The organism is Marinobacter sp. B-21 (genome assembly GCF_056857895.1).
Window position 1 is genome coordinate 57672 of record NZ_JBSXNZ010000081.1, and the last position, 115343, is coordinate 173014.

At 59.0% G+C, this 115343-nt stretch carries 100 protein-coding genes, 1 tRNA gene and 2 pseudogenes (2 of these 103 cut by a window edge); 43 read left to right on the forward strand and 60 right to left on the reverse strand.

The features are described from left to right. The 13 genes from AC13C0_RS13665 to AC13C0_RS13725 all read right to left on the reverse strand — a co-directional run. Positions 1-189: the start of a TRAP transporter permease gene (locus AC13C0_RS13665; RefSeq protein ID WP_482954559.1), read on the reverse strand. The gene continues 2418 nt to the left of window position 1, outside the view; 189 of the gene's 2607 nt are visible here — the first part of the coding sequence; the start codon lies at positions 187-189; its stop codon lies beyond the left edge, outside the window. A gap of 76 nt (positions 190-265) precedes the next feature. Continuing rightward, positions 266-1249, reverse strand: coding sequence for a TAXI family TRAP transporter solute-binding subunit (locus tag AC13C0_RS13670; protein WP_117620002.1), 984 nt, complete (start codon positions 1247-1249; stop codon positions 266-268). Between the two features lie 187 nt (positions 1250-1436). Then, positions 1437-3821, reverse strand: coding sequence for an efflux RND transporter permease subunit (locus AC13C0_RS13675; protein ID WP_482954560.1), 2385 nt, complete (start codon positions 3819-3821; stop codon positions 1437-1439). Positions 3822-3867: 46 nt separating this feature from the next. Then, on the reverse strand, positions 3868-5016 hold the full coding sequence (locus AC13C0_RS13680; RefSeq protein ID WP_341581556.1) for a WD40/YVTN/BNR-like repeat-containing protein: 1149 nt from the start codon (positions 5014-5016) through the stop codon (positions 3868-3870). A 146-nt stretch (positions 5017-5162) separates the two neighbouring features. Then, complete coding sequence (locus tag AC13C0_RS13685; protein ID WP_482954561.1) at positions 5163-6551, reverse strand: DUF1329 domain-containing protein; 1389 nt, start codon at positions 6549-6551, stop codon at positions 5163-5165. A 182-nt stretch (positions 6552-6733) separates the two neighbouring features. After that, on the reverse strand, positions 6734-9376 hold the full coding sequence (pepN, locus tag AC13C0_RS13690; RefSeq protein WP_482954562.1) for an aminopeptidase N: 2643 nt from the start codon (positions 9374-9376) through the stop codon (positions 6734-6736). Between the two features lie 83 nt (positions 9377-9459). Continuing rightward, on the reverse strand, positions 9460-10299 hold the full coding sequence (locus AC13C0_RS13695) for a DUF2797 domain-containing protein (RefSeq protein WP_482954563.1): 840 nt from the start codon (positions 10297-10299) through the stop codon (positions 9460-9462). Beyond that, on the reverse strand, positions 10296-10586 hold the full coding sequence (locus AC13C0_RS13700) for a YeaC family protein (RefSeq protein WP_117619996.1): 291 nt from the start codon (positions 10584-10586) through the stop codon (positions 10296-10298). The genes AC13C0_RS13695 and AC13C0_RS13700 overlap by 4 nt, the downstream gene beginning before the upstream one ends. A 166-nt stretch (positions 10587-10752) precedes the next feature. Further along, the gene (locus AC13C0_RS13705) at positions 10753-11616 is read right to left on the reverse strand and encodes a rhomboid family intramembrane serine protease (protein ID WP_482954564.1); all 864 of its coding nucleotides are present in this window, start codon (positions 11614-11616) and stop codon (positions 10753-10755) included. A 46-nt stretch (positions 11617-11662) separates the two neighbouring features. Continuing rightward, positions 11663-12676, reverse strand: coding sequence for a metallophosphoesterase (locus tag AC13C0_RS13710; protein WP_482954565.1), 1014 nt, complete (start codon positions 12674-12676; stop codon positions 11663-11665). A 2-nt stretch (positions 12677-12678) separates the two neighbouring features. Next, positions 12679-13563 (reverse strand): NAD(+) kinase, encoded by an 885-nt coding sequence (locus tag AC13C0_RS13715; RefSeq protein ID WP_117619993.1) that lies wholly within the window; start codon positions 13561-13563, stop codon positions 12679-12681. A gap of 113 nt (positions 13564-13676) precedes the next feature. Next, positions 13677-14924, reverse strand: coding sequence for a GumC domain-containing protein (locus tag AC13C0_RS13720; protein WP_341581552.1), 1248 nt, complete (start codon positions 14922-14924; stop codon positions 13677-13679). A 108-nt stretch (positions 14925-15032) separates the two neighbouring features. Continuing rightward, positions 15033-17102: an oxidoreductase gene (locus AC13C0_RS13725; protein ID WP_482954566.1), complete on the reverse strand. Its 2070-nt coding sequence runs from the start codon at positions 17100-17102 to the stop codon at positions 15033-15035. Between the two features lie 144 nt (positions 17103-17246). On the opposite strand from AC13C0_RS13725, the gene AC13C0_RS13730 reads away from it, so the two are divergent. After that, complete coding sequence (locus tag AC13C0_RS13730; protein ID WP_482954567.1) at positions 17247-18305, forward strand: AraC family transcriptional regulator; 1059 nt, start codon at positions 17247-17249, stop codon at positions 18303-18305. 226 nt (positions 18306-18531) lie between these two features. On the opposite strand, the gene AC13C0_RS13735 is transcribed toward AC13C0_RS13730, so the two are convergent. Then, positions 18532-18608, reverse strand: a tRNA-Asp gene (locus tag AC13C0_RS13735). Positions 18609-18746: 138 nt separating this feature from the next. After that, positions 18747-19778, reverse strand: coding sequence for an AraC family transcriptional regulator (locus AC13C0_RS13740; RefSeq protein WP_482954568.1), 1032 nt, complete (start codon positions 19776-19778; stop codon positions 18747-18749). A gap of 274 nt (positions 19779-20052) precedes the next feature. On the opposite strand from AC13C0_RS13740, the gene AC13C0_RS13745 reads away from it, so the two are divergent. Next, a complete protein-coding gene (locus tag AC13C0_RS13745) occupies positions 20053-20928 on the forward strand; it encodes a MaoC/PaaZ C-terminal domain-containing protein (protein ID WP_341581549.1) in 876 nt (291 codons plus the stop codon). Between the two features lie 16 nt (positions 20929-20944). On the opposite strand, the gene AC13C0_RS13750 is transcribed toward AC13C0_RS13745, so the two are convergent. The 3 genes from AC13C0_RS13750 to AC13C0_RS13760 are packed head-to-tail and all read right to left on the reverse strand — an operon-like array spanning position 20945 to position 25648. Then, the gene (locus AC13C0_RS13750; RefSeq protein WP_482954569.1) at positions 20945-22528 is read right to left on the reverse strand and encodes an ATP-binding response regulator; all 1584 of its coding nucleotides are present in this window, start codon (positions 22526-22528) and stop codon (positions 20945-20947) included. A 45-nt stretch (positions 22529-22573) separates the two neighbouring features. Next, a complete protein-coding gene (fixJ, locus tag AC13C0_RS13755) occupies positions 22574-23200 on the reverse strand; it encodes a response regulator FixJ (RefSeq protein ID WP_008170525.1) in 627 nt (208 codons plus the stop codon). Positions 23201-23239: 39 nt separating this feature from the next. Further along, the gene (locus AC13C0_RS13760) at positions 23240-25648 is read right to left on the reverse strand and encodes a Lon protease family protein (protein WP_482954570.1); all 2409 of its coding nucleotides are present in this window, start codon (positions 25646-25648) and stop codon (positions 23240-23242) included. A 217-nt stretch (positions 25649-25865) separates the two neighbouring features. On the opposite strand from AC13C0_RS13760, the gene AC13C0_RS13765 reads away from it, so the two are divergent. Then, positions 25866-26243 carry a PilZ domain-containing protein gene (locus AC13C0_RS13765; RefSeq protein WP_482954571.1) on the forward strand — a complete coding sequence of 126 codons (378 nt, stop codon included), beginning with the start codon at positions 25866-25868 and terminating at the stop codon, positions 26241-26243. A 15-nt stretch (positions 26244-26258) separates the two neighbouring features. Here the strand turns inward: AC13C0_RS13765 and AC13C0_RS13770 are convergent, their stop codons facing one another. The 3 genes from AC13C0_RS13770 to AC13C0_RS13780 all read right to left on the reverse strand — a co-directional run bounded on the left by AC13C0_RS13770 (position 26259) and on the right by AC13C0_RS13780 (position 28459). Further along, complete coding sequence (locus AC13C0_RS13770; protein ID WP_482954572.1) at positions 26259-26729, reverse strand: flavodoxin family protein; 471 nt, start codon at positions 26727-26729, stop codon at positions 26259-26261. 17 nt (positions 26730-26746) lie between these two features. Next, the gene (gene recA, locus AC13C0_RS13775) at positions 26747-27793 is read right to left on the reverse strand and encodes a recombinase RecA (protein ID WP_117620475.1); all 1047 of its coding nucleotides are present in this window, start codon (positions 27791-27793) and stop codon (positions 26747-26749) included. 165 nt (positions 27794-27958) lie between these two features. Then, positions 27959-28459: a nicotinamide-nucleotide amidohydrolase family protein gene (locus AC13C0_RS13780; RefSeq protein WP_482954573.1), complete on the reverse strand. Its 501-nt coding sequence runs from the start codon at positions 28457-28459 to the stop codon at positions 27959-27961. An 82-nt stretch (positions 28460-28541) separates the two neighbouring features. Here AC13C0_RS13780 and mutS point away from each other — a divergent pair, with 82 nt between their 5' ends. Both mutS and fdxA read left to right on the forward strand, forming a co-directional pair. Then, the gene (gene mutS, locus AC13C0_RS13785) at positions 28542-31172 is read left to right on the forward strand and encodes a DNA mismatch repair protein MutS (RefSeq protein WP_482954574.1); all 2631 of its coding nucleotides are present in this window, start codon (positions 28542-28544) and stop codon (positions 31170-31172) included. A gap of 152 nt (positions 31173-31324) precedes the next feature. Continuing rightward, a complete protein-coding gene (gene fdxA, locus AC13C0_RS13790; protein WP_117620474.1) occupies positions 31325-31648 on the forward strand; it encodes a ferredoxin FdxA in 324 nt (107 codons plus the stop codon). Between the two features lie 80 nt (positions 31649-31728). Here fdxA and AC13C0_RS13795 read toward each other — a convergent pair whose 3' ends face one another. From AC13C0_RS13795 to AC13C0_RS13820, 6 genes are all read right to left on the reverse strand, one after another. After that, positions 31729-32367, reverse strand: a complete 639-nt coding sequence (locus tag AC13C0_RS13795; protein WP_117619980.1) for a LysE family translocator — start codon at positions 32365-32367, stop codon at positions 31729-31731. A 33-nt stretch (positions 32368-32400) separates the two neighbouring features. Continuing rightward, positions 32401-33435, reverse strand: a complete 1035-nt coding sequence (locus AC13C0_RS13800) for a hypothetical protein (RefSeq protein WP_482954575.1) — start codon at positions 33433-33435, stop codon at positions 32401-32403. A 140-nt stretch (positions 33436-33575) separates the two neighbouring features. Beyond that, the gene (locus AC13C0_RS13805) at positions 33576-34526 is read right to left on the reverse strand and encodes a DegV family protein (RefSeq protein WP_117619978.1); all 951 of its coding nucleotides are present in this window, start codon (positions 34524-34526) and stop codon (positions 33576-33578) included. A 110-nt stretch (positions 34527-34636) separates the two neighbouring features. Beyond that, the gene (locus tag AC13C0_RS13810; RefSeq protein WP_117619977.1) at positions 34637-35470 is read right to left on the reverse strand and encodes a metal-dependent hydrolase; all 834 of its coding nucleotides are present in this window, start codon (positions 35468-35470) and stop codon (positions 34637-34639) included. 242 nt (positions 35471-35712) lie between these two features. Then, on the reverse strand, positions 35713-37089 hold the full coding sequence (locus AC13C0_RS13815; RefSeq protein WP_117619976.1) for a solute carrier family 23 protein: 1377 nt from the start codon (positions 37087-37089) through the stop codon (positions 35713-35715). A 95-nt stretch (positions 37090-37184) separates the two neighbouring features. Further along, entirely contained in the window at positions 37185-38813 is a 1629-nt protein-coding gene (locus AC13C0_RS13820; protein ID WP_117619975.1) for an acyl-CoA synthetase, read from the reverse strand. A gap of 152 nt (positions 38814-38965) precedes the next feature. Here AC13C0_RS13820 and AC13C0_RS13825 point away from each other — a divergent pair, with 152 nt between their 5' ends. Continuing rightward, on the forward strand, positions 38966-40468 hold the full coding sequence (locus AC13C0_RS13825) for a sensor histidine kinase (protein ID WP_117619974.1): 1503 nt from the start codon (positions 38966-38968) through the stop codon (positions 40466-40468). Continuing rightward, positions 40461-41117: a response regulator transcription factor gene (locus AC13C0_RS13830; protein WP_482954576.1), complete on the forward strand. Its 657-nt coding sequence runs from the start codon at positions 40461-40463 to the stop codon at positions 41115-41117. Before AC13C0_RS13825 ends, AC13C0_RS13830 begins: the two co-directional genes overlap by 8 nt. Before the next feature lie 6 nt (positions 41118-41123). Here the strand turns inward: AC13C0_RS13830 and AC13C0_RS13835 are convergent, their stop codons facing one another. Then, the gene (locus AC13C0_RS13835) at positions 41124-42539 is read right to left on the reverse strand and encodes an aminotransferase-like domain-containing protein (protein WP_482954577.1); all 1416 of its coding nucleotides are present in this window, start codon (positions 42537-42539) and stop codon (positions 41124-41126) included. 243 nt (positions 42540-42782) lie between these two features. Here AC13C0_RS13835 and AC13C0_RS13840 point away from each other — a divergent pair, with 243 nt between their 5' ends. Both AC13C0_RS13840 and AC13C0_RS13845 read left to right on the forward strand, forming a co-directional pair. Further along, complete coding sequence (locus AC13C0_RS13840) at positions 42783-43589, forward strand: PhzF family phenazine biosynthesis protein (RefSeq protein WP_117619971.1); 807 nt, start codon at positions 42783-42785, stop codon at positions 43587-43589. Between the two features lie 42 nt (positions 43590-43631). Continuing rightward, a complete protein-coding gene (locus AC13C0_RS13845) occupies positions 43632-44825 on the forward strand; it encodes a BaiN/RdsA family NAD(P)/FAD-dependent oxidoreductase (protein WP_482954578.1) in 1194 nt (397 codons plus the stop codon). Between the two features lie 60 nt (positions 44826-44885). On the opposite strand, the gene AC13C0_RS13850 is transcribed toward AC13C0_RS13845, so the two are convergent. Then, a complete protein-coding gene (locus AC13C0_RS13850; RefSeq protein ID WP_482954579.1) occupies positions 44886-46457 on the reverse strand; it encodes a methyl-accepting chemotaxis protein in 1572 nt (523 codons plus the stop codon). A gap of 269 nt (positions 46458-46726) precedes the next feature. Here AC13C0_RS13850 and AC13C0_RS13855 point away from each other — a divergent pair, with 269 nt between their 5' ends. Next, entirely contained in the window at positions 46727-47134 is a 408-nt protein-coding gene (locus AC13C0_RS13855) for a GFA family protein (RefSeq protein ID WP_117619967.1), read from the forward strand. On the opposite strand, the gene AC13C0_RS13860 is transcribed toward AC13C0_RS13855, so the two are convergent. From AC13C0_RS13860 to AC13C0_RS13885, 6 genes are all read right to left on the reverse strand, one after another. After that, positions 47125-47880, reverse strand: a complete 756-nt coding sequence (locus AC13C0_RS13860; protein ID WP_117619966.1) for a maleate cis-trans isomerase family protein — start codon at positions 47878-47880, stop codon at positions 47125-47127. The genes AC13C0_RS13855 and AC13C0_RS13860 overlap by 10 nt on opposite strands. Positions 47881-47905: 25 nt before the next feature. Then, positions 47906-49435 carry a malonate--CoA ligase gene (locus AC13C0_RS13865; protein ID WP_117619965.1) on the reverse strand — a complete coding sequence of 510 codons (1530 nt, stop codon included), beginning with the start codon at positions 49433-49435 and terminating at the stop codon, positions 47906-47908. Continuing rightward, the gene (locus AC13C0_RS13870) at positions 49432-50793 is read right to left on the reverse strand and encodes a malonyl-CoA decarboxylase (protein WP_482954580.1); all 1362 of its coding nucleotides are present in this window, start codon (positions 50791-50793) and stop codon (positions 49432-49434) included. The genes AC13C0_RS13865 and AC13C0_RS13870 overlap by 4 nt, the downstream gene beginning before the upstream one ends. A 21-nt stretch (positions 50794-50814) precedes the next feature. Further along, positions 50815-52152, reverse strand: coding sequence for a TRAP transporter large permease (locus AC13C0_RS13875; protein ID WP_117619963.1), 1338 nt, complete (start codon positions 52150-52152; stop codon positions 50815-50817). A 2-nt stretch (positions 52153-52154) separates the two neighbouring features. Then, entirely contained in the window at positions 52155-52676 is a 522-nt protein-coding gene (locus tag AC13C0_RS13880) for a TRAP transporter small permease subunit (protein ID WP_162893777.1), read from the reverse strand. 86 nt (positions 52677-52762) lie between these two features. Then, entirely contained in the window at positions 52763-53761 is a 999-nt protein-coding gene (locus AC13C0_RS13885; RefSeq protein ID WP_227539356.1) for a TRAP transporter substrate-binding protein, read from the reverse strand. A gap of 140 nt (positions 53762-53901) precedes the next feature. Here AC13C0_RS13885 and AC13C0_RS13890 point away from each other — a divergent pair, with 140 nt between their 5' ends. After that, positions 53902-54576 carry a GntR family transcriptional regulator gene (locus tag AC13C0_RS13890; protein WP_117619962.1) on the forward strand — a complete coding sequence of 225 codons (675 nt, stop codon included), beginning with the start codon at positions 53902-53904 and terminating at the stop codon, positions 54574-54576. Between the two features lie 19 nt (positions 54577-54595). On the opposite strand, the gene AC13C0_RS13895 is transcribed toward AC13C0_RS13890, so the two are convergent. Next, on the reverse strand, positions 54596-55447 hold the full coding sequence (locus tag AC13C0_RS13895) for a universal stress protein (RefSeq protein WP_227539570.1): 852 nt from the start codon (positions 55445-55447) through the stop codon (positions 54596-54598). A gap of 76 nt (positions 55448-55523) precedes the next feature. Further along, positions 55524-57011, reverse strand: coding sequence for a SulP family inorganic anion transporter (locus tag AC13C0_RS13900; RefSeq protein ID WP_482954581.1), 1488 nt, complete (start codon positions 57009-57011; stop codon positions 55524-55526). Positions 57012-57176: 165 nt separating this feature from the next. On the opposite strand from AC13C0_RS13900, the gene AC13C0_RS13905 reads away from it, so the two are divergent. Continuing rightward, positions 57177-58457, forward strand: a complete 1281-nt coding sequence (locus tag AC13C0_RS13905) for an MgtC/SapB family protein (protein WP_341581531.1) — start codon at positions 57177-57179, stop codon at positions 58455-58457. Positions 58458-58461: 4 nt separating this feature from the next. Here the strand turns inward: AC13C0_RS13905 and alkB are convergent, their stop codons facing one another. Next, positions 58462-59112, reverse strand: a complete 651-nt coding sequence (gene alkB / locus AC13C0_RS13910) for a DNA oxidative demethylase AlkB (RefSeq protein ID WP_482954582.1) — start codon at positions 59110-59112, stop codon at positions 58462-58464. Between the two features lie 234 nt (positions 59113-59346). Between alkB and djlA the strand changes: the two genes are divergently transcribed. Then, a complete protein-coding gene (djlA, locus tag AC13C0_RS13915; protein WP_117619957.1) occupies positions 59347-60126 on the forward strand; it encodes a co-chaperone DjlA in 780 nt (259 codons plus the stop codon). Between the two features lie 27 nt (positions 60127-60153). Here the strand turns inward: djlA and AC13C0_RS13920 are convergent, their stop codons facing one another. Continuing rightward, positions 60154-60762, reverse strand: a complete 609-nt coding sequence (locus tag AC13C0_RS13920; protein WP_117619956.1) for a methyltransferase family protein — start codon at positions 60760-60762, stop codon at positions 60154-60156. An 80-nt stretch (positions 60763-60842) separates the two neighbouring features. On the opposite strand from AC13C0_RS13920, the pseudogene AC13C0_RS13925 reads away from it, so the two are divergent. Together AC13C0_RS13925 and AC13C0_RS13930 are read left to right on the forward strand one after the other, a co-directional pair. After that, positions 60843-61874, forward strand: a pseudogene (locus AC13C0_RS13925) (amidase family protein); the annotation flags it as partial. Between the two features lie 20 nt (positions 61875-61894). Then, a complete protein-coding gene (locus AC13C0_RS13930) occupies positions 61895-62437 on the forward strand; it encodes an EAL domain-containing protein (RefSeq protein WP_482954583.1) in 543 nt (180 codons plus the stop codon). Here the strand turns inward: AC13C0_RS13930 and AC13C0_RS13935 are convergent. Together AC13C0_RS13935 and AC13C0_RS13940 are read right to left on the reverse strand one after the other, a co-directional pair. After that, on the reverse strand, positions 62412-65507 hold the full coding sequence (locus tag AC13C0_RS13935) for an efflux RND transporter permease subunit (RefSeq protein WP_341581528.1): 3096 nt from the start codon (positions 65505-65507) through the stop codon (positions 62412-62414). The genes AC13C0_RS13930 and AC13C0_RS13935 overlap by 26 nt on opposite strands. A 5-nt stretch (positions 65508-65512) precedes the next feature. Beyond that, positions 65513-66595 carry an efflux RND transporter periplasmic adaptor subunit gene (locus tag AC13C0_RS13940; protein WP_162893776.1) on the reverse strand — a complete coding sequence of 361 codons (1083 nt, stop codon included), beginning with the start codon at positions 66593-66595 and terminating at the stop codon, positions 65513-65515. A 335-nt stretch (positions 66596-66930) separates the two neighbouring features. Between AC13C0_RS13940 and ilvG the strand changes: the two genes are divergently transcribed. Both ilvG and AC13C0_RS13950 read left to right on the forward strand, forming a co-directional pair. Further along, positions 66931-68631 (forward strand): acetolactate synthase 2 catalytic subunit, encoded by a 1701-nt coding sequence (gene ilvG, locus AC13C0_RS13945; RefSeq protein ID WP_117619952.1) that lies wholly within the window; start codon positions 66931-66933, stop codon positions 68629-68631. Beyond that, a complete protein-coding gene (locus AC13C0_RS13950) occupies positions 68628-68906 on the forward strand; it encodes an ACT domain-containing protein (protein WP_482954584.1) in 279 nt (92 codons plus the stop codon). The genes ilvG and AC13C0_RS13950 overlap by 4 nt, the downstream gene beginning before the upstream one ends. Before the next feature lie 352 nt (positions 68907-69258). Here AC13C0_RS13950 and cynS read toward each other — a convergent pair whose 3' ends face one another. From cynS to AC13C0_RS13970, 4 genes are read right to left on the reverse strand one after another with little or no spacing between them, the layout of a single operon-like run. Next, positions 69259-69702: a cyanase gene (gene cynS, locus AC13C0_RS13955; RefSeq protein ID WP_482954585.1), complete on the reverse strand. Its 444-nt coding sequence runs from the start codon at positions 69700-69702 to the stop codon at positions 69259-69261. Positions 69703-69730: 28 nt separating this feature from the next. Then, positions 69731-70639, reverse strand: a complete 909-nt coding sequence (locus tag AC13C0_RS13960; protein WP_482954586.1) for an ABC transporter ATP-binding protein — start codon at positions 70637-70639, stop codon at positions 69731-69733. Between the two features lie 56 nt (positions 70640-70695). Next, positions 70696-71523: a nitrate ABC transporter permease gene (ntrB, locus tag AC13C0_RS13965; protein ID WP_117619948.1), complete on the reverse strand. Its 828-nt coding sequence runs from the start codon at positions 71521-71523 to the stop codon at positions 70696-70698. Between the two features lie 2 nt (positions 71524-71525). Continuing rightward, a complete protein-coding gene (locus tag AC13C0_RS13970; RefSeq protein WP_482954587.1) occupies positions 71526-72950 on the reverse strand; it encodes an ABC transporter substrate-binding protein in 1425 nt (474 codons plus the stop codon). A gap of 302 nt (positions 72951-73252) precedes the next feature. On the opposite strand from AC13C0_RS13970, the gene AC13C0_RS13975 reads away from it, so the two are divergent. Further along, positions 73253-75169 (forward strand): sigma-54 interaction domain-containing protein, encoded by a 1917-nt coding sequence (locus AC13C0_RS13975; protein WP_482954588.1) that lies wholly within the window; start codon positions 73253-73255, stop codon positions 75167-75169. A 53-nt stretch (positions 75170-75222) separates the two neighbouring features. On the opposite strand, the gene AC13C0_RS13980 is transcribed toward AC13C0_RS13975, so the two are convergent. The 3 genes from AC13C0_RS13980 to AC13C0_RS13990 all read right to left on the reverse strand — a co-directional run bounded on the left by AC13C0_RS13980 (position 75223) and on the right by AC13C0_RS13990 (position 78529). Further along, positions 75223-76404, reverse strand: a complete 1182-nt coding sequence (locus AC13C0_RS13980) for a thiolase family protein (protein WP_482954589.1) — start codon at positions 76402-76404, stop codon at positions 75223-75225. A gap of 186 nt (positions 76405-76590) precedes the next feature. Continuing rightward, positions 76591-77742: an acyl-CoA dehydrogenase family protein gene (locus tag AC13C0_RS13985; protein ID WP_482954590.1), complete on the reverse strand. Its 1152-nt coding sequence runs from the start codon at positions 77740-77742 to the stop codon at positions 76591-76593. A gap of 25 nt (positions 77743-77767) precedes the next feature. After that, on the reverse strand, positions 77768-78529 hold the full coding sequence (locus AC13C0_RS13990; RefSeq protein WP_117619943.1) for an SDR family NAD(P)-dependent oxidoreductase: 762 nt from the start codon (positions 78527-78529) through the stop codon (positions 77768-77770). 105 nt (positions 78530-78634) lie between these two features. Between AC13C0_RS13990 and AC13C0_RS13995 the strand changes: the two genes are divergently transcribed. The 13 genes from AC13C0_RS13995 (at position 78635) to AC13C0_RS14055 (ending at position 90108) form a co-directional block, all read left to right on the forward strand. Then, on the forward strand, positions 78635-79072 hold the full coding sequence (locus AC13C0_RS13995; RefSeq protein WP_482954591.1) for a MerR family transcriptional regulator: 438 nt from the start codon (positions 78635-78637) through the stop codon (positions 79070-79072). Positions 79073-79103: 31 nt separating this feature from the next. Then, positions 79104-80270, forward strand: coding sequence for an isovaleryl-CoA dehydrogenase (locus AC13C0_RS14000; protein WP_482954592.1), 1167 nt, complete (start codon positions 79104-79106; stop codon positions 80268-80270). Positions 80271-80478: 208 nt separating this feature from the next. After that, a complete protein-coding gene (locus AC13C0_RS14005; RefSeq protein ID WP_482954593.1) occupies positions 80479-82086 on the forward strand; it encodes a carboxyl transferase domain-containing protein in 1608 nt (535 codons plus the stop codon). A gap of 14 nt (positions 82087-82100) precedes the next feature. Further along, complete coding sequence (locus AC13C0_RS14010; protein WP_482954594.1) at positions 82101-82907, forward strand: enoyl-CoA hydratase-related protein; 807 nt, start codon at positions 82101-82103, stop codon at positions 82905-82907. Then, positions 82907-84916 carry an acetyl/propionyl/methylcrotonyl-CoA carboxylase subunit alpha gene (locus AC13C0_RS14015; RefSeq protein ID WP_482954595.1) on the forward strand — a complete coding sequence of 670 codons (2010 nt, stop codon included), beginning with the start codon at positions 82907-82909 and terminating at the stop codon, positions 84914-84916. The genes AC13C0_RS14010 and AC13C0_RS14015 overlap by 1 nt, the downstream gene beginning before the upstream one ends. Then, positions 84916-85824, forward strand: a complete 909-nt coding sequence (locus AC13C0_RS14020) for a hydroxymethylglutaryl-CoA lyase (RefSeq protein WP_474546248.1) — start codon at positions 84916-84918, stop codon at positions 85822-85824. Before AC13C0_RS14015 ends, AC13C0_RS14020 begins: the two co-directional genes overlap by 1 nt. A 147-nt stretch (positions 85825-85971) precedes the next feature. After that, positions 85972-86547 (forward strand): peroxidase-related enzyme, encoded by a 576-nt coding sequence (locus AC13C0_RS14025; protein WP_474546247.1) that lies wholly within the window; start codon positions 85972-85974, stop codon positions 86545-86547. 52 nt (positions 86548-86599) lie between these two features. Continuing rightward, the gene (locus AC13C0_RS14030; RefSeq protein WP_482954596.1) at positions 86600-88288 is read left to right on the forward strand and encodes an AMP-binding protein; all 1689 of its coding nucleotides are present in this window, start codon (positions 86600-86602) and stop codon (positions 88286-88288) included. A 135-nt stretch (positions 88289-88423) separates the two neighbouring features. Next, positions 88424-88606, forward strand: coding sequence for a GNAT family N-acetyltransferase (locus AC13C0_RS14035; protein WP_482954597.1), 183 nt, complete (start codon positions 88424-88426; stop codon positions 88604-88606). Between the two features lie 52 nt (positions 88607-88658). Next, positions 88659-88976 (forward strand): antibiotic biosynthesis monooxygenase family protein, encoded by a 318-nt coding sequence (locus AC13C0_RS14040; protein WP_482954598.1) that lies wholly within the window; start codon positions 88659-88661, stop codon positions 88974-88976. Positions 88977-89055: 79 nt separating this feature from the next. Continuing rightward, on the forward strand, positions 89056-89346 hold the full coding sequence (locus AC13C0_RS14045; RefSeq protein ID WP_482954599.1) for a nucleotidyltransferase family protein: 291 nt from the start codon (positions 89056-89058) through the stop codon (positions 89344-89346). After that, positions 89339-89605, forward strand: a complete 267-nt coding sequence (locus tag AC13C0_RS14050) for a HepT-like ribonuclease domain-containing protein (RefSeq protein ID WP_482954600.1) — start codon at positions 89339-89341, stop codon at positions 89603-89605. The genes AC13C0_RS14045 and AC13C0_RS14050 overlap by 8 nt, the downstream gene beginning before the upstream one ends. Before the next feature lie 347 nt (positions 89606-89952). Continuing rightward, a complete protein-coding gene (locus AC13C0_RS14055) occupies positions 89953-90108 on the forward strand; it encodes a hypothetical protein (protein ID WP_482954601.1) in 156 nt (51 codons plus the stop codon). Positions 90109-90114: 6 nt separating this feature from the next. Here the strand turns inward: AC13C0_RS14055 and AC13C0_RS14060 are convergent, their stop codons facing one another. Then, the gene (locus tag AC13C0_RS14060) at positions 90115-90426 is read right to left on the reverse strand and encodes a helix-turn-helix domain-containing protein (RefSeq protein ID WP_482954602.1); all 312 of its coding nucleotides are present in this window, start codon (positions 90424-90426) and stop codon (positions 90115-90117) included. Continuing rightward, positions 90389-90805 carry an AraC family transcriptional regulator gene (locus AC13C0_RS14065; RefSeq protein ID WP_482954603.1) on the reverse strand — a complete coding sequence of 139 codons (417 nt, stop codon included), beginning with the start codon at positions 90803-90805 and terminating at the stop codon, positions 90389-90391. The genes AC13C0_RS14060 and AC13C0_RS14065 overlap by 38 nt, the downstream gene beginning before the upstream one ends. Positions 90806-90823: 18 nt before the next feature. Between AC13C0_RS14065 and AC13C0_RS14070 the strand changes: the two genes are divergently transcribed. Both AC13C0_RS14070 and AC13C0_RS14075 read left to right on the forward strand, forming a co-directional pair. Beyond that, on the forward strand, positions 90824-91162 hold the full coding sequence (locus tag AC13C0_RS14070; protein WP_482954604.1) for an aldo/keto reductase: 339 nt from the start codon (positions 90824-90826) through the stop codon (positions 91160-91162). 394 nt (positions 91163-91556) lie between these two features. Beyond that, positions 91557-93542: a hypothetical protein gene (locus tag AC13C0_RS14075; RefSeq protein WP_482954605.1), complete on the forward strand. Its 1986-nt coding sequence runs from the start codon at positions 91557-91559 to the stop codon at positions 93540-93542. A 90-nt stretch (positions 93543-93632) separates the two neighbouring features. Here AC13C0_RS14075 and AC13C0_RS14080 read toward each other — a convergent pair whose 3' ends face one another. Further along, a complete protein-coding gene (locus AC13C0_RS14080; protein WP_482954606.1) occupies positions 93633-94883 on the reverse strand; it encodes a type II restriction endonuclease in 1251 nt (416 codons plus the stop codon). 89 nt (positions 94884-94972) lie between these two features. Then, positions 94973-95212: a type II toxin-antitoxin system RelE/ParE family toxin gene (locus tag AC13C0_RS14085; RefSeq protein ID WP_482954607.1), complete on the reverse strand. Its 240-nt coding sequence runs from the start codon at positions 95210-95212 to the stop codon at positions 94973-94975. A 47-nt stretch (positions 95213-95259) separates the two neighbouring features. On the opposite strand from AC13C0_RS14085, the pseudogene AC13C0_RS14090 reads away from it, so the two are divergent. Continuing rightward, positions 95260-95466 (forward strand): annotated as a pseudogene (locus tag AC13C0_RS14090) (hypothetical protein); the annotation flags it as partial. Here the strand turns inward: AC13C0_RS14090 and AC13C0_RS14095 are convergent. From AC13C0_RS14095 to AC13C0_RS14110, 4 genes are all read right to left on the reverse strand, one after another. Beyond that, positions 95425-96450 (reverse strand): dihydroorotate dehydrogenase-like protein, encoded by a 1026-nt coding sequence (locus AC13C0_RS14095; RefSeq protein ID WP_482954608.1) that lies wholly within the window; start codon positions 96448-96450, stop codon positions 95425-95427. The pseudogene AC13C0_RS14090 and the gene AC13C0_RS14095 sit on opposite strands and share 42 nt — an antisense overlap. Beyond that, a complete protein-coding gene (nifJ, locus tag AC13C0_RS14100; protein WP_341581515.1) occupies positions 96441-100046 on the reverse strand; it encodes a pyruvate:ferredoxin (flavodoxin) oxidoreductase in 3606 nt (1201 codons plus the stop codon). Before nifJ ends, AC13C0_RS14095 begins: the two co-directional genes overlap by 10 nt. Before the next feature lie 17 nt (positions 100047-100063). Continuing rightward, complete coding sequence (locus AC13C0_RS14105) at positions 100064-101731, reverse strand: NAD(P)-binding protein (protein WP_482954609.1); 1668 nt, start codon at positions 101729-101731, stop codon at positions 100064-100066. Positions 101732-101994: 263 nt separating this feature from the next. Continuing rightward, positions 101995-103266, reverse strand: coding sequence for an MFS transporter (locus AC13C0_RS14110; RefSeq protein ID WP_482954610.1), 1272 nt, complete (start codon positions 103264-103266; stop codon positions 101995-101997). Positions 103267-103534: 268 nt separating this feature from the next. On the opposite strand from AC13C0_RS14110, the gene AC13C0_RS14115 reads away from it, so the two are divergent. Genes AC13C0_RS14115 through AC13C0_RS14125 form a run of 3 tightly spaced genes read left to right on the forward strand, consistent with a single transcriptional unit; the run spans position 103535 to position 105597 of the window. Then, entirely contained in the window at positions 103535-104152 is a 618-nt protein-coding gene (locus tag AC13C0_RS14115; protein WP_376788058.1) for a LemA family protein, read from the forward strand. Then, complete coding sequence (locus AC13C0_RS14120; protein WP_482954611.1) at positions 104152-104919, forward strand: TPM domain-containing protein; 768 nt, start codon at positions 104152-104154, stop codon at positions 104917-104919. The genes AC13C0_RS14115 and AC13C0_RS14120 overlap by 1 nt, the downstream gene beginning before the upstream one ends. A gap of 60 nt (positions 104920-104979) precedes the next feature. After that, positions 104980-105597, forward strand: a complete 618-nt coding sequence (locus AC13C0_RS14125; protein ID WP_341581511.1) for a TPM domain-containing protein — start codon at positions 104980-104982, stop codon at positions 105595-105597. Positions 105598-105659: 62 nt separating this feature from the next. On the opposite strand, the gene AC13C0_RS14130 is transcribed toward AC13C0_RS14125, so the two are convergent. Both AC13C0_RS14130 and AC13C0_RS14135 read right to left on the reverse strand, forming a co-directional pair. Further along, positions 105660-107318 (reverse strand): acetolactate synthase large subunit, encoded by a 1659-nt coding sequence (locus AC13C0_RS14130; protein WP_341581510.1) that lies wholly within the window; start codon positions 107316-107318, stop codon positions 105660-105662. A gap of 73 nt (positions 107319-107391) precedes the next feature. After that, the gene (locus tag AC13C0_RS14135; protein ID WP_482954612.1) at positions 107392-109014 is read right to left on the reverse strand and encodes an FAD-dependent oxidoreductase; all 1623 of its coding nucleotides are present in this window, start codon (positions 109012-109014) and stop codon (positions 107392-107394) included. A gap of 90 nt (positions 109015-109104) precedes the next feature. Here AC13C0_RS14135 and AC13C0_RS14140 point away from each other — a divergent pair, with 90 nt between their 5' ends. After that, positions 109105-110112 (forward strand): AraC family transcriptional regulator, encoded by a 1008-nt coding sequence (locus tag AC13C0_RS14140; protein WP_341581508.1) that lies wholly within the window; start codon positions 109105-109107, stop codon positions 110110-110112. A gap of 62 nt (positions 110113-110174) precedes the next feature. Here the strand turns inward: AC13C0_RS14140 and AC13C0_RS14145 are convergent, their stop codons facing one another. Continuing rightward, entirely contained in the window at positions 110175-110651 is a 477-nt protein-coding gene (locus AC13C0_RS14145) for an SDR family NAD(P)-dependent oxidoreductase (RefSeq protein WP_117619920.1), read from the reverse strand. A gap of 165 nt (positions 110652-110816) precedes the next feature. Between AC13C0_RS14145 and AC13C0_RS14150 the strand changes: the two genes are divergently transcribed. From AC13C0_RS14150 to AC13C0_RS14165, 4 genes are all read left to right on the forward strand, one after another. Continuing rightward, a complete protein-coding gene (locus AC13C0_RS14150; RefSeq protein ID WP_482954613.1) occupies positions 110817-111311 on the forward strand; it encodes a gamma-glutamylcyclotransferase family protein in 495 nt (164 codons plus the stop codon). Positions 111312-111430: 119 nt separating this feature from the next. Next, positions 111431-111754, forward strand: coding sequence for a helix-turn-helix domain-containing protein (locus tag AC13C0_RS14155; RefSeq protein ID WP_482954614.1), 324 nt, complete (start codon positions 111431-111433; stop codon positions 111752-111754). After that, positions 111751-113025: a type II toxin-antitoxin system HipA family toxin gene (locus tag AC13C0_RS14160; protein WP_482954615.1), complete on the forward strand. Its 1275-nt coding sequence runs from the start codon at positions 111751-111753 to the stop codon at positions 113023-113025. The genes AC13C0_RS14155 and AC13C0_RS14160 overlap by 4 nt, the downstream gene beginning before the upstream one ends. A 384-nt stretch (positions 113026-113409) precedes the next feature. Then, entirely contained in the window at positions 113410-113664 is a 255-nt protein-coding gene (locus AC13C0_RS14165) for a hypothetical protein (RefSeq protein WP_482954616.1), read from the forward strand. Between the two features lie 74 nt (positions 113665-113738). Here AC13C0_RS14165 and AC13C0_RS14170 read toward each other — a convergent pair whose 3' ends face one another. Further along, on the reverse strand, positions 113739-115022 hold the full coding sequence (locus AC13C0_RS14170; RefSeq protein WP_482954617.1) for an NAD(P)/FAD-dependent oxidoreductase: 1284 nt from the start codon (positions 115020-115022) through the stop codon (positions 113739-113741). 215 nt (positions 115023-115237) lie between these two features. Here AC13C0_RS14170 and AC13C0_RS14175 point away from each other — a divergent pair, with 215 nt between their 5' ends. Next, positions 115238-115343 carry the start of an aldehyde dehydrogenase gene (locus AC13C0_RS14175; RefSeq protein WP_482954618.1) on the forward strand. 1412 nt of this gene lie beyond the right edge of the window, so the window shows 106 of its 1518 coding nt (coding positions 1-106); its start codon is at positions 115238-115240; its stop codon lies beyond the right edge, outside the window.

Sequence of the window (115343 nt, forward strand, 5' to 3'; positions counted from 1 at the left end):
CCCTATTTCAAAAATGTAGGGCAGTGGCGAAGCAATCCACAATTGAAACAGAGACCAGACCACCGGAATAACAAACAGAAGCACCGCAGCATATCCGGTGCCGGCACGCCCGCCGGTTTCTGTTTGCAGGAACTGATCTACGGCTGAGTTATCTACGGAATCCCCGGAGTTAGGATCTTTGCCGGTCATAGGTATGTCCTGTGAAGGAGGGAAAGGAAACAACAATCGGGGTGGCACAGGCCACACCCGATTGCCCGGTCAGTCGTTATTTGATCAGACCCGCTTCCTTGTAGTACTTCAGGGCACCCGGATGCAGCGGCGCACTCAGGGCATCAGATACCATTTCTGACTTCTCCAGATTGGCAAATGCCGGATGCAGGCGCTTGAAACTGTCAAAGTTTTCGAACACTGCCTTGACCACTTCGTAAACCACCTTTTCGGACACATCGGTTGAGGACACAAAGGTCGCGGCTACCCCGAAGGTGGCCACATCCTCGTCGGTTCCGCGGTACATGCCACCGGGAATGATGGCTTTACGATAGTACGGATTCTCATCGATCAGCTTTTTGGTGGCGGCGTTATCCACTTCAACGATGACGCTGTCACAGGAAGTGGTCGCTTCCTTGATGGCGCCGGAGGGATGCCCGACTGTGTAGAAGAAAGCATCAATGTTGCCATCACACAGCGCCTGGGACTGTTCTGCCGCTTTCAGTTCAGCAGCCAGTGAAAACTTGTCCATGGTCCAGCCCATCTCATCCATCAGCACTTCAGCCGTTGCACGCTGGCCGGAACCGGGGTTGCCCACGGACACACGCTTGCCTTCAAGGTCTTCAAAAGTCTTGATGCCGGAGCCCTTGCTGGCAACGACTGTGAACGGTTCCGGATGCAGGGAGAAAACCGCACGAAGCTTCTTGTTGGCGCCGTCGTCTTTAAACTGGCTCGTGCCGTTGTAGGCATGGTACTGCCAGTCAGACTGGGCAACCGCCAGATCCAGCTCGCCCTGGCGAATGGCGTTCAGGTTGTAGACGGAACCGCCGGTGCTTTCTACGGAGCACCGAATACCATGTTCTTTGCGATCCATGTTCACCAGACGGCAGATGGCACCGCCGGCCGGGTAATAGACCCCGGTCACACCGCCGGTACCGATGGTCACGAACTGTTGCTCCTGTGCGGTCACCGATGCTGAGGCCACACCCAGGCCAACAGCAGCAGCAACGGCAAATGCAGAGGCTTTGAGTTTCAGTGTCATGTGAGTTCTTCCTTTTTCTGGTCGTTATCATCAATTGCCCGCCTTTTGCTGCGAGCAGACATCGCGGTCGTCTTAGAACATAGACCACTTCACGCCATAAATAAAGTGTGGATTAGCTCGCTAACCGATTGAGCAGACAACAAAAAAACCCGCAATGCGGGCTTTTTTGTTCAAGTCGCTGCGAATCTTATTTCGCAGTGCGCGCTTTTGCAAGCATTTGATCCGGCCTCAACAGGAACCGGGCGAGAGCCGGTAGCAGCCAGATGGCTCCAACCATGTTCCACAGGAACATAAAGAACAGGAGAAAGCCCATGTCTGCCTGGAACTTGATCGGGGAGAAAATCCAGGTAACAACGCCGAGACCCAGTGTTACACCGGTGAACATAACAGCCTTACCGGTGGAGCGCAGCGTCTCGTAATAGGCCTCCTGAAGGGGTTTGCCCTCAAGAAGATACTTCTCCAGCTTGCTGTAGATATAGATGCCGTAGTCAACACCAATACCAACCCCCAGGGCGATAACCGGCAACGTCGCTACCTTGATGCCAATACCGGACACCGCCATGATCGCTTCGCCGAGGACAGAGGTCAGGCCAAGCGGTATCACAATGCAGAACACCGCGCGGATCGAACGGAAGGTAACAAAGCACAGTAAACTCACCACGCCGTAAACCAGCAGCAGCATCTTGTCCTTGGCGCTGGAAATCACCTCGTTGGTCGCCGCTTCCACGCCTGAGTTGCCTGCTGCCAACAGGAACCTGTGCTCCTCGGTACTGTTGGCGCTGGCGAACTCCTCAACACGTTCAATGACCGTTTCCAGCGTTTCCGCCTTGTGATCTTCAAGGAAAACAAGCACGGGTGTCAGACTGCAGTCGGTATTGATCAGCCCCGCCGGTGCCTCACGAATGGACGCGTTGATGATGGTCTGGTTGCGGGAAATCTCGTACCACTTCCAGTTACCCTCATTCAGGGCTTTGGTCACCATTTTGGACACATCCGCCAGCGACACGGAAGACTGTACACCCGGTGTGTTCTGCAACTCCCACTGCAGGGCGTCCATGGCACGCAGCACGTTGTACTGGGTGCACTGCTCTTCCGGCGTTTTCACCATTACCACAAGCACATCGGCACTGGTGGAGTAGTTGTCGATGATGTAGGCGTTGTCCTTGTTGTACCTGGAGTCCGCACGCAGTTCGGGTGCGCCCCGGTCCAGATCGCCAATCTTGAGGTTTTGTTTGTAGTAGAGGCCGAGCCCAAGGCCAATCACGGCGATCAGCAGGGAGATGGGTGCGACGCCCGGATGTGAGAAGTAAGACATCACGCGCCACTTGCGGTCCTGCTTTTCCCCGTGGTTCTGCACATGGCGAATACCGCTCTGGGAGATCCCGATGTAAGACATGATCAGAACATGCAGCACCAGGTTGGTCAGGATAACGAAGGCCACGCCAATACCCGCTGCCACCGCCAGATCCCGGATTACGTCAATCTCAATGAAGATGAGCGTGAGAAAACCGAACGCATCAGAGATCAGTGCCAACATACCCGGGATATAAAGGGCACGGAAGGCAAGGCGGGCAGCCGTCACCGAGTCAAAGCCCTTGGCCGCCTCAACCGCCATGGCGTTAACAATCTGGACGCCGTGACTGATACCAATCGCAAACACCAGGAACGGCACCAGAACGGAATACGGATCCAGGCCATAACCCATCAACCGCAGAGTTCCCAGCTGTAGGAAAACCGCAATGATCGAGGTAAAGACGGGAACCAGAGTTCCGGCAATCGAACGGGAATACCAGAACAGCAGCAGCGTGGTCAGCAGGATGGTGATGCCGGCAAACCAGGCGATGGAGCCAATCCCTTCAATCAGATCACCAACCTTTTTTGCAAATCCGACAATATGAATCTCTATGTTCGGATTCTGGGCCTCATACTTTTCACGGATCTTTTCTTCCAACTGGCGAGAGAATTCGCCGTAGTCGAGAGCCTCACCGGTCTCCGGATTTTTTTCATACAACGGCGCGTAAACAATCGTTGACCGGAAGTTATCGGAAATCAGGCGCCCGACTTCATTGGAGCGCAGAACATTCTGACGCAACCGTTCAAGACTGCCTCTTGAACCATCGTAGTTATCCGGAATGACGGTTCCACCCTGGAAACCCTGCTCGGTCACTTCCACCCAGCGAACGTTCGAGGTCCACAGGGATTTAAGACCCGATCGGTCCACGCCATCCAGATAGAAAACCTCGTCCGTGATCTGCTTCAGGGTTTCCATGTATTCCTGAGTAAAGATATCGCCATCTTCAACCTCCACGGCGATACGAACGAAGTTACCGAGATTTTCGAGATCGTCCCGATGCTCCAGCATGTTAACGATGTACGGATGTTCAAGCGGGATCATGCGCTCGAAACTGGCATCAGGCTGGATCTTGATGGCGTTGTAACCCAGAAACAGCGTCAACACGATAAAGGCAATCAGAATGAGTGCCCGGTTGTTGAAAATCAGCCGCTCCAGGAATGGTTCTGCCTTGGGCGTCGTCAGGTAGTGTTCGCCCTTGTCATGCTTAGGGTTGGACATTCAAAAGCCCCTCTATTATTCGTTCGGTTGTTGCCACATCAGGGCGTTATTGAAGGTTCTTTCCACGGGCGTCTGTAATTTTTACGCCGCCTTCGCCGACAAGCAGCAGATCTGTCCCTGAAATGGGCACCACGCTCATGACCCCATCCCGATCACTACGGAAATTCTCCCGGAAGGTTTCTGCTCCGTCGGTACTGAGAAGGACGGCGCCACCGTTACCCACCAGAGTAATCCGGCCGTCTTTAGCAACGGCGCCGTCGTTGAGAGTTGCGCCAGCCGAATTGGGAATCATGCGCCAGCTCTTGCCAAGATCCGTTGAGAACAGCATGTTGCCTCTCAGGCCAAACGCCAGGACTTCGTTCACCTGGCCGGTACCGATCACCCCAAACAGGGAGCCTTCGTAAGGAGACTCGCGGCGCTCGAACGTCTCGCCGCCATCCACCGAGACATGGATCTGCCCAGCCTCACCAACCACTACCAAAGCGCCACCGGTGACCCGGGTAATGCCATTGAGGTGAAAATTCTGCCGGTTTTCGATCCGGGGTGCCCAGTCCTTCCAGGTTTCACCGCCATCCGTTGTTCGCAGGAACATTCCGTAGGCACCCACAACAAAACCGCGGTTCTCGTTCTCGAACCAGACATCCAGCAGTGGGTTTACCGGCCCGACATCCAGATCAGCCTGCAGGTTTTCCAGGGCAAAGTAGAGGTCGTCAAGTGCCCACTCCAGGTCACTTTTTTCAGATTCGGGAGCCCCTTCAATGCGCTCCTCCATCGCTGCAATCTGCTCTTCCCTGCTCTCGATGGCCAGTGCCGCTGCTCTGATACCGTCAAGCTGAAGGCTCCAGGTGGCACCGGCATCCTCGGTATGCAGAACCACACCACTGTGCCCTACCGCCCAGCCATGAGTTTCTGAACCGAAATCGATTCCGGTCAGGGTGACCGAGACAGGAACTTCACCCTGAACCCAGGTCTCCCCTTCATCATCCGAATAAATGATATGGCCTCGCTCTCCTACGGCCACGATACGATCTCCGGTCCGGGTCGCATCGTTCAGAAGATTCTCCGGGGCCAGATCGGTTGGCCGGGCCGGGGTTTCGATGACATCTGCAAGCGCAAACGCCGCAGGGGCGGACCACGCCATGGAAAGTCCGAGACAGGCCGCTCCCAGCGTCTTGCACATCAACCTATTAGCCATTCAGATTGCCTATTGTGTTGTATTGAACTGTATCTCTGACCGGCCAAGCCGGGAATAACTGTGAACATACCGGCCACCTCATGGTGGCCGGTATGTCGGGTCGCCACTTCCTATGGACGGGGACGCATCCCTTGATCACCCAAGCCTTATCGAATGCTCCTGCGGCGCAGGGACGCGGGAGAGAAGTAACGCTTGTTCGGAACCTCGTTGGTGAACACCCGGGTATTGGCCTCTTCGGTATCAAGGCCAAGCACGTGATAACGCCGGGCCTGAAGGTCATGATAGACGTCCAGCACTGTCCACACACCCGGAAGTTCGTAATAATTTTTCGGCAGCCCCATGGTCACCCGCCAGAGTTCGCCACGGCCGTCGTACTGGTCCAGCAGAACGGTGTTCCAGCTGTCCTCATCAATATAGAAGCGGCGCTTGCCGTAGATGTGGCGCTCGCCCTCCTTCAGCGTGGCTTCAACCACATGGACCCGGTGCAACTCCCAGCGGGTAAGATCGGGATTCAGGTGGGAAACCCCCAGGATCTCCTCGTAAGGCGTACCCTTCTCGCCGATCCGGTAATTATTATAGGGAATATAGATTTCCCGCTTGCCCTCGTAGCGCCAGTTGTACCGGTCCAGGGCACCGTTAAAGATATCCGTGTCATCGGCGGTTCGCAGGTTGTCCGCGGCCGCGATCGGTGAATCATATCCCAGGTTCGGCGCCCGGCGCACACGGCGCTGGCCCGCGTTGTAACCCCATCCGTTCCGCGGATTGATGATCTGGTTCAGAGTCTCGTGGACGAGAATGGCGCCACCGGCAAGGCGGGGGGGAGACTGGGTGAACGACAGGTAGTAAAAAATGACGTTATCGAGATCTTCTTCACCACCTTCGGGGTTGTAGAAGTTGAAAAACGCTTCCTGCTGCGAAGTGACCAGAGTGTAGTCACCATTGGTCTGGACAGCCACCTCACTGGAGCGACGGGTAAGCGATACACCGCGCCAACGGGTCAGATGGTTCCAGATTGCCTGCCAGGCTTTCTGCTCGTTGTCGCCATGCAGTATGGGAAAGGGGTAGCCCCCGAACGCGCCTTCGAGGCCCTCACCCTGGCCGACGATTTCCGCATTCACCGCGTTCTCGCGGGTGTTCTCCGCCACCCAGTCGGGAACTGCATGGGTTCGACGGGACTGGTACACCGGCACACGGAAAGTGGTCGGATAGGTTTCCAGCAACGCTTTCACACCATCCGTCAGATAGTCCCCGTACTGATCCATATTGGCAGGCGTGATGGTGAAAAGGACGTCATCGTCCGGAAACGGATTTATGTGGTGTTGCCCGCTGCCCTCATACCCGGGAGGTGGTTCTGTCAGCCCCCCGGTCCAGGCCGGAATAGTACCGGCACTGTTACCGGCCGTGGGGGAGCCAAAAGGGGTCAGGTCCTGGCCCAGACGGGCCGCTTCACTGGCGGAAACCGCCGACCAGGCAGGCGACGATGCCACGGAAAGAGCCAGCAGACCGCCGAGAATCGCATTTTTGTTGTAACTCATTGTAAAACCTTAAGTGCGTCTGGAAGCCTCTGAAGAGGCATTTTATTGTCATCTGATGGAATTTCAGACCTTCAGCCAGATTAACGGATCACGCCTTAAAGTCTATCGACCGAAAGTGCGATTTTGTATCCGGCTGTGACAAAGCTCCCGGTCACAGCCGGCTACCTGAACCACCTTCGGGTTTAGCCGGCAAGGCTCTTGTGCACCACCTCATAGACATCCCGGGACAGGCCGTCTTTGTCGCGGATACGTTCCAGCGCGGACTTCATCGGCCCGCTGTAGGCCGGCGCAAACTTTTGCCACCGGGTCAGCGGCGTCACCAGGCGCGCCGCAATCTGCGGATTGCTGTCATCCAGCCGGCAAACCTGATCTGCCAGGAAGTCATAACCGGAACCGTCCGGATTGTGGAAAGCCGCCAGGTTCTGCCCGGCGAATGCACCTACCACTGAACGAATCTTGTTCGGATTCTTCCAGTCAAAGGCCGGATGCTCTAGCAACTTCCTGATATCCGGCAGCTGCCCGGCCCGGTCGCTGGCCGCCTGTACGGAGAACCACTGCTCAACAACCTGCGGATCGCCCCGGAAGCTGTTGTAAAACTCGTCCAGGGCCTGACGCCGGTCATCCTCGTAGTCGGAGTTGACCAGCGCCTGCAGGGCACCCATCCGATCTGTCATATTGTCGGCTTGGTTCAGCTGGCTCACCGCCAGAGTGCGGCCTTTGTCATCATTGATCACCAGCAGCCAGGCGAGCGCGGTATTACGCAGGCTGCGACGGGCAATGGCCTCCGGAGTCACCTCATAGGCACCGGTTTCGAGATTACGCTGGTAACACGCCAGTAGCTCGTTCCTCAGGGCGTGAGCCAGGCATTTAAGCACTGTTTCGCGGGCCTCGTGAATCGCGGGAACATCGGCATTTTCCGCCAACTCAATCAGATACGCCTCGGACGGCAGCTGAAGCATTTTTGCCACCAGTGCCTGATCAAGATCCGTATCGGAAACCAGTTTCCGGTAGGCCTCAACCAGCCTTGGCTCCACTTCCGAGCCATCCGCGGCACCCACCAGGGACTGAATCACGTCCACCGCCAGCCTCTGGCCGGCATCCCATCGGTTGAATCCGTCCGGATCGTGACTCATCAGGAACAGTAACTGCTCGCGGGTCCACGGATAACGAACCCGGACCGGCGCCGAGAAGTGCCGCAGCAGAGAGGGAACCGGCTTCGCCTCAACGCCATGGAAGTCAAAGGTATGGACGGACTCGGTAAGCTCAAGCACGCGCTCTGTGGGCGCTTCAGACGCATCCGCCTCCAGCTGCAAGGGCAGTGGCTGACCATCCTGCCCCAGAAGTCCCAAAGAAAATGGAATGTGCTGGGGCTTTTTATTGGTCTGGCCCGGTGTATCCGGAATGTTCTGCTCAATCGTCAGTCGATAAATGCCCGGGCCGGCGTCGAATTCATCGGAAACGGTCAGCACCGGCGTTCCCGCCTGCTCGTACCACAACCGGAACTGGCTCAGATCACGGCCCGAAGCATCCTCCATGGCTTTTACGAAATCGTCGGTGGTGACCGCCTGGCCGTCATGGCGCTCAAAGTACAGATCACTGCCCTTGCGGAACATGTCCGGTCCCAGCAGGGTATGGATCATGCGCACCACTTCCTCCCCTTTCTCGTAAACGGTCAGGGTGTAGAAGTTGGTAATTTCCATATAGGAAGCTGGCCGAACCGGGTGCGCCATCGGGCCGCTGTCTTCGGCAAACTGGGCGGTGCGCAACAGGGTGACATCTTCAATCCGCTTGACGGTGGGCGAGCCCATATCCGCTGAAAACTGGGAATCCCGGAATACGGTGAAGCCTTCTTTCAGGCTCAGCTGGAACCAGTCACGGCAGGTGACCCGGTTCCCGGACCAGTTGTGGAAGTATTCGTGGGCGACGATGGCCTCAATGCGCTGAAACGCCATGTCCGTTGCCGTTTCCTGGCTGGCCAGCACGCATGAGGAGTTGAAGATATTGAGGCCCTTGTTTTCCATGGCGCCCATGTTGAAGTCGTCCACCGCCACGATCATGAAAATATCCAGATCGTATTCCCGACCGTAGACCTCCTCATCCCAGCGCATGGAACGTTTCAGGGAATCCATGGCGTGATCACATTTCCTGACGTTCCGGGGCTCCACATACATACGCAGATCAATGTCACGACCGGAGCAGGTGGTAAAGCTGTCACGCTTCTCTACAAGATCCCCGGCTACCAGGGCAAAGAGATAACAGGGTTTGGGGAACGGATCTTCCCAGGTCACGAAGTGGCGCCCGTTTTCCAGCTCGCCCTTCTCGACATCGTTACCATTGGACAACAGGATCGGATACGCCTCCTTGCTGGCCTCAATGCGGGTGCGGAAGCGTGCCATAACGTCGGGACGGTCCGGGAAGTAGGTAATACAGCGGAATCCCTCGGCCTCACACTGGGTACAGAACATGCCCGAGGATTTGTAGAGACCTTCGAGCCGGGTGTTATTCTGGGGTTCGATCCAGGTTACGGTGGTCAGACGGAACCGGTCCGGTACAGACCGGACGACCAGCTGATCGCCCCGGTCCTCGTAATCGCTCGCCGCCAGTTTGGCGCCATCCAGGGCAACGGACTCCAGCTTCAGGCTGTCACCGTCAAGCTCCAGGGGTGCCGATGCCTCGGCGGACTCAGGATTCCGGCGAAGTTCAAGCGTGCTGTGTACCCGGGCACCATCCTCAAAAAGCTCGAAGGTCAGTTCCACGGTATCGACCAGATACGCGGGCACCTTGTAATCGCTCAGGTAAATGGTTTGTGGCTGGCTGGTACGCATTGGTTTTCTCCAGAATTCGCTGCCTGCATGGACCAAAAATCAGGGTCCAGAGGCATGAACGGAATGGCCGGGTGGGGAGCGGTTCAGCTCTCCGCAACCCGGAAACGGACTTCATAACCGGTGAACTTCCTGATGTTCATTACACCGGTATCAAGAATAAGATACTGCCCCTTGATGCCTTCAAAGACGCCTTCAACTTCCGGCGTTTTGTCGAGGTTATGGGTTTTGATCTTCTCTGGCCAGACCTCAACGGGATAACTGAGGCCGAGCCCCTGCTCATCCACCTCACGGATAGACTCCTGGCCGTGAGTTTCTCTCAGTGCTTCAAGATCCCCGGCAATCAGCCCCAGAATTCTCCAGCGCTCTTCGGCCAGGTCCAGCTCCGGTACGTCGCCCCTGAGCATCGCCCGCCAGTTGGTTCGGTCGGCAACGTGGGCCTTGCAGGCAACTTCCACCAACCCGGCGATGTATCGGGTCGCAACCCGCACCATGGGAATGGCATCTACCGCGCCCTGGTCAATCCAGCGGGTCGGCACCTGGGAGGCCCGGGTGATACCCACCTTGAGACCGGATGAATTCGCGAGGTAAACCACGTGCTCCACCATACAGTGGGTCTCGCCCCACTCCGGCTCACGACAGGTTCCCAGATGATAATGGCACTTTTCCGGGCTCATGATGCAACTGTCACAGGCTGCCAGCTTGCGAAAACAGGGGTAGCAAAACCCCTGGTTGAAACTCTTTTTGGTGGTTCGGTCGCAGTGGATACAACGAATGATGCCGTCGAAATCAAACCGCAACGGCCTGCCAATCAGCTCGTTCAGGGGTATACGGGTATCGCCGACGGCAATGGTGTAGGCCACCGGATCTCCCGCCTCTGCCGGCATTTTCCGAAGCCGACCGGTTACATCAATGGTTTTACTCAAGACTTGACCTCAACAAACTGGCCCGGATCTGCGTCGCCGTCACTCAGATTGCGCGTTATGGAGGGATCGCAGGCGGTTCCCGCCTTGCTGCCTCTGTCGAGGTAACCCACACGCTCCTCTTCGGGAATGTTGTGCAGGTTTTCGTAATAGATGACTGCCTCCAGGCTGATTTCCCGCTGCCCGGGAGTCAGCTTGCGGCCGTCGGGCCATTTTCCGAGCTCAATGGACTGCCGGAGACTCCGGTACACATTGGGATCCAGCCGATCAATCAGTTCTTCGTAAGTCATCCCGCTCTCCTGAAAAAACGTTCATAAAAAAGTGGCGGAATCGTTTGACAGAATCAAACGATAATGATTATCATTAACTCACCAAATGACGACGGTCGTATCATTTGGTCTCTCTCATCAGGAGCTTACAGCTCTTTTCACGCCCCACCTCTGGTGGGGCTTTTTTTTATACTCCGCGTCTGGCTCTTACGGGCAAAATCACCGCAAGGGCCAATCCCGCGACAAATCCTCCCAGATGGGCTTCATTTGCCATACGCCCGAGACCGAGCATTTCAGGAAGCGCGGTAAAACCGATCACCATCCACACCACGGCAAAGGTTACCAATGCCGGCGGAAACTGGAACCTTGGTGCATACCGCTGGCTCAGCCAGCAATAACCCAGAATACCGTAGACAACACCAGACAGCCCGCCAAAAAGGGGCCCGGAAACAAAATACTGCAACCCGTTGGAGAGCAGGCTGGTCACCAGGAAAAGAGTGACCAGCCGTCCCCGCCCGTCAAACCATTCAATCTGACTGCCCAGGAACCAGAGCATGACCGAGTTGAAAATTATATGGGTCCAGCTGAAGTGCAGAAAATCCGGAGTCAGCAGACGCCACACCTGGCCACTGGCGAGAGTCGCCGATAAGGCATCAATACGACCGGCCATGGTGCTCCAGTCATAATCACGCGGGTCAATCATCATCAGTGTGGCAGCGAGTTCATTCTGCCCCATGGCTGTGAGCCAGACCATAATCACTGCAAAGCCGATAATGCCCAGAACCAATGGCGCATGGCGAGGCGAAGGCTGCCAGCGCCCGCCAACAAAAACCGGCGACCGGTTCTGGCGATCGACCGCATCCCGGAGCTCCGGTTCCGCAATGAAGCGCTCCAGGGCTGCAAGAACCGGCTCAGCGTGGGCCGGATCCTCCAGCCAGATCACCTGAAAACCACCCTCCTCCGCAATCCGGTGAGTAACACCCTGCCCGTTCAGCCAGCGGCTGAAGCCGGCCAGATTCACCGTGGTATCCACCTGTTTGACTCGGTACACCGTTTTTTACTCCGCCTCCAAAAATGGTTGGGCCGTTCTATACGGACTAGCGTGCAACACTGTCTTCACTGGTGGGATAATCCGGCTGCTCCGGTCGTTCCACCTCTACCCAGACAAACTTGTCCCGGGAAAGTGCCCGCTCTCCGTCCATCCGGTAGGCCACCAGCCGGCCGTACTTCACGGCGCTGAAATCAATACAGGCAACGTTGGACTTGAGCGGGGCTGGCTCACCCTCCATCCAGTAATGCCCGACGAAGACCGGCGGTGCGCCCAGGGGATAGCTGATCAACTGCTTTCGCTCGTTCTCCGTTAACACACGGCGCGCCACTTCCGGCGGCAGTGGGTCCGGCTGGAACACAACATCGGCATACGTGTGGGGATCGTCCGCCCAGAACTTGGTGCGGAAAAACTCGCGGACATAGCCGTCCTTTCCGGTAATTGACATGCCCTCGGGCAGCCGTAGATCCGTGCCGCGGAGAAGGGTATCCATCACCTGCCCGGCGAAAGATTCAATGGCCGCCGAGGCGTGCAGGAAATCCTCATCAATACAGGCACCTCCCTGCACCCGCTTGAATTTCCCGATCAGGTCGCCATCCCAACAGGCGTGAACCGCACGAAAACTCTCATCCTCAATGAACAGGGGAATAGTGTAAAACCACTCAAGAAACTCATTCCACTCGTGGGGGTAGGCTTCAAACTGATCAAGTGTCTCCTTGATCAACCGGTCATGACGGGCGTTGTGCTCTCGCAACCACTTCTTGCCACTGCCCGGACGGGCTCGGGTACAGTAGCCCAGAGCGTTGTATTCGTGGTTACCCATAACAATCCGGGCCGAGCCGCGCTCCACCATGTCTCTGACAAGGTGCAGCGCTTCCCGGATACGGGGGCCCCGATCAATGATATCGCCAATGAAAATGGCCTGCCGGCGCGGGTGCCGGTACACACCGTTGACCTTGCGATAACCCATCTGATCCAGAAGCCTGGCGAGCGTGTTCGCACAGCCGTGTACATCGCCAATGATGTCATAACCGCGGCTTGCGGTTTGTCTGTTTCCAGCCATGATCAACTCGCTGATATTTCGCTAGCCCAGCCAAGCTTGTCACGGCAGGTGGCGTAGAAATTGTGGTCGGTGGGATGAATCAACCGGATCTTGAACGGCTTTTTGGTGATGCGGATGATATCGCCCGGCGCACAGGCGATGTTCATCTGCCCGTCGAAACTGATTTGCGGATAGGTTTCGTTGGTCTCACCGATCACCAGCTTGATTTCACTCTTGCCGTCGACCACGATCGGCCGGCTGCTGAGAGTGTGGGGAAACATCGGCACCAGAACAATGGCGTCCAGCTTGGGATGCATGATCGGCCCGCCTGCCGACAGTGAGTACGCCGTCGATCCCGTGGGCGTGGAAACGATCAGGCCGTCCGAGCGCTGGCTGTAGACAAAGTGACCATCAATGAACAGGTCAAAACCGATCATCCGGGTGGATTTACCCGGGTGCAGCACCACATCATTCAGTGCAGTACCAAAGCCAAGGGGCTGACCGTTTCGCTCCACATTGCCATCCAGAAGAAACCGGGTTTCTTCCATGTATTCGCCCTGCAGCACCTTGCCAAGACGCTCCTCCAGGTCAGACGGAGAAATATCGGTCAGAAAGCCCAGCCGGCCACGGTTTACCCCAAGCAGGGGAATCTTGGATTTTGCCAGTTCCCGGGCGGCCCCCAGCAAACTGCCGTCGCCGCCAACCACGATCACCAGATCACAGATTTCGCCCAGCAGCTTTTTGCTCGCCACCTGCAGGCCGTGGCCAGGGAGCATACTCGCGGTATCTTCCTCGAGAATGACGTGGTAGTTGTTGGCGATCAGATACTGTTTGAGCTGGCGCAGTGATTCAACCACTTTAACGCTGCCCATCCGGCCAATCACACCAATGTTCCTGAACTGATCCATGAAGTTTCCTGTGGTGTCGGGATGCGGCGGGGCCAGACGAATCCGTTACCCCCGTGACAATCTGGCGTACAGTTTAACGAAAGTCACCCCGATACTGAAAAAACTTCCCACACTCAGTCCCGGTGTTTCTCGCAGCGGTCATCAATCCCCGGACGGAACTCCGCCGGCTGGCTTATCCGAAGGATGGGCTCTTCACAGAACTTGCCACCTTTGCCCTCGTGCTTGCAGACTGGGTTTTCGTAATGCTCCAGCCACTCCCGGTAGGCAGGCTCATTCATGCCGCAGCGTTCTGCCGCGTAGGCGGTGGGGTTATTGAAGTAGGTTTCGATGTCTTTGAAGGGCAGCGTCACATGGCCAACGCCGGGCTGATAAGCCACCAGGAAAACGGACTGGCGTTTAAGGTGATCGAGGATGGAATTTTCGGCGGGCTCCCGGTGCCGAAGCTCATGAATTTCCTGCTCAAGGGCTACAATCATGTCGTTCCGGAGCTCCAGCTCCCGCTGCCGGCGCTCAAGTTGCTCCCGCAACAGCACCAGCTCTGCATCCACGCTGGCATCGTCCTGCTGCTTGCCCTCACCGCTGGAGACCATCTGTTCCTGCATGGTCAGGTATTGCTCATTACGTTCCGACAGGCGCTTCTTGAGCTGCTCATTGCTAAGGCGCTGGCGCTCGTATTTCTGCTCAAGATTTGCCATTTCACTGCGCAGGCCCTGCATTTCCAGCCGATGCTCCCGCTGGATATCCGACAGGGAATCCCGGTGAACGCTTTGCAGTGTCTTGATCCGCAGGCGCTGTTCCCGGATAAGCTGTGCCAGGCGGGAGCGATTCGCGGCAGCCGCGGACTCTTCCGGATCGGCCGAATCCTCGGCCTGGGCACTTAGAACCGGAATGTTTTCTTCCTGAACCGGTTCAATCTTGCGGAATTTGAGGTTATTCGCCTCAACCGCTTTGCGAATCGCCTGAAAGTGGTTGTTCCCCGGCGTCATATCCGGGTCCCACAGATCTTCCTTGTACTGGGGATCAGGACACTGGCTACGGCAAACAAGGCGGATAGCGCCACCACCCATGTCGGGCCCCTTGGCACCACGCCCTGCCAGCGCCTCAATAGGCACGTTCCAGTGGCTGTCTGCCCGGCCCTCCTCATCAAACCAGATCCGGAAAAACACCAGAGCCTGCACAAGAAGATCATCACTCAGCTCGACCAGAACCGCCCTGACTTCGGTTTCGGCGAGATCAGACAGGCCCACATAGCCGTCCAGGAAGGCGCCGAATTCGCTGGCACGCATCTCGCGCGCCACCTGGCTACCCTCCATGAAAAATACCGCCGAATAACCCTCGGCTGCCTGGCCGGCAGACTCCATTGCTGACTCCCATGATTCAAAGATTGGACTGACTCAAACGTAATAGTCTAGCCAGACAATCCTTGCTGCACAGGGAAATACTGCAACATTTTGTGATCGTGTTTGCGCTTAAAGCTCCGCAGCCAGGCGACTTCCCTGATTGATGGCCCGCTTGGCATCCAGCTCCGCCGCGACATCCGAACCACCGATCAGATGAACCGGCAGCCCGGCAGCCTCCAGATCCGCCTGCAGTTCACGCAACGGCTCCTGCCCTGCACACACGATGACCGTATCCACGGGCAACACCCGATCCTCACCGTGCTCTGCCCCTTTCGGCGTAACCGTGATATGAAGCCCTTCGTCATCAATCTTGCGGTAGGTTACCCCGGGGACCATCTGGACCTCTCGATTCTTGAGAGAGGTACGGTGAATCCAGCCCGTGGTCTTGCCGAGGTTTTTGCCTACCTTGGAGGCCTTACGCTGGAGCAGGTAAACCTCGCGGGCAGGTTCGGGAACCTCTGGTGTAACGCCCTGGATGCCGCCGCGATGCTCAACGCTCAGATCGACACCCCACTCACGCATGAAGAGTTCGGTATCCAGCGCCGCAGAGGTCCCCTTGTGAACGATAAACTCGGAGACATCAAAGCCGATGCCACCGGCGCCGATAACCGCCACTTTCTGGCCAACCGGTTTGCGCTCCAGAAGAGCATCCAGATAGCCAATCACCTTCGGGTGATCAATTCCCTCAATGTCCGGGGTCCGCGGCTTGACGCCGGCAGCCAGAATCACCTCGTCAAAGCCGCCGGCCTTGAGATCATCGGCGCTGACCCGGGTATTCAGCCGCACATCCACCTGATGCTTGTCCAGCATGACCCGGTAGTAGCGAAGGGTTTCAAAAAACTCTTCCTTGCCCGGAATCAGCTTGGCCACGTTGAACTGGCCACCAATTTCGCTGCCGGCGTCAAACAGGGTTACTTTGTGGCCCCGCTCCGCGGCCACAGAGGCAAACGCCAGGCCCGCAGGACCCGCACCGACCACCGCAATGGATTTCGGCGCAGACGTTTTCACGTAGGTCAGCTCGGTCTCGTGGCAGGCCCGGGGATTTACCAGGCAAGAAGTCAGCTTGCCGCTGAAGGTGTGGTCAAGACACGCCTGATTGCAGCCAATGCAGGTGTTGATCTCATCGGCCCGGTCTTCCGCGGCTTTCAGGACCAAGCCAGCGTCCGCGAGGAAAGGACGGGCCATGGACACCATATCGGCATCTCCTTCGGCCAGAATCTTTTCGGCAACATCCGGCATGTTGATCCGGTTGGTGGTTACCAGCGGAATACTCACCTCACCCTTCAGGCGCGCAGTCACCTTGGTAAAGGCACCGCGGGGAACCGACGTGGCGATGGTGGGCACACGGGCCTCATGCCAGCCGATACCGGTATTGATGATGGTCGCGCCGGCCTTTTCAATTTCTTTCGCCAGGTACACCACCTCTTCCCAGGTGCTGCCATCTTCAATGAGATCCAACATGGAGAGACGGTAAATCAGGATAAAGTTCTCACCCACCCGCTCACGAACCCTGCGCACAATTTCAATCGGCAGGCGGATACGATTCTCGTAGCTGCCACCCCAACGGTCGGTCCGATGGTTGGTATGGGAAACGATGAACTGGTTGATGAAATAGCCTTCCGAACCCATTACCTCAACGCCATCATATCCGGCTCTCTGGGCCAGGGCAGCACAATCTGCATAGTCCTGAATCTGCTTCTCAATCCCTTCCTCGTCCAGCTCTCTCGGCTTAAACGGGTTAATCGGTGCCTGAATGGCGGAAGGTGCGACCAGCTCAGGAGAATAGGCGTAACGGCCAGCATGAAGAATCTGCATACAGATCTTGCCGTCTGCGCCGTGCACCGCGTCGGTGATGATCCTATGCTTGTCTGACTCTTCTTCGGTGGTCATCTTGGCCGCATGCTGGAATACCCCGCCTTCGACGCTGGGCGCGATACCCCCGGTGACAATCAGGCCGGCACCGCCACGGGCGCGCTCTGCGTAAAACGCCGCCAGACGCTCAAATCCGTTCCTGGCCTCCTCAAGGCCGGTGTGCATGGAGCCCATCAGCGTACGGTTGCGCAGCTTGGTGAACCCAAGGTCCAGCGGCTCAAGCAGGTTCGGATATTTGGCAACGCCCGGCGTCGTACTTGCAGTCATATTCTGTCTCCTCATCGTGATCATCGGCGGGCTTGCAGAGCCCTGCTCATTATTGAGACCTAAATTACCGGTGTGCCTTGCCATCAACAATATCCCGGAATAACATTTTATTATCTTTGGATAACATGTCCGACAAAGGCTTCAATGAGCACGCAATCGACAGACGCCAGGCAATCCCGTAACTCCCTCGGAGACATCAGCGTTCTCTACGTGTCCGTACTGATGCGGGCTGCTGCGGCGGAGGGTGCGGATACGACGGAACTGGCATCCCATTTCCAGCTTGACCGGCAGACACTGACCTCGCCCGCCGCACGCATCAGCATCCCCCGCTTCATGCGTCTGGGGCACGCAGCGATCAGTGAAACCGGCAATCCGGCCCTGGGGTTGCGTATGGGCGCGTTGTCACGGCCTGTCGATGCCGGCATCGCCGGGCTTGCCGGGGAAACTGCCGGCACCGCCGGCGCGGCCATCAGCACGCTGATCCGTTACGCCCTGCTGACCAGCAGGAACAGCCGCGGCAACCCGACCATCAGGCCGGAAACCCGACAGGTACAGTTTTACTCGATACGTCCCTACAACGGCTTCAACTATTTTGTGGTGGATTCAGTGCTGGCAGCCTGGACCCAGTTCCTTCGTAACGTGACCGGCCGGTATGAGGTTCTGGAGAAGGTCACCATTGAATACCCTGCCATCGGCCTGGATGAAGTGTTCGAGAGCTGGTTCCGTTGCCCGGTACACTTCGGAGCACCGGCAAACAGCCTCACTGTCCGCCGGGATATCTGGCAAAGCCCGAGCCTGCAGGCGCAGCCGGCCATGCACGAAAAACTGTCGGAACTTTGCGAGCGGGAGATGCAGCAGATCCGGCGGGGCTGGACAACCGGAGACCGGGTGAAGAGTCTTCTGACCCCTCTGTTCCGGGGCGAAACACCCGGCCTGGGAACCATTGCCATGAAACTTGGCATTACACCCTGGACACTGCAAAGACAGCTGGCGGCGGAAGGAACGGGGTTCAGGGAACTGGTGGATGACACGCGGAAAAGTCTGGCCCGGGACTATATCCGGGAGACCGACACGTCACTGGCAGAAATTGCCTGGCTTCTGGGGTTTGCCAATCCGGCGGCCTTTCACAAGGCGTATCGGCGATGGTTCAACCTGAGCCCCGGAGAGCACCGAAAACGGATCAGGCATTCCCGGGGCGCCTGACTCTGTTAGAACTCAGTGGGTTAGAGCTCAATGGCGTCGTCCCAGCCCTGGTCGTCTTCATATTCCTCGAACTGGCTTTCAATCAGCTCTTCTTCATAGTCCCGCATGGCTATTACCCTGTTTCCTGATTCAGAAACAGACTAGAGCGGATGTATGACAAGCAAATGACAAACATGCTGGCTTGCGAAGACTTAATGCAGGAAAAACGAAAAACAGGAGGGGAAAATGGCGGAGCGGACGGGACTCGAACCCGCGACCCCCGGCGTGACAGGCCGGTATTCTAACCAGCTGAACTACCGCTCCGCGTGAGTTATCACGTCCTGCCTTTAGAAGGCGGTGCAATCAAGGGTGTGACTGCTCGGTGACAACGAGGGCGCATTATAAAGAGGCGCCCCGTTATGTCAACGCTTTTCCTGAAAAAAGTTCAGAAGCCGCGCTCCGTTACATCGCATCAACCACGGCGCCCCTGCCCTGTGCGGTTTTGCGGTACTCGATCGGGGTCATACCAGACCAGCGCTTGAAAGCCCGGTAGAAAGTACTCGGCTCCGAGAAGCCGGTGAGATACACGATCTCATCAATGGATTCGTCAGTGGTCGCCAGCAGTTGGCGCGCCAGCCGGTAACGGAAATCAGCCAGCACCTGGTTAAAACTGGTTTCGGCTTCCGTCAGGCGGGTACGCAGGGTTCGCGGCTTGATGCCCAGACGGTCAGCCACCGCATCCAGAGTTACCTCGCCACTGTCCAGAAGCTCCGCCACAATCCGCTCTACCTGCCCGACAATATCTCTCTTTTCGAGCCGGGCCACCTGCTCGCTGGCGAAACGCTCATGGAGGTCCAGAAGCTCAGGCTCAGCATGAGGCGACGCGTGGGAAAGCAGAGCAGCAGGAAAGTAGAGACGATTCTCTTCAGCACCGAAGGAGACCTCACAGCCGAGCACCTCCCGCACATGATCCTGGCCATCGGCCCGCTCGTGCTCAAACTCGATGCGTGAGGGATGGAAGTTATCGTCGGTGATGGAGCGGAAAAAGGTAATCAGCCCCTGCACGAAGCATTCGTTGAAATGCCGCAGCCTGCGGACATCATCAGACGCAGCGTCCAGCACCATGCAGGCGTCGTCACCTTCAATAAAGAAATCCGTGTTGGCGGCATCGCTCAGCAACCGCTGGTAATTCTGCGCCCGCCGCAACCCTTCGCCGAAAGTCGGGCTGCTCAGGAAAAGATATTCCAGTACCTGGCCTTTGTAGACGGGCAACAATTGCCCCAGGTGCAACCCGACATCCGGATCGCCGGATACGTCTTCGACGGCCTGCCAGAAGTACATCTGGGCACTGTGGGGGGTTCGGAGCTGCTCGGTATAGACGTAATTCTCATCCACCCCGAGACGGCTGAAGATGGCAGTGGTGTCGACCCCCTTCTTTTTCATCGCCTCATAGATCAGGCGTAACATCACTCCCGCGTCACGAAGTTCCTGCATAAGATCCCGCTTTTTTTATTGGATTGCTACTACTTTGACCGGCCGGACAATTGCCGTAGCACGCCAGGTCAATGCCAGATCTGGCAGGGTTTGCCAGACTTGTGGGGCCTGAAAACAGCCCCTGTTAGACTATCGTCTTATATTAGAGCATATCAGGCCACAGACACACAGTTGTACCAGTTTGTAAGAATGCCCATGACCTTCGCGATAAAATTTCCATTATGGTAGTGCCATACTGACCGTGACCGGCGAAGACGGTGAAGGAGAACGACCCATGCCAGAGACTCCCGTTTATCACAAATCACCACCATCATTGCTGCCGCTTTACGGCAAGGCATTGCTGGCAAAGCAAGGAAAGCACGGTGGCGACATTACTGTCCCGGAATTGTCTGCCAGCCTGCTGGGCGTCAGCACCGGCGGCGATAGCCTGAAACGCTACCAAAAGGTTTGCGGGTTCGCTCCGCACAACCACTTACCGCTCACCTGGCCCCATGTACTGGCTTTCCCCCTGCATCTGAAACTGCTGACCGAGAAGAGCTTTCCCTTGCCGCTACTCGGCCTGGTGCACCTGAGAAATATCATTACCCAGCACCGGCCAATCGGAGCCGGCGAAATCCTGGATATCAGCGTACGTCTGGGAAATTCGGTAAAGAGTAGTCGTGGGGTGGAGTTTGATCTGATCACTCAGGCCCGCTCTGCAGGCAAACCGGTCTGGGAGGAAACGAGCACGACCCTGTTCCGACAACCACAAGGTAATGGGAAATCATCGGGCCAAAAGGCCCCGCCTGAACTGGAACACTACCCCAACACACTGAGCCTGAAGGCGGGAGAATCCATTGGCCGCCAGTATGCCCGGGTGTCCGGGGACAGTAACCCGATTCACATGCACGCCCTGAGCGCCAGGGTCTTCGGTTTTCGCCAGGCAATCGCCCACGGCATGTGGACCAAGGCCCACGCACTGGCGCTACTGGAACAGCAGGACGGTTGGCGACCGGGCGCCATCAGGGTCAGCTGTCAGTTCAAGAAACCACTGTTCCTGCCGGGCACAGCCCAATTGAACTGGCAAGCGGAGGACAAAGGCTGGGACTACCAGGTGCTGAATGCCAAAGGCGACGCGCCACACCTGAGTGGACGCATCGACTGGCTCTAACCCCGGGGGACTTCCTTTAACGCTGAGAAGTCTCGTTTTCCGGTGCACAGGGGGAACCCTGCGCACCGGCGACCGGAAGGGTGAAGTAGAAACAGGCGCCACCGTCTTCCGGGCGCACGAAACCGATGTCTCCGCCCTGGGCCTGAATCAGGGAGCGGCAGGTCGAGAGGCCGATGCCCATGCCCTCATCCTTGGTAGTAAAAAACGGCAGGAACAGTTTTTCCTCGGCGCCGTCAGGCAGGCCAACTCCGTGGTCGCGCACCTGGATTCGCACACAGCTGTCACCCTGAAGGCTGGCTGATACCTCAACAGGCGCCGTTGAATCCACGCAGCTGGTCGCTTCCAGGGCATTCCGGATCAGGTTCAGAGCAACCTGTTGCACCTGAACGGGGTCAGCCAGGACGTCTGGCATATCCCCTGGCACCGAGACCTCTATGGCACCCTTGTTATTGCGCATATCCACCTCGGCAAACTGCCGGGTGTCCTCCAGCAGCGCGGATACCGATAGCACTTCCTTGCCGGTTGCCGGCTTCTTCATGAACTTCCGGATTCGCCGGATGATCTCGCTGGCGCGGTGGGACTGGGCTTCGATCTTGTCCAGGGTCTCCTGGAGCAGGCCCATATCCGCCGATTCTTTCGCCATCATCCGCTTGGCGACCCGGGCGTAGTTGGTTATTGCCGTCAGCGGCTGATTGACCTCATGGGCAACGCCCGCGGCCATTTCACCCATGGTGGTCAGGCGCGAGGTATGAGCCAGCTGATCCCGCTGTTCCTGCACCAGTTGCCGGGCCTCTTCCAGGGCCTTCTCGTTATCCAGCTCGGCAGTGATGTCCCGAAACACCACAACGGCACCGTGGAGCCCGCCTCCATCCCGCTTTGGGGTTGAACGATACTCCGCCGGAAAGCCTGTTCCGTCAGCCCGGAGTATACGGATGTCCCGTCGGTTTTCGGCAACACCCTGCTGACAGGTGGCTTTTACCGGCAGGTCGTCCGGATTGTCCCCCGCCGTGGCGAAATGGGTTTCGAAGAAGTTTCGGCCGATCAGCTCTTCCACCGGGCAGCCGACAATCAGTGCCGCCGCTGGATTGGCAAACTCGATAACGCCGTTCTCATCAAGGCCGTAAATGCCCTCGCTGATGGAATTCAGGATGCGGGCCTGGTCGCTCTGGAGCTCACGGTTACGGGCCTGCAGCTCTCTTTCAAGGCGGATAACCGAGGCATGGGTTTTCACCCGGGCAATCACTTCCCGGGACTGGAACGGCTTGGAAATGTAGTCGGCTCCACCGAGCGAGAAGCCTTTAACCTTGGCCTGCAGATCATCGAGGGCGGAAAGGAACACCACGGCACAATCCGCCGTCTCGGGATCGGCTTTGAGGCGCTCACACACCTCATAACCATCCATCTCCGGCATCATAATATCCAGGAGAATCACTTCAGGCTGGTGGCGGTGGGCAAGGTCGAGGGCTTTTTCGCCTTCGTTGGCAATGAGCAGCCGGTAACCTTTGTCTTTCAGGGTCTCATAGAGGACTTTGAGGTTCTGCGGATTGTCGTCCACGAGCAGAACCGTCACCTCCGAGTTCTCGCTGACAGCTTCAGTCATATATGTCGGGCCGGTTAAAAAAGTAACCGTATGATGCCGCCGGGATCACCCTGCGTCGATAAGGTCCTTTACGGACAGGACCATACGTACGAGATGTGCCAGGGAATGGGTTCCCATCTTGTGCATAACGCGGGAGCGGTGGATCTCCACTGTGCGCTGGCTTATCTCCAGCTCAATGGCAATCACCTTGTTGGCCTGGCCGGCAATCATCCGGTCCATGATTTCGTGCTCCCGGGGGGTCAGGCTCTTGATACGACGGATGATTTCCTGCTTTTCATCCAGGGATTTGCGCTGTTCCAGATCCTGCTTCAGTGCCGCCTCGATTTTCTCCAGCAGCGCCTCTTCACGGTAGGGCTTCTGGATGAAGTCCACAGCGCCCTCTTTCATGGCGTCAACGGCCATGGGCACATCACCGTGACCGGTCACAAAGATGATGGGCAGGATGGAGTGCTTTTCATTGAGTTTTTTCTGGAGTTCCATTCCGTCCATGCCAGGCATGCGGATATCCAGCACAATGCAGCCTGCCATCTTGTCGGAATAGTCCTTCAAAAAAGCAGTTGCACTCTCATAGGTCTTGACCGGCTTGCCGTCGGATTTCAGTAGCAGCTCCAGGGAATCGCGGACTGCTTCATCGTCCTCAACAACGTACACGGTTTGCTGGATATCAGTCATGGGTGTGTTCTCTCCTGTCCGTTTTCTTATGATCGCCGGTCAGTGAATTGACGGGTCTTTATGGTCATCACGGGCATGTTCCTGGCGCTCGTGTTCCCGCATTTTCTCAAGTCGTTGCTTGATAATGCCAAAAACGCTCTGTTTCGGGTACCTGCCTTTGTCATCGGCCTTGCCCGCAGGCTTGCCGAGCAGCAGGGTTATGGCTTCCTCAACACGAGCAACCGCGTACACCGCAAACCGGCCTTCACGCACCGCCTGCACCAATTCGCTATCGAGCATCAGGTTCTGCACGTTCGTGGTTGGCACGATCACGCCCTGGGTTCCTGAGAGCCCACCCTTGAGCTGACAGGTTGTGAAAAAGCCTTCCACTTTCTCGTTCACACCGCCAATGGGCTGAACCTCACCAAACTGGTTTACGGATCCGGTAATCGCCAGATCCTGGCGGACCGGAATGCCGGACAGGGAAGATACCAGCGCGCACAATTCCGCAAGAGAGGCACTGTCGCCATCCACCTCACCGTAGTTCTGCTCGAAGGTCAGACTGGCCGACAGATGCATCGGATCGTTAACCGCAAAATGGGAAGCCAGCCAGGAACTCAGGATCATCACGCCCTTGGAGTGAAGGTTGCCGCCGAGCTTTACATCGCGCTCAATATCGATCACCGCACCATCTCCATAATAGCAGGTCGCGGTCACGCGGTTGGAAAGTCCGAATTCAAACCCGCCCGTGGACAACACCGACAACGCATTCACCTGGCCAACGCAGGTTCCACCAGTAGTTACTAGTGTGGAGCCATCACGGATGGAATCGTAGAACTGGTCGCGAATCCGGCTGCTGCGGTATTTGGCGCTTTCGAGGGCCCGCTCCACATGAGTATCCTGGATCAGCCGCGCCCCTGCCTGCCGGGCCCAGAAATCCGATTCCCGAAGCAGATTGGCGATATCCGCCGCATGCAGAGACAAACGGTCCTGATGCTCGGCCATGCGCGCACTGTGCTCAATAATCCGGGCGACCGCCTTGTTTGAGCAATGCAGCAGTGATTTCTCGCTTACCAGGCTGGCAATGAACTTGGCGTATAGCAACTGACTGTCATCAGAACGGTACATCTCGTTCTCGAAATCCGCTGTTACCCGGAACAGCTCGGCAAATTCCGAGTCATACTCCTGCAGCAACATCCAGGTTTCGCGATCACCAAACAGGACAATTTTGACATCCAGCGGGACTGATTCCGGTTCGATGGAAATGGTGCCGGAAAGGGTCAGCTCCCGCTCCAGGGAGTTAATCTGTATCGATTTCGAACGCAGGGCACGCTTCAGCCCGTCCCACACGAAAGGCTGCTCCAGCACCTTGATGGCGTCCATCAACAGGTAACCGCCGTTGGCCCGATGCAGGCTGCCCGGGCGGATCAGTGAGAAATCGGTAAACACGGTGCCCTTGTAGGTAACGTTCTCCACGTACCCGAACAGGTTGTGGTAGGTGGGATTGTCCTCCACCACCATGGGAACCTCGTTGGTTTTCTGGTGCACCAGCACGTTCACCAGGTATCGGCGGGGCATCTTCTTGTCGAGGGACGCGTAGGCAATCGCCGCCTGCTCCTCGTTATCGTCCAGGAAAATCTCGAGGTTCTCCACCAGATCTGCCCGGACCGCCTCGAAAAAGGCGACCACGTCGGGAAGATCCTTGTACTTCTCGATCAGCTCATCAACCTGATGGCCCGAAATACTCTCCAGGGTCTCCTGGTTCAGCGCCTGCTGTTTGTCAGCGTATTCCTGTTCCCAGTCAGCAAGTTTGCGCAGGGCTTGCCGAAGCTTTTTCTCCAGCTTGTTGATGATGTCTTCAAACTTGTCACGCTGCTCATCTGTCAGCGCCTGGAAGGATTCCACGGTGTGCGGTTCCTCGCCATTCATGGCAACCAATCGGTAACCGCCGGGCGTGGTCACGGTCAGGCTGACTTTTTTGCGTTTGGCCTGGGCAGCCACTTTTTCCAGTTCATCTTCCTGTTTCTTGCCGTATTCATTCTTCAGCTGTTCCGAGCGCTCAAGAAAACTGTCGCTGTCGAAGGTCTGGGGAATCACCTTTACCAGGCGACTCATCAGCTTTTCCATATCCTGCTTAAGCTGGGTCCCCTTGCCCGCCGGAAGCTGCAATAGCTTCGGAATACGGGGCTCCTCGAAGTTGGCTACATAGCACCAGTCATGGCTCTGCTGATCGGTATCCACATGGTGCTCCAGGTAACGCAGCATCATGGTGCGTTTGCCCAGGCCATTACGGCCAACAGCGTACACGTTGTAACCACCGTGGGGCATTGCCAGGGCAAAACGCACGGCTTCCTGGGCACGGTTCTGGCCAACGATTTCGGCCAGAGGCTCCAGTTGCCTGGTGGTTTTGAATGGCAGATCTTTCAGAACACAGGCTTTGTAAAGCTGGTGCAGGGACAGTGACTTCAAGGTTCGGTCCTGTAACGGTTGACTCATTGGCCGGTCATTGTAGATTCTGCAGTCGGCCATGTCGCGTTCAGCGAGCAGATTTCTGGGGTTGCGCACAATGCACAGGAATTTGTTAGTCAGTTCACAGTTTTGCCAGCGTTCATTTTTCAGGCAGTTGTTCCGGAACTACACTTCATCTCCCGGCAAAAAATACAATGCACGCAACGGATGCCAGCGTATGACCAGTGATTCCGCAGATCGCAGAATCAAGGATCGTTATCCCGCTTCCTGCCTGAAGGTTCAACTTCGGGAGCGCGGCTTTTTTAGCCGTGGCAAGCCCGCCACACCCGCCACCTGTCTGGATCTTAACCGCTACGGCATGGCAATACTGTGCCCCAGGCCAGTGGATCCGGGCGCCCGGCTATCCATGGATTTTGACGGCAAGTACATCAGTGAATCGAGGGTATGCGCCCGGGTGGTGGACTGCCAGCCGTTTCAGACCGGTTATCGCATCAGCGTGCAGTTCAGCTACTGCCGGGACAAGAAAGGGTATTCACGAGCGGTGGACAACGCCCTGTCACGAATCGAAGGCTTCTATAACCGGTTCGCCAGCTAAGCCATTTCCGCGTCGTCAGACAAGCCCGGCATCCAGGCTGGCAGCCACATACGTGCCCAGCTCCCGGCACTGTTCCTCGAACTCATTCCGGTATTCGCCCCGGCAGATCAGAGGGTCCTGAATCCGTTTCCAGCGCAACCCGGTAGTGATACTTTCGATCGCCCGGTTGGTACCGGTGCCGTCGTGACCAGCCCGAATGTAGTAGGCAAAGGGCAAACCCTGGGTTTTCTCCAGGCAGGGGTAGTAGCTGCGATCAAAGAAGTCCTTCAAAGCCCCGCTCATGTACCCGAGGTTTTCGGTGGTACCCAGGATGATCGCGTCGCAGGCAAGAACATCCTCAGGGCCGGCATCCAGGGGAGCAAGGACTGTTACTTCAACGTTCCCGACGTTTTCATGGCAAGCACCCTGCTCCACAGCTTCCCTCAGTTTGAGGGTATTCGGGGAAGGCGCATGGGCAACAATGAGCAGTTTCTTTTTGCTATCCATACCTCCCCCGAAGATGCTTAGAGCAATTCGCCGCTGGCTTCCGCCGGTGCCTCAACGGCTTCTTTCCTGGAGACCGGCTTCGGCATCAGCTTATCACGCACCGCAGCTTCGATTTCGTTGGCAATATCCAGGTTTTCTTCCAGGAACTTGCAGGCGTTAGCCTTACCCTGGCCGATCTTGTCACCCTTGTAGGCATACCAGGCGCCGGACTTGTCAACAAAGCCTTCTTTCACGCCCATATCGAGCACTTCGGCCATGTGGTAAATGCCCTTGCCGTACATGATCTGGAATTCAGCCTGCTTGAACGGCGGTGACACCTTGTTCTTGACCACTTTCACCCGGGTCTCATTGCCTACCACTTCATCGCCGTCTTTTACCGAGCCAATGCGGCGGATATCCAGACGCACGGAGGAGTAAAACTTCAGGGCGTTGCCGCCGGTGGTGGTTTCGGGGCTACCGAACATAACACCGATTTTCATACGGATCTGGTTGATGAAGATCAACAGACAGTTGGCATGCTTGACGTTACCTGTCAGTTTACGCAGCGCTTGGGACATCAGCCGTGCCTGAAGGCCGACGTGGCTATCGCCCATTTCACCTTCGATTTCCGCTTTCGGCGTCAGGGCGGCAACGGAGTCGACGATGATCACGTCTACCGCGTTGGAGCGAACCAGCATATCGCAGATTTCCAGCGCCTGTTCACCGGTATCCGGCTGGGACACCAGCAGCTCGTTTACGTTGACACCCAGCTTTTCGGCGTAGATCGGGTCCAGGGCATGCTCAGCATCCACGAAGGCACAGGTTTTACCGGCCTTTTGGGCCTCGGCAATCACCTGCAGGGTCAATGTGGTTTTACCGGAACTTTCCGGACCGTAGATCTCACAGATACGACCGTAAGGCAGGCCGCCAATACCCAGGGCAACATCCAGCCCAAGGGAGCCGGTGGAGACCGCAGGAATGGCTTCACGGGGCTGGTCGCCCATTTTCATCACGGCGCCCTTGCCGAACTGGCGCTCAATCTGGCCAAGTGCTGCGCTCAATGCTTTCTTGCGGTTGTCTTCCATCAGTGCAAAACCCTCTGTCGCCCTGGCCACCGGAGCCGTGAGGACTCCGGCAGCGTAATAGTGAATCGGGAATCCGTACAGTGTAACCAGCCAATTCCCTGTATATTTGAACAGTATTAAAACATAACCGGCAAAGGAGACCAACCCCTCTTGATGTGAAAGCCGTCAAAGCTCATCCAAAAACCCGTTAACCCCCTGAAGGGCAAAGAGAACTGCCTGTCGCCTGACCTGGTCCCGGTCACCCTCAAAGTGCCTGACCACCGCCACAGTGTCAGCCGGGGTACTGCCCCAGGCAAACCAGACGGTACCAACGGGCTTGTCCTCGCCTCCCCCCCCGGGGCCAGCCACGCCACTGATGGCAACAGCCACACCTGCGCCAGTGGCCGCCAGGGCACCGGCAACCATCTCCCGCACCACCGGCTCGCTGACAGCACCGTGTTCGTCCAGGGACTTCCGGGTGACCCCCAGCAGGGCCTGCTTGACCTCGTTGCCATAGGTTACCAGACCACCCAGCACATAGGCTGAGGAGCCGGCCCGGTCAGTCAGCACCTTGGTAACCCAGCCACCCGTGCAGCTTTCGGCCGTTGCAACAGTACGCTCCAGTTCCAGCAGCCGTTCACCGAGGCGGTTACCCGCCTCTTCCAATTTGTAATCGCTGGCCAGCATAATGACCTCCTTCGTTTCATCACGGCCGTTATTTTCTTACAATTCACGCCTTCATCCAAAGCAAGGCAATCCGGACCCGTCCATGTCAGCAGCTCAGACCGATCTTTCCAAGCACACCCCCATGATGCAGCAGTACCTGAAGATCAAGGGCCAGCACCCCAATGAACTGGTGTTCTACCGCATGGGGGATTTCTACGAGCTCTTCTACGAAGACGCCAAGAAAGCGGCCGGGCTGATGGACATTACCCTGACCGCCCGAGGCCAGTCCGGGGGCAACCCGATCCCCATGGCGGGCATTCCTTATCACTCGTCTGAAGGCTACATTGCCCGCCTGGTCCGGGCAGGTCAATCCATCGCCATCTGCGAACAGATTGGCGACCCGGCCACCAGCAAGGGACCGGTCGACCGACAGGTGGTAAGGATCGTTACACCGGGCACCCTGAGTGACGATGCCTACCTCGAAGACCGCCGGGACAACCTGCTGGTGGCCATCTATAACCACCGGGAACAGTTTGGTTTTGCCTCTCTGGACATTTCCAGCGGTCGTTTTGCCGTGTCTGAGCTGGAGAACCTGGAAGCCCTGCAAGGAGAACTCCAGCGGCTGCGACCGGCGGAAATCCTGATCAGCGAGGACTTTCCCTATCAGGAAATACTGGAAGGCTTTACCGGAATCCGGCGCCAGGGACCCTGGCTGTTCGAACTGGACACCGCCCGCCGAGTGATCACTCAGCAGCTGCAGGTGCGGGACCTGACCGGTTTCGGCTGTGAGGACCTGAATCTCGCGGTTTGTGCCGCCGGCTGTCTGCTGCAGTATGCCAGGGAAACCCAGCGCACCACCCTGCCCCATATTCGCAAGCTTACCCGCGAACGACGGGATGAAGCCGTCATAATGGATGCCGCCAGCCGCCGCAATCTGGAGATCGACACCAACCTGATGGGCGGCCATCAGTACACCCTGGCCTGGGTGATGGATCGCACCGCAACCTCCATGGGCGGGCGGGAGCTTCGGCGCTGGCTGAACCGGCCGCTGCGGGATGTGGAGATTGTCCGCCAGCGCCAACAGGCGGTGTCCGCACTCCTCGACGGGTTTCATTACGAGCCGGTGCACGATCTGCTGAAAGCCGTTGGCGATATTGAGCGGGTACTGGCCCGGGTAGCCCTGCAATCTGCGCGCCCGCGCGACCTCGCCCGCCTGCGGGATGCCTTCCAGGCATTGCCGGATCTTCAGGAGACGCTGAAACCGGTGAACTCACACCACATCGTCAGACTCGCCACCATCATCGGCGAATACCCCGAACTGGCGGATCTCCTGGAACGGGCCATCATTGATAACCCGCCCGTGGTTATCCGGGAGGGCGGCGTCATCCAGGAAGGCTTCGACGAGGAACTGGACGAACTGCGCAACATCAGCGAGAACGCCGGCCAGTACCTGCTGGATGTGGAAACCCGGGAGCGGGAACGCACCGGAATCAGCACCCTGAAGGTGGGCTACAACCGGGTTCACGGCTATTACATCGAGATCAGCCGGGCCCAGTCCGATCAGGCCCCGGTAGATTATATCCGCCGGCAGACCCTGAAGAATGCCGAACGCTTCATCACCCCGGAACTGAAAGAGTTCGAAGACAAGGCCCTGAGTGCCAAGAGCCGTGCCCTGGCCAGGGAGAAAGGGCTGTACGATGACGTGCTGGAAACCGTAGCCGGTCAACTGGCGCCGCTACAGGATGCGGCACAGGCCCTGGCTGAGCTGGATGTGCTGAGCAATTTTGCGGAGCGGGCCACCTCACTTCGTTTTTCAGCGCCGGAATTCAGTGAAGCGCCAGGCTTTGACATTGAGGAAGGCCGCCACCCGGTAGTCGAGCAATTACTGGATGAACCTTTCGTACCCAACGATCTGCTGATGGACGTCCAGCGACGCATGCTGGTGATCACCGGCCCGAACATGGGCGGCAAGTCCACCTACATGCGCCAGGCTGCGCTGATTGCCCTGCTCGCCTATACCGGCAGCTTCGTGCCCGCCAACCGCGCGGTAATCGGCCCGGTAGACCGGATCTTCACCCGGATGGGCTCCTCAGACGACATCGCCGGTGGCCGCTCCACCTTCATGGTGGAAATGACCGAAACCGCCAATATCCTGCACAATGCTACCGAACACAGCCTGGTACTGATGGACGAGGTTGGCCGTGGCACCAGTACCTTTGATGGCCTGTCGCTGGCCTGGGCCACCGCGGAGCACCTGGCCCGGGAAATCCGTTGCTACACCCTGTTTGCCACCCATTATTTCGAGCTCACGCAACTGGCGGATGAGCTGCAACACGCGGTGAACGTGCACCTTACGGCCACAGAGCACGACGACAGCATCGTGTTCCTGCACAACGTTCATGATGGCCCGGCCAGCCAGAGCTACGGGCTTCAGGTGGCCAAGCTGGCCGGCGTGCCCCAGGATGTGATCCGCAACGCCAAAACTCAGCTTTCTCACCTTGAGGGCAGCGCAACGCCTGCGGCACCGGCGGGCGCTGCTCATGATAAGCAGAGTGAAGCACCACACGGCAACGTTCCAAAGCATATGAGTGAGCCGGCTTACCAGGGCGATATGTTCGCGAGTCTTGAGCCGAGCGCCGTGGAAGAAGCGCTCAAAGAGCTGGACCTGGACGGTCTGACTCCCCGGGATGCCATGAACCGGCTGTACGAACTGAAGGCCCTGATGAAGAAATAGCGGAAAATTGATCTGTGTAATAAGGTTATAGCAGCCCAACGCTTGCGGCTATGCGGGTCGCTCCCTACAATATCGCGCACTAAAACATAACGGTGGCGCCCACGACGGCGCTCCTGATGAGACTGACCGACCACTGGACCAGGGATCTGACTATGGCGTTTATCGTTACTGATAACTGCATCAAGTGTAAATATACAGACTGCGTGGAAGTCTGCCCGGTAGACTGCTTCTACGAAGGCCCCAACTTTCTGGTAATCGACCCGGATGAATGTATCGACTGCGCCCTGTGCGAGCCTGAGTGCCCGGCCGAAGCCATTTTCTCGGAAGACGAGCTGCCTGCCGATCAGGTCCAGTTTGTGGAGATTAACGCCGACCTGGCCGCCAAATGGCCGAACATCACCGAGAAAAAAGATCCGCTGCCCGATGCCGAAGAATGGGATGGCAAGCCGAACAAGCTCCAGTATCTGGAGAAGTGATTTACCGGAACTGAATGTAACTAAATGTAAAGGGAAGCCGAGGCTTCCCTTTTTCTTTGCCTGCCCAGTGTCCGGAAGCCTCAGGTGCTTGCCAGCTTCGCCCCCATGGCCACAAAGAATCCGCCAGTGAGCCCGTTCAGCACTCGCTTCAGCCGCGCATTCGCGCCCAGGCTCCGAAAACTCACCACCACCCAGGCCAGGCCACACTGCCAGAGCATCGCCAGCAGGAAATGGACCCCAGCCAGCATCAGGGATTGCTGAAAGGCGTTACCGGCAGGGTCAACAAACTGTGGCAACAACGCCATATAGAACAGCGCGGTTTTCGGATTCAGCACGTTGGACAACAAGCCTTCCCGGAAAGAAGTCACCAGGGGGACACTCCGGCGCGCCACCGTCACGGCTTGCACCGAAGGCTCTCCCCCTCGCCTCAGGGCCAGACGCAACGAGCCGATTCCCAGCCACACCAGATAGCAGGCACCAGCCCACTTCAACGCCGAAAATGCCCAGGCGGTTTCTACCAGCAGGAGGGAAATACCCAGGGCCGAGAGAGTCGCGTGGATGAACAGGCCACCAGAGATGCCCACGCTGGTCACACAGCCATCCCTCAAGCCACCGCGGCCGGCATTACGCATCACCAGCAGCGTATCCACACCCGGCGTCATGGTGAGCAATGTGATGGCAACCAGATAGGCCCAGAACAGGTCCGAGAACAAAACCACGCCTCCCAGAACGGTCCACGGAGGCTGGAATAATCAGGCCTCCTGCTGGAGAATCTTGCGCGCCGCGGCAGACTTGTAAAAAGGCGTGAGCCGCCGGCGAACCAGGGCCTCAACATAACCCTCTTCCCGTAAAACGTCTATAACCGGAATTGCGTAGGCATCAACTTCCGCCTTCACCACTTCCCGGGTGACGCCCATGTCCCTGAGCAGGTCGGTGATCGGATGCTCGCCGTACTTCACAAACAGGTGGGAAACCACGGCCCAGGCACAGCCTTCAAAGTACCCGGTCTTGCGGAACTGCAGCCAGAACTCATACCCGAGCACCACAAATTCCTGCAGTTCGACCTCCCCCAGACCTTCACGCAGTTCCTCTATCGTGCGGTCCTCCAGTGACACCCAGGCGGCCATCACGCTGTCCCGCAACTCGTCATCAGACAGCGCCCGGTGCAGGAACTGCTCACTGCGGCTGATCAGGCCCGGCAGGCTGTCGGATAGCCAGATTTTGAGCCGCCGCTCGAAGGTTTCATCCAGGCCCGGCACCGCTCTGTTGGCCATGCGCCTGCCGAACTTCATCATCGAACCGACACCCGGTACGGATTTGGTGATCAGGTTGTCCTCGTACAGATAGTTCACCAGGCCGTGATACACCACATTGGACACCATCTCCTGATACACCGGATGAGCCATGATCTCACTGATCACCCGCTCCCGCTGGTGCTTCAGCTCCAGTGCCTGTTCCAGGAAGCCGGTGGCCTGCTCACGGGTAATAATCTCGCCCAGGGTTGTCCTGGACTGCACCCCGGCATTGAGCACCTCGGTGGCCATTTCGGCCGCCAGCTCGGGAATCCCCGCATCCAGCTCCATATCCATCACAATGCGCTGAATCACGCCCATCACCTGCTCTTCCGAGGTGAGGCGGTTCAGGGTTATCTCACCGGCATAATTCCAGAGCTCATCCAGTTCCTGCTCCAGAAACCTGTGTAGCCTGGCGCCCTTCAGTGATGCCAGCTCATGCTTCACATGCTGTTCCAGCAGCTCGGTGGCGAGATCCGTTTTGCCTTTGGTCATGGCGTCTGATGTCCTGTTGTTGGAATGAAACACACTGCACAAAGGCTAACACGGAGTCCCGGCTGACCGGTTTGCCAAAACTACAAGGGGGAGGCTGCGGCCGGGCCAGTCATAGCCGGCCGCAGCTCATAGCAGGCTGATTACTGGAAATCGTTGAAGCTGTGGGGCTCCGCGGCCAGCGCCAGGCAAAGGCTGCCGGGGCCAACATAGATACTGCTGGTTATACCCATTTGTGAGAGCAACAGTTCCACACCGTTGTGCTCACACGCGTCCCGCAAGCGATTGAGGCCGGGAAGATCCTCGATCTCGGTCCAGGTCAGGCCACAGGACAGGCTTACGTAGGGCGTCAGCAGGCCCGCTTCCACCCTAGCGGCCGCATAGTTCATCACCTTTTCCACCGCCGCATCGAAGCTGCGGGTCTTCGCTACCGGCTGCCCCCCGGCGCCCTGCCCGAAGATCACCGGCGTGATGTTCAATGCCTTGCCCAGGAAGGCAACCAGTGCCGACACGCTCTTATCACCTCGGCGCCTGGCCCGTTCACGGATGTAGTGCAGATCCCGGGGAATCACGCAGGTGTAGATCTTGTCGGTGAAGGTTTCCACCTCATGGCGCAGGGCATTCTTGGACATCTTCTGGTCGATCAGCTTCAGCGTATGCGCCGCCAGCAAACCCTGGCCGGCAAAAATCTGTTTGCTGTCGATCACCCGCATGAAAAACCGGCCCTTGCGGCCCGCGGCTTCCCGCGCACCTTCATAATGGGCCAGGACACCGTTCATGGCCTCGGTGGCATTCTGGAAAATCAGGCTTCGGGTTTTTGTGACCGTCTCGCAGATGGCCACATCAAACTGGGTAACGATCTTCTCCATGAACAGATCGTGGATCTGCCCGGCGGTGAACGCCCGGGTTTCCGCCTGGTGCCCCTTCTGCAGCAGGCCACTCTGGTAGAACTCCTGGGTCCGGACCGGGTCATGCTCGTCTATGTAGGTTTGGCCGTCGATCACAGCGGTAACGGGAAGGATGAACAAATCGTGCTTGCGGCTGAACTCATAAGGTAAATCACACGCAGAATCAACGATCAAACCAACTCGCATGGCGGGCCTCCAGCTCCGGGCCGCTCCTCGACCGGAAGCGCCCTTTATTGTCGTTATTCTTTATGCCGCTCAGTCTTACATAACCTGGCTGGAATTTCAGCAATCCCGGCTTACCCGGCAGGGGATATCACTTCCAGTTCCTTGAGATTTTGCTCCAGAAGCTCCCGGTTGTCCTGCTGCCAGGGATGAAACCCCTTGCGGAAATAGGCCAGAAATTCCGGCAGGCACTTGCGAAGAACCCCGGGTTTTCCCCACAGGAAATTAAAACCGCCTAGCCAAGTACGCAGGCTCCAGAGCTTGCCATCGGTTTTCAGCAGGCTGCAGGTATTGAGGAAGGTGTACTTGAAGAAGTTCCAGGTAACAAACAGGAAGACCACGCGGCGCAGACGCTCATTACCCACGCACGCCCGGTAAACGTCAAAGGCAACGGATTTGTGCTCGGTTTCCTCTATTGCATGCCAGCGCCACAGTTTCGCCATGGCCGGGGTGGCACCCTCCATCCATTCCGGATGGCTCAGGATGGCGTTCGCCAGTACAGCGGTGTAATGCTCGGCACCGCAGGTTCCCGCCAGCTGCCGGCTAGGCGGAAGCTGGCCCACCCACTCCATATGCTTCCCGAAACGCCGGTCAATGGCATCGATATCGTAGCCCCGCGCCCTCAACGCCTCATTGTAGTGCTTGTGCTCACGGCTGTGGAGGGCCTCCTGCCCGATAAAGCCACGAATCTCGGCCTGCAGCTTCGGGTCTTCGATTCTGTCCCGGTAGAGCCGTACAGCATTGATGAACTGTTGCTCACCATCGGGAAACTGGAGTGAAAGGGCATTGAAGAAAGCAGTCCGGAAGGCATCATTGCCGTGCCAGAGCGTTTTCAGGTCTTCACTGACATCAAACCGCAGATGCCTCGGCTCAACGGACACACCCTCGGGCGTGGAGCTGATGGTCATAACTGCCTCCTGTTTTTGTAATGTTGCTATCAGTAATGAACAGCGGACAAAAAATCATCAGTCAAGGCAGTTTAAACCTGAAAACCTGAGGGAAGGAAGGGAGCCAGGGGAAAAATCGGACATATTGTCACGAAATGACATTCTGTCAAAACAGAGCTCAGAGCGAAAAAAAGGAGGCACGAGGCCTCCCAAGGACACACAGGGGGTCAGCGCTTTCCAGTGCAGGGCCGGAAGGCGCAGGTTTAGTGCTCTTCTGCGGCTTTCACACCCGGCGCTTCCGGGTCCGCTGCAAAGCCAAGCAATTTGGTACGTTCAATCAGAAAGTAAAGGACGGCGCCGGTGGCCAGGCCCCAGCCTGCGCCATAGACCGCCAGAACTACGCCCATGGTGCCGGCAATTCCCCGCTCAGTGTTGTTCTCCAGTTGCTCCAGGCCGACCATCAAACAGATATAACCAGTAAGAAGCAGGGTCAGCGACAGGGCAATCGGCAACACCGGCTGGAAAAAGCTCACCAGGGGCAGAATAAACAGCGCAATAAAGCCGGTAATCCAGAAAGTACCGCCGCCGCTGTAGATGGAATCCATGGCATTGCGACCGTATTTGTAGCGCTCGGCCATGGTGGCGGTAACCGCCGTCCAGATCGGACCGGCCAGACCGGGATACGGAGCAAAAAAGGCATGACCACCGTTCCGGAGTGCGGTTACCAGGTGCACGCGGTCAATGCTGTTATCAATGTCTTCGTCTTTGCGCAGGTGATCCACACGGCTCATCAGTGACTGGCCAACAACGATATCGCCGAAGGCAATGACATACGCGATCACAGCGGTCGGGACGGCGTAGAGGAATACGCTGCTGTCCGGGAAGCCAACGGTAAACGGCAGATAGTTCCAGAGCTCGCCGAACGCCGGTCTGGTAATACCCCACTCCACATTGGGCACGGCGTATTCGCCCGTGGCAAACCCCACTAGGATAGCCACCACCATGCCCGGGACCATGCCGTAGTTGGCGATCTTGCGGGCAATGGAATTGCTTTCAACAAAGCCTTTGAAGGACACCGAAAACATCAGGTACAGGGAGACCAAGCCACCGATGATCAGGGAGATCGGTGTGTTGGCCAGGCGACCGCCGGCTTCGATTTCACCCATCAGGGCCGCAATACCGGCGCCGATGATGATCCCGCCTTTCATAGACCGGGGAATCAGTTCCACCAGCTTGCTGCCGAGGCGGGTAACACCGAGGACCAGAAAAATAATGAACACCAGGAACTGCAGGGCAAACAGCGCCTGAATGGCCTCCGGCCCGGGTTCGTAATCACTCAAGAACAGAAGCACCACGGGAATACCCGGCGTTATCCAGCCAGGCACCAGCGGCACTCCCAGCAGCGCCGGGAGCATAAAGCCGATCCCACAAACCACCACGTAAGCCAGAGCGACGTCGTAGGGAACACCCAGGTATTTCTCCAGCAGGGGGATCATGGCCAGGCTGACCACGAACATGATCAGGGCCTGCACCATCTCCGCGAATTCCCACCGATAGTGGACGAACGGCAGACGAACCTTAAAGGGACCCGCAGGCCAGTATGGCTGCTCTTCCCCGTTCTTCCGATGAAACATTTGCATAAAAAGGTCTCCGGGCTCACGCGGTGCGTGTGCCTGACAGCGTTGTTTTTCTGGTTAACATCGGCTGCGCCGGGCCGGCGCAGCCGTTAAGGGGCTCAGTCCAGTTCTTTGGCCTGGTCCCTCAGCACGAACTTCTGGATCTTGCCGGTGGACGTCTTGGGCAGCTCCGAGAAGACGATGGTTTTGGGCACCTTGAACCGGGCCAGATGCTCGCGACAGAAGCTGATGATGTCTTCCTCACTCACTTGTCCGGCCTCCGGCTTGAGGGTAATAAAGGCGCAGGGGGTTTCACCCCACTTCTCGTCTGGCCGGGCGACCACGGCAGCCTCCAGAACGGCCGGGTGCCGGTAGAGGGTATCTTCCACCTCAATGGTGGAAATGTTCTCGCCACCGGAGATGATGATGTCCTTGAGCCGGTCCTTGATCTCCATGTAGCCGTCTTCGTGCCACACCGCCAGATCACCGGTGTGGAACCAGCCACCGCGGAACGCCTCTTCGGTGGCCTTCGGGTTCTTCAGGTAACCTTTCATCACGGTGTTGCCGCGCAGGAAGATTTCACCGATGGTCTTGCCGTCTTTGGGCACCGGCTCCATGGAGTTCGGGTCGCCAACCAAGGTACCGGCCAGGGTATGGTAACGAACGCCCTGGCGGGCCTTTTTCCGGGCACGGTCGTGCAGGGGCAGTTTATCCCATTCGGATTTCCAGGCACAGACGGTCACCGGGCCGTAGACTTCGGTCAGGCCGTAGACGTGAGTCACCTGAATGCCCATCTCCTCGATGGCCCCGATCACCTGGGCGGGGGGCGCCGCGCCGGCGGTCATGGACTTCACTTCGTGATCGATCCCCGCCTTGGCGGATTCCGGCACGTTCAGCAGGGCATTGAGCACAATCGGCGCACCACACATGTGGGTGACCTGGTGATCGCGGATCAGCTGCAGAATCTTTTCCGGATCAACCCGGCGCAGGCACACGTGGGTACCGGCCATGGCGGTGATGGTCCAGGGGAAACACCAGCCGTTGCAGTGGAACATCGGCAGGGTCCAGAGGTACACCGGGTGCATGTCCATGGACCACACGGCCTGGTTACCAATGGCATTCAGGTAAGCACCGCGATGGTGATAGACCACACCTTTCGGGTTGCCGGTAGTGCCTGAGGTGTAGTTCAGGGAAATCGCATCCCACTCGTTCTCCGGAAAGCTCCACTGGAACGCCGGATCCCCTTCCTGCAGGAAGGCCTCGTAATCGAGATCGCTGACCTGAACACCCTCGCCATACTCGGGATCGTCCACATCTATCACCAGGGGCCTGGTGTCCAGCCGGCTCACGGCGTCCCTGATAACTTCACCGAACTCACGGTCTGCAATGACCACCCTGGCCTCACCGTGCTCCAGCATGAAGGCAATCGCCTCGGCGTCCAGGCGCACGTTCAGGGTATTAAGCACCGCACCGATCATGGGCACCCCGAAGTGGGATTCCACCATCGCCGGAATATTTGGCAGCATCACCGCAACGGTATCACCAGGGCCGATACCGCGGCCTTTCAGGGCAGACGCCAGGCGCCGGCAGCGATCATAGGTCTGCGCCCAGTTGTAACGGATCGCCCCGTGAATAACCGCGGGATACTCCGGGTAAACAGTAGCGGTGCGTTCGATAAAATCGATGGGGGATTGAACGGCGTAGTTGGCATCAACGGGCGCTAGGCCCTGGTCAAATATCGAGGTCATTGTGTGGTCCTCTTGAGTGCTGTTGTTCTTATGGCGTATTCAGGAATATCGCTAAACTAGCTATACTTCGGGTTAGCAAAATAGTATTTGATATAATAAATACTAGAAATTACACCAATGTATTATAGTGATAATACTATATTCTATGAGCCATGAACGATTCTTCCCCTCCCAGTGTATTTAGTTTGCACGACGCCGACCCGCAACCCGGATTGCTCCTGGATGCGGCGGGCGCCGTCCTCAAGGGGAACCGGGCGAGCCGGGATCTGTGCCAGGTTGCCGGTCTGGCTTCGCCCTCCAGGCTCCTGCCAATCAACATTCAGGCACTGGCCAAATCCTCCCTTGAACAGGGTCGGGCCATTGAAAATGTGGAAGCCCGGATTCCCGGAACCATCCTCATGTGGACCTTCATTCCCGACTCCGGAACAGCCCGGGTTCTGGCGCGGGCAAGAGACGCCACGGAAGATGTCCTTACCCAGGAAGAGGCAACCCGATCCAACCGCCTTTACCGGCTGATCACCGAAAACACCACCGATCTCATTTCCCGCCACGCCCCGGACGGACGCTTTATCGATGCCACACCCGCTTCCTGGCGGTTGTTGGGTTACTGGCCGGAAGAGCTTCGGGGCAAACCGCTCGAGGAGGTCTTCCGGGGCAACAATGTGGCCCAGCAACTGGCCGAAACCCGCAACTTACTCCGGGACGACGGCTACGCCACCATGACCCTGGAAATCATTCATCGGGATGGCACCAGACGCTGGTTCGAAATCGCCAGCCGGGCCATCCGGGAAACCTACACCGGCGCCGTCATCGAGGTAATCAGCGTCTCCCGGGATATTACCGCCCGGGTGGAATCCGAAGAAAACAACCGCCGACTGGCCGACGAACTCGCCCATACCGCCAGGCTCGCCACCCTCGGGGAGCTGGCCTCCAGCATTGCCCATGAGATGAACCAGCCCCTGGCCACCATCGTGAACTTCGCCTGCGCCAGTCAGCGTTACCTTAAAAGCGCCCGAACCAACCCCGAATGCCTGGATCGCGTGGACGACGGCCTGCAGAAGATTGTCCACCATGCCAACCGCGCATCGGAAGTGATCAAGCGCCTGCGAGCCTTTTTGCGCAAGGGCCAGAAGCGCACCGCGCCGCTTGCCCTGAACGATGTCGTCGGGAACGTCGCCCGCCTGTGCCAGTGGGAAGCCGAAAAGAACAACGTGCAGATCCGCGAGAAACTGGCCTGCTGCGCCCCGGTAATCACCGCCGATCCGGTGCTGCTGGAACAGGTGCTGATCAATCTGATCCGCAACGGTATTGAAGCCACGGTCGAAGCCCGTGGCGAACGAAAGCCGGGCTCGCCTTCGCAGATCGTCATAACCACCTGCGTCAACGATCAGAATGAAACCCTGATTGAAGTCACCGATGAGGGGCCGGGCCTCGATGAGCAAGGCATCCGCCAGATGTTTCAGCCGTTTTACACCAGCAAGCCCCAGGGGCTGGGCCTTGGGCTGTCCATGAGCCGCTCGATCATTGAGGGATTCGGAGGCTTCCTGGATGCCCGCCCGGCAGCAACTGGAGGCCTGTCCCTGATCTGCCGGTTCCCGGCCAGTCAGAGCCACAAGAACAGAATCACAACCACGGAGATCCAGCCTGATGAGTAATCACTCTGCCCCGGAAGCCACCACCGTCTACGTTGTTGACGACGACGCCGGCATGCTGGAATCCACCCAGTGGCTGCTGGAATCCGTTGGCCTGAAGGTCGAGGCCTACAGCGACGGTCGAAAATTTCTGGACGCTGTAGGCAACAAGAAAGCCGGTTGCGTGGTTCTGGATGTCCGGATGCCCGGTCTCGGTGGCCTGAACGTTCAGGAGGAGCTACAGAAACGGGGGCTGGAACTGCCGATCATCTTCGTTTCCGGCCATGCCGACGTGCTCATTGTAGTCAGGGCGTTCAAATCGGGCGCCTTTGATTTTATCGAGAAGCCTTTCAATGAACAGCTGCTGCTGGACAGCGTACAACAGGCCCTTCAGGAACATCGGCAATCTGGCGCACAGGCGCAGGGCGACGAAGCAACCGAGGCGCTGCTGGCCACCCTCACCCGAAGGGAGCGGGACGTTTTTCTGCCGCTGGCCAAAGGCTACACCAGCCGGGAAATCGCCGACCAGCTGGATGTCAGTGTAAAGACTATTGATCTCTACCGGGCGCGAGTGATGAAGCGCCTCGGTGCAGATCGCCTGCCGGATGTCACCGGCACAGCTATTGCCGCCGGGCTGCTCGACCCAAAGGACCTGCGCGGCGAAAAGCGCTGAATTGTCCTACCGCGCCGCGGTCAGCACATCGTGAGCCAGCACACCAAGCCTGCCAACCGCCTGCTCAATACGCCCACTCCAGGGGTTGGCGCTGTTCAGCCGCAGGCAATTCTCGTATTTGTTGGCGGTGGAAAACATCAGCCCCGGCGCAACGTTGATATTTTCGGCCCTGGCTCGCTGGTAGACCTCCGCTCCGGAAACACCATCCGGCAACTGAACCCAGAGCACAAATCCACCCTGGGGACGACTCACGGCTGTACCCTCTGGAAAAGCCCTTGCCACTGCCGTCCGCATCCGCTCGGTACACTCACGATAGTGCTGTCGTGCTGATCGCAGATAACGATCATAGCCGCCCTGCTCCAGAAAATGCGCCACTGCCATCTGGGGAATGGAGGACGTAGCAAGGTTCACAAAATACTTGTGCTGCCGGGCACTGGCCATGTAGCGCCCGGGCACCATCCAGCCAAGGCGCAGGCCGGGCGAAATGGTTTTCGAAAAGGAGCTGCAGTAAATCACATTGTCGGTTCGATCAAACGCCTTGGCTGGTCGAGGCCGGTCCCCGGAGTGGTGTAGATCCCCGTAGATATCGTCCTCGATCAGCGGCACTGCGGCAGCCGCCAGCATGGAGACTAACTGCTTCTTGCGCTCGTCCGACATCCTCGCGCCCATGGGGTTGCTGTGATTGGTCACCACTACGCAAGCCTTCAGGGGCCATTGCTCCAGAGCCAGCTGTAATCCTTCAAGACTCAACCCCTCGGAGGGATGCGTGGGAATTTCAATAACCTTCAGCCCGACAACCTCAAGGGCCTGAAGAATGCCCGGAAACGATGGGGACTCCACCGCAACGATATCGCCAGGCTGGGTAACCGCCCGGAGCGCCAGAATAATGGCCTCCTGGGCACCATTGGTGGCCAGGACATCATCCGGTGTTACCGGCACCCCGAGTGTCGCCATTCGCTGGGCGATCTGCCGCCGAAACGATTCCTTCCCGGGAAAGGCGTAATCCAGGGTTTCCAGTCCTCTGCGCGCAGCCCAGAGGGTGCTCTGCTGGATCTGCCGGAGTGGCAGGTAATCCGGGTGGGGAATGGCGGTAGCCAGAGGCACCATGCGCTTCTGCTCGTCAGCACACAGATCCAGGGTCATCTCACGGGCACTGACAGGTACCGGGCGGCTCCGGTGCCGGCGCATCACCGGCTCGGGTGCATCCACCGCCGGCAGGCGCACGAAGTAGCCACTACGCTCCCGGGCCTGCAGAAAGCCCCGAGCCTCCAGGGTCTGGTGTGCCTGCAGGATGGTCGAAATGCTCACCCCAAACTGTCGGCTGAGCACACGCACGCCCGGAAGCCGGTCGCCGTCCCGGTACACACCTTCATGAATCAGCACCTGAAGCTGATCCGCTACCTGATTGTAGAGAATGCCCATTACCAGTCCCTCGTCTACGGGCCCATCGGAAGTCACTGATCTATTGCACCAGACCCGGAGCTTATCTGTGCAGTACAGATAGCTTCCAATATGACCGGGACAGATATCGTCAAACCCACTCTGTACCGGTTCAAAAACAGATTATCTGAATCTGTTATGGCAGTCATTTCATTCCCTACAATGAGAACAGAATCAGAAAGCCCTTTCTGCTCAGTCTTAACAACATCATCAGGAGAACACGCCATGACGTATCCCATCTATCAGGTCGATGCCTTTACCAGTGAGATTTTCGGTGGCAACCCGGCGGCGGTCATGCCGCTGGAGCAATGGTTATCCGATAACGTCATGCTCTCGCTTGCAATGGAGAACAACCTCTCTGAAACCGCCTTTTTCGTGCGCCTGCCGGAAGAGGATGAGGCCGATTTCCACATCCGCTGGTTTACCCCGGGCATTGAGGTACCTCTGTGTGGCCACGCCACCCTGGCCAGTGGCTGGGTTATTTTCAACAAGCTCGGCTGGGATCGGGAACAGATCCGTTTTCGCTCCAAGAGCGGCCCTCTCTCCGTGAAGAAAGCCAACGATGGCTGGCTGGTGCTGGATTTCCCGAATCTGGCCTTCGAGAAACAGCCAACGCCGGCATTGATTCGGGAAGCTCTGGAAAGCGCACCGGAAACCGCGTTTTATGTTCCGAACGACACCAATTACATGGTGGTTCTGGACGATGAAACCGCGGTTCAGGCTGCCCAACCGGATATCCGGAAACTGAAACAGCTGGGCAATCAGGGTCTGATTATCACCGCGCCAGGCACAGACTGCGATTTCGTCAGCCGTTACTTTGCCCCCGGAGCAGGCATTGATGAAGACCCAGTCACAGGCTCCATCCACAGCGTGCTGGTGCCCTACTGGGCTGAAAAACTCGGAAAGAATCGGCTCGAGGCCCGTCAGGTTTCAGCCCGGGGCGGTGTGCTGCGCTGCGAGCTGAAAGGCGACCGCGTAGACATCGCCGGCCAGGCGGCCTTCTATTTGGAAGGCTCCGTCCACCTGCCTTGAGACTGGTATACTGCCCGCCCTTTCCTTCGATTGGCGGGCAGTATGGCGGCAGGTTCCACATCACAGTACGACGTAATCATCATCGGCGCCGGCGCCGCAGGTCTGATGTGTGCCGCCACCGCGGGATACCGGGATCGCCGTGTGCTGGTGCTGGACCACGCCAACAAGCCGGGCAAGAAAATCCTGATGTCCGGCGGCGGGCGCTGCAACTTCACCAACCTGAACAGCACGCCCGCCAACTTCCTGTCGGACAACCCTCACTACTGCATTTCCGCGCTCAAGCGCTATACGCCGCAGGATTTTCTGGAACTGGTGGACCGCCATGGCATTGAGCATGAGGAAAAAGCACCCGGCCAGCTGTTTTGCAAGGACAGCGCCAAGGACATCCTCAGTATGCTGCTGACCGAATGCGAGTGGGCAGGGGCGGAAGTGAGAATGAAGACAGCGGTCGACCGCATTACCGAAACCGACGCAGGCTACCGTCTGCGCATCGGATCCGGGGAGATCACCTGCGAATCGCTTGTGATCGCCACCGGCGGATTGTCGATTCCCACCATGGGCGCCACAGCGTTTGGTTACCGGGTGGCGGAGCAGTTCGGCCTGGAAATACTGCCCACCCGCGCAGGCCTGGTGCCCTTTACCCTGCAGCCGGAGCTGAAAGAACAGCTCGCGCCTTTGTCGGGTGTCAGTTGCCCTGTCGATGTGCAATGCCACGACCAGCATTTCCGGGAACCCATGCTGGTAACCCATCGCGGGCTCAGCGGCCCGGCGATGCTGGAGATCTCCAGTTTCTGGGAGCCCGGCGACAGCCTGGCCATTAACCTTCTGCCGGCCTGCCAGATTAGTGACGATCTGTTCAACCTGCGCAAAACCCGGCCACAAGCCACGGTTGGCCACTACCTGGCCCAGCACCTGCCCAAACGGTTTGCCCAGGCCTTCAAGGAATTGCAGGGCTGGACCGGCCCCTTGCAGGGTTACAAGAACGGCGATATCGAACAGGTAGCGGATATTCTGAATCGGTGGTCCATCAAACCCGCCGGCACCGAAGGCTACCGGACCGCGGAAGTCACTCTCGGAGGTGTGGACACCCGCCAGCTTTCCTCCAAAACCATGGCGGTTCTGGAGCGGCCAAGCCTGTATTTCATCGGCGAGGTGGTGGATGTCACCGGCCATCTGGGCGGCCACAATTTCCAGTGGGCCTGGGCGTCCGGTGTTGCGGCGGGGAACGATGCCTGAAATCTGGTCGGGAATGGCAGGCCATGTGATCCGGCCCTTCTCCATTAGTCGGCCTGTGCATCAAACTCTGAAACGGGCCACTTGTGTGCTGAGCCCTTCAGCAAGGCGCGCCAGCTCTTCACTCGCAGCGGAGACCTGTTCGGTGGACGCGGCAGACTGATCACATACATCGCGGATCAGCGTGATATTCTGATTGATATCCTCCGCCACAACGCTTTGTTCTTCAGCAGCGGTCGCAATCTGGCTGTTGTACTGGCGGATTTGTTCAACTCCATTCGCCATTTCCTGAATCGCCGTACCGGCCAATTGCGCCCGTTCTAGCGTCTGCTCCGCAAGCTTTGTGCCGGTCTCCATGCTGGCAACCGATGTTTCAGCACTGTTAACCAGATTGCTGACCAGGGTTTCTATTTCGGTTGCGGAGCTCTGGGTTCGCTGAGCCAAGGACCGCACTTCGTCAGCCACCACGGCAAATCCCCGCCCCTGTTCTCCGGCCCGAGCCGCTTCTATGGCGGCGTTGAGTGCCAGCAGGTTGGTCTGTTCGGCAACCGACTTGATCACGTCCAGCACTGTGCCAATGTTGTTGGTTTCCATTTGCAGGCCGTTGAGCAGTTCCATCACATTGGCGCTTTGTTTGTTCAGATCCGCGACAAACTCCAGGGTTTCCCTGACCGCCATCTCACCATTGCCGGATTTCTCACTGGCGTCTTTGGCCGCCTCAAAGGCGGCCTCGGCGCTTTTGGCAACATCATTGACGGTTGCGACCATCTCATTCATGGCGGTGGCGACCTGATCGGTCTGTGACTGTTGTTCCGCTACGCCCTTACTGGTCTGATTCGTTACGGTAGACAGCTGTTCCGATGATGAGGCGATGCTGGAGGCCCCGGTATCAATTTCGCGAATCAGCTCTCTGAGATTGGTTATCATGGCTCCAAACGCAGCGAGCAGCTGGCCAAATTCATCACCGCGCTGGCTTCGGACATCCACAGTGAGGTCGCCTGAGGCAACCTTGTTGGCTATTTTGACCACTTCGTTGATTGGCGCCGTAATTGACTTTGTCAGTATCCACGCAAGGATGAGGGTCGAGAGAAGGGCAATCACTGTCACTATAATAATTTCCGCAACCGTGAGGTCGTATCGCTCTTGCATCTGTGTTTGCTCGAGTTTTTTCAGGTCCTCTGTCAGGCCAATCGTGCGGGTTGCGACGGCAAGCAGTTGCTCCTCAATGGACTTGAGGGTTTCAGGCGGCCCGTCGATACCAGCCTCATACCTTTTCAGCAGTTCCTCATAGGTCCGTACATCGTCAAAAATTTGTTCTGCCCGCTGCCGGTCTTCGCCCTCGTTCATTTCGATCAGAGGCGTCAGAGCGCTTTTTGCCTCATCAACGTACCCGATGGCGTGCCCGATGTATCGTGGATCCCGTTCAACCTTGAAATTCTTTTGGTCTCTTTCTGCTTCCAGCAGTGCAATCTCTGCCGCGTTAGCGTGCTTTACAATTGAAACCCGATGATTATAGTCATCGAGCGAAAACAAACTGACCCCGGATACGATGACCAGAAATACCAGAAGGATGGCAAAGCTGAGAGTCAGTTTTTTACCGACAGTGAGGTTTCTTAACGAATTGCTTATTGTCACTTTAAGGTTCCTTATAATTTATAGAAATACTTATAGCTGACCTACCATCAGTTACAGGACTGCATGCCAGCACTGCATGTATACGTTCCTTTTCTGTTTTGGTTGTACGTTGATCAGACCGTTTTAGGGAAATCATCAGTGGGTCCACCGGATCAGCATCCACACCGCGACAAATACCTTGATACCTGTGCCCGGTTAGCTGATACAAATACTGAATCGGGAGCCATCTGGCATGGGCCGAACAAGTCTGACGGAACTGAGGGAGAGCTATGAAGACAACAGGACATTGCCTTTGCGGCGAGATCACATTCGAGATTGATGGCGAGCTGGCCTCTATCGAAATCTGCCATTGCAGCCAGTGCCGCAGGGCCCAGGGTACGGCGTTCGCCACTAATATTCCGGTAGCGGCCAGTCAGTTCCGTCTGCTCACCGGAGAGGACAGTCTGTCGAGTTACGAGTCTTCACCAGGCAAGGAGCGGGTCTTCTGTCGCCGGTGTGGTTCCCCGGTTTTCAGTCGGAGAGCCGGCCTTCCCAATAAACTGCGTGTGCGCGCAGGGCTCCTTGACGGCACCCTGGCGACGATACTGTCATCGCACGCGTTCACCGACTCCAAGGCTGACTGGTGGCAGATCACGGATGACCTGCCCCGGTTCCCCGGGGTCCGTGGTCAGGTGTAGCTGCCGTTCAGAAGCCTGCCGGCGTCAGGCACCAGGGGTTTGAGTTTCAGCTCCTTCAGGATCTGATAGGTGGTGCAGGTGGCTGCGGACACCACCGGTAACCCCAGTGAATCCTCAACCTGCTGAATCGAGGCCAGCGAAGGCATCTGTACGCACGCGGAAAGAACAACGGCATCGGCCTTGCTGATGTCGAGGCGCTTCACGATTTCCGTCAGCGCCAGCGGATCGCGCCGACCGACTTCCAGGTTGTCTGGAATTTCCAGGGCAATGCTGTCCACCACCTGAATGCCCTCCGCCTCGATGTAGTCAATGACCATCCGGGTCAGGGGTTTCATATAGGGCGTGATGATCGCAACACGCCTGGCCCCGAGAATATCCAGGCCTTCGGTGAGAGCACCGGCACTGCTGACAATCGGCGTCGGGTGACCGTTTTTTACAGTGACTCCGTGCAGGCGCGCCTGAGATTCACGGTGGTACCCTGCCCCGCGGCTCATGATGGCTACCAGGCAGGCGTAACCCATCACGTCCACGGCGGCATCGGACAGCTCAAGCGCGCAGCGATCCGACTCATCATCCATGGCTGCCAGCTCTTCCCTGGTTACCTTTTTCATACGCATACGGCTGGAGTGAAAGGTAAAGCGCTCCGGTTCCACTGCCTCACGGGCCCGAAGCATTGCCGGTATCTCGGTCTCCATGGTGGTGTTGGAACTGGGTACGATCTGGCCGATACGAAAACTTCTGGTCATGGGTGCTTCTCCAGCGCCGAGCCTGTCAAGCGTCCTGATAGATGTCTTTGAATTGATCCCGGAGCTGCTTCTTCTGAACCTTACCCATGGTGTTTCGGGGCAAGGCATCGACAAAGAAGACGCGCTTGGGCTGTTTGAATTTGGCCAGATGGCCAGCAAGCGCCTTGATGACATCCGCCTCTTCCAGCTTCTGCCCCGGCAGCAGAACCACAACCGCCGTTACGCCCTCGCCGAAATCCGGGTGCGGCACACCGATAACAGCCGACTCCATCACCTCCGGCATGGCATCGATCACCTGCTCGACTTCTTTCGGGTAAACGTTGAAGCCGCCGGATATCACCAGATCCTTGTCACGCCCGACAATCTGCACATAGCCACGTTCGTCGATCAGGGCCAGGTCGCCGGTAATAAAGAATCCATCCTCAAGCAACTCGGCCCTGGTCTTCTCCGGCATGCGCCAGTAGCCTTTGAATACGTTCGGGCCACGCACTTCCAGCATGCCGATCTCACCCTGGGGCAGCGGCGTATGGTCCTTGGTTTCCGGGTTGGTAATACGGATTTCAACACCCGGCAGCGGCATACCCACAGTGCCGGCAATGCGGTCACCGTCATAGGGATTGGAGGTGTTCATGTTGGTTTCGGTCATGCCGTAGCGTTCGAGAATGGCATGCCCGGTCCGTTGCTTGAACTGCTGATGGGTTTCCGCGGTGAGCGGGGCTGACCCTGAGGTGAACAACCGCATGTTTGCCGTCAGTTCCGGCGTCAGGCGGTCATCCTGAAGCAGTCTGGTGTAGAAGGTCGGCACCCCCATGAGCGATGTGCCTTCCGGCATGGCAGCGATGATCGTGTCCACATCGAACCTGGGCATGAAATACAGGCTGGCCCCGGTAATCAGAATCACGTTGCAGGCAACGAATAAACCGTGGGTATGGAAAATGGGTAAGGCGTGGATCAGGCGGTCTTTTTCGGTGAAACGCCAGGCCTCGGCCAGGCTCTTACAGTTCGAACCCAGGTTTTTATGGGTCAGCATCGCGCCCTTGGAGCGGCCGGTCGTGCCCGAGGTATAAAGAATCGCTGCCAGGTCGTCCTCACTCTGCGGCTCGATACCCGTGAAGGCTTCCGCTTCTGACACCACCTCCATCAGTGAGCCATCCGCGTTGGTACCCAGGGTCTGGACACAGGGGCATTGAGTCTGCGCGGCAATAGCCTCTGCCGCCTCGAGCGCTGCCGGCTGACACACAAAAAGCGCGGGCTCCGCATCACCAAGGAAATAGCCGATTTCGTCGGCGGTGTAACCGGTGTTGAGTGGCAGATACACTCCTCCCATACGCAGGGTGGCGAGGTATAACAGAATCGCCTCGGGGCTCTTATCAACCTGCACGGCAACCCGGTCGCCCGGTTTAACACCGAGGTGTTTCAGAGCACCGGCAATGCGCTCCGTCTTAGCCAGCGCATCGGCGTACGAATAGGTACTGCCTTCGGGCGTGGTGATAAAATTCGCCGTGCCCCGGGCCTGCATCCTGGTGGCAAAGGTATCGAATAGGTTGTGGTTCATTTCTCGGGTTCTCCCTGGAGCAGTTTCCGGCCCAGCTTGCTCAGTTCGCGCACGCTAGGGGAACAGACGATCTCACCATTGGTGGTGAATTTTTCGTGGTTGCGCTCGATGTTTTCGAGGACATACAGGTAGTTAACCATCAGGCCGGCCGACTGTTTCATTCCGTTTTCCGAGACATCGCCCAGCCAGTTAATGCGGTGCAGTTCGGCGCCATTGCCCAGGTGAAAACGTGCCACCGGATTCAGCGGCAGGTTGTCACCGCTCTTTTCCTTCAAGAGGTAGCGGGCCGCCAGCGGCCGGATGACCTCGTTCAGGCGCTCCGCCAGTTCCGGATGCCTGGCCCACTCCGGATTATCCAGGTGGCCGAGCACACTCCGCGCCTCCGGTATCAGCTGGCCGGAATCCGGGTGAGAGATCTGCTCCAGCCAGTTGCGGAACATGGGTAACGGCGACAGGGTCACAAAGTTCTTCAGATTGGGCAGTTCCTGCTTAAGCTCCTGAACCACCTGTTTGATCAGAAAATTACCGAAGGAAATGCCCCGGAGCCCGACCTGACAGTTGCTGATACCAAAGAAAGCGGCGGAATCGGCCAGCTCAGGAGCGTCAATATCGTAACGGTCGTGCGCCAGGATGGGCTGGATCTTGTCGGGAATCCCCTTGGTCAGGGCCACCTCCACAAAAATCAGTGGCTCATCACCAATGGCCGGGTGAAAGAAGGCAAAGCAGCGTCGGTCCCGGTTATCCAGCCGGCGACGCAGGTCGTCCCAGCCCTGAATCTTGTGTACCGCCTCATAACGTATGATCTTCTCCAGGATGGACGCCGGCGTAGCCCAGTCAATGCGGCGCAGCATCAAAAAGCCCCGGTTGAACCAGGAGCCGAAGAGGTGCTCAAAATCAGCGTTGATCGGCTCGAAATCCTTGTGGCCTTTCATCAGCGCCAGGAAATCCTGGCGCATTTTCACCAGCTCATAGGTTGCGCCCTGGGCCAGGTTGAGCCGCCGGAACAATTCCTGGCGCAGTGGCTCACAGACTTCGAACAGCCCCGCCAGGTGCTTGTTGGACCGGTCGCCCCTATAAATCCGGTAGGCTTCATCGATCTTGTCCGGATCAGCTGCGAAGTTACTGCCCAGCGCCCGGAAGAACGCGCGCTTATCGTCGTCACCCAGGGACTGATATATATCCAGTGCGCGACTGGCCATAACAATGCTGGCCGCCTCGCCGTCACTGTACAGCAACTCATGACAGGCTGCCTCCAGATCCGTGTGGTCGTAATTGGTCTTCCTGGTGCCGAATCTGCGCTGCAGCGCGTCACGCCGGGTAATGCCGCTGAACAGCTCTTGCAAAAAACTCATGTTCATAGTGATAACCCTTATCTTACGTCAGGAGCCCGCGCCCATAATCAGATCCGGCAGCCACAGGGCAATCTGCGGGAAGAAACTCAGCAGCACGATGCCCAGAATCATGCACAGGGCATAGGGCAGGCTTCCCAGCAGGATGTCCCGGAGCGCTATGTCTGGAGCAATGCCTTTTATGATGAAAAGATTGAGACCGACCGGCGGCGTGATCAGGCCGATTTCCAGGTTAATGGTCAGAATGACCGCAAACCAGTAGGGGTCGAAATCCGCCGCCACAATGATCGGCAGAAGGATCGGCGCCGCCATCACGATGACCGCAACCGGCGGCAGGAAGAAACCAGCCACAAGCAGAAAGAGGTTAATCACGCCCATCAGTACCCAGCGATTCACCTCGAGATCGGCAATGGCTCCGGCCACGGTCTGGGTAATGAAGAGCGAGGAAAGCGCAAAGGCAAAGATTTCGGCGGTGGCAATGATCAGCATGATCATCACGCTCTCACGCAAGGCGTCACGCATGATGATGCCCACCGGTTTGACCTGCCACATGCGGTACACCACAATCGCCAGTACCAGACACAGGAAGGCGCCGACCCCAGCTGCTTCGGAGGGTGTCGCCACCCCGCCGTAGAGCGCAAACAGGATACCCATGACCACCAACAGGAACGGCAGCACGCGCACCAGTGCCTTGATGTTGCCTTCGACGTTCTCCTTGACCTGAGCCGCCGCCTCGGCCACCGGATTCGGACTGTTGTAACCGCCCGCAAGCTTGCAGGCGATCAGTGTCCAGACCATGAACAGCACCGCCAGCATCAGCCCCGGAATCGCGCCGGCAATGAACAGGCGGCCAATGGAGGTTTCGGTGGAGATGCCATAGACAATCATGGTGACGGAAGGCGGAATCAGAATGCCCAGGGTGCCACCGGCCGCGATACAGCCGGCGGCGACCCCATCCGGATAGCCCCGCTTGCGCATCTCGGGGATACCGAGCTTGCCGATGGCGGCACTGGTCGCCGGTGACGAACCAGACAGCGCCGCAAAAATCGAACAGGCGGCAATGTTGGAAATGGCCAGGCCGCCCGGCAGCCTACCCATCCACAGATCGAGGGATCGATACAGATCACGCCCGGTTGGCGAGGAGGCCACCGCAGCGCCCATCAGGATAAACATGGGGATGGCAACGAAGCCGAAAGACGCCACACTGCCAAAAAAGGTTTCACCAAAATAGATCAGCTCTCCGACGCCACGATCAAGGATCAGGGCTCCCAGTGAAACGGCGCCGAGGGCAAAGGCGATCGGAGTACCAATAGCCATCAGTACCAGCAAAACCACAACGACAAGAATACCGCTCGTTACCGGATCCATAGCTACAGCTCCGCTCGAAGAATTTCAGCCAGATATTGCAGCGACAGCAGGGAGGCACCCAGTGCCACCGGCAGGATGGCCGGCCACAACGGCGGATTCCAGACTGTACCCGTGGTCCAGTCAAACGCATAAGCTTCGTAGAAGTAGTACCAGGAGCCGTAAGTCAGGGCCAGGCAGAAGGCCAGGCCAACCAGGGAGGCCGACAAACGCATCAGGCGCCTGGGGAAGCCCCGCAGAGCATCGGGTAACACCGTCACTGCCACGTGGCCGCCGGTTTTCAGCACGTAGGGGGTGCCCAGCAGCATGGAGGCCGTGATCGCAAAGGTGGTGAACTCCGTTTGCCAGACGGTGCTCTCACCCATCACGTAACGGACAAACACCATATGAACGACAGACAGCACGCCAAGGGCGAGCAGGACACCCGCTACAATGGCGGCAGCCACTGACACCGCATCCATGCCGCGAATATAGCCGCCAAACACACCTCGCTCCGAGGCTCGCCGATAACTGGAAGATTGGGACATAGCTCAAACCCCGGAAAAGTTGTGCTTACCCCGCCGGCCGGAAGCCAGGGCGGGGTAGCTAGCCAGAGAACTCGGTACCGAAGGTGCTACTCGACCGCCAGCGCAGCGTCAATCAGTGCCTGTCCGTTCGGAACGTTCTCCGCGAAGGTTTTGTAGGAACTCTTCTTGGCAATATCCAGCCAAGCCTGATAGTTTTCCGGCGTCATCTTGACCACTTCAACGCCGTTTTCGGAGAACACATCGACCATCTTCTGGTCAAGACCAGCGGCTTCTTTGGCGAAATACTCTTCCGCATTCTGGCCGGCCGCGGTCAGTGCCGCCTGTTGCTCCGCGTTCAGGCTGTTCCAGCTGCGCTCGGAGATCAGCACCGGCTCATACATGAACCAGAGCGCGTTCTCTCCCGGCGCGGTCAGGCAGGTAACCTGCTCGTAGATACGGTAGGAGACAAAAGAGCCCGAAGAAGTGTTGGCGCCGTCAAGCACGCCGGTCTGCATGGCGGTATAGATCTCGGACGACGGCATGGAGGCAATGGACGCGCCGGCCGTCGCCAGCATTTCATCAAAGGCCGGGCCGGCGGCACGGAGTGTCTGGCCCTGCACCGTATCCGGCGACGTGATGCATTGCTTGTTGGAGGCAAAGCCACCCGCCAGCCAGGCATCCGCAAGCACCCGGGCGCCCGCATCGTTGATCACTTTTTTGATCATGTCCATGAATTCGGAATCGTTCAGGCGCCGGGCACGCTCGTGGCTGCGAACCAGGCCGGGCATCAGCGTGGCGGAGAACTCGGGATGACGGCCACTGGCATAGTCCAGCGGCAGGGAAGTCATGTCGACCCGGCCTCGAACCAGGGCTCCCCACTGCTCCTTGGCCTTAAACAGGGACTGGCCCGGATACACCTGAAGCTCCAGACCAACGTCGGCCGCGGCCACTTCACGGGCCATCAGTTGGACCATTTCGTCCCTGACGTCTCCTTTACCGCCCGGGAACTGGTGGGAAACACGCAAAACGGTATCAGCCAGGGCAATACCAGAAAAAAATACCGACAGGGAGGCCGCCATGGCCAGTTTAGCGAAGGGCATCTTCATCGTTTTCTCTCCAGAAATTGTTGTTGTAATATCAATCAGAGCATTCTGATGTATATATCATTAGGCTTGATATATACTTCTGTCAACACCAATTGACCAAAGTATGATCAATCCTGTTTTCACCCCGAGCAGGGATAAAAATGAAACGCTCGAATACCCAGAAACTGAAAGACGCGCTCGAGGAAGACATCATCAACGGTCGACTGTTACCCGGCGAAAAGCTTGACCACGATGCCCTCGCCACGCAGTACGGCGTCTCGAGAACCCCTATTCGTGAGGCGGTCCAGCAGCTTGTCGTAAGTGGCCTGGTCATCGTGAAACCCAAAAAAGGCACCTTCGTCGCCAGGGTAGGCTTTGATCAGTTGATTGAGATGTTCGAGGTAATGGCGGAACTGGAGGGAATGTGCGGCAGACTGGCAGCCAGAAGAATTCAGTCATCCGAGCTTGAGTCCCTGCGGGCAGCGTTGCAGCGCTGCGAGGATCCCGATGTCATGGCTGACCCGGACGATTATTACTACGAAAATGAAGAGTTCCACAACTGCATTTACACGGCCAGCCACAACCACTTCCTGGCGACTGAAGCAAGACAGCTTAAACAGAGACTGAAGCCCTATCGCCGCCTTCAATTACAGGCACGTAACCGGGTTTCCAACTCCATTGCCGAGCATCGGGAAATTTTCGAAGCGATCAAAAATGGAAAGGAGCAGGAGGCCGAGCGAGCCCTGAAAGAGCATGTGCTGATTCAGGGAACCCGTTTCAGCGACTTTGTTTCGCAGGTCAAGCGGTTCGGGGAGTCTTCCCGGACAACCGCCTGAGAAGACCCACTCCCGGGAACTAACGAAGGACCACCAGCGGTTTTCTGGCGGTCTTGAGCATGGTGGTGGTTGTGCTGCCCACCAGGAACTGCCGGATACGGGAGTGGCCGTAGGCCCCCATGACCAGGATGTCGATATCGTGTTCTTCCTGATAGGCGTGTAACGCGGGTTCAACATCGCCGGCGCGGATCGCCAGAGTGATCCCGGATTCCAGGCCCGCCAGCATTTTCTCCGCCTTCCTGAGCTGCTCCCGGCGGTCACTGGTATCCGCGCCAATCATCACCAGATGCAGGGGCATACCCTTGAGCACCGGGCTACCGGCCAGAAGCTCCACACCTTTGAACGCCGTTGCGCTGCCGTCAAAGGCCAGCATGGCACTGCGGGGCCGGGTGAACTCATCCGGCACCAGGAGAATCGGACGATGCATGCTGCGGATCACCGTTTCCAACTGGCTGCCAATGTGGGTATCGCGCTCCGAACTGGTTTCACCGTGCAACCCCATGACCAGCAGGCGGGTCTGGTTTTCCAGTGCCAGCAGGGACTCGGTGAGGTCGCCATGGCGCTGGCGCTGCACAACGTCGGTGATGCCCGCGTCACGCACCCGTTTCTCCGCCTCATCCAGCATGTGGTGCCCGTGTTCCAGGGCCAGTTTCGCGCGCTTGCGGTCAAGTTCCGCCAAATCCTCCATTAACTGCTCTCGACTGCCCAGGCCGATGCTTCCGGCGAGGTCCGGCTCGGCCGGATAACGCTCTTCGTCAAGCACGTGCAGGAGCATCATGGGGCTTTCCATGTGTTTACTGGCCCAGGCGGCGTAATCGCATACGGCCGGGGCGGCGTGGGAGCCGTCAATGCAGGCAACTACTCGTAACATCTCAACCTCGCCTTCGTGATCCCTGTAATTGCTATTCTGGCTGTGATCGCTGTTGGATTCCCGGGTCTGTGTCATGTCAGTGCCCCATCAACTGATCAACGGCTTCGGGTTTGTCGTGCACGCCGAAGCGGTCGACAATCGTGGCACTGGCCTCATTCAGCCCGATAACCTCAACTTCCGAACCTTCACGGCGGAACTTGATCACCGCCTTGTCCAGCGCGCCTACCGCGGTTATATCCCAGAAATGCGCCCGGCTCAGGTCTATGACCACGTTATCGACTGCTTCCCTGAAATCAAAGGATTCCATGAATTTTTCCGAGGAACTGAAGAACACCTGGCCCACTACCCGGTAGGTGCGGGTATCCGTGGCCTCATCCAGCTCTGAGGTAACCAGCATGTAGTGCCCCACCTTGTTGGCAAAGAACAGGGCCGCCAGCAGCACGCCCGCCAGCACACCGAACGCCAGGTTATGGGTGGCCACCACCACGATAACGGTAACAACCATGACGATGTTGGTTGACAGCGGGTGTTCCCTGAGGTTCTTGACAGAGCCCCAGCTAAAGGTACCAATCGAGACCATGATCATCACGGCGACCAGCGCTGCCATGGGGATCTGAACCAGCCACTTGTCCAGCACCAGCACCATTACCAGCAGGAACACGCCGGCGGTCAGTGTCGACAGGCGCGTACGACCACCGGATTTGATGTTGATGATGGACTGCCCGATCATCGCGCAACCGGCCATGCCGCCGAGCAGGCCGGAGCCGATGTTGGCAATACCCTGGCCCTTGCACTCACGGTTTCGATCGCTGGTGGTGTCGGTCAGATCGTCGACGATGGTTGCGGTCATCATGGATTCCAGCAGCCCAACAACAGCCAGCCCCACCGAATAAGGCAGGATAATCATCAGGGTTTCGAAATTCAGAGGCACATCCGGCCACAGGAAAACCGGCAGGGTATCAGGCAGCTCGCCCATGTCGCCTACCGTGCGGATACCCAGGTTGAGGTACATCGCCACAGCCGTGAGAACAACGATACACACCAGAGGTGAAGGCAGGATCCTGCCAACCCGGGGCAACAGCGGGAACAGGTAAATGATGCCGAGGCCGGCTGCCGTCATGGCGTACACGTGCCAGGTCACATTGGTCAGCTCGGGCAACTGGGCCATGAAAATAAGGATCGCCAGTGCGTTCACAAAGCCCGTGACCACCGAGCGTGAGACAAACCGCATCAGGCCGCCAAGCTTCAGGTAACCGGCGGCAATCTGGATAATACCGGTCAGCAGCGTCGCCGCCAGAAGGTATTCAAGGCCATGGTCTTTCACCAGCGTGACCATCAGCAAGGCCATGGCCCCGGTGGCTGCCGAGATCATACCGGGGCGTCCGCCCACGAACGCAATAATCACGGCGATGGAGAAGGACGCGTAAAGCCCGACCTTGGGGTCGACTCCGGCGATGATGGAAAAGGCAATTGCCTCCGGGATCAGCGCCAGGGCAACCACAATGCCGGCAAGGACATCGCCGCGGGTATTCGAAAGCCAGTTGGCCTTTAAGGAATTCACCATAATTTCGGGGTTCCGGTTTGCTACGAATTCAAAGGCCGCGAAGCTTATCAGCCCCCTTACAGGAAAGTAAGGTCGCTAGCGGTATCTTCTTAGACGCCTAACGACTGCGTGCCTCTGCTGCTATCATCAGGACATTCAATGATTAACAGGAGACTGCACCCACCCATGAATGATGTTGCTTCCCGGTTTCTGGCCGGAAACCAGACCACCCTGAACCTCGCGGTCGCGCTTCTTCTGGGCGCGATTATTGGCCTGGAGCGGGGATGGGATGCCCGGGAGCAGAAAGCCGGCGAGCGGATTGCCGGTATTCGCACCTTTTCGCTGGTCGGTTTGCTCGGTGGCGTTTCCGCGGTACTGGCACAGGAGATAACCGAATGGGCGTTTCCTGTGCTGCTGGTCAGCGTGGTGGCCATGGCAATCGTGGCCTACAGCGAACGGCTTGTGCACATCCGCAATTTCAGTATCACCGGCATGGTAGGCATGGTGCTGACCTTCTGCTTCGGCGCGGTGGCGGTTGCGGTGGATCCGGTGATTGCCACCGCCGCAGCCGTCGTGACTGCCATCATCCTGGATAACAAGGAAGAGATTCACGGTTGGGTCAACAAGCTGAAGGAACACGAGCTGGATGCGGCGCTCAAGCTGCTGCTCATTTCCGTGGTGATGCTGCCTCTATTGCCCAATGAAAAGCTGGGCCCTGGCGGGGTTCTCAACCCTCGGGAGATCTGGTGGATGGTAGTGATGATCGCCTCCATTTCCTTTGTCGGCTACTTCGCCATCCGGGTGGCCGGCACCCGAAAGGGCATTCTGTTCACCAGCCTGTTCGCCGGTCTGAGCTCATCCACGGCCCTCACCCTGCACTTCGCGCGTCAGGCCTCCAAAACCCCTCAGTTGAATGCCCAGTTCGCAACGGGAATCCTGATTGCCTGCGGCACCATGTTTCCCCGCATCCTGTTTTATTGCCTGGTGATCAACCGGAGCCTGCTGCCGATGCTCATCTGGCCGGTTCTCGTGATGACCATCTTGCTCTACGTCCCGGCGTTGATTATCTGGCGAAAAAACGAAAAACAGTTACAGGTCAGCCAGCCGCCCCTCAACCAGAATCCACTGGATCTCACCTCGGCGCTGGTATTCGGAATGTTGCTGACCGCCATCCTGCTGCTGGGCGAGTTCCTGAGCAGTTGGCTGGGCGACACGGGCATCTATGTCCTTGCAGCAACGTCCGGGGTGGCCGATGTGGACGCCATCACCCTGTCCCTGACCCGCATGTCCAACAACGGCCTCGCCATGAGCACGGCCGTCATTGGTATCGTCATTGCGGCGGCAACCAACAACCTGGTCAAATCCGCCATGGCGGGGTTGATCGGCAATCGCCAGATCGGGCTTCTGGTTGGCGTACCGATGGTGCTGTCCCTGGCCGCCGGATTGCTGGTGGCCTGGTTGCAGTAACCGGTTACCGGGCTTTGCGGAACGTCAGATTGTATCGACAGACGCCGGTCAGAGGGTGATCCCCGGCCTTCAACGTCAATACTCCGTGATATCTCAGCCGTGCCGGGCCACCCCAGACCACCACATCACCATGGGCAAGCGGAACCCTGACAGGACGTTCGTTACGTTTCAGCCCGCCAAACTGAAATACCTGGGGTAAGCCCAGGGATACCGATACAATCGGCTGGCTGAAATCCTGCTCATCCTTATCCTGATGCAGTCCCATTTTTGCCCCGGGCTCATAACGGTTGATCAGGCAGGCATCCGGCTCAAAGCCCTCGAAACCAGCTGCGACTGCGACCTTCCCGGCAAGATTGCGGAAGGATTCCGGCATCGCCGGCCAGGGCTGGCCTGAAGTCGGGTCCTCGGACTGGTAGCGGTACCCCCGGGTATCGGTAACCCAACCCTGATCACCGCAGCAACTCATAGCGGCCGACATGGCATGACCGCCAGGGGTTTTCATATGCCGAAACGGTGCCTGAGTGGTAACTCGCTGAATGTCGTTCAGGAGCCATTCAGCGTCTGCGAGGGCGAACTGGCGAAGCACCACCGCACCTTCCATCAGATGCTCCCTGATCAACTCCGGCGACAGTTCGCCAAACAGGTCCTGTGTCATAACTTTTGGCTTCGTCTGAAAATGAAAACGACCGCGCGTAGATTCTATCAACACTGAGCCCCAGAACCATCTCCCAATGTCCTGCGCGATATCGCACTCAGCAGGATCAACGACGCATCGAAATTTCCAGCGCAAATTGTTTTTAACCTTGCCCCCATGAAAGCCTGTTCATGAAGCCGGACTGAAAAACACGTATATTCTATAGGCTGGTTCATCCCTGGTAAGGACAATTTAATGCTGTTTGCAATCATCGTTGGCGGTCTGATCGGTTACGCCTTTGGCAAATTTCCGGGTTTTCTGGTGGGTGCGGCAATCGGTGCCTTTCTCTTCAACCACCTCAAGCGCCGTCTGATCGGCAAGCTCCAGAGTATCCAATCCGGCTTTGTCGAGTCCGTCTTTGCCGTCATGGGTGCCCTCTGCAAGGCAGACGGCATTATATCCCGCGACGAAATCCAGATGGCGGAAGCCATGTTCGTACGCTTCCGCCTGAACGAAGAGCAGAAAGCCACGGCCAAAGCCGCCTTCAACCGGGGCAAGGAGCCGGATTTCGATCTGGACGCAGAGCTGAACCGGTTCCTCCAGGCTAGTGGCCGGCAACCTGCGTTCCTGCAGATGTTTCTTCAGGTTCAGGTCTCAGCTGTTGCCGCCGATGGCGTGGTACACCCGGCCGAACATGAGATGCTGGTGCGAATCGCCCGCGGCCTGGGACTGCCCGAGAGCCAGGTGGATCAGCTGGAAGCCATGCTACGGGGTGCCCATACCAATCGGGCCGGAGCTGGCCAGCCATCTTCCGCCGATCAGATCAGTGATGCCTACAAGGTCCTGGGGGTTTCATCGTCAGCCAGTGACGCGGAGCTCAAGAAAGCCTACCGCAAACTGATGAGCGAAAACCATCCGGATAAACTGGCCGGCCGGGGTTTACCCGAGAGCATGCGGGAAATGGCAGAAGAACGCACCCGGGAGATCAGCCACGCCTACGATGTTATCAAGGAAGCCCGGAAAACGTCGGCGTAAAGCCCGGCGCTTTTCGCAGGCGGCGGCTCAGAACCAGCGCGGCACCCGAACCCGGTAACGCTCGTAGTCCTCTCCGAATTTGACCGCCAGCGCCTTTTCTTCCTCACCGGCCTGGCGGGTGATTACCAGCACACCGGCCACCAGGCATACCAGCGAGAATACGCTGGGCAGCGCCAGGAAAAAGCCCAGTTGCCCCGCCATCACTGTCAGGAACAACGGGTTCCGTGAGCGGGCAAAGGGCCCGTCCGTCAGCAGCTTTCGCTGGTCCTTCCGGGGATCAATGCCTGAGCGCCAGTCCTCATGCATGTAAGCCTGCAGGTAGTTCACCACAGTGAACGATGCCAATAACAACAACATTCCGGCCAACAACACCGGCCAATGATACAGCCAGCCAAAAACGCCGAGCCAGCCGTCGATATCCGCAAAGATCCGCACCACGCAAACCGCAAGAATCAGTGCCCGGAACACATTGAAGATATGCCGGTGCCACCAGGGCGCACTTCCCCGCTCTCCATAATTGATGTGGGAAAAGCGCATGCGCTGGAACAGGCCCAGACTGCGGCTGGCAAACTGCAGGCCGATCATCAGGAAGAAGATGCCGAGAAAGTGACGTACGAGAGGTTCTGTAAATTCCATCGGGATCACTAACAATGGGTTGAACCTGTCAGCTTATTACCTGACAACGGTTATGGAAAGCCACCCGGCATGGCTCTCTTGCCGTTCCCGTAAACAGGGCCAGGAATACCAGTCCGTTTGCCCGGCAGATGCTGGCCCAGGGGTTTCTCTGCCTGGGCAAGAGCACGCTGCCGGAATTCGGCTTTAACGCAACCACCGAACCTGCCCACGACGTACCCACCCGCAATCCATGGAATCTGGCCTACTCGACCGGTGCCTCTTCCGGCGGCTCAGCAGCCCTTGTTGCAGCAGGCGTAGTCACACGCTCTGTGCGGGACACCGCCAATTTCCTGGAACAGGCCGAGGCCTTCTACAGGAACCCGGAACTGCCAGCGGGCGGCAGAATCGAGGGTCCCTCTGGCCGACCACTGAAGATTGGCTTGATACTGGATTCCATCAACGGCCACAAAACCGACGACATCACCCGGCAGACAGTTGAGGAGACAGCGCGGAAACTGGAAAAGCTGGGCCATCGGATCGAGCCGGTTTCCGTTCCAGTGCATTCTTCATTTCCGGACGACTTCGCCCTGTACTGGGCACTGCTGGCCTTTGGCGTAAAAGCCAACGGCAAAAAACTGATTCATCCCGCTTTCGAAAAACACAGGACCGACGGCCTGACCAATGGCCTGGACACGATGTTCAGGAAACAGTTCTGGCGCCTGCCCACCGCGCTCTGGCGGCTGAAACGCTCCCGGCATGACTACGCCCATGCCATGGCCGGCTTCGATGCCGTGCTCACCCCTGTACTGGGCCATACAACACCGCCGCTCGGCGATCTCAGCCCTGAGGTACCTTTTGATACCCTTTTTGAGCGCCTGCGACAGTATGTCAGCTTCACCCCCCTGGCCAATGCCACGGGTGCACCGGCTATCTCGATTCCAATGGGCCGCACGCCGGATCAACTGCCGGTATCTGTTCAGTTCATGGGCCGCCACGGTGGCGAGCGCACCCTGCTGGACATTGCCTTTACCCTCGAGGCTGAACATCCCTGGCCGCTGCTCAGGGATCTGATTCGCCAGGGTCACGCCAATGACGCGGCGCCACGTGCGGATTCGCTGACCGGGACAGCGTGAATTGGACATACTTAATAAGTGTGTGCTCACACTGGCGCGAGGCCAGAGAGAGGAATATCCCGTTGCCGACGATTTCCGTCAACCTGTCGGCTGAGCAGGTGCTGGTTCCCGATTTTCCGGAACTGGTAAAGGAGATCTGCGACCACCAGGAGATGCCCGTTGAGGCCTTGCAGTTCGAGGTAACCGAAGACTCTATCCAGGGGGATTTCGGGGTCATCGGGCGGGTTCTGGAGAAGCTGGTGGAAGCCGGCGCAGAACTGGCTATTGACGATTTCGGCACTGGCTACTCGTCGTTATCCCGATTGAAATACCTGCCATTCTCCCGGATCAAGATCGACCGCTCGTTCATCAAGAACCTGCCGGATGACGAAGACGATTGCGCCATTACCCTATCCATCATCGGTCTGGCCCGGGGGCTGGGGCTTTTCGTGGTGGCGGAAGGCGTAGAGCATAAAGCCCATGAGGCCTGGTTGTTCGAGAAAGGCTGCGACTATCTCCAAGGCTACCTGTACAGCAAACCGCTGCCGTTTTCCGAAATCATTGGCCGCTATTACTCCGACTGACCCGGCCGGTCAGCCTTCCCAGGGCCTGGCCGGCCCGGCTGCCCAGCACCAGCAGCGCGGGCGTCAGCAACAGCGTCAGCACCGTGGCGAAGGTCAGCCCGCCAGCGATAGCACTGGACAGTTGGGTCCACCACTGGGTCGAGGGCGCCCCGAGGCCCAGGGAAGGTGTCAGCAAGTCCACGTTCACCCCCAGCACCATGGGCATCAGGCCCAGCACGGTGGTGATGGCCGTGAGCAACACCGGCCGCAGACGCAGGCAACCGGTTTCCAGGGCCGCCTCATAGGCCGCGATTCCCTCCTTGCGCATCTGGTTGTAGGTATCAATCAGAATAATGTTGTTGTTCACCACAATGCCCGCCAGCGCAATGGTCCCCATGCCCACCATCACAATGCCGAACGACTGGCCGTTGACCAGCAGGCCAAGAAGCACCCCCGCCGTCGAAAGCACAATGGCGGAGAGGATCAGGAAGGTCTGGTAGAGTGAATTGAACTGGGTCACCAGAATCAGCAACATCAGCCCGATGGCCACCAGAAAGGCGGTGATCAGGAAGTTGGCCGCCTGCTGCTGATCCTCGTTTTCGCCGGCAAATTTTACCGAAATGCCTTCCGGTGGCTCCGGCATCCCGGCCTGCAGGGATCGCAGAAGTTCGTCAACCCGACGGCCCGGGGCCAGATCGGACTTGATGGTCACGGTGCGCTGGCCATCCACCCGGACAATACTGCCGGTCTTGTCCCCCGGCTGAAGGTCGACGAACTGCGAGAGCGGCACCTGGCCCCGGGAGGTACGAATGGTCTGGCGCTGCAGATGGTCCAGCTCCCGCCAGTTGTTCGGTACCCGAACCACAATATCCACTTCATCCCGGACGTCTTCCGGGCGATAGGTCGCCAACACCAGACCGTTGGTGACCAGGCGCACGGCACTGCCAATACCCAGCACATCGGTGCCGAACCGGGCAGCGGCCTCCCGGTCAACCTGCAGCCGCCACTCAATACCCGGCAAGCTCCGGTCATCCTCGATATCCGCAAAACCACCCTGCTCCCGCATGCGGTCTTTGATCCTGTCCACATAGCCGTTAAGGCCGTCGGCCTCACGGCTGCTCACCTGCAGCTCAATGGGTTTGCCCTCCGCCGGTCCGCCCTCCTGCTTGCGGAATTCCAGCTCAATGCCCGGGATATCATCGGTCCGCGCCCGGAAATCCTCCATAATGGCACTGGCCGGGCGCCGGGTGTACCAGTCGGTAAACTGAAACTGCAGAACACCAATCACATCGGGCGCCATCTGCGAACTGGCACTGACCATTGAACGCGCGTACAGGGCCTTTACCTCCGGCATTCCCTGCAGGCGCTGTTCCACCTCACGCACGATCACATCCCGCTCCCACACTGACAGATCGCCTCTGGCACGGACCTGCACCTGGGCCGAATCCGGTTCGACACTCGGGAAAAACTCCACACCGTAATTGAAGCGGGCATAGGCGGCGTATATCACCGCAATCACACACAGCACACCAGTCAGCGTCAGCCCGGGCGACTTCAGCAGCACCGACAGCAGCCAGCGGTAGCCTTGCATCAGCCGGCCTGTTGTTTCTCTCTGCCGGTCCCTCCGGCCGCCACTGACACTGCCCAGCACCGGCAGAAACACCAGCGCCATCGCCAGCGATGCCACCAGACAGATGATGACCGTCAAGGGCAGGAACTTCATGAACTCCCCCACCACCCCGGGCCAGAACAGCAGAGGCACAAACACCGCCAGCGTGGTGGCCGTGGAGGCAATGATGGGCCAGGCCATGCGGCTTGCGGCCCCGGCCCAGGCGTTTTTTACCGCCTGGCCATCCGACAGGTTGCGGTCCGCCAGCTCGGACACCACAATGGCGCCATCCACCAGCATGCCCGCCACCAGAATCAGGCTGAACAGCACCACGATATTGAGGGTCAACCCCATGCTCCAGATCACCAGGATGCCGGTAAGGAAAGCGCCCGGAATGGTCAAACCCACCATGAATGCGGAACGCGGCCCCATGGCTGCAATCACCACGATGATCACCAGCACAATGGCGGTGAGTACGTTGTTCAGCAGGTCGCTGAGAATGTCCCGCACTTCCTCGGACTGATCCATGATGTAGCGGATTTCCAGGCTTTCCGGCAGTTGGGGCCTGGCCTGGTCGATGAGATCGCGGATATGGGCAATGGTTTCGATGATGTTGGCGCCGGAGCGCTTGGAGACTTCCAGCACCAGCGCCGGCTCGCCGTTGATGCGGGCAAAGCCGGTGGGATCCTTGAAGGTGCGCTGTAGCATGGCGACATCCCCGAAGGTCACCACCGTATCGCCATCCACCTTGACCGGCATGAACATCACATCCTCGATGGTCTCGATCACCCCGGGCACTTTCAGGGCCATGCGGCCGTTTCCGGTATCCAGCGAGCCGGCAGCCACCAGCTGATTGTTGCGGGTGACCAGTGAGGCCAACTGATCGAAATCGATGCCGTAGCTTTCCAGAACCTGGGGATCCACCACGATTTCCAGCAGGTCTTCCCGGTCGCCGCCGATCTCGACTTCCAGCACCTCCGGAATGGACTCGATGGCATCCTGGAACTGGCGGGCAATGGTAATCAGCTCCCGCTCCGACAGGGGGCCGGACAGCCCGACCGACAACACTGGGAACAAGGACACGTTGATCTCGTTGACCCTCGGTTCGTCTGCCTCTCCCGGCAGCTCACTGCGGGCGGTGTCGACTTTCTCACGTACATCCTGCAAGGCTTTGTCCGGATCGAAACCGGCATCAAATTCCAGCATCACTGAGGCATGCCCCTCGGACGCGGTACCCCGCATTTCCTTGATGCCCTCGAGGGATCGCAGCTCCTGCTCCATGGGCCGAACCAGCAGACGCTCGGCGTCTTCCGGGCTGATCCCGTCCAGGGTCATGGAGACATAGATCACCGGGATGGTGACGTCGGGATTGGCTTCCTTGGGAATGGTCTGGAACGCCGCGATACCGCCGAGAATCAGGAACAGCAGGGTCAGCAGCGTGGTACGGCTGCGATCAATGGCCGCAAAAATCAGCGCACGCATCTGGCCTAACCCCTGTTTTCAGAGGTGTCGACCGGCATCACTTTCTCACCGGTACTCACGAAACCGCCACCCCGGGTGATGAGACGGATTTCATCCGGCAACCCGGTTACCCAGGCCCCGTCGGTGGAAACACTCAGCAATGTCACCTCACCGAACACCACCCGGTTCTGGTCGTCCACGTATTTCACCCCCGGGCGGCCATCGTCCCCGAGCGAAAGATAAGCCGGAGAAATAAACATCGCCTTCACCTCGGGCAGCGCGATTCGCAGGCTGGCGCTGCCACCGGCCACCCGCCTGCGGTCCGGATTTTCCACGGCGATTTCCACTGCGAAGCTGCGGGTTTCCGGCGATGCCGCACTGGCCACAAACGTTACAACGCCGGAGAGCCGGCTGCCATCCAGCAGATCCACGCGAACGGCCTGGCCGGCTGCCACATTGGTCACTGACTGCTGGGGAATCTGCGCGGTCGCTTTCAGACGGTCCACTCTTACCAGCTGGAAAAGCGGAGAGCCCACCTGCACAAGATCGCCGGTATCCACGGATTTGCTGTTGATGGTGCCGTCGAAAGGCGCCTCAGGTGTGAGATGGCTGACAGCCTGCCGGGCGTTGGTCAGTTCCGCATTGGCGGCGGCCAGTTCACTCTCAAGGGCCAGCACTTCCGACTGGGCGGCAAGGTTGTCGGCCCTCAGCCGGCGGGCAGCGGCCAGGTCTGCCTCCAGCTTGCGAACCCTGGATTGCCAGCGCAGAACCGCGGAACTGCGCCCTTCATCGGAAACCGTAAGCAGCGCCTGCCCTTCCCGGACCTGCTCGCCGAGTCCGACAGCCAGGGATTCAATCCGGCCCGAAACCTGGGCACTGAGCATCACGGAATTCCATGGCTCCAACTGTCCCTGAAGCATCAACCCCGGCTCGTGGAGCTTCGCTGTCAGGATTTCCACCTGCACGCTTGTCAACTGGCCGTCACCGCCATCCTGGCGCTCCAGAGGCTCATCACTGGCTACCTTCACCTCACCGGTAGCCATCCAGATCACCAGCGCAATCACGACCAGAAGTGACAGACCGAGGGAACCCCATTTTGCTTTCGTCATTGAATGCTCACTGTTACTCTCACTGTTACTGATATGAAGCCTCTCTCGAGGCTGGCAGAAAAAACCCGTAATTAACGGTTGCATCCGGCTGAAAACGTGGGGTAGATTCTACACAGAATCTTTTGACGAATTCAGAGCAGACCGTCGATTATATGAATCTCAACGCAGTGATTGTCCTTGTGAAGCTAGTCCTGGTGGTCGTGGTACCGTCTGGGGGCTTCTGCGTGGACAAGCGGGTGAGATAGCGACAAACCTGACAAGACACCAGAAACCCCCGGCACCGAAAGGTCCCGGGGGTTTCTTTATTTGCGGCCAGGAAAAAAGGAAAAACGACCATGAACGGCGCACAGCACATTCTTGAAGCGTTCCACCGCCACAACATCCGCACGGTTTTCGGTTATCCGGGCGGCTGCATCATGCCGCTATACGACGCGCTGGTAGACGATGTGAGCGTGGAACACGTGCTGTGCCGCCACGAGCAGGGTTGCGCCCTCGCTGCCGACGGCTATGCCCGGGCCAGCGGCACTCTGGGGGTGTGCATCGCCACCTCAGGCCCTGGTGCAACCAACCTGGTCACCGGCGTGGCCAACGCTCACCGGGATTCCATCCCCATGCTGGTTATCACCGGCCAGGTGCCCTCCGGCCTGATCGGCACCGATGCCTTCCAGGAAACCGATGTACTGGGCATGACCCTGGGTATCGTCAAACACAGCTACCTGGTCGACGACGCCAATGCCCTGCCCGCGATCATGGAAGAAGCCATGGAACTGGCCCAGAGCGGCCGCCCCGGCCCGGTCTGGATTGATGTTCCCAAAGACCTGTTGTTGACCGAAGTGGCCGATGCGCCCTTCTCCCAACCCGAGCCCCGTGAAACGGCCTCGACAGACCTGACGGAAGCCCTGGCGATGCTGCACGCCGCCCGCAAGCCCCTGCTCTACAGCGGCGGTGGCATCAGCCTGGCCCACGCCGAGGACAGCTTCCGGGCGTTTGCCGAATATTCCGAATTGCCGGCGGTTTTAACCCTCAAGGGCATCGGCAACCCGGGCAAACACAATCCCTACAATCTGGGCATGCTGGGCATGCACGGCTCACGCGCCGCCAATAAGGCGGTGGACGAATGCGACCTGTTGCTGGTCATCGGCGCCCGCCTGGACGACCGCGCCACCGGCAACCTGGACGGCTTCGCCCCCAACGCAAAGCTGATCCACATCGACGCCGATGCCGCCGAAATCAACAAACTGCGCCCGGCCGATCTGGCTATCCGCGGGGACCTGAACGAAATACTGAAGGTACTGGCCGGAGCCTTGCAGGATGAGCCACTGACCATTAGCGACTGGCAGAAACAGTGCCGCACCTGGCACACCACCGGCGGCTTCCACGCGGCCGACAACGATGGTCCTATGGCACCCATTACCGGCCCGGCCTTTATCCGCCAGCTCTCACGGATTGCTCCCGACGACACCGTGATCGCCTGCGACGTGGGCCAGCACCAGATGTGGGTTGCCCAGCACTATGACTTCGACCACCCACGCCACCACCTCACCAGTGGCGGCCTCGGCACCATGGGCTTTGGATTGCCCGCGGCCATCGGCGCCCAGTTTGCCGACCGCAACAGCACGGTCATCAACGTTACCGGCGATGGTTCGTTCATGATGAACGCCCAGGAACTGGCTACCATCCGCCGCTACAACCTGCCGGTGAAGCTCATCATCATGGACAACCAGTGCCTGGGCATGGTCCGCCAGCAACAGGAGCTGTTCTACAACAACCGGGAAAGCCAGATAAACCTGGACGACAATCCGGATTTCGTCGCCATGGCCCGGGCCTTTGACATCCCGGGCCTATACATCGAACGCACCGACCAGATCCGCCGTGGCATCGAAACCATCCTGGCCTACAACGGCCCCATGCTGCTGCACGTGGCCATCAGCCGTGAAGAAAACGTCTGGCCCATCGTCAAACCCGGCGCCAGCAACACAGACATGATCGACGAAACCCGACGCACGCCCAAAGCCGGCAAGGAGCAAGTTGCATGAACCCGCAACCCCAGCCATCAACACCCAGCTACACCATCAATTGCCGGATGACCCACGAAGCCGCCGCCCTGGAGCGTCTGTGCCAGGTGGTCCGCATCCGCGGGTTCCGGATTGCCACCATGGCCGTGGAAACCGCCGGCGAGCATCTGAACATCGCGCTGACTTTGGAGGGCACGCGGCCGATTGCCATGTTGAAGTCGCAACTGGAGAAGCTTCACACCGTTGCCGAGGTTGCACTGGCGGCTGGCTCTGTGGCCCGGTCTCGTTCGGCCTGAGACTTTGGGGGGTATCGTCCTTTCCTAGCCTGAGGTTTGGCGGGCGTGGTCTTTCTGTAGCCTGAGATTTGGCGGGCAGGTACGGGGGTGGGGGAATATTTCGTAGGTCGGATTAGCGAAGCGTAATCCGACAAAACCCGTTGGATTACGCCTGCGGCTAATCCAACCTACAAAAGCACAAAAGTCTTTAATCTGCTGAAACCGTGTTGCACGTCGGCGCGGGGTGGCAGGTGGATTTTTCGCCGGAAAAAGGTGTCTGAGCGAAGCGAGTTCTTTTTCCAAGAAAAACTCCACCTGCCACCCCGCAAGCCCGCCCCTCAACCAACAGGCTACAAGGACGTTAACTCCAAAGTTACCAGGCTTTATAGGGCAGGAACTTCCCGTTCATGGTAACCACAACGCGGTCGCCTTTCGGATTCTCCTCCTTCTCGATGTCCATGGTGAAATCGATGGCACTCATGATGCCGTCGCCGAATTTTTCATGGATCAGTTCTTTCATGGTATCGCCGTACACACCCACCACCTCGTACAAACGGTAGATCAGCGGATCCTGCGGAACGGCACCGTCCCAGGCTTTCTTGGGGCAGACCTGCAGCGCTTCGGCGATTGGCTTGTCGAGGCCGAGGATTTCACAAAGGGCGAACGCCTTGTCTTCGGTGAGGCTGTTCATACCCAGGGCCGCTGAGGTGGTGAACACCGGGGACATGCCGATGGTTTCGGCGATGGCTTCCCAGGTCATGCCCTTGGACACTTTGGCTTCCAGGATTTTGGCGGTCATCAGTTCTTTGTTCATCATGGCTGTTTCCTCTCTTGGCTTTTTGACGTCAGGCATTCACCGCGCGGGCGGCGGTTTCAGATTCGGATTCAGGTTCGGTAGACGCTGGCGTTGACTGGGCAACGCCCTTGGCGGGCTCGGCGACTTTCGGGCTGCCGTCTTTTTCCGGCAAAGCCGAGCCGCTTCGGTTAACCAGGAAGTCCACCAGGTAATCCCGGGTTTTATGGTAGGCCGGGTTCTGGAAGATGGTGGCCCGGGCTCGCGGGTGCGGGATGTCCACCTTCACACTTTCGGCGATGCGGGCGTTGGGGCCGTTGGACATCAGGAAGATGCGGTCGGAGAGCAGGATGGCTTCGTCCACATCGTGGGTGATCATGAACACGGTCTGGCGGGTTTCTTCCCAGATCTTCACCAGTTCATCCTGGATCACACCCCGGGTCAGGGCATCCAGCGCGCCGAAGGGTTCGTCCAGCAGCAGGAGTTCCGGCTGGGTGGCGAAGGCCCGGGCGATACTCACCCGCTGGCGCATGCCGCCGGAGAGCTGGGACGGTTTGCGGTTCAGGGCGTGGTCCAGGCCCACCATTTTCAGATAGCGCTCGCTGTGCGTCCTGACCTCTTCCCTGGACCATTTGGGCCAGCGGGCACGCACGGCGAAGACAATGTTATTCAGTGTGGTTTTCCAGGGCAGCAGGCTGTAGTTCTGGAACACCACGCCACGCTCAAGCCCGGGGCCTTTGATTTCCTTGCCGTTCATCACCACGTTGCCGGCGCTGGCCTCGTCCAGGCCCGCCAGCACATTCAGGATGGTGGATTTGCCGCAACCGGAGTGGCCGATGATGCAGACAAACTCGCCTTTCTCCAGGGCAAAGCGGATATCCTCGAAGACGGTGAGCTCTCCGCCCTGGCCGTCCGGATACACTTTGGACAAACCCTCTACTTCCAGGAATGGCTTATTCATAATTGGTCTCCATTCGGAGGTTTGAGGCCGGCGCCGGCTGCCCGTCACCGAACCGCTCATTCTTTGTATTCCACCAGCTTCTGAGCCTTGCCCAGGGCCAGATCCAGAAGCATGCCGACCACCCCGATCATCAGGATGGAGAAGATCACACTGGCCAGGTCCAGGTTGTTCCACTCGTTCCACACGTAGTAACCGATGCCGGTGCCGCCCACGAGCATTTCCGCGGCGACAATGACCAGCCAGGCAATGCCGATGGAGATTCGCATACCGGTCAGGATGGTCGGTGCGGCGGCCGGCAGGATCACCGTGATGGCGGTGCGCAGCGGCCCGAGTTCGTGGGTGCGGGCCACGTTCACCCAGTCCTGCCTCACATTGGCAACGCCGAAGGCGGTGTTGAGCAACATCGGCCAGATTGAGCAGATGAAGATCACGAAGATCGCCGAGGCATCGGAATCCTGGATAATGAACAGGGCCAGGGGCATCCAGGCCAGGGGCGAGATGGGGCGCAGAACCTGGATGTACGGGTTCAGCGCCTTGTACATCAACGGCGACATGCCAATCAGGAAACCTATGGGCAGCGCGATGGCCATGGCAGCAAGGTAGCCGGTCAGCACCCGGTACACCGAATACCCCAACTGGATGCCGATACCCTTGTCATTGGCGCCGGCGTCATAGAACGGGTTGGACAACTCGGCCCAGGCCAGCTTGATCACCGCTGAGGGCGGCGGCACCCGGGATTCCTGGTCGGCACCCCCCATCAGTATCTCGTATTCGGTCATTCCGGTCTGGGCTTCCGGGGGCTGGGTCGCCATTTCCCAGAGCCCCAGGGCCAGAATCAGGAACGACACTGACAGCAGTGCTGCCCGTACGTTCAACGAAGCCATGATTACACCCTTCCAATCGCGAAGCTGCGGGCATAGGCTTCAGCACGATCCGAATCGAAGGTCTTGCCCATGATGATGTGGGTCTTGTAGGTCCTGTCCGGAGCCGTGTAGCCCAGTTCTTCCATGACCTTGCCGGTCTCGCCCGCCAGGTAGACCTGTTCGGCGATCCCCTTGTAATCCACGTCGCCTTCGATATAACCCCAGCGCTTCATCTGAGTGAGAATCCAGACACCCATGGAGTGCCAGGGGAACGGATCGAAGTCGATACGGTCCGGTACGTTTTTCACCTCGCCCAAACCATCGGCGTAGTAGCCGGTGAGCACCTGCTGGATCACCGGAACCGGCTGGTTCAGGTAGTTCTTCGGCGCAATGGCTTCGGAAATCTCCTTCCGGTTTTCCGGAATATTGGAATACTGGGTTGCGTCGATAATCGCCCGTAGCAGGGCACCGTAGGTATTCGGGTTCTGGCTGGCGAACTGCTGGCTGCAGGCAAAGGCGCAGCACGGGTGGCCTTCCCAGATGTCCTTGGTGAGCATGTGGATGAAGCCCACCTTCTCCCAGACCGCACGCTGGTTGAACGGGTCCGGAGACAGGTAGCCGTCCAGGTTACCGGCACGCAGGTTGGCAACCATCTCGGGTGGCGGAACCACGCGGATCTGTACGTCCTTGTCGGGGTCGATACCGTTCTCGGCCAGGTAGTAGCGCAGCAGGAAGTTGTGCATGGAATATTCGAACGGCACCCCGAACTTGAAGCCTTTCCACTGTTTCGGGTCCCGCTTGTCCTTGTGATCCACATGCAGGACGATGGCCTGGCCATTAATGTTCTCAACCGCCGGCATGATAAACGGCTCGGGTGTTGAACCGGCGCCCATGCTCATGGCCAGGGGCATGGGGGTCAGCATATGGGAAGCGTCGTATTCGCCTGCCAGGGACTTGTCCCGGGCCACCGCCCAGCCGGCGGTTTTGGTGACGGTCACATCCAGGCCGTAGCGCTCATAAAAACCCATGGGGTGCGCCATAATGATGGGCGTGGCACAGGTGATAGGCACGAAGCCCACGTTGAGTTTGGTCTTCTCCAGCTTGCCAAGGGATTCCTTCACGGCGGCCTTGGCCTTGTCCATGGGGAAGACGCTGCCCAGCAGCGCGGCCGCGGTGCCCGCCCCCATCATTTTCATGAAGCTCCGGCGACTGTGGTCGTTGTGGCCGAACACCGACCGAACCACCGCGCTCTCGATCGCCCGGTCCATCATGAACTCGGAATCCATGGTGCCTTCGGAGGCCGATACATCCTGGCTTGTCGATTGCTGGAGATTCAGAGACACCGACGGCGTTTCCTGCCCGGGCTTGCATTCCGGACAGCCACAGGTTCTGGCGTGAATCAGTGACTGGTCACCGTCAAACGGATTACCAAGGCTTTTCGTGGTCATGGGGCACTCTCCCTAATCTTGGGTTGTTTTTGCACTCTCGCGGTGCAGCCAAGGTGCGGTTCGGATCCGGAGTTGAAAAAGGGCCGGACCTTTTTTACGTTCTGAACGAGCTATCGCAGGGTTTGTGCCAACTGCTGTTTTTTTTATTAATGCGCTGTTTTAACGGGTGTTTAAATCCAAGACTACGAATCTCACCAACTACGATTTTTCGTAGTTAACGATTTTTCGTAGCAAATACCACGATTTTTCGTAGTTGGCACAGGGTTTGTCTGGTCTTATCCGGGATAACACAGGACAGACCCATGAGCCCCGAAAACGCTATCACTCCGATAGCCGCCACGAACTGGATCGACCACCTGCCCGACGCCGCCCTGCTGGTGGATGCCAGCCAGGATCTGATCGTTGCGGCCAACAGCGCCCTGGCCCGCATGATCGGCACGGACCGGCAATCCCTGACGGGCACCCCCTGCACCCTTCTGTTCCCTGACCAGCGCCCGCAACTGATTACCTTCACTGAAGAAACCCTGTTCCGAAGCCACGGCTGGAGCAAAGACTTCATGCTCAGGCGCAGGGACGGCCACACAGTGGAGCTGGAGATCTCCTCCTCCCGGGTTGGCGAAGCGGAATCCCGGAACGTCTTGCTGCTGCTTCGGGACCGCCGCCAGTTGCGTACTCTTCGGGAACGACACGATGCCAACCACTACCACCGGGGAGGGCTGCTCGAATGGCGACGGGTGGAGGAACTGTTCAAGGACATGGAACGGGAGAACCAGCTCATCCTGCACGCGGTCGGAGAAGGCATCTACGGCGTCGATGCGGAGGGGCGAACCACCTTTGCCAACCCGGCCGCGGAACGGATGCTGGGCTGGCGTATTGATGAGCTGATGGGCCGGGTCATTCACCGCGTTGTGCATCACTCCCATGCGGATGGCAGCCTCTTCCCCCTGAAAGAGTGCCCCATTTATGCTGCGTTCCGGGACGCCAGCGTGAAGCAGATAGGCGAGGACTGGTTCTGGCGCAAGGACGGCACTGGCTTCCCGGTGGAATACACCAGCACGCCGATTCTGGATAACGGCCATCCGGTGGGCGCCGTGGTGGTCTTCCGGGATATCTCGGCACGGCTCGAGGCCCAGAAAGAACTGCAGAAAGCGCTGGAGGAGGTGGAGACCCTCAAACACCGGCTGGAAATGGAAAATGCCTACCTGCAGGAGGAACTCAGCGCGGAATATCACTTTCACGAAATCCTTGGCCAGAGCGAGGCCATCCGAGCCATTGTGCAACGAATCAGCATGGTAGCGCCGACCGATGCCAACGTGCTGATCACCGGCGAATCCGGCACCGGCAAGGAACTGATCGCCCGCGCCATCCACCAGTCCAGCAGCCGGCGGGACCGGCCCCTGATCCGGGTGAACTGCGCGGCCATTCCCAAGGACCTGTTCGAGAGCGAGTTTTTCGGCCACATCAAGGGCGCGTTCACCGGCGCCGTCAGCGACCGCGTGGGCCGGTTCGAGCTGGCCGACGGCGGCACCCTGTTCCTGGACGAAGTGGGGGAAATCCCGCTGGAACTTCAAGGCAAACTGCTTCGGGTTCTGCAGGACCAGCAGTTCGAGCGCGTGGGCGAAAACCGCACCCGGGCGGTGGATGTCCGGGTCATCGCGGCCACCAACCGGGATCTGAAATCGGAAGTTCAGGAGAAAGCCTTCCGGGAAGACCTCTACTTCCGCCTGAACGTCTTCCCTATCGAGTCGGTGCCACTGCGCCGGCGCCGGGAAGACATTCCCATTCTCGCCCGGGAATTCCTGAACCGGGCCTGCCAGAAGTTCAACCGGCCCCAGCTGACATTAAGAGAGCGGGACGTGGAGACCCTCAAGGCCTACCAGTGGCCGGGCAACGTGAGGGAGCTGGAGAACGTGATAGAGCGCCAGGTCATCACCGCCGACGGCAGACTGGACCTGGATCTTCCCGGGCCGGATTCCGCCGCCAGACCCACGCCCGAACAAACGCCGCCGGCCCGGCATTTCAACGGCGAACTGATGACTGAACACGAACTCAGAGAGCTGGAAAAACAGAACCTGACAAAGGCCCTGGAAATGAGTGGCGGCCGGGTATTCGGGGAGGACGGGGCGGCGGCGATGCTGGGCATCAAGCCAACCACCCTCACCTCGCGGCTGAAAAAACTCCGGATTGAGCCCAGAAATTTTCAGGCCCGTCAGATTTGAAGTGTGAGGAGCGGGGGAGGCAGACCAAAACCGGAGCTGCCTCCCGGGCCAGATCAGATCAGCTCAATGGCCACGGCGGTACCCTCGCCCCCACCAATACACAGTGAAGCCACGCCACGCTTCAGACCACGCTGCTTCAGGGCATTAATCAGGGTAACGATGATCCGCGACCCCGAAGAACCAATCGGGTGACCAAGGGCGCAGGCGCCACCGTGGACGTTGACCTTTTCGGCCGGGAGTTTGAGCTCGTTAATGGCCGCCAGGGTGACCACCGCGAAGGCTTCATTGATCTCAAAGAGATCCACGTCGTCCACGCTCCAGCCGGCTTTCTTCAGCACTTTTTCGATGGCACCGATGGGCGCCAGGGTGAACTCGGCCGGCAAGCGGGCATGGGTGGCGTGGGCCAGGATACGGGCCTGGGGCGTCAGGCCGCGGGCGTCGGCTTCAGCAGCGGATGCCAGCACCAGGGCGGAGGCGCCGTCGCTGATGGAGCTGGAGTTGGCGGCGGTCACCGAACCGTCTTTGGCGAAGGCCGGTTTCAGATGCGGGATTTTCTCCGGTTTGGCGTTGCCCGGTTGCTCGTCAGTGTCGACGTTGGTGTCACCACCACGGCCAGAGACAGTCACTGGAACAATCTCGTCCCGGAACCAGCCGTTTTCGATGGCGGCCAGGGATTTCTGCAGGGAGCCGATAGCGAATTCATCCATGGACTGGCGGCTGATGTCGTATTTGTCAGCAGTGCGCTGGGCGAACACGCCCATCAGGCCGCCTTCATAGGCGTCTTCCAGGCCGTCCAGGAACATGCTGTCCATCACCTGGCCGTGGCCCATGCGCATGCCGGCGCGGGCTTTTGGCAACAGGTACGGCGCCTGGCTCATGTTTTCCATGCCGCCGGCGATCATAATGTTGTTGGTGCCGGCCTTGATCTGGTCGTGGGCCATGATCACGGCCTGCATGCCGGAGCCGCACATCTTGTTGACGGTGGTGCAGCCGGAGCTGTCCGGGATGCCGGAGGCACGGGAGGCCTGGCGGGCCGGGGCCTGGCCGAGGCCCGCGGGCAGTACGCAGCCCATGATCACTTCCTGGATGTCAGCCGGCTGGAGGCCGGAGCGTTCGATGGCCGCCCTGATGGCGGTGGCGCCCAGATCCGGGGAACGCACAGAACTGAGGGAGCCCATCATGCCGCCCATTGGTGTTCTTGCGGAACCTGCTATTACTACGTCATTGCTGTTCATTTGATTGTCCTCCTGATTTGGGGGAGGGCCCGATCAGGGGGATGCCTTTCCGGGACACGCGGTATATACGTCCCTGTACGCTTGACCAAAACATCCATGTTTTGGACAGTCCCGGAAAGGCATCCCCCTGCTCGGACCCCAAACATTCGAATTGCCCTCTATAGAACCGGATTAGGTTCCCGGGTTTCAGGCTTTGCCCAGCACAGAACGGGCAATAATTTCTTTCATCACTTCCGAAGTGCCACCGTAAATCCGCTGCACCCTGGCGTCGATAAAGTTCCGGGAGATCGGGTACTCCGTGGTATAGCCGTAACCGCCAAACAGCTGCAAACAACCATCGGCCACGCGACACTGCATCTCGGTGGCGCTGTACTTGGCCATGGAGGCAGTTGGGGCATCCAGCTCGCCCAGATCGTACTGATCAATACACTGGTCCACGAACGCCTTGTTGACCCGGTAATCGGTCTCCATGCGGGCGATTTCAAACCGGGTGTTTTGCAGTTGGGCCAGTTTCTGGCCGAACAGTTCCCGCTCCTGGGCATAGGCGATGGTCAGGTCGAGGGAGCCACGGGCGGCGGCAACACCAAGGGCACCAATCACCAGCCGCTCCCGGGGCAGCTCGCGCATCAGGTACATGAAACCCTGCCCTTCCTCACCCAGAAGAGCAGAAGACGGAATGCGCATATCCGAGAAGAACATCTCGGAGGTGTCACCGGAATGCTGGCCGATCTTGTCCAGGTTCCGGCCCTTGCTGTAGCCCGGCAGTGACGTATCCACCAGGAACAGGCTGATGCCTCGGGCACCGGCTTTGGGATCCGTCTTGGCGGCCACGATGACCATGTCGGCATGCTGGCCGTTGGTGATGAAGGTCTTCGAGCCATTGAGGATGTAGTCGTCGCCATCCTTCACGGCACTGGCGCGGATCGCCTGCAGGTCACTGCCGGCGCCGGGTTCGGTCATGGCGATGGCGCCAACCGCCTCCCCGGAAACCAGCTTTGGCAGCCACTGCTGCTTCTGCTCTTCGCTGGCAAGGTGGCTAAGGTACGGCGCAACAATATCCGAGTGCACCATCACATTGGTGGACAGCGCGCCGAACCCCATGCGGGCAAGCTCTTCTCCCACAACCACGGAGAACTGGAAGGGTGCACCGACCCCCCCGCACTCTTCGGGCACGTCGACACACAGCATGCCGGCGTTGCCGAGGGTGTTCCACAGCTCCCTGGGCACGATGCCGGTCTTCTCCCAGGCTTCGTAATGAGGCTTAACCTCGGCTTCCAGAGCCCTGATCACCGACTCACGGAACATCGCCAGTTCTTCTTTATCAACAGACATGGTCATGAATGTCTCCTGCAATTGAATGATGTCACTTGGGCGCCATACGCAGGGCGCTATCGAGGCGGATGACCTCACCGTTGAGAACCGGGTTACGCACCATCTGGTCTACCATCATGCCAAACTCCTCCGGTTTGCCGAGCCGCTTCGGGAACGGCAGCGTAGCAGCCAGGCTCTCCTGAACTTCTTCAGGCATGCCAGCCATCATCGGCGTCATGAACAGTCCCGGCGCAATGGTATTCACCCGGATACCTTCCCGGGCCAGCTCACGGGCGGACTGGAGTGTCAGAGAAACCACGCCACCCTTGGAAGCACTATACGCCGCCTGGCCGATCTGGCCTTCATAAGCGGCCACCGACGCCGTGTTGATGATCACGCCACGCTCACCATCGGCATTCGGCTCACGCTGCGCCATCTCCGCCGCCGCCAGGCGCATAATGTTAAAGGTGCCAATAAGGTTGACCTGGATAACCTTGCTGAAGTTCTCCAGCGGCATCACACCATCACGGCCCAGAATCTTCGAGGCGGGGGCAATACCGGCACAGTTCACCGCAATGCCGCAATGGCCATGGGCTTCCCGTGCTGCCTTGATGGCTGCCTCGGCGCTGTCCGGCGAGCTGACATCGCACTCCAGGAAAATGCCGCCGATATCCGCTGCCACCTTTTCACCCTGCGCTTTCTGAAGATCCAGAATAGCCACCTTGCACCCGGCAGCCGCCAGCGCACGGGCAGCACCCTCGCCCAGCCCGGAAGCCCCGCCTGTTACAATGGCTGCTACATTTTTAAATTCCATCGTTCACTCCCCCTTTTCAGGATTCTGTTTGTTTAAAATCGGCCCCTAAAACTACTTTACGTTTACGTAAACTTTATCTAACCTAAGTCTAAAAAGGAAATCCCAATGGACATAAAGAAGACATTCAGCATCAGCGAGCTCGCCAAAGAGTTCGATGTAACAACCCGGAGCATTCGTTTCTACGAAGATCAGGAACTGCTCAAGCCCTCACGGCGCGGGCAGACACGGATCTTCAGTTCAAAGGATCGGGTGCGACTGAAGCTCATACTCCGGGGCAAGCGCATGGGCTTTTCCCTGGCCGAGACCAAAGAGCTGTTTGACCTGTGGGACGAAACCCTCAGCGGAAATGAGAAACAGCTTCACAAGATGCTGACCATTCTGGCCAACAAACGGGCACAAATGGAACAGCAAAAGAACGACATTGCCCAGGCGGAAATGGAGATAGACACAGCCGAAACCCGGTGCCGGGAAGCCCTGGCCGAGCTGCAGAAGAAAAAGAAACAGCAGGCCCGGGCCGACGAAGAAGCCCCGGCAGACCGCTGAACACCAATGACAAAACCAAAGGTAGCCAACGATGAAATCACAATACTCAGAGCTCAATTTCGGCCTCGGTGAAACCCTCGACATGCTGCGTGAGCAGGTCAACGGGTTCGCCGCCTCCGAAATCGCACCCCGCGCCGAGGAAATTGACCGCAACAACGAGTTCCCCACGGACCTGTGGCGGAAAATGGGCGACATGGGCCTGCTGGGTATCACCGTGAGCGAAGAATACGGCGGCTCCGACATGGGCTACCTGGCACACGTCATCGCCATGGAAGAAATCAGCCGCGCCTCCGCCTCCGTTGGCCTCTCCTACGGTGCCCACTCCAACTTGTGTGTGAACCAGATTCACCGCAACGGCACCGAGGAACAGAAACAGAAATACCTGCCGAAACTCGTCAGCGGCGAACACATCGGCGCCCTGGCCATGTCCGAGCCCAACGCCGGCTCCGACGTCATCTCCATGAAGCTCAGCGCCAAAGACGCCGGTGACCACTACCTCCTCAACGGCACCAAAATGTGGATCACCAACGGCCCGGATGCCCACACCTACGTCATCTACACCAAGACCGACACCCAGGCCGGCTCCAAGGGCGTTACCGCCTTCATCGTCGAGCGCGACGCCCCGGGCTTCAGCCGCCACCAGAAACTCGACAAACTCGGCATGCGCGGCTCCAACACCTGTGAACTGGTGTTCGAAGACTGCAAGGTTCCCAAGGAAAACATTCTGGGCGGCATTGGCAACGGCGCCAAAGTCCTGATGAGCGGCCTCGACTACGAGCGCCTGGTACTCTCCGGTGGCCCGCTGGGCATCATGCAGGCCGCCATGGACGTAGTGGTTCCCTATATCCGCGAGCGCAAACAGTTCGGCCAGGCCATCGGTGAATTCGAACTGGTACAGGGCAAAGTAGCCGACATGTACACCTGGATGAACACCGCCAAGTCCTACGTCTACATGGTCGCCATGTCCGCCGACCGGGGCGAAACCACTAGAAAGGACGCCGCCGGCGCGATCCTCTACTCCGCCGAAATGGCCACCAAAATCGCCCTGGACGCCATCCAACTGCTCGGCGGTAACGGCTACATCAACGAATACCCGACAGGCCGCCTGCTGCGGGACGCCAAGCTGTATGAGATCGGTGCCGGAACGTCCGAGATTCGTCGGATGCTGATCGGTCGTGAGCTGTACCTGAACAAGTAAAACGCAGCTTCACGCCGGAGGCTGTCTATAGCCTGAAAAGACTGGGACGGCCGCACCCAAAGTACGACGGAGGGGGCGGGGGGAGGGCGGTCCGGGAATGTAGAGGGCCATGGATGGGCCGAAACAAGCGCACATGGGTGTGCTGGTGCGGGTTGGCGGACCGCGCGTCCCCCGGCCCCAACTCGCCCAAGGTCAGGAAGTCAAAACCATGACGATACTGCAGAGCAAGATTAACCCCAGGTCCGAAGAGTTCCAGGCCAACCAGGACTCCATGGCAACTGCCGTAGCGGACCTGCGAGACAAAGTTGCCACCATCCAGCAAGGCGGCGGCCCCTCCTACCAGGAGCGCCACATCGCCCGTGGCAAACTACTGCCCCGCGAGCGCATCAACCGCCTCCTGGACGACGGCTCCCCGTTCCTGGAAATCGGCCAGTTCGCTGCCTACAACGTCTACGATGAAGAAGTCCCCGCAGCAGGCGTGATCGCCGGCGTGGGCCGCGTCTCCGGCACCGAATGCATGATCATCGCCAACGACGCCACGGTGAAAGGCGGCAGCTACTACCCGCTGACCGTCAAAAAACACCTGCGCGCCCAGGAAATCGCCCTGCAGAACCGCCTGCCCTGCATCTACCTGGTAGACTCCGGCGGCGCCAACCTGCCAAGACAGGACGAAGTCTTCCCGGACCGCGACCACTTCGGCCGCATCTTCTACAACCAGGCCCGCATGTCCGCCGACGACATCCCCCAGATTGCCGTCGTTATGGGCCTGTGCACCGCCGGCGGCGCCTACGTACCCGCCATGGCTGACGAGTCCATCATCGTCCGCAACCAGGGCACCATCTTCCTGGCCGGCCCGCCGCTGGTGAAAGCCGCCACCGGTGAAGTGGTCAGCGCCGAAGACCTGGGCGGTGCCGACGTACACTGCAAGATCTCCGGTGTTGCCGACCATTACGCCGAAAACGACGCCCACGCCCTGGAAATCGCCCGGCGCTGCGTCTCCAACCTCAACCGCCGCAAGCCAGTGGACGTCGAGATCCGCAAGCCGAAAGCGCCGCTGTACGACGCCGAGGAAATCTACGGCATCGTCGGCACTGACCTGCGCAAACAGTTCGACGTACGCGACGTGATCGCCCGCATCGTTGATGGCTCCGAGTTTGACGAGTTCAAACGCTACTACGGCCAGACCCTGGTGACCGGTTTTGCCCATATCCACGGCTATCCGGTGGGCATCATCGCCAACAACGGCATCCTGTTCGGTGAGTCTGCCCAGAAAGGCGCGCACTTTGTGGAGCTCTGCTGCCAGCGCAACATCCCGCTGCTGTTCCTGCAGAACATCACCGGCTTCATGGTCGGCCAGAAGTACGAATCCGAAGGCATTGCCAAGCATGGCGCCAAGATGGTCATGGCCGTGGCCTGCGCCAACGTGCCCAAGATCACCGTACTGATCGGCGGCAGCTTCGGCGCCGGCAACTACGGCATGTGCGGCCGCGCCTACAGCCCGGACTTCCTGTGGATGTGGCCCAATGCCCGCATCTCGGTGATGGGTGGCGAACAGGCCGCCGGCGTCATGGCCACCGTGCGCCGCGAGGGCATGGAACGTAAAGGCCAGGAGTGGAGCGCCGAAGAAGAGGCCGAATTCAAACAGCCGATCATCGACACCTACGAGCACCAGGGCCACCCCTACTACGCCAGTGCACGGCTGTGGGACGACGGCGTGATCGATCCGGCCCAGACCCGCGAAGTGGTTGCCCTGAGCCTGTCTGCCACCCTTAACCGCCCGGCCAAACCGACACGCTTCGGCGTGTTCCGGATGTAATCGGGGAGAATGACATGACAGACACCGAATCCGCAGTTCTGCTCAGACACCGCGCCGGGGGCATTGCCGAGGTGGTCCTTAATCGCCCCGACAAACGCAACGCCTTTGACGACGTGATCATCCAGCAGCTGATCAACACCCTCACCGAGGTGAGCTCCAACAGCAAAACCAAGGTGGTGATCCTGCGCTCCGAGGGCAAGCATTTCTCCGCCGGGGCCGACCTTGGCTGGATGCGCCGCATGGCCGACAACGGCCACAAGGAAAACCTGGACGATGCCCGCCAGTTGGCCCGGCTGATGGAAGTACTCAATGGCCTGCGCAAGCCGGTGATTGGCCTGGTACAAGGTGCCGCCTACGGCGGCGCCGTGGGCCTGGCCGCCTGCTGCGACATCGTCATCGCCACCGAGAAATCCAGCTTCTGCCTGAGCGAAGTGAAGCTCGGCCTGATTCCGGCGGTGATCAGCCCCTACGTGGTGCGCGCCATTGGTGAGCGCCAGGCCCGCCGCTACTTTATCTCTGCCGAAGTGTTCAACGCCCGGCAGGCACAGGACTACGGCCTGGTGCACATCGTCTGCGACGATGTCGAGGCCATGGAAGCCCGCTGCAACGAGATGGTGCAACAACTGGCCACCAACGGCCCGGAAGCCATGCGGGCTGCCAAGGACCTGGTATTTGCCGTCAGCCACAAGCCCATCAACGACGACGTGATTGACGACACCGCGCACCGCATAGCGGATATCCGGGTGGGTGAAGAAGGGCAGGAAGGGCTCAGCGCCTTCCTGAACAAGCGCAAGGCCAACTGGGTTCCGGAGACAGACTAATGTTCAGCAAAATCCTTATCGCCAACCGGGGCGAAATCGCCTGCCGGATCATACAAACCGCCCACCGCATGGGCATTCGCGTCGTCGCCGTCTATTCTGAGGCCGACGCCAATGCACGGCACGTGGCCATGGCCGACGAAGCCTTCCATATCGGCCCCGCGCCCAGCTCTGAGAGCTACCTGCGGGCTGAAAAGATTATTGAGATTGCCAGGAAGAGTGGCGCCCAGGCCGTTCACCCGGGCTACGGTTTCCTCTCTGAGAACACCGCATTCGCCGAAGCCTGTGAAGCCAACAACATTGTCTTCATTGGCCCGCCCTCCCCGGCTATTGCCGCCATGGGCTCCAAGTCTGCGGCCAAGGCAATCATGGAAAAAGCCGGCGTACCCCTGGTGCCCGGTTACCATGGCGACGACCAGTCCGTTGAAACCCTGCGGGCCGAAGCCGAGAAATGCGGCTTCCCGCTGCTGCTCAAGGCCGTCGCCGGTGGCGGCGGCAAGGGCATGCGCGTGGTGAATAACATGGGCGAGTTCGACGATGCCCTGGCGGCCGCCAGGCGCGAAGCCCAGAACGCCTTCGGCAACCCGGACATGCTGATCGAACGCTACCTGACCCAGCCACGGCACGTGGAGATTCAGGTGTTCTGCGACAAGGATGGCAAGGGCGTGTATCTGGCCGAGCGCGACTGCTCCGTGCAGCGCCGCCACCAGAAAGTCCTGGAAGAAGCCCCGGCCCCCGGCCTTAGCGAAGACACCCGCAAGGCCATGGGTGAGGCCGCCGTGCGCGCCGCCCAGGCGATCAACTATGTGGGCGCCGGCACCGTTGAATTCCTGTACGACGTGGACGGTTCCTTCTTCTTCATGGAAATGAACACCCGCCTGCAGGTAGAGCACCCGGTTACCGAAATGGTCACCGGCCAGGACCTGGTGGAATGGCAATTAAAGGTAGCCTGGGGCGACCCGCTGCCGCTGGATCAGTCCCAGGTAAAAACCCGGGGCCACGCCCTGGAAGCGCGGATCTACGCCGAGGATCCGGACCAGGACTTCCTGCCGGCCACCGGTAACCTGCGTTACCTGAGCACGCCGGATGAAAGCGCCCACGTGCGGGTCGACACCGGTGTGACCGAAGGCGACGACATCAGCATCCATTACGACCCCATGATCGCCAAGCTGATTGTGTGGGACGAAACCCGCGACCAGGCTATCAACCGCATGGTCCAGGCCCTGGAGCATTACCGCATTGCCGGCGTGAAGACCAACATCCGGTTCCTGCACGCCCTGGCCGACGCCCAGCCGTTCCGGGAAGCGGACCTGACCACCGGCTTTATCGACGATCACCGGGAACTGCTGTTCCCGAAATCGAAACTCGATACCCACAAGGCCCTGGTACTGGCCGCCGGCTTCGTACTGGAGCAGCGTAAATCCCGGGAAGTGGTGAGCACCGACCCCTGGTCACCGTTTGGCCGCCAGAACAGCTGGCGCATGAACTCCGAATACGCCCAGCCCCTGCAACTTCAGGTGGGTGAGGAGATTCACGACCTGAAGATCCTGGAACGGGACGACCGCTATCAGGTGTTCGTGGGCGGCAGCGTATACAACCTCACCGCCCGCCTGGATGACGATTACCTGCAGGCCGTGATCAACGGCCACCGCATCAGCATCCACGGCAACCTGCACAACGACCAGCTGGTGCTGTTCTACGAAGGTGACACCTTCAACTGCACCATATACCGGGAAACCTACGGCTTCGAGGAAATAGCCGGCGAAGGCAGCCTGGCCGCGCCCATGAACGGCGCCATCGTGGCCGTGCAGGCCAGGGTCGGTGACAAGGTCACCGCCGGCCAGAGCCTGGTGATCATGGAAGCCATGAAGATGGAACACGCCATCAAGGCCCCGGCCGACGGCGTGGTCACCGAAATCTTCTTCGCCGAAGGCGACCAGGTTTCCGAAGGTGCCGAACTGATCGCCATTGAGGTGAATGACCCTGAAGCGAAACAAGAGGAGGCAGGCTGATGGCCTTTCCCAAACAGGTCCGCCTGGTTGAGATGAGCCCCCGGGACGGACTCCAGAACGAGCCCGGCCCGGTGATCGCCACCGCCATTAAAACCGGGCTGATCGACCGCCTGGCCGACAGCGGCCTGAGCCACATCGAGGCCGCCAGCTTCGTGTCCCCGAAATGGGTGCCACAAATGGGCGATGCCGCCGAGGTTATGGCCGGCATCAACCGCAAGGCTGGCGTTCGCTACTCCGCCCTCACCCCGAACCTGAAAGGGTTTGAAGGGGCACTGGCAGCGAAGGCCGACGAAGTGGCCGTCTTCGGCGCCGCGTCCGAGTCCTTCACCAAAAAGAACATCAACTGCACCATCGCCGAAAGCCTCGAGCGCTTCGCCCCGGTGGTGGAAGAAGCCCGTAAACACGGCATCCCCGTGCGCGGCTACGTCTCCACCGTCATGGGCTGCCCGTACGAAGGCGATATTGCCCCGGAACAGGTCGCTCATGTAGCCAAAGCCCTGTACGACATGGGCTGCCACGAAATCTCCCTGGGCGACACCATCGGCGTGGGCACCCCACTGAAAGCCAAACGCATGCTCGAAGCCGTTGCCGCCGAAGTGCCGATTGAGAAGCTAGCCGCCCACTTCCACGACACCTACGGTCAGGCACTGGCCAATCTGTACGCGGTGTTGGAAGAAGGCATTGCGGTTATCGACGCCTCCGTCGCCGGCCTCGGCGGCTGCCCCTATGCCAAGGGCGCTTCTGGCAACGTCGCCACCGAAGACGTGCTATACCTGCTTAACGGCCTGGGTATAGAAACAGGTGTTGATCTCGAAAAATTAGTGGCAACCGGCGACTGGATCTGCGGCCAACTGAACCGTGCAAATGGCTCCAAAGTAGGACAGGCGCTAGGCGGTAACTGCCAATGATTAACGTGGTGAGCGGGTACGACTTCCCGGGACTGTCTGCAGCAAGGATGCTGCAGTCAAGCGTACAGGGATGTATTCACAGCGTGTCCCGGGAAGTCGTACCCGCTCGCCACTGCACCAAATCCTGAAGGCTAGGAGTCAGCAAGAATGAGTAATAAAAACGTAGTCGCCCTGGATCTCCCGATCCCGGAGATCAGCGACATGCCGGAAGACACCCGGAAGTACTTCCAGATCTGTCAGGAAAAGCTGGGCATGATTCCGAACGTACTCACCGCCTACAGCCAGAACCTCAAACAGCTGGACGGTTTCACCCGCCTGTATAACGAGCTTATGCTCGGTGAGAGCGAACTCTCCAAACTGGAGCGGGAAATGGTCGCCGTGGTGGTCTCCTCCGAGAACAAATGCTTCTACTGCCTGGTTGCCCACGGCGCCGCCGTGCGGGTGCTGAGCGGCGATCCCCAGTTGGGAGAGCACATGGTGATGAACTACCGCAGCGCCAAACTCGACAAACGCCAGCGGGCCATGCTGGATTTTGCATCCCACCTTACCCGCTCGCCGGCCACCGTCACCGAAGACGACATCCAGGCCCTGCGGGATGCCGGTCTCAGCGACCGCGGCATCTGGGATCTCAGCAACCTGATCGGTTTCTACAACATGTCCAATCGCGTGGCGATTGCCAGCGATATGCAACCTAACCCCGAGTATCACAGTCAGAGTCGCTAGCAGGTAAACCACCCTGCTCGCCCTCGAATACAAAAACAATGGAGGCAGAGATATGAGCAAGACTCTACCAAGCTATACCAGCGGAACCGCGGAAAAGCCCCTGCTGGGCATGACCATCGGCGAAATGCTCGACCGCACCGCCGAAAAATACCCTGACAACGAAGCCCTGGTGTGCCTGCACCAGGATATTCGCTGGACCTACAAAGAGTTTGTTGAAAAAGTCGACGAAGCGGCCCGGGCCTTCATGGCAATCGGCGTCAAACGCGGTGACCGTGTAGGCATCTGGTCCCCGAACCGCTACGAGTGGACGGTCACCCAGTTCGCCACCGCCAAGGTCGGCGCCATCCTGGTGAACATCAACCCGGCTTACGGTGTGCACGAACTCCAATACGCGCTCAACCTGGCCGGCATCACCACCCTGGTAACCGCGGACAGCTTCAAAGCCTCCAACTATCGGGAAATGATCTACGAGCTGGCCCCGGAGCTGAAGCGCTGCGCCCCCGGCAAGCTCAAGGCCGACCACGTGCCCGAGTTGCGTGCGGTAATCAACGTGCATGAGGACAAACACGACGGTATGTGGACCTGGAAGGAATTCGTCGGCTTCGCCAGCGATACGTCCCAGGCCGATCTGGAGAAACGTCAGGGCGAACTGCAGTTCGATGACCCCATCAACATCCAGTTCACCTCCGGCACCACCGGCAACCCGAAAGGCGCTACCCTAACCCACCACAACATCCTGAATAACGGGTACTTTGTGGGCGAGAGCCAGCTCCTGACCGAGAAAGACCGCCTGGTGATCCCGGTGCCCCTGTACCACTGCTTCGGCATGGTGATGGGCAACCTCGGCTGCATCACCCATGGTGCTGCCATGATCTACCCGGGTGAAGGCTTCGAACCCAAATCCGTGCTTCAGGCCGTGCACCAGGAAAAGGCCACCGCCCTGTACGGCGTGCCCACCATGTTCATCGCCGAACTGGCCGAGCCGGAGTTTGAAACCTACGATCTCTCCAGCCTGCGCACCGGCATCATGGCCGGTTCCATCTGCCCGGCCGAGGTGATGAAGAAGGTCAACGGCAAGATGAATATGAAAGAGGTTCAGATTGCCTACGGTATGACCGAGACCAGCCCGGTATCCACCCAGACCAGCTCCCTCGACCCGTTCGAGAAGCAGGTAACCACCGTGGGCCGCACCCAGCCACACCTGGAAACCAAGATCGTCGACCCGGCCAGCGGCAACGTGGTCCCGCGCGGCGAAATCGGCGAACTGTGCACCCGCGGCTACAGCGTGATGCTGAAGTACTGGAACAACGAAGAGAAAACCCGCGAAGCCATCGATAGCGCCGGCTGGATGCACACCGGCGACCTGGCGACCATGGACGAGGACGGCTACATCCAGATCGTCGGCCGCATCAAGGACATGGTCATCCGCGGCGGCGAGAACATCTACCCGAAAGAAATTGAAGAGTTCCTCTACACCCACCCCGCCATCGAGGAAGTGCAGGTAACCGGCATTCCCGATGACAAATACGGCGAAGAGCTGATTGCCTGGGTGAAGCTGGCCCCGGATGCGGCGCCGGTTACTGCAGAAGACCTGCAGGCGTTCTGCAAAGGCAAGATCGCACACTTCAAGATCCCGAAAAACTACAAGTTCGTGGATGAGTTCCCGATGACCGTCACCGGGAAGATCCAGAAGTTCAAGATGCGGGAGATTTCGATTGAGGAGATGGGGTTGAAGCAGTAACGCCCCTCTTCAATCTGGCTCCTGCCTCAGACCCCAGCCATGTGCTGGGGTTTGTGCTTTGTGTACTCTGCGTATACGCTTTTGGATAAATTGGCATCATGAAGCGCGCTTTGAACAAGTAAGGCTCGTCCAGTTATGGCAAAATTATTGGAATTTCAAACCGAACGACTACGTTTGCGCCAATGGCGCGACAGTGATCTCGAGCCATTCGCCGCTCTAAACGCCGACCCAAAGGTTATGGAGTTCTTCCCCAAGCCGCTGAGTGGGCATGCAAGCAACGAGATGGCGGAGACAGTTCGTTCACTCATCAGGAAGTAGAAAAGCCTAACCATTAGCCCCAGTTTGTACTGGACTTGCCCTGGAGCACGCCATGTCAGAAATCGCCAACACCCCCAAGCCCCCCTATTACGCCGTCATCTTCAGCAGCCACCGCACAGACGGCGACAACGGCTACGGCGAAATGGCTGAGCGAATGGTTGAATTGGCAGCCCAGCAACCGGGTTTCCTGGGTATTGAATCGGCCAGAGAGAATCTGGGCATTACGGTGTCTTACTGGGACAGCCTGGAGGCCATCCGCAACTGGAAGCAGAACGCGGAGCATCAGGAGGCCCAGCGGCTTGGCCATCAGCAATGGTATTCGAGCTTTCGGGTGCGGATTGCGAAGGTGGAGCGGGAGTACGGGATTTAAGCCGACCGTACCGTAGGAGCGGCTTTTTGATAGAATGCCAGATACGACACCGTTGGATATACGCCCCGGAGGTTGAACGATGGACAGAAAGCGAGCTCTTGAATTGCTCACTCGCAGTAAGCCTGAGCTGGAGGCCCGTTTTGGCGTAACCCAGTTGGCGCTGTTTGGCTCCACTGCCCGCGATACAGCAACCAGCAGCAGCGATATTGATGTGCTGGTGGCGTTCGATGGCCCGGCAACCTCCAAGCGCTATTTTGGCGTGCAATTCTATCTGGAAGATTTACTCGGCTGCCCCGTCGACCTGGTTACCGAAAAAGCCTTACGCCCCGAACTGCGTCCTTATGTTGAAAGGGAGCAAGTACGTGTCTGATACCTTCCAGCGCGAATGGCGTTTCTATCTGAACGATATGATCGAGTTTGCCGGAAAGGTACTGACATACACCGAGGGGCTCGGTCAAGCCGGATTCGTGGCAAACGAACTGGCCTATGACGCCACACTTCGAAATTTGGAACTGATCGGAGAAGCTGCGACACACATTCCTGACGAAGTACGGAATGCCCACCCGGAAATTCCATGGCGAATGGTTATAGCGACCAGAAATCGTCTGATTCACGTTATCTTGGCATAGACGACGACACTCTCTGGAGCATCATCCAGGACGACGTTCCCGATTTACTTCCCTTGCTTGAAGCATTACGAACTGACGCGGCAAAGCCCGGGGCAGGTTGATTTTCAGCGTCACCACTCCCCAACCACAAATCCCATCTACCGAGTTACTCCGTGCCCGGCTTCGCCCAGGCAGGTTTCCGCTTCTCCAGAAACGGGGAAAACCCGGACAGATTTATTTTCTGCTAACAGTGCGCAGCATACGGATGCCCCCAGCCGTAATGCCCAGACGAACACAAATTAGTGAAGTTGGTCGCCAAGTTTGAGCGTGAGAATGACGGTTATCCTGTCATCCGGTGGGAAGCCCTGATGCTGGCGCTTGCTGTGTCTCAATGGCGCAACCTGGCCGGGAAATTTGGCATTCCTGCTGCCCAACAAACATACATGGAGACCGCCTTTGATCATGCCGACATGGATCTGGCGCTCAAGTTTGGCAAACCGGTCAAAGGAACGTCGCGCTGGTAATCCCCCTCATACCCCACTCTCAATCGCCACGCTGGACCGCATCACGGCCTTGTCTCGGCCCGGTGGCGCGCCAAACAGCTTGTGATAATCGCGGCTGAACTGGGACGGGCTTTCATAGCCGACCTGGTAGCCCACACTGGCCACCTCCTGATCGCTTAACAGCAGCCTCCGGGCTTCCTGCAGGCGCACCAGCTTCTGAAACTGCACGGGCGTTAACCGGGTGATGCTTTTGAAATGCCGGTGGAAGGTCGCCGGGCTCATACTCGCCATCGCCGCCAGTTCAGCCACCCGGAAAGGTTGTTGGTAGTTCGCCTGCATCCAGGCGGTTACCCGGCCAATGCGGGCGGTGTCGCTGTCCTTCAGGCCGATTTGCTGCAGGGGCGGCCTCTACAATCCGGGAGTTGACCGGCACATTCACGGACGCCAGCAGGCATTCGCCCAGTCGATAATGAAAAGCCGACTCTCCGACCGCCGTCACCTTGGCCCCCTGCAATACGATGCAGAACGAGGTCTGGTAAAGGGCCCGGATGGTGCCGCTGGGTTCCAGGGCGCGGGTCCGGCGCAAACCGTAGATCGCATTCTCGGGACTATGGGTCAGCCATTGCTGCTCGACAAGATCACGGAGCCGGCTCAGGGATGGGGTGTCCGGTAGCATTGGAATGATGTTGGGCTGACCGGCCAGCTGCAGCAGGAACAAGCCGATGAGCTGTTGAAGATGGCCCTGGAGGCGGGCATCAACTTTATCGATACCGCCAACGTTTATGGGGGTGGCACCAGTGAGTGCATCGTGGGCCAGTCCCTGAAAAATCTGGACGTCCGCCGCGAAGATGTCGTTCTGGCCACCAAGGTGCTCGGCCCGATGAGCGAGGGCCCCAACGCTCGCGGCGCCTCCCGTGGCCACATCATGAGCGAGTGCAAGGCCAGCCTGCAGAGACTGCAAACCGATTACATCGACCTATTGACGGCCCTGGATGAGGTCAGCCGCCTACCGCCGGAGTATCCTGGCTGGATGCTGGAGCGACAGGGGGAGTACCGGGCGCATATGAAGGCCTGATATCGGGCGGCGTGTTCGGCGGCTTATTCGTGGCAGCCCACAGGATTCACGGGCCCTCTGGCTGTGGTTGGGGCGAAGTGTGTTCGCTTCCGGAAAAGCCCCGTTAAAAGGGGGGCCCAGAAATGGGGTGATCCGGGACGAGGAAACCGATGAGTAGTACGTGTTGGTCTAAAGTGGTGCTGGTATTTTAAGGCTCTACCTCCTCGATAAATGGCGACACCCGACAGTGAGTGCTTGTCAGCAAGCTGACGCCGTGCTTCACTTTCCGGATTCGTACCCACTCCCCAACCGGAGAGATTCCCTGATTCGCAATATGGAACAATCAATAGCGGAGTCTGAAGCCTTTATACAACGCTTTCGCCAGGGCGGTTAATATCGCAAGGGAGCCAACGCTATGGAGCGCCACGACACAGATCCTGCGCTCGGGCCGGCATTGAGGCAGTTTGATGTAGCGCTGGGAGATTTCGCCCGCGCCCGTCGCACCGACCCCAAGGCCTCCAGCCTTGGGCTGCTAGAGCGCACCCGAATGCTGATGACGCTGCCGGGCGGCTTTGACGCCCTGTACCGGCGGGTTCGCTCGCTGGAATCCGCCGGCATCTTCGGCTCCAGCGACTGGGCTCAGCCGGCAATTCTCCAGCCGGCACTGGCCAAGCACTCCCTGCGCGAGGCCGGTGCTGTTACAACCATCGTAGAGGCCATCAGTGAGCTACGAATGCTTGCCGTCACCCGGGGCGATTACTTCCACCCCGGCATTTCCGCAGAACAGGCACGATACTTCCTGACCCAGGTTATGGCGTTGAACCTGGATCTGCTGTCTGGCCAACTCACGGAAGCCGACCGGGAACGCCCGAAACAGCTCGGGATGATTGTCCAGGAACTCTACCGGTATCTGATTTCCCACCTCGGCTATGAGAGCCTGCTGGACAGCCTGGTGGCGGAAGTCTGGCGCCTCCTGGACCAGGGGCCGGTGCAGGTCGACAGCATCTGCGAGATGATCGGCCAGATCGCCAAGTGCCTCTATGACCCGAAGATAGAAACCAACAGAAACGTCGCCGCAACCCGCCTGGTCAACGCCCTGTTTGCGCCCACACCGGGCAGTGCTGAAGACCCCGGCCTGCAGGTTTATGAGCAGCGCCTGAGGGAGATGGACGACCTAACCCTCGCCTCCGAAGCCACCTGCTTTGCCCGCAGCATGCACGACACCGGTCTGGCTTCCCCTTACCACGCGGTTATGCTGAGGTTCCTGCGCAACAGTGACCAGGACGATCTGATACCCAACACGCTGGGGCTGACCATGACCGGCCTGGACGATCTCTATTGCTACACTGAACTGGTCCATGCCCTGATTGACGAAGCCATATACCCGGAAACCTGCCAGGCTGTATATGGCCTTACCATGATGCTGGAACGGGGCTCACTGTTTACGCCCTCTGTGGCCCAGGCCCTGTGGCGGCAGATCCAACTCAAACTGTCGGCGGAGACCGCCAATACCCTTCGAGAGGCCTTTGGCGATGCCCAACCGCCCCGGGTATTCCTGCTGGCCGGTGTCATCAACCTTCTGGGGCAGCCGCTGGGTGTGGGCCAGGGCAACAACCCTACCTGCCAGTCGGCTATTGGCCTGTCGGTGTGGGCGGCCAATGAGGCCGATTACCTGCTACAGGTACTGACCTGGGCGGCCCGGGACAACGAAGTGCTGAGCCGCTTCGAGGGCGAGAACGTCTCTTCCAGGGACCTGGGGCCCGGGCTGGTCAAGGAAACACCGGTCGATGTAGACCCGGTATCGCTGATCCTCATCCCCCACCTGGACCGCCTCTATGGGGAAATGTGGCGCCGTTGTGAAAACCGCGACGACGATGCCCACCGCTGGATCAACCCGGAATTCTATGGCTGGTGGGTCAGCCACGGGTTCCGTGTGGTGGCTGATGTTCATACTGGCGAGGTGCACGACTACGAGGGCTTCATCCGGCATTTCTATGCCAGCTACCACCCTTTCTACAACGGCCACCTGCCCGTGATCCACGCCCAGCCGGCCGGTATTGCCGTTACGGACAGCGCCGCACGCTTTGTAGGCCGCCACGCCATCAACATCCTGAGGGTCGGGCTCAGCCCCCGCAATGAGATGCGGGTCTACTTTTTCAACCCCAACAACGACAGTGGTCAGGACTGGGGCCAGGGAATTACCTGCTCCACCCGGGGCCACGGCGAGTTCCGCGGCGAGGCCTCCCTGCCCATTGCCGAATTCACGTCCCGGCTCTACGCATTCCATTACGACACGCTGGAGCTGGGTGACCTTTCGGCAGTACCGGATGAGGAAGTCGCCCGAATCATGGAGCTTGGTTATACCAGTTGGGCTGCGTCACCTGAGACATCGCCGGACTGAGCCCCCAGGGAAAGCCCGCCATCACCGGTGACAGAACCTTACCGAAGCCGAGGCTGTGGCACCCGGTGCATGGCCTTGATATGCGCTGATTCAATTGACCACCTTAGCTATTTTCTTCAGAGTTTCTTTGCTATCGCCAAACGTACATATCGCATCACAGTGTTTACGCAAGTCAGAGAATAAAATGTAATGAATTTCGATATTATTGCCCTTAATCGCTGGCCGACTTAGCTGCAACTCTAACTCCTTTTCTCTGTTGTCAGGGATGATAAGGAACAGGGAGGAGGGGTCTTCCGGAAATGAGAAATACAGGTCTGTAAGGCGAAGTATCCCGGAATATATTGATGTACTTTTCTCAACCTCAAAAGCGCAAACAATTTTGTTTGTGCCTTTCTCAAACCAAATCACGTCAATTAGCGCAATAGTGTTATTTGTGTCTCTATCAACACCGATATCAGGAAACCCTGGCAGACTTATAAATGAAAAATTAGTGCCATCGTGACATCTTGACCGATCATTTGAAGCGCTAATTACATCATATCCTAACGAGTGGCCGATTTTCAGAAGATGGTATTGCATTTCTGTATGCAGATCTTCCTCTTCTTTTTCATTTGTAACTTCTTTGTGTCGTTTTTTAAGGAGCTTTTCTATTTTCACCTTCTCATCATCAGAAAGAGCACCTTCATCTCCAACCATGAGCTTTTTAACACCAATGTCAAACAACAAGCCAGAAAATGCCCCAAGATCCTTAGAAAGTATACTTCTGTGCTGGCTGTTTTTTCCTATAATTATCTCCCGCATACGAAGGTATTCCTGCCACGAACCAAGCTTAATATTTTCCTTGAACAAGTGGTTAAACCCATTAACTATTGCAGTATTGAATGGGGGAATAATCTCAGGATGAAGGAAATACAGAATATTAACTACTGCAGGTCCCAGCCCCTTTATTTTTCTCTGATCGAGGCGGATTATTTCCTTTAATATTTTATCTTCTCTTGTAGCATTATAGCAATTCTCAAGAAACTGACCAAATGCCATCTTGTTTTCTTCATTCTCATAAATATCTGGAATCCGAAGCTTTGGCTTCCAGTAGAATGCATGTGACGCTCCAATAAATACCTGCTTTTGTTCAGTGATACAGTTTAAGACAAACTCCAGGGACGAGCCTTTATAATCGTTCCCGAATTCTTTAGCCTTGATCTCCAGTATTACTTTATGAACCCCTCGACGAATAGAACGAAAGGCTTTCAGACGCTCATCATTATTGATAAACCAAGTGTTGAATACTGACTCTTTATCGCATTTATACTTTTCAAGCAATTCCTGTAACTCTATATTCATTTTATATCTCAAATGATTTTTTAAACATAAATAGACCGTAGAAAACCCGATTCCGAGCCGTTCCCACCGCCCGATTCCTCAATTTTTTGCTATCGCTCACCTTCCAAGGTATGCCACACCCGCAATATTATAACTGTCCTGGTGTGAACCGAATAACGGACAATATACCTGCCAAGGACTATGTCACGAACTGATTCTAATTCCGGCGCCATCTGAACCGGAACGCCCATTTCAGGGAAGCCTGGCAGCAGCTCCATGTTGCCAGTCAATTCGGTGGCTATTCGAGTCGCAGCTGAAGGATTGTAAATAGCGATGAATTCCCCTAGCAACCTGCTCGTTCCCCGAACCCCAGCTCTTAAGCCAGCCAGTATGTACCGATCCGCTGTTCAAGGCGGCTATGGGGATCAGGCAATCGCCGTCCTCAGCCCGGTTGCGACAGTGGTTTGATGAAGAGGCCAATGCTGGACGGCGCCCCGGTGCGGTCTCCCTGGGCAAGGAAGGCTGGTGCCTGGGCTGTGAACTGCGCCCCGGCGGCCGGTTCTCATTCTCGCGGTCCCGCACCACCCCCATGAAACGCGGGTTGATAGCTTTGCAGCATCTGCACATAACCCGCCCGCTCAAGCACGCCCGGGTCCTCCAGATTTCCCCGGCTCATGCGGCCGCGGATGGCATCCAGGGACTCGATCCCGCGCGCGGCGAGCAGCGCCACCAGGCCATCAAGCAGGGTGCGCATGTGCCAGGCGCCGTGGCGCAGCAGCGACGCGGTCGTCATCACCGTGTCCGCGCCGGCCAGCAGGTACTTGAAAACATCATCCGCCGAGTCAACCCCGGTGCTGGCGGCCAGCGATGCCGGAAGGTGCCCGTGGAGCACGGCAATCCACAGCAGCGGCAGCCTCATCTCGGACGGCGTGCTGAGCTCGACGTCCGGCGACGGGCGCAGGGACACAAGGTCGATGTCGGGCTGGTAGAAGCGGTTGAACAGCACCAGCGCATCCGCGCCGGCTTCGGCAAGCGCCAGCGCCATGGCCCCGAACGCACTGAAGTAGGGGCCGATCTTGACCGCCACGGGGACGGTGACCGCCGCCTTCACGGCCGTCAGAATGTCGAGATAATGCTGTTCGGCCTCGCGCCCCGTCGTGGTAAGGGCGGTAGGGATGAGATAGATATTGAGTTCGATGGCATCGGCACCGGCGTCCTGAAGGTCGCGTGCATACCCGGTCCAACCGGACAGGGAAGCACCGTTCAGGCTGGCGATCACCGGGATGTCGAGCGCCGCCTTGGCACGGCGCACGAGCTCGAGATAGCGCCCCGGCCCGAACCCCTTGCCGGCATACGCCGGGAAGAAGGAGAGCGCCTCGGCGAACCCTTCCGCTGTTGTCTCAGTGTGGCGTTCGAATGCCTCTCGCTCGGCAACGATCTGCTCTTCGAAGATCGACGGCAGCACCACGGCGCCGGCGCCGGCATCCTCAAGGCGGCGCAACTGGCCGAGGTCGGCGTTCAGCGGCGACGCCGAAGCGATCAGCGGGTTGCGCAGACGCAGGCCCATGTAGTCCGTCGTCAGGTCCATAGGTCGTTCTCCGGTTTCGCATCGCCGCCGCTCATGCCCGAGGGATGGAAACACTCACAGCCAAGGCTCGCCAGTTCCTCGTATTGCCGGTATTTCTCGGTCACTACCTGCTGTGCGGCCTCCAGCAGCGCTTCGGCCGCAGCCGGATCCGTGTGCGCAAGCACCCGGTAGCGCAGTTCGTTGTAGGCGTAATCCTTGAACGGGATGGTCGGTCGCGGCGAATCGAGCCGGAACGGCCGCGCACCAATGCTGAGCATCGCCGGATTGAACCGGAACAGCGGCCAGTAACCGCTGGCGGTGGCCAGGTCCTGCTGGCGCATGCCGTGGCGGAGATCGAAACCGTGGGCGATGCAGTGGCTATAGGCGATGATCAGCGACGGGCCCGACCAGGCCTCGGCCTCGCGGAACGCGAGCAGCGTGTGCTGAGGGTTGGCACCCATCGCCACCTGGGCGACATATACGTTGCCGTAGGCGATCGCCTGCAAGGCCAGATCCTTGCGCGCGACGCGCTTGCCGGCGGCGGCGAACTTGGCCACGGCGCCGAGCGGGGTCGCCTTGGAGGCCTGGCCGCCGGTGTTGGAGTACACCTCGGTGTCGAGCACCAGCAGGTTGACGTCGCGGCCGCTCGCCAGCACCTGGTCGAGTCCGCCGTAGCCGATGTCGTAGGCCCAGCCGTCGCCGCCGACGATCCAGATGCTGCGCCGTACCAGGTAGTCGGCGACCGAGAGCAGTTCGCCTGCGGCGTCTTCGTCCACGACCGCGAGCTTCCGCTTCAGCGCCTCGACACGCTCGCGCTGGGCGCGCAGCTCGGATTCGTGTACCTGTGGCGCGTCGAGAATTAATCCGGCGAGCTCCTCGCCCACCACCGGCGCCAGCTCGCGCAGCCGGCTCCGCGCCAGCTCAAGGTGCTGGTCGGCGGCCAGTCGAAAACCCAGCCCGAACTCGGCATTGTCCTCGAACAGGGAATTCGACCAGGCTGGCCCACGGCCATCGGCGTCGCGCGTCCAGGGCGTGACCGGCAGGTTGCCGCCGTAGATTGATGAACAGCCGGTGGCGTTGGCGATCTGCAGCCGGTCACCGAACAGTTGCGACAGCAGCTTGAGGTAAGGCGTTTCGCCGCAGCCTGCGCAGGCGCCGGAGAACTCGAATAGCGGCTGCAGGAACTGCACGCCGCGCACATTGGCGAAGTCGACCCGCGCGCGGTCGTTGGCCGGCAGTGCCTCGAAAAAGGCCGTGTTGGCACGCGAGCGTTCAAGAATCGGCGCCTTCGGCCCGAGGTTGATGGCCTTCACACCGGGATCGAGCGGACTGTGCGCCGGGCAGACCTCGACGCAGATACCGCAGCCGGTGCAATCCTCCACATAGACCGCCAGTGAGAAGCGCACATCCGGATAGCCGCGGGCGTTGACCGGCGCCGATGTGAACCCCTGCGGCGCGCCGTCGAGGGCGTCGGCGCCATAGTACTTGGAGCGGATCACGCTGTGGGGACAGGCGAAGCCGCACTGGCCGCATTGCACACACAGGTCCGCCTCCCAGACCGCCACGCTGTCGGAGATGTTGCGCTTCTCGAATGCCGCGGTACCCGGCGGGAAGGTGCCGTCGGCGGGCAGCTGACCGACGCGCAGCCCATCGCCGAGACCAAGCATCATTGGCGCGGTAACCTCACGCACGAACGCCGGCGCCTGCGCCGGCACGATCAGCGGCCGGTCGAAGGTGCTGGTCGCCGCGCCCGGCACGTCCACCTCGAACAGATGCGCCAGCGCCTGGTCGACGGCGGCAAAATTCCTGCGCACCACATCGCCGCCCTTGGCGCCATAGCTCTTTTTGATTGAGTTCTTGATGCTCTGGATCGCCTCGTCACGGGGCAGCACCCCCGAGATCGCAAAGAAGCAGGTCTGCAGCACGGTGTTAATGCGCCCGCCCAAACCGGAGTCGCCCGCAACTTTCGAGGCGTCGATCACAAAAAAGCGCAGCCGTTTCTCCAGGATCTGCGTCTGCAGCAAGCGCGGCAGCCGGTCCCAGACCGCCTCCGGCCCATGCGGGGTATTGAGCAGGAACACGCCGCCCTCGGCCGCCAGCCGCAGCACGTCAATGCGGTCGAGGAACCCCGCCTGGTGGCATGCGATGAACTGGGCGGATTCGATCAGGTAGGGGGCGCGGATCGGCTGACTGCCAAAGCGCAGGTGGGAGATGGTTTGCGCGCCGGATTTGTGCGAATCGTAGACGAAGTAACCCTGGGCATAGCGCCCCGGATCCTCGGCGAGGATTTTCACACTGTTCTTGTTGGCACCGACGGTGCCGTCGGCGCCGAGGCCGAAGAACAGCGCCCGCACTGTGTCGTCGCCCTCGAGCGAGAACGCCGGGTCGACTGCCAGGCTGGTGTGCGAGACGTCGTCCTCGATGCCGACCGTGAAGCCGTTCTTCGGTGTGGCCTGGCTGAGCTCGTCGAACACCGCCTTGGCCTGGGCCGGGTTGAAGTTCTTCGAGCCCAGCCCGTAGCGCCCGCCGATCACGCGCGGCAGGGCCGCGCGCTTTCCGTCCACCACTGCCTGGGCCAGGGTCGTGACCACATCGAGATAGAGCGGCTCGCCCGGCGCACCCGGCTCCTTGGTCCGGTCCAGCACCGCGACGGCACGGCACGACTGCGGCAGAGCGGCGAGGAAGTGCCCGGCCGCAAACGGGCGGTACAGCCGCACCTGCAGCACGCCGACGCGCTCCCCGGCCTGGCGCAGGAAGGCAACGGTAGCGCGCACCGTCTCCACCGCAGAGCCCATCAGGACCACGACCCGCTCGGCGTCGGGCGCACCGTCATACTCAAACAGCCGGTAGGCGCGGCCGGTGAGTGCGGCGAACCGGTCCATGCTGGCCTGCACGATTTCCGGCACCCGCGCATAGTAAGGATTGCAGGCCTCGCGCGCCTGGAAGAAGGTGTCGGGATTGTGGGCGGTGCCGCGCACCACCGGGCGTTCCGGAGTCAGCGCGCGAGCCCGGTGGGCAAGCACCAGGTCCTGGCGGATCATGGCCCGGAGGTGGGCATCGGACAGCAGGGTCAGCTTGTTGACCTCATGCGAGGTGCGGAAGCCGTCGAAGAAATGCAGGAACGGCACCCGTGCCTCCAGGGTCGCCGCGTGGGCGATCAGCGCCAGGTCGTGGGCTTCCTGCACCGACGCCGACGCCAGCAGCGCAAAACCGGTGCTGCGAGCGGCCATGACATCGGAATGATCACCGAAGATCGACAACGCCGAGGTGGCGAGCGCACGCGCGGCGACATGGAACACCGTCGGCGTCAGCTCGCCGGCGATCTTGAACATGTTCGGCAACATCAGCAGCAGGCCCTGGGAGGCGGTGAAGGTGGTGGTCAAGGCACCCGACTGCAGCGCACCGTGCACCGTACCCGCCGCTCCCCCTTCACTCTGCATTTCATGCACCACCGGGATACCACCCCAGAGATTGGTCAGCCCCTGCGCCGACCATTCGTCGGCCAGCTCCGCCATGGGCGAGGCCGGCGTGATCGGGTAGATAGCACACACCTCGTTGACGCGGTAGGCGACATGGGCGACCGCGGTGTTGCCGTCGAGAGTGTCGGTATCGGGCATATCGGACTCGTGCGGCATCACGTTCCCCCCGTCGGGGTCGGCTCGGGAATCAGCTCGATGGCATGGCATGGACAGGTTTCGACGCAGACTGCGCAGCCGGTGCAGCGGTCATAGAGGAAGCGGTAACGCCGGCCGGGCCCGAGTTTTTCGATCGCCTGCTCCGGGCAGGCGGCGTAGCACTGGTCACACTCGAAACAGTTGCCGCAAGACAGGCAGCGCTGGGCTTCGTAAATCGCCTCGGCTTCGCTCAGGCCGGCCTGCACCTCAGTAAAGCCGGTCGCACGGGCCTCCGGCGGCAGTGTTCGCTGCACCGAGCGGTCGGCATCAGTGTAGATCGGCAGGTGCAGTTGATCGAAGGAGACGACGGGGTGCTTCTCGGCAGGCTGGTAGGTGGTGCCGCACAGCCAGGCATCGATGTGCCGCGCCGCCTGCCTGCCATGCCCGACCGCCGCCGTTACGGTGCGCTCGCCCGGCACCAGGTCGCCGCCGGCGAAGATCCCGGGCCGACCGGTCATCATGTTCGGGGCGACCATGACCGTGCCGTCGGGCTGGAATTCGATGCCTGGAATCCGGCGCAGGAAACCGCTGTCGGCCTGCTGCCCCAGGGCCAACACCACGGCATCTGCCTGCAGGGTCTCGAAACGGCCCGTCGGCTGCGGCCGACCGGCCGCATCCAGCGCCATGACCTCGACGGTGAGCGACGGCCCCGCGACCTCCTTGATACTGGTCAGCCATTGGATCCTGACCCCTTCCTCGAGAGCCTCGTCGGCCTCGAAGGCGTGGGCCGGCATGTGCGCGCGGTCGCGGTGGTAGATGATCAGCGCCTCTTCCGCGCCGAGGCGCCTGGCAGTGCGTGCGGCATCCATGGCGGTATTGCCGCCGCCGTAGATCACCACCCGCCGGCCAAGCTGTGGCCGCTCGCCACCGCCGACCTCGTGCAGCAGACTCACCGCGTCGAGCACCCGGGCGGCATCGCGTACCGGGATGTCCGCATGTTTGGCAACATGCGCCCCGATGGCGACAAATACCGCATCGAAGCCCCCGGTTTCCTGCTCGGCCAGCAGGTCCTCGACCTTGTGATCGAGGACGATCCTGACGCCCATGGCCTCGATCCGCTGCACTTCCTGCAGCAGGTCCGCGCGCGGCAGCCGGTACGCGGGAATGCCGAAATGTAACATGCCACCAGGCAGCGGACCGGCCTCCCGGATCTCAACCGCATGGCCGCGGCGCGCGAGCTGATACGCAGCCGACAGGCCGCTTGGACCGGCGCCGACGATCAGCACCCGCTTGCCGCTCGGCGCGGCATCGACCGGCAACGCCCAGCCTTCCTGCGCGGCCAGGTCACCAAGGAAACGCTCGACCGCGTGGATCGAGATGGCACTATCGAGCGCGCGGCGGTTGCAGGCGGTTTCGCAGGGATGATAACAGACCCGTCCATGCACGCCTGGCAGCGGGTTGTCCCGCACCAGCGTCTCCCATGCCTCGCGGTAGCGGCCCGCCTGCGCATGGGCCAGCCAGGCCTGAATGTTCTCCCCTGCCGGACAGGCCTGGTTGCACGGGGGCAGAAGATCCACGTAGACCGGCCGCCGCGTGCGCGTCGGTCCGGTACCCGGCTCCGCTGCCAGGTCGATGATCGGCGTCAGATCGGAGGATCGCGTGGTCATCGCAACAACCTTGCTGTGCATGTTGCGCCCTCCTCAGCTAGTGGAGCTGGCTGTCTTGCGGCGTCATCAGGTAAGCCGTAGCCATGAGCAGCAGAAACGCGGTCGGTATACAGCCGCTTTTCACTCAGTGCGCAATCATAAAAACGGCGCTCTCCCACTCTGTATCCCCTTGCTCTGCCTATCTTTTGTTAGCATGCCCAATACTGCCCAGTCAAGTCATATCCAGGCGCAGGCCGCAACCGCAGACCCGATCAACCGGCTCCCCTGTCAGTGTCAGTGTTCGACTACGGGTTTGTGGCTTCATTCTCGACAGATTTAAACGGCTCACCATCCTCGTTCTGAAGCTGATAATCGTACGCCGCCTGGAGTCCGGTTTCGTCCTCAGCTTCCTCCTCGGGCTCATGCTCAATGTAGCGCGGATAGAGTGGCGACAGCATTGCCACCAGAATGCCAGTCACGGAGAACATGGCGAACGCATCGGGGTAACCGAATTCATTCACCAGCATGCCAACCAGGGGCGAGCCGGCCGCCTGCCCGAGCGATACAGCCATAAATGGCAGCACCGGGCCCATAGACAGCCTGCCCGGCAACAGGCGGATGCCGGTCATCAGATAGAGCCCCGTCAGACTCATATAAGCCAGGCCGAAGACCAGAGCGGAGAATGCCGAGATCACCAGATTACCAGGGCTGGCGGCGAGCAATGCCAGGCTCGCGGACAGCATCGTCAGCATGAGTGCCTGCGTGATAGGCGGGTTGTTGCGATCAGCCAGGTCGGCCACCACGGCACCCCCGAGACCGGCGATGCCAACGGCCAGCCACAGCCAGCCGGTTGCGCCGGGCGGCAGGGCACCGAGGCTGACAACCAGATCGGGCGCGAAAATCCAGTACGCCGCGGAGACGAAGCCCATCCCGAAGGCAAACAGCGAGAGCCGGAACAGGCGCGACCACTGCAAGGCGCTGATCGGAGGCGGGGGCGCTGCGTTCGAAGGCGTGACACGCGAAACTGAAGGGATGAAAAACCACGTAGCAAACACCCCGATCACCGCCAGGATGGCAAAGGATACATACGCATAACGCCAGGCCCCGGCCAGAAACAGAATCGCCGGTACGGCAATGGCGACGCCAATGCTGGTACCCGCGTTCATGACCGCGCTAACGCGCCCATGCAGGGACCGTTTCACCAGGGCCTGCATGGCGGCCGTGAGGGCCGGCATCATCAGGCCGGTGCAGATGCCACTGGCAAACACACCGATGCCGAGGGACAGAGCACCAGAGGCCTGGCTGATCAGCGCCAGACCGACAGCACCAAAAACGCCGGAAAGCACTGCCGTGTTGCGGGCACCGAGACGATCTGCGGCAAACGGCGCAACCATCGTGGCGAGCACGAAACTGATCAGCGGCAGTGCGCCGATGAAGCCAATCACGTCCGGCGCCAGTTCGAGTTCGGCACGGATCGGGGGCACAAACAAGCCGAAAGCAAAGCGTGCGAGCCCGTAACTGATCGCGATCAGTGCCGCTCCCAAGAGTGCAAACACCGTGCTTGAGGGAAACTTCATGCCACCTCCGAAAAACATCCACGCCCGTTAACGCTCTTCATTCGTGTCAGCGTAGACTGCAACGAGCCCGCCAGCCAAACCTCAGCGATTGGCCAGCCCTGCCCTTTTGCCCGGGCTGTTGTACGAAATCGCCATACAGCAGGTGCACAAAAAGCTGATCACCTTGAAAACACTGGCCCTGTCCCCAATTAGGGGGTAGTTTGATGCCTCCGCCCGCGGGCCCGGCATCTTCCCCTATTTCATGCAACCACCATCGGGACAGAGCACTATGGCAACCCTTCACAAACCGCTTCAACCGCGGACCTTCTGGCAGTTGACATCGCTGATGGCACTGGTGTTGTTTCTCAGTGGCTGTGGCATCAATAACATCCCCACTTACGATGAGAAAGTTACCGCCGCCTGGTCCCAGGTGGAAAACCAGTACCAGCGCCGCGCCGATCTGATTCCCAACCTGGTGGAAACCGTCAAGGGCTTCGCGGCCCAGGAGCAGGAAACCCTGACCGCGGTGATTGAGGCGCGCTCCAGGGCGACGTCGATTCAGGTGGACGAGAGCATTCTCAACAATCCCCAGAAGCTGCGGCAGTTCCAGCAGGCCCAGGGTGAACTGAGCAGCGCCCTGAGCCGGCTGATGGCTGTATCTGAACGTTACCCGGACCTGAAGTCGAATCAGAACTTCCTGGCCTTGCAGTCCCAGCTTGAAGGTACGGAGAATCGTATTGCCGTCGCACGCCGGGATTTCATCCAGGCGGTGGAGCGCTACAACACCGAACTGCGTACCTTTCCGGGCAAGATCTGGCACAGCCTCCTGTATAGCGATCTGGAGCCCCGCGCCAACTTCGAAGCCACCACGGAAAATGCGGATGAAGCGCCCGCGGTGGAATTCTGATGGCTGCCCAGCTCCGAAACAGTATGCTATTGGCGTTACTGCTGTTGCTACCGGCTGCTATCTGGGCCCAGTCAACGCCGGAATTTCCCGAACTGACCGGCCGGGTGGTAGACCAGGCGGAGATGCTTTCCCCTGAGGTAGAAGCCCGCCTGAGCCAGATGCTTCAGGCCCACGAGCAGGCCAGCACTGAACAGGTAGTGGTGGTCACCTTGCCGGACCTACAGGGCTTTCCGATTGAGGATTTCGGCTACCAGCTGGGCAGGCAGTGGGGTATCGGTCAGGAGGGCGAGGATAACGGCGCCCTGCTGATCGTGGCGAAGGAAGAACGCCAAATCCGCATTGAGGTGGGCTATGGCCTCGAAGGCCGGCTCACCGACGCTGACTCCTCCGTCATCATCAATCGCGTGATCACCCCGGCATTCCGTCAGGGGGATTTCCAGGCCGGTATCGTCAACGGTGCCGCCGCCATGATTCAGGTCCTCGGCGGCGAGCCCATGGCGGTCCCCCAGGGTCAGCAGTCCCTTGCAGTCCAGGAAAAGCCCAGGGCCGGCCTGGTAGCGCTGCTCTTCATCATCATGATGGCGGTGGTGTTCTTTATTGGCAGTCGCGGCGGCCGTGGCGGGCGCGGCGGCGCTGCCCTGTTAGGCGCGGCTTTGCTGGGCGGCGCCATGGGTGGCCGTGGCGGCCATGGCGGCGGCTTCGGTGGTGGCGGTTTTGGCGGCGGTGGCGGCGGCTTCGGTGGTGGCGGTGCCTCCGGTGGCTGGTAGCTCCGCACTGATAACCGAGCGCGCTGAATCCCCTCACCTGAAAATGAGAATTAAAGAATCATGACATTATTAAGCAAAAGCGATCAGGAAGCCGTTACTGCTGCCATCAATGAGGTGGAACGGGAAACCGATGCCGAACTGGTCACCGTGCTGACGGCCCAGTCCGATAACTACAGCTATATTCCCCTGCTCTGGGCCGGCATCCTGGCGTTGCTGGTGCCGGGTACTGGCAATTACTTCGGCGGCTGGTTCGGTGCCGACATGCTGATGCTGGTGCAGTGGGGTACGTTCATCCTGCTCAGCCTGCTGTTCCGGATGCCCGGTATCAACACCCGTCTGATTCCCCGGCAGGTGCGTTACTGGCGGGCCTCCAACCTGGCGCGGCGGCAGTTCCTGGAGCAGAGCCTGCACCATACCGAAGGCGCCACCGGCATGCTGATCTTCGTCTCGGAGGCGGAACGCTATGTGGAGATCCTGGTGGATCAGGGCATTGCCGACGTTCTGGACAACTCGGTATGGCAAGACATCGTGGCGGACTTCACCGCCAGGGTGCGCCAGGGCGAGACCCGGCAGGGATTCCTTGACTGCATTGCTGCCTGTGGCAAGCTCCTGAAAGAGCACCTGCCGGCCACCCATGAGCGCAACGAACTTCCCAATCACCTGGTCATCCTGCCCTAACGACAACGGCGGTCACCCTATGCCACTCCGGGCTGCGGGGAGTGGTGTGCCAGGCTTCTACCTCACGGCGCCAGTTTTCGCTTCAACGCCCTGGAAACCGACAACGGCAGGCTCGGCAACGAGCGCAGCATCCACGGCAGTATCCTGCGTTTCACGCCGCTCAGTGACTCCGGAATCATGGCTTCGATCAGATGCGGCCCCGGCATGCTCCGGGCGTATTCCAGGGCTTTTGCCATGTCTTCCGCCGTATCCACCCGCACCGCATGCACGCCCATGCCCTGCGCCATTTCGGCAAAGTTGAGTACGGGGCCTCGCAGGTCCAGCTGGGATTTGGCCTTAATGCCGACGTCTTCTGCCCCTACCCGCTCCAGTTCAATGTTCAGCACTGAGTAAGACGCATTGTTGAAGATGATGGAGGTTACGTTCAGCTGTTCCCGGGCCATGGTCCACAGGGCCTGGATGGTATACATGGCGGTGCCATCGCCGATCAGGGCGATGACCGGCCGGTCCGGGCAGGCTACGGCCGCACCTACGGCATTGGGCAGACCCTGGCCGATGGCACCGCCGGTGAGGGTGATCATGTCATGGCGGGGTGCGCCAGCAGTCATTGCCGAGAGCATCAGGCTGGAGGTGATGCCCTCATCCACGATGATGGCGTTGTCGGGCATCAGGTGGCCTACCGCCTTACAGACTTTTTCTGCCGTGAGTTTTCCTCTCGGCCGGTCCGGTCTTTTGGCGGCTTGTAGCCGCGGTTCGGCCTGGCTGGCGCCGAGGACGCCGTTGAGTTTGTTCAGGCTTGCGGTGATGTCCTGATCCGGGGCCGCCAGGGTGTGCACCTGGCAGGTATCGGGCACCAGGTAACTTTGTTTGCCGGGGTAGGCGAAGAAGGAGACGGGGGCCTTGGCATCCACCAGGATGAGGTGTTCAATATCCGTCAGTTGCACCGTAGCCAGCTCAGCTAGGTAAGCAAGGCGCTCAATGTAGGGCAGGCCGGCACCCCGTTCCATCCGGGTAGGGAAGGTTTCGGCCAGCAGGGTAACGCCATTGTGTGCGGCCAACTTTGCTGCCGCCAGCATGCCTGGTTCCCGCAAAGCATGGCCGCCCATCAGCAGGGCCGTTTTCCTGCCGGAGCGGATGGCCGAGGCAATGACCTCTACCGTGGCATCGTCTGCCGGCTCCGGTGTGGGCGGCACCAGGGGTGCGCTGGGCACACCGCCCTCGCCCCAGGAAACATCGGCCGGCAATATCAGGGTGGCCACCTGCCCGGGCGCGGTGCGTGCGGCGGCAATGGCCGCAGCGGCGTCCTGGCAGAGGGTTTCCGTGCTCTTGGCGGTGCGCACAAAGCCGGGGGAGACGTTGCGGGCAACGGTCTCGATATCGGACTGCAGTTGGGCGTCGTATTTCACGTGGTAGGTGGCGTGGTCGCCAACAATGTTGACCACCGGCACCTTGCCCTTGCGGGCGTTGTGGAGATTGGCCAGCCCGTTGCCAAGCCCACAACCCAAGTGCAGCAGTGTGGCGGCGGGCTTGTCCGCCATGCGGGCGTATCCGTCTGCCGCGCCGGTGGCGACGCCTTCAAACAGGGCGAGTACGGCACGCATCCTGGGCTCATCGTCCAGAGCCGCCACAAAATGCATTTCACTGGTGCCGGGGTTGCTGAAGCAGACTTCCACACCGGCATCCACCAGGGTTCTCATCAGGGCTTGTGCGCCGTTTGTCATTGTTATTCTCCAAGCTTTAGGAATTCAATTATTAAGGGTCTGGCCGATTGTGCCATTGGGGTCAGCTTCGGGTTCAGGGGCTTGAGCCTCCGGTCACAATGGAACGCACCGCTGCCCGGGCCGTCATGATGCAGCCGGGCAGAAAAGTGCCTTCCAGCGAGCGTTTACCATTGGCGCCACCGCCGCCAAAGCCTGCCGCTTCTCCTACACAGTACAGGCCCTCGACGGGCGCTCCCTGAGCATTGAGGACGCGGCTTTGCAGATCGGTCTGAAGCCCGCCCAGGCTCTTGCGGGTGATCAGTTGCATGCGGATAGCAATGTAGGGCCCGGCACCGGGCTTTTGCAACGGGGCCGGTTTACAGGTGCGCAGGCGGTCCGGCTTCCATTCCCGGGCGTGCTGGATCATCCGGATCTGTGGGTCGTTATGGAGACTGGTGCCAGCGGTGAAGTTGGCATCGAAGGCATCCGCGGTGGCCTGGAGCGTGGCCGGATTGATGTCATGGGAACAGGTCAGCGCGTTCATCTTGCCGGCCAGGTCGGACAGGTTATCCGCCACCAGGAAATCACGGCTTTCACGCTGCATCTGGCGCACCAGTGCGTGGTTGCCCAGCAGCAGTTCTTTCACGAACAAGGGGAATTGCTTGTCCCGTATCCGGGCATTGTGCTCGGCGCCGGAGATGGCGAATTCCCTGGCGGCAATGCGCCAGTTGAGCAGGTGCCAGGTCCAGGGTTTTTCCTGTTCCGCCACTCGCTGACATAACCAGTGGGTATCAAATCCGGTCACCAGGTGTTCCGGGCCGATCCGCTCACCCCGATGGTTCAGCCACAGGGCGGATTTGCAGGGGATGGTGGAAAGCCCATGGCCGGGAAAGTGGGGGTAAGGATGCGCAAAGCCCGCAGCGTAATTCCACATCTCCCCGGCGTGGGTAATCCTGCCACCGAGGGTGTCGGCCACCCAGTGGTGCATGCGGCCATCCGCAAAGGGGTGGGCACCGTTCAGCATGCTGGTAGGTTGGGGACGATTCTTGGGCCAGTTGGCGCGGCATTCCCTGTGGCTGCCGTTGATGCCGCCGGTGGCCAGTACCACAGCGGATGCGGCCAGGCGGACTTCCTCACCGGTGGCCTCGTTGATGGCCTGGGCGCCGCTCACTCTGCCGGCCTCAAGCTCCAGTTCGGTGATGCGATGCTGGTGCAACAGGGTGAGTTTGCCGCCAGTGTTTTCTCGGTGCAGGGCCGCCAGCAGGCAGCGGACCAGTTCCCGGGCAGTGCCCCAGATCACATGGTAACGGGGCAAACGGTTGCCATCACCGAAGCGGCCACGCTCCACCCAGTTCACGGCCGGCAGGAATTTGATGCCTTCATTGCCCAGCCAGTCATAAACCTCTGAGCGGGAATGCTCCACGTAGTAGCGTGCCCATTGCAGGGGCCATTCATCATCCGGCGCCAGCTCACCAAAGCTGAGCCAGTCACCCAGAGCAATCTCCGGCGTATCTGCAATCTTCATGCGTTTCTGCAGGGGCGTGCCCACCAGCATCATGCCGCCAAAGGCCCACAGTGCCAGGCCACCCATTCGTTCGGCCGTATCCCGGTCCGCCAGGGTCACTGATTTCCCGGCTCGCAGAGCTTCGAGGGCCGTGACAAGTCCGGCCAGCCCTCCGCCGACCACCAGAATGTCTGAGGAAATTACCTTGGCCATAGTGCGCATCCGATTCGGTAGCAATGAGTTGTCAGCTTTAAAGATATACCGGTACCATGGCTTTAAAATTGACATTAGAGGCCAGCAAAATTGACTTTAGAGGCCACAGTTTCCATTGGCTGGGTGAATACCGTTATCGCGGCGGCGCAAAGGCTGTCTGTGGATGAAGGTACGTTGCTGACAACCGCCGGTATTCCGGAGGCGGCCGGTACCCGGGAACGCTGGCCCATTGATGACATCACCCGGCTCTGGCACGCGGCGGAGCGTTGCACCGGAGATCCCGGTTTTGGTTTGAAAGTCGGGGCGGAGTTCACCCCGATGAGCATCAGTGGTGTGGGCTTTGCACTCCAGTCTGCCGCTACTCTGCGCGAAGCCATTGTGATGGGGCAGCGCTTCCAGCGGCTGATCTCCGACGGCGGGCGTTTCCAGATCCTGGCAGGCCATTCCGCCACCTGGCTGGTTTACCATCCCCGGCAGGGGAAGCTGGCTTTCAGTCCGCATCAGATTGAAGCGGTGCTGGCCGCGGTGGTCGGCTTCGCCAGCTGGGTAACCGGTACCCGCATGCAGCCTTCACGGGTCCAGTTCAGCCAGCCCCGGCTCGGGCCCCTGGCGGGATACCAGGCCGCGTTTAACTGCCCGGTGGAATTCGAGCAGGCGTTCAGCGGTGTGCTGGTCGACAATGCCGTTCTGGACCAGCCTCTGCCCCAGGCCGATCCGGAACTCGCGCAGGTGCACGAACGCTACACCACCGCCCGACTTACCGCGCTTTCCATTAACAGCGCTTCTGTGCCGGAGATACGGAGATGGCTGATGGCCCGTCTGGGCCCGAGCCTTCCTCGTCGGGCCGAAGCAGCCGAGGCGTTAGGTATCAGCGAACGGACTCTGGCGCGGCGGCTGCAGGAACAGGAGCAGACGTTCGATGCCCTGCTGGACGAAGTGCGCCGTGAAAAGGCACTGCAGGCCGTGGCAGATCCCAGCGCCTCTCTACCCAAAGTTGCCGAAGCCCTGGGCTTTGCCGAAGTCAGTACCTTTTACCGCGCCTTCAAGCGCTGGACCGGACTGCCCCCGGTGCGCTGGCGCAAAGCCATGCTTCGGTGACAATCCGCGTATTTTGCCGATATGGGCGGCAACTGAAGCGACGGGTAGCGGCTAATGCGCCGTTACCAGGGCAGCTCTTCACCATTGCTGTGCCAGAAGGAGCCGGTGTTCTCCAGGCTCAGGCCTTCAATCCTGGCTGCCAGACCCTTGGCTGATTCCTCGGGTGTGATCAGCCCGCCGGAAGGGATCTGCGAGACCAAGGCCTCGGCCACCCGCAACGGCGCATAGGCGTTGATTTCCATCTGGGTCCGGATGGAATCGAAGTCGATGCTGCCCAGCTTCTCATCCTGTAGCAGGCCGGCGTTGTTGATCAGCAGATCAATGGTTTGCCCGGCCAGCTCGTTCTTCAGTTTCGAGATACCGCTGTCAGTGGTGACATCGATGTTGTCGATGACTTTCGCCGCGACGCCAGAAAGCTCGTCTGACGTTTGCCTGCAAACGCCAATAACATTCCAGCCCTCGCGCGCATAATGGCGCGCCAGCTCAAGGCCAATGCCACGATTGGCCCCTGTAATGACCGCGGCTTTGTTATCTGTCATAAAAATCCTCCTCATCACGAGATAGCAATCTAGCCCATTATTGATTACACGCTTGGGGCGTTGAAACTATGCTATTTTGAAGGGCAAGGCTGAGCCCGCAGTAAGCATGAAGTGGGCCCGCACTCCCCGCAATAAATTTCCAGGATGGTAAATTAAAGAGGCTCAATGCTCTGCTTCAGCTACGGCTCCAACATGTCAAAACGGAGACTCCGGGCCCGGATTCCGTCGGCCCGGTTTGTAGCTGTAGCAGAGTTACCGGCCCACCGGCTTTGCTTCCATAAATCGGCCGGGGATGGCTCTGCCAAATGCGATGCAGAGGAAACCGGCAATCCGGACGATCGGGTGATCGGTGTGGTTTACGAGATTGCCGATGCAGAAAAGCCTGACCTTGATCGACATGAGGCTTTGGGGTTTGGCTACGATGAAAAGCAGGTGGAGCTATTTACGGGGAGCGGAAGACTCTACGCCTGGATGTATTACGCCACGCGCATCAATAAGGCATTAAAGCCCTTCCACTGGTACAAAGACCACGTCCTCACCGGCGCCAGGGAAAACGAACTGCCGGCTGAGTACATCTCGCAGATCGAAGCCGTCGATTCCATTGACGACCCAAAACCCGAACGGCATGGGCGCGAGCTGTCGATTTACAGCAACGTATGAGTTGCTATTCACCACACTTCCGGTTTGCTATCGACAATTAGCAACTTTTGTGTTGCAAACATAGGAAAAAGAAGCGAATATGTTGCTATCACTCAAAAAGGCAACTGATACGTTTCCGTATGACTTCACTACTGGACCAAATCAAGCAACGTCGATTGAACCTGGGACTTAAACAGCACGACATGATGATGCGTGTCGGTATGTCGCGCCAGCAATACCAGCGTCTGGAGTCCAAGGGTAACCCAAGGCTCGATACGCTTGAGTTGATTGCCATGGGCCTAAAAAGCGAACTCATGTTGGTTCCCCAGGAAAAGCTGGAGGCAGTCAGGGCCGTCCTCGAGGATAAGAGCATCGACCACTCTCCTCACAACAGCCGCTCACCTGAAACAGAACGCTCCCTCTCAGACGATCCCTGGCGAGGCTTGCTGGAGGACGATCAATGAGCAATGCAGCAGACGGCGACGTGAAGGTGCTCGAGCTGACTCTTCACGGACGACTGGTGGGCTATCTGGCTGGTTTCAGCACTGGCCGTAACGTCCTGAGTTTTGCGGAGGAATTCAAAAAAGACAGGGATCGCCCCACCTTCAGCCTGATCACCCATCCCCGCTTCCCGAATTCCGAAAAGCTGCTCGCAGAGCCATGGGCCCGTAACCAAAGGCTTCATCCCTCGCAGTCCAACCTCCTTCCGGAAGGATCGCTCAGGGAACTGATTGCGCAAAGCCTGAAAGTTCATGTTGATAACGAGTTTTACCTTTTTTCCTATCTCGGGGAGGATCTGCCAGGTGCGTTGATCGCCACTCCCATGGACCCGGAGGACATTCCAGACAGCGTTTTATCGACCCACGGAAAAGCGAAGGCCGTGAAGTTCGAAAAACCCAGATTCGAAAACAGGTTCTCGCTGGCGGGCGTCCAGATGAAATTTTCCATGAAGGAAAAGGAAGGTCGCTACAAACTGACAAAGAGTAACGAACTGGGCGACTGGATTATCAAAACACCTTCGACCAAGCACAGCCACGTTCCCCTTAACGAATACACGGCAATGAGCCTGGCATCCCTGGCCGGAATCGATATACCGGACATAAAGCTGGTGGATCTTGATAAACTCGACAACCTTCCGCCCATTAATCTGCCGGAGGAAAAGCAGGCATTTGCGATCAGGCGGTTTGACCGGGATGGAAACAGGCGCGTGCATATGGAGGACTTCGCCCAGATCCTCGTGAAGTACCCCCACGAAAAATACAACTCGGCGAACTATGAGCAGATCGGTAGGGTGGTTTACGACTACTCCGGCGATGGCCTTGCAGACGCCCAACAATTTGCCCGTAGACTGTTGGTGAATATCCTGCTCGCCAATGGCGATGCCCATCTGAAAAACTGGAGCCTGATCTACCCTGATCAGGTCACGCCCCGACTTTCACCGGCCTATGACATCGTCACAACCCGCGTTTACATCGAGAATGAGAGTGAGTTTGCGCTCAATCTGGGGAAAAACAAACGTTGGTACTCTGCGACCATGGAGCATTTCCGAAACTGGGCAGAAAAATCCGGGATACCCTGGCGGGTTATCAAGCCCCATCTGGACGACACTTTGGAAAAAGCCCGGACCTTGTGGCCGAATGCCCTTCAAGAGTTACCAATGGCGGCTGCTCAAAAAAACATACTGATTGCTCACTGGCAGGCACTGGAGAATGATTTCAGAATAGAAACTCGTTAACGCGCCTTTCGGTGGCAACCCGGGGGCATTCAACCCCCCAACCTGTCCCGCAACGCATAATACCAGGCCCATTGCCGTCAGTTTACCAGGGCAGCTCTTCACCGTTGCTGTGCCAGAAGGACCCGGTATTCTCCAGGCTAAGCCCCTCGATTCTTGCCGCCATGCCCTTGGCTGATTCTTCCGGCGTAATCAGGCCGGCGTTGTTGATCAGCAGATCAATTGTTTGACCGGCCAGCCTTCACAGGCGTAATGGCGGGCAAGTTCAAGGCTGATGCCACGGTTGGCACCGGTAATTACAGCGGTCTTTTTATCCGTCACACTCAGTTCCTGATCTTTCTGAAACGCCTGTACACTTTGCCCTTAATTGGCTCGGGACACCAAACCATGCACCTTCCCTTCTGGCTGACCACCGCCCTGCTTTTCCCGGTGTTGCTCTACCAGGGCAAACAGGCGCGGCGCAACACACCGCGGCTCCCGGAAGCCGGGGGCTCGCCTTCAGGCCAATACGGTAAAGGCACACCCGGTAAGCGGATCCTGGTCATCGGCGAATCCATGGCCGGCGATCCGTGCGCGGGCGTAATTATCAGCGATCCGCTGGTACAGGTTCCGGTCCGGCACGCAATTCAGACTGGTACATAGCAGCAGTCTGGCGGCGTCTCCGGCAGGCTAAAGCCTGCCACCCGGTGATGCTCCGGATTGATCCTGATGGTTATTCACACCCCAAGGCGATCCCGCATTTCGTAATACCATGCGCCGATAGCGGTAATCGGTACCCGGAACAGGCGGCCACCCGGGAACGGATAGTGCGGCAGGCTGGCGAAGGCGTCAAAGCGTTCAGCCTGACCCTGAATCGCCAGTGCGAGGGCTTTGCCTGCCACATGGGTGAAGGTAACGCCGTGGCCAGAGCAGCCCTGGGAATAGAATACATTGTTCTGCAGGCGACCCAATTGGGGAAGGCGCGAGAGGGTGAGAAGAAAGTTGCCGGTCCAGGCATAGTCGATTCTGACTCCTGCCAGCTCAGGAAACGTCTTCCGCATATTGGGGCGAATCAGCCGTTCGATGTTGGCCGGGTCGCGGGCACCATAGGTCACACCGCCGCCATAGATCAGGCGCTTGTCGCCTGAGAGTCGGAAGTAGTCCAGCAGGTAGTTGCAGTCTTCCACGCAGTTATCTTCTGGCAACAGTCGTTTGGCGGTGGCTTCGTCCAGAGGCTCGGTCGCGATGATCTGCGAACCGCAGGGCATGGATTTGGCGCCCAGTTCTGGCACCAACCCGCCCAGGTAGGCATTGCCGGCGAGAACCACGAACTCTGCCCTCACCTCTCCTTCCCTGGTTTTCACCGTGGCCGGCCGGCCGGGAACAATCTGGGTGACTTCCGAATGCTCGTGAATCACACCACCCCGGGATTCCAGCGCGGCCGCTTCGCCCAGGGCCAGATTCAGGGGATGGATATGCCCGCCGGTATGATCGATGGCCCCACCCACATACCGCTCGGTACCGACGCGGGCACGGATGGCTTCCTCGTCCAGCAGTTCCAGCTTGTCATAGCCAAACCGGCGCCACAGGGCCTGTTGTGCTTCCAGGTGTTTGAGTTGCCGCGTGTTCAGGGCGGCGAAAATGCCACCCTCTTTCAGATCGCACTTTATGCCGTAATCCCGCAGCCGCTGCCGGATAATCTGGCTGCCTTCAAACGCCATGGCCGCCAACAGGCGCAGATGGTCCGGCGTGGTCTGGCGCTCGACGCTGTCCAGATCCCGGCTATAGCTGTTAACGATCTGGCCTCCGTTACGGCCAGAGGCTCCCCAGCCCACGCTCGCCGCTTCCAGCACCACCACCCGGAAACCCGCCTCCGCCAGGAAAAGCGCGGAGGACAAACCGGTATAACCGGCACCCACCACGCACACATCCGCTTCACACGGGCCTCGAAGGGCGGGGCGTATGGGTGCCGGATTGGCAGAGGCGACATAATAGGAAGGAACCGGAGGATACTGGGTCATAAGTTGGCGCCAAACAGGGTGACGGACTGATCAGGGGTTGATCAGGGGTTAACCGGAGAGCTGTAAGGAGGCGGCCGAAAACAGCCGCCGCCGACGCAAGTCTATGCCAGGACCAGACGTTCGGGAAGACACGTTCTTCTACCTATCATCTGAAGCCGTGATCGCCCGGGGAAGTGCTGTTATGATTGGCCAATTCCCCTGCCTGCGAGACGGCCATGAATCATCCCGAACGTTCCACCACACCCACCAACCAGGCCGGATGGCAGGCCCTGGCAGATCAACTCACGATTGAAAGCCGCGCCTATGTACACGGCTCTTACC

Coding starts and splice junctions, on each gene's coding strand:
- AC13C0_RS13670 (WP_117620002.1), bottom strand. CDS start 1,249: ATGACACTGAAACTCAAAGCCTCTGCATTTGCCGTTGCTGCTGCTGTT.
- AC13C0_RS13675 (WP_482954560.1), bottom strand. CDS start 3,821: ATGTCCAACCCTAAGCATGACAAGGGCGAACACTACCTGACGACGCCC.
- AC13C0_RS13680 (WP_341581556.1), bottom strand. CDS start 5,016: ATGGCTAATAGGTTGATGTGCAAGACGCTGGGAGCGGCCTGTCTCGGA.
- AC13C0_RS13685 (WP_482954561.1), bottom strand. CDS start 6,551: ATGAGTTACAACAAAAATGCGATTCTCGGCGGTCTGCTGGCTCTTTCC.
- pepN (WP_482954562.1), bottom strand. CDS start 9,376: ATGCGTACCAGCCAGCCACAAACCATTTACCTGAGCGATTACAAGGTG.
- AC13C0_RS13700 (WP_117619996.1), bottom strand. CDS start 10,586: ATGACTTACGAAGAACTGATTGATCGGCTGGATCCCAATGTGTACCGG.
- AC13C0_RS13710 (WP_482954565.1), bottom strand. CDS start 12,676: ATGGCTGGAAACAGACAAACCGCAAGCCGCGGTTATGACATCATTGGC.
- AC13C0_RS13715 (WP_117619993.1), bottom strand. CDS start 13,563: ATGGATCAGTTCAGGAACATTGGTGTGATTGGCCGGATGGGCAGCGTT.
- AC13C0_RS13720 (WP_341581552.1), bottom strand. CDS start 14,924: ATGGAGTCTGCCGGCCAGGCAGCCGAGGGTTATTCGGCGGTATTTTTC.
- AC13C0_RS13725 (WP_482954566.1), bottom strand. CDS start 17,102: ATGACTGCAAGTACGACGCCGGGCGTTGCCAAATATCCGAACCTGCTT.
- AC13C0_RS13730 (WP_482954567.1), top strand. CDS start 17,247: ATGAGCACGCAATCGACAGACGCCAGGCAATCCCGTAACTCCCTCGGA.
- AC13C0_RS13740 (WP_482954568.1), bottom strand. CDS start 19,778: ATGCAGGAACTTCGTGACGCGGGAGTGATGTTACGCCTGATCTATGAG.
- AC13C0_RS13745 (WP_341581549.1), top strand. CDS start 20,053: ATGCCAGAGACTCCCGTTTATCACAAATCACCACCATCATTGCTGCCG.
- AC13C0_RS13750 (WP_482954569.1), bottom strand. CDS start 22,528: ATGACTGAAGCTGTCAGCGAGAACTCGGAGGTGACGGTTCTGCTCGTG.
- fixJ (WP_008170525.1), bottom strand. CDS start 23,200: ATGACTGATATCCAGCAAACCGTGTACGTTGTTGAGGACGATGAAGCA.
- AC13C0_RS13765 (WP_482954571.1), top strand. CDS start 25,866: ATGACCAGTGATTCCGCAGATCGCAGAATCAAGGATCGTTATCCCGCT.
- AC13C0_RS13770 (WP_482954572.1), bottom strand. CDS start 26,729: ATGGATAGCAAAAAGAAACTGCTCATTGTTGCCCATGCGCCTTCCCCG.
- recA (WP_117620475.1), bottom strand. CDS start 27,793: ATGGAAGACAACCGCAAGAAAGCATTGAGCGCAGCACTTGGCCAGATT.
- AC13C0_RS13780 (WP_482954573.1), bottom strand. CDS start 28,459: ATGCTGGCCAGCGATTACAAATTGGAAGAGGCGGGTAACCGCCTCGGT.
- mutS (WP_482954574.1), top strand. CDS start 28,542: ATGTCAGCAGCTCAGACCGATCTTTCCAAGCACACCCCCATGATGCAG.
- fdxA (WP_117620474.1), top strand. CDS start 31,325: ATGGCGTTTATCGTTACTGATAACTGCATCAAGTGTAAATATACAGAC.
- AC13C0_RS13800 (WP_482954575.1), bottom strand. CDS start 33,435: ATGACCAAAGGCAAAACGGATCTCGCCACCGAGCTGCTGGAACAGCAT.
- AC13C0_RS13805 (WP_117619978.1), bottom strand. CDS start 34,526: ATGCGAGTTGGTTTGATCGTTGATTCTGCGTGTGATTTACCTTATGAG.
- AC13C0_RS13810 (WP_117619977.1), bottom strand. CDS start 35,470: ATGACCATCAGCTCCACGCCCGAGGGTGTGTCCGTTGAGCCGAGGCAT.
- AC13C0_RS13815 (WP_117619976.1), bottom strand. CDS start 37,089: ATGCAAATGTTTCATCGGAAGAACGGGGAAGAGCAGCCATACTGGCCT.
- AC13C0_RS13820 (WP_117619975.1), bottom strand. CDS start 38,813: ATGACCTCGATATTTGACCAGGGCCTAGCGCCCGTTGATGCCAACTAC.
- AC13C0_RS13825 (WP_117619974.1), top strand. CDS start 38,966: ATGAACGATTCTTCCCCTCCCAGTGTATTTAGTTTGCACGACGCCGAC.
- AC13C0_RS13830 (WP_482954576.1), top strand. CDS start 40,461: ATGAGTAATCACTCTGCCCCGGAAGCCACCACCGTCTACGTTGTTGAC.
- AC13C0_RS13835 (WP_482954577.1), bottom strand. CDS start 42,539: ATGGGCATTCTCTACAATCAGGTAGCGGATCAGCTTCAGGTGCTGATT.
- AC13C0_RS13840 (WP_117619971.1), top strand. CDS start 42,783: ATGACGTATCCCATCTATCAGGTCGATGCCTTTACCAGTGAGATTTTC.
- AC13C0_RS13845 (WP_482954578.1), top strand. CDS start 43,632: ATGGCGGCAGGTTCCACATCACAGTACGACGTAATCATCATCGGCGCC.
- AC13C0_RS13855 (WP_117619967.1), top strand. CDS start 46,727: ATGAAGACAACAGGACATTGCCTTTGCGGCGAGATCACATTCGAGATT.
- AC13C0_RS13860 (WP_117619966.1), bottom strand. CDS start 47,880: ATGACCAGAAGTTTTCGTATCGGCCAGATCGTACCCAGTTCCAACACC.
- AC13C0_RS13865 (WP_117619965.1), bottom strand. CDS start 49,435: ATGAACCACAACCTATTCGATACCTTTGCCACCAGGATGCAGGCCCGG.
- AC13C0_RS13870 (WP_482954580.1), bottom strand. CDS start 50,793: ATGAACATGAGTTTTTTGCAAGAGCTGTTCAGCGGCATTACCCGGCGT.
- AC13C0_RS13875 (WP_117619963.1), bottom strand. CDS start 52,152: ATGGATCCGGTAACGAGCGGTATTCTTGTCGTTGTGGTTTTGCTGGTA.
- AC13C0_RS13880 (WP_162893777.1), bottom strand. CDS start 52,676: ATGTCCCAATCTTCCAGTTATCGGCGAGCCTCGGAGCGAGGTGTGTTT.
- AC13C0_RS13885 (WP_227539356.1), bottom strand. CDS start 53,761: ATGAAGATGCCCTTCGCTAAACTGGCCATGGCGGCCTCCCTGTCGGTA.
- AC13C0_RS13890 (WP_117619962.1), top strand. CDS start 53,902: ATGAAACGCTCGAATACCCAGAAACTGAAAGACGCGCTCGAGGAAGAC.
- AC13C0_RS13895 (WP_227539570.1), bottom strand. CDS start 55,447: ATGTTACGAGTAGTTGCCTGCATTGACGGCTCCCACGCCGCCCCGGCC.
- AC13C0_RS13900 (WP_482954581.1), bottom strand. CDS start 57,011: ATGGTGAATTCCTTAAAGGCCAACTGGCTTTCGAATACCCGCGGCGAT.
- AC13C0_RS13905 (WP_341581531.1), top strand. CDS start 57,177: ATGAATGATGTTGCTTCCCGGTTTCTGGCCGGAAACCAGACCACCCTG.
- alkB (WP_482954582.1), bottom strand. CDS start 59,112: ATGACACAGGACCTGTTTGGCGAACTGTCGCCGGAGTTGATCAGGGAG.
- djlA (WP_117619957.1), top strand. CDS start 59,347: ATGCTGTTTGCAATCATCGTTGGCGGTCTGATCGGTTACGCCTTTGGC.
- AC13C0_RS13920 (WP_117619956.1), bottom strand. CDS start 60,762: ATGGAATTTACAGAACCTCTCGTACGTCACTTTCTCGGCATCTTCTTC.
- AC13C0_RS13935 (WP_341581528.1), bottom strand. CDS start 65,507: ATGCGTGCGCTGATTTTTGCGGCCATTGATCGCAGCCGTACCACGCTG.
- AC13C0_RS13940 (WP_162893776.1), bottom strand. CDS start 66,595: ATGACGAAAGCAAAATGGGGTTCCCTCGGTCTGTCACTTCTGGTCGTG.
- ilvG (WP_117619952.1), top strand. CDS start 66,931: ATGAACGGCGCACAGCACATTCTTGAAGCGTTCCACCGCCACAACATC.
- AC13C0_RS13950 (WP_482954584.1), top strand. CDS start 68,628: ATGAACCCGCAACCCCAGCCATCAACACCCAGCTACACCATCAATTGC.
- cynS (WP_482954585.1), bottom strand. CDS start 69,702: ATGATGAACAAAGAACTGATGACCGCCAAAATCCTGGAAGCCAAAGTG.
- AC13C0_RS13960 (WP_482954586.1), bottom strand. CDS start 70,639: ATGAATAAGCCATTCCTGGAAGTAGAGGGTTTGTCCAAAGTGTATCCG.
- ntrB (WP_117619948.1), bottom strand. CDS start 71,523: ATGGCTTCGTTGAACGTACGGGCAGCACTGCTGTCAGTGTCGTTCCTG.
- AC13C0_RS13970 (WP_482954587.1), bottom strand. CDS start 72,950: ATGACCACGAAAAGCCTTGGTAATCCGTTTGACGGTGACCAGTCACTG.
- AC13C0_RS13975 (WP_482954588.1), top strand. CDS start 73,253: ATGAGCCCCGAAAACGCTATCACTCCGATAGCCGCCACGAACTGGATC.
- AC13C0_RS13980 (WP_482954589.1), bottom strand. CDS start 76,404: ATGAACAGCAATGACGTAGTAATAGCAGGTTCCGCAAGAACACCAATG.
- AC13C0_RS13985 (WP_482954590.1), bottom strand. CDS start 77,742: ATGACCATGTCTGTTGATAAAGAAGAACTGGCGATGTTCCGTGAGTCG.
- AC13C0_RS13990 (WP_117619943.1), bottom strand. CDS start 78,529: ATGGAATTTAAAAATGTAGCAGCCATTGTAACAGGCGGGGCTTCCGGG.
- AC13C0_RS13995 (WP_482954591.1), top strand. CDS start 78,635: ATGGACATAAAGAAGACATTCAGCATCAGCGAGCTCGCCAAAGAGTTC.
- AC13C0_RS14000 (WP_482954592.1), top strand. CDS start 79,104: ATGAAATCACAATACTCAGAGCTCAATTTCGGCCTCGGTGAAACCCTC.
- AC13C0_RS14005 (WP_482954593.1), top strand. CDS start 80,479: ATGACGATACTGCAGAGCAAGATTAACCCCAGGTCCGAAGAGTTCCAG.
- AC13C0_RS14010 (WP_482954594.1), top strand. CDS start 82,101: ATGACAGACACCGAATCCGCAGTTCTGCTCAGACACCGCGCCGGGGGC.
- AC13C0_RS14015 (WP_482954595.1), top strand. CDS start 82,907: ATGTTCAGCAAAATCCTTATCGCCAACCGGGGCGAAATCGCCTGCCGG.
- AC13C0_RS14020 (WP_474546248.1), top strand. CDS start 84,916: ATGGCCTTTCCCAAACAGGTCCGCCTGGTTGAGATGAGCCCCCGGGAC.
- AC13C0_RS14025 (WP_474546247.1), top strand. CDS start 85,972: ATGAGTAATAAAAACGTAGTCGCCCTGGATCTCCCGATCCCGGAGATC.
- AC13C0_RS14030 (WP_482954596.1), top strand. CDS start 86,600: ATGAGCAAGACTCTACCAAGCTATACCAGCGGAACCGCGGAAAAGCCC.
- AC13C0_RS14035 (WP_482954597.1), top strand. CDS start 88,424: ATGGCAAAATTATTGGAATTTCAAACCGAACGACTACGTTTGCGCCAA.
- AC13C0_RS14040 (WP_482954598.1), top strand. CDS start 88,659: ATGTCAGAAATCGCCAACACCCCCAAGCCCCCCTATTACGCCGTCATC.
- AC13C0_RS14045 (WP_482954599.1), top strand. CDS start 89,056: ATGGACAGAAAGCGAGCTCTTGAATTGCTCACTCGCAGTAAGCCTGAG.
- AC13C0_RS14055 (WP_482954601.1), top strand. CDS start 89,953: ATGCTGGCGCTTGCTGTGTCTCAATGGCGCAACCTGGCCGGGAAATTT.
- AC13C0_RS14060 (WP_482954602.1), bottom strand. CDS start 90,426: ATGCAGGCGAACTACCAACAACCTTTCCGGGTGGCTGAACTGGCGGCG.
- AC13C0_RS14070 (WP_482954604.1), top strand. CDS start 90,824: ATGGCCCTGGAGGCGGGCATCAACTTTATCGATACCGCCAACGTTTAT.
- AC13C0_RS14075 (WP_482954605.1), top strand. CDS start 91,557: ATGGAGCGCCACGACACAGATCCTGCGCTCGGGCCGGCATTGAGGCAG.
- AC13C0_RS14080 (WP_482954606.1), bottom strand. CDS start 94,883: ATGAATATAGAGTTACAGGAATTGCTTGAAAAGTATAAATGCGATAAA.
- AC13C0_RS14095 (WP_482954608.1), bottom strand. CDS start 96,450: ATGGACCTGACGACGGACTACATGGGCCTGCGTCTGCGCAACCCGCTG.
- nifJ (WP_341581515.1), bottom strand. CDS start 100,046: ATGCCCGATACCGACACTCTCGACGGCAACACCGCGGTCGCCCATGTC.
- AC13C0_RS14105 (WP_482954609.1), bottom strand. CDS start 101,731: ATGCACAGCAAGGTTGTTGCGATGACCACGCGATCCTCCGATCTGACG.
- AC13C0_RS14110 (WP_482954610.1), bottom strand. CDS start 103,266: ATGAAGTTTCCCTCAAGCACGGTGTTTGCACTCTTGGGAGCGGCACTG.
- AC13C0_RS14115 (WP_376788058.1), top strand. CDS start 103,535: ATGGCAACCCTTCACAAACCGCTTCAACCGCGGACCTTCTGGCAGTTG.
- AC13C0_RS14120 (WP_482954611.1), top strand. CDS start 104,152: ATGGCTGCCCAGCTCCGAAACAGTATGCTATTGGCGTTACTGCTGTTG.
- AC13C0_RS14125 (WP_341581511.1), top strand. CDS start 104,980: ATGACATTATTAAGCAAAAGCGATCAGGAAGCCGTTACTGCTGCCATC.
- AC13C0_RS14130 (WP_341581510.1), bottom strand. CDS start 107,318: ATGACAAACGGCGCACAAGCCCTGATGAGAACCCTGGTGGATGCCGGT.
- AC13C0_RS14135 (WP_482954612.1), bottom strand. CDS start 109,014: ATGGCCAAGGTAATTTCCTCAGACATTCTGGTGGTCGGCGGAGGGCTG.
- AC13C0_RS14145 (WP_117619920.1), bottom strand. CDS start 110,651: ATGACAGATAACAAAGCCGCGGTCATTACAGGGGCCAATCGTGGCATT.
- AC13C0_RS14150 (WP_482954613.1), top strand. CDS start 110,817: ATGCTCTGCTTCAGCTACGGCTCCAACATGTCAAAACGGAGACTCCGG.
- AC13C0_RS14155 (WP_482954614.1), top strand. CDS start 111,431: ATGACTTCACTACTGGACCAAATCAAGCAACGTCGATTGAACCTGGGA.
- AC13C0_RS14160 (WP_482954615.1), top strand. CDS start 111,751: ATGAGCAATGCAGCAGACGGCGACGTGAAGGTGCTCGAGCTGACTCTT.
- AC13C0_RS14165 (WP_482954616.1), top strand. CDS start 113,410: ATGCACCTTCCCTTCTGGCTGACCACCGCCCTGCTTTTCCCGGTGTTG.
- AC13C0_RS14170 (WP_482954617.1), bottom strand. CDS start 115,022: ATGACCCAGTATCCTCCGGTTCCTTCCTATTATGTCGCCTCTGCCAAT.